Below are 115,343 nucleotides of genomic sequence, written 5' to 3' on the forward strand. Positions count from 1 at the left end.
ACTGAAGTCTGCACTACGAACCTTGATACGAATCTTGTTTGTCCTGCGTTTGAGAGCGGACTGAAGTCTGCACTACGAACCTTGATACGAATCTTGTTTGTCCTGCGTTTGAGAGCGGACTGAAGTCTGCACTACGAACCTTGATACGAATCTTGTTTGTCCTGCGTTTGAGAGCGGACTGAAGTCCGCACTACGAACCTTGATACGAATCTTGTTTGTCCTGCGTTTGAGAGCGGACTGAAGTCTGCACTACGAACCGTTGTTGTTATTGCGCTCCGCCGGACACGATCTGACTCGCCAGCCACCCCTGAATCGGCCAACTCCCAGAAAAAATCCCTCCAACGGAGCTATTTAAGTGAGTCATAAGGAGGATTTAGAGTCCTTCGTGCACGTGATAAATTTTGAGGGATCGCAAACTTTCCTAAAAATAATCGCTGCCCAGCTTGGCTAAAACCAATCAGACTACAGCCAAGCACATCTCCCCCATTAAAAAATCGACTTTCTAGATTCCCTTCTGTTTGAGGGCTTGTCGTGATTCCACTGGTATGAGCCGGGGGCCGAAGATTGGCCCTAACTCTACGTAAGTCAGGTGTTACAAAAATCTAACTGGTGCTGCCAATGAGTTATTCTAAATCCCCAGAATCGGTTGTTGAAGCTGAAGAGCAAAAATCTACTACACCGGAACTGCACCCAATCGATGCCGATCGCGATCGACCCCAGGAATTAGTCACCGTCCCCGAGGATCGCCCCCGCCCTGTTAAACGCCGATCGCGCTGGCCCCTAATTGCTGCGATCGCGATCGGCACCGCAGGCGCAGGTTACGGCTTGTACTCGTGGCAATCGAGTCACAATCGCCCGCAAGCAGCAGCAACCCAACCCAAAGCCACGCCAGTCAAGCTCGCAACCGTTGCAACCAGCTCTGTTCAAGATACTTCGGAATTTGTCAGCAGCTTGGAGGCAAAACGTTCGGTACAAATCAAACCGGAAACAGAAGGGCTAGTCACGCAGATTTTTGTCAAATCCGGAGATGCGATCGACAAAGGACAAGCCATCGCCCGGATCAAAAGCGACAGCGCCGAAGCTCAATTAAGACAATCCCAAGCCAATTTGAGGGCCGCTGAATCGAATTTAGCCGAATTGCAAGCCGGAAGCAGGCCAGAAGAAATCGCCCAAGCTCAAGCCCAAGTCGCCCAAGCAATCGCCAATCTAGCTCAACTGCGATCGGGCAGTCGGCCAGAACAAATTGGCCAAGCTCAAGCCCAAGTCGCCCAAGCAATCGCCAACCTCGCCGATGCCCAAAGCGGCAGTCTCTTAGAAGACATCGCCCAAGCCCGAGCGCAAATAGAAGCCAGCAAAGCCCAAGCACAATTAGCTACCCAGCAACTTGCCAGATATCAAGCCTTAGCAAAAGAAGGCGCCGAGTCACAAAACACGCTCCAGCAATACATCCAAAAACAAACCAGCGCCCAAGCCAACCTTCTAGAAGCTCAAAGGCGCTTGGGACAACGGCAGAAAAATAGGCTAGCTGAGATCGATCGGCGCACAGCAGCCTTGCAACAGCAGCAGGAAGCCTTGCGACAATTGCAAAACGGCGCGCGCCCTGAAGAAATCGCCGCATCCGAAGCCGAAGTCGCCCAAGCCAAGGCCAAATTAGCTCAGTTAGCCAACGGTACCCGCCAAGAGCAGATCGATCGAGCCACCGCCCAAGTTGCACAAGCTCAAGCTCAAGTGCGCGGCTTTGAAATCCAACTGCAAGAAACTGGTGTCATCGCGCCCTTCGCCGGAGTCATCGGCGACATACCGGTGAAAGTCGGCGATTACTTGAAAAAAGGCGACCCCATCGCTACTTTGACAGAGAACAAATTGCTCGACTTGCGGTTATCAATTCCTTTAGAGCGTCAGCCTCAATTGCGCTTGGGGCTGCCAGTAGAAATGCTGGACGATCGAGGTAAGGCGATCGCGATCGGTCAAATCAGTTTTATCTCCCCAAACGTCAGCGCCAATTCCCAAACAATCTTAGCTAAAGCCACATTTCCCAACCCCAACGGCGAACTGCTCAACCTCCAATTTGTCAAAGCCAAAGTCATCTGGAAAGAGCAGCCGGGAATTTTAGTTCCCGTCATCGCAGTTACCCGCTTGGGCGGGCAAACTTTTGTTTTCACAGCTCAAAAACCAGAACAGCCCCAACCGGGAACGCCGCCATTAATCGCGCGGCAAAAACCAGTAAAATTAGGAACCATTCAGGGGAACAATTATCAAGTTATCGAAGGTTTGCAAGCCGGAGAAAAAATCATTGTGGCAGGTATTCTCAACTTAACTGACGGCGCTCCGATTACAGATCAAGAGCCAACAGTTGGGGGAGCTGATAAATTACCAACAAGTGCAAAAAATTAAGGTATGAATCCAATACGAGATTGTCAACGCTTGTTTGTCCGCAGCCAGTTAATATTAACCCCAATAAAAAAGGTTCGTAGTGCGTCCTGGCGTCCGCTCTCAGCCCCAAGAGCCAATGGAACACTATACAGGATAGTACCGTATTAAGTCTAAATCAGGATTTATATCGTGTCAGATCGATTAACCGTAGTAAGAATATTAGTTCGTAGTGCGTCCTGGCGTCCGCAGCATGAAAGCGGACTCGCATTCCGCACTACAGTAAGAATATTAGTTCGTAGTGCGTCCTGGCGTCCGCAGCATGAAAGCGGACTCGCATTCCGCACTACAGTAAGAATATTAGTTCGTAGTGCGTCCTGGCGTCCGCAGCATGAAAGCGGACTCGCATTCCGCACTACAGTAAGAATATTAGTTCGTAGTGCGTCCTGGCGTCCGCAGCATGAAAGCGGACTCGCATTCCGCACTACAGTAAGAATATTAGTTCGTAGTGCGTCCTGGCGTCCGCAGCATGAAAGCGGACTGAAGTCCGCACTACAGTAAGAATATTAGTTCGTAGTGCGTCCTGGCGTCCGCAGCATGAAAGCGGACTGAAGTCCGCACTACGAACCTTTTTTTTATGGTAATCGACAGGACATGATATTACCAATTACCAATTACCAATTACCCAAATAATGTTTGCAGATTTCTTTATCAAACGGCCTGTCTTTGCGAGCGTCTGCGCCTTAATTATCATTTTGGTAGGCGCCATCAGCATTCCCACATTGCCGATCGAACGCTTTCCCGACATCAGCCCCACGCAAATTAACGTCACAGCCAACTATAGCGGGGCGAGTGCCGAAATTGTCGAAAATGCCGTTACGAACATCCTAGAGAGGCAAATCAACGGCGTAGAAGGGCTAAAATATCTAACTTCTAGCAGCAGTAATGATGGCACCAGCACCATTACCGCCACCTTTGAACCCTCGCGCAACAAAGATGTTGCCGCCGTTGATGTCCAAAATCGAGTCGCAGTCGCCCAACCGCAACTACCAGATACCGTACAGCGCACGGGAGTCAGAGTTACCAAACAATCTAGCAGTCTCTTGCTGGCGATCGGCTTATTTACCGAAAAAAAACAATACGACACCACATTTTTAAGCAACTACGCCGACTTGTATTTAACAGATGCCCTAAAGCGGATTAAAGGTGTTGGCGACGTGCGAATTTTTGGGGAACGGCGCTATGCGATGCGCCTGTGGATTGACCCCAATAAGTTAGCAGCTCGCGCTTTGACAATGCAAGATATCACCAGAGCGCTTAACGAACAAAACTTACAAGTTGGTGCTGGGAGAGTTGGTCAAGAACCCGCCCCTGACGGACAAATGTATCAAATAGATTTGCGCGCAGAAAGCCGTCTCAAAGAACCCGCAGAATTTGAACAACTTGTTCTCAAAACTGAGGCAAATGGCACCTTAGTTAAATTAAAAGATGTCGGTAGAGCGGAATTAGGAGCAGAAAATTACAACTCTTTCCTGCGATTTCGAGGCAATGATGCAGTGGGTTTGGGGATTTATCAATTGCCGGGAAGCAATGCTTTGAATGTTGCCCACGCCGTCAAAGCAGAAATGGAAAAACTCTCTAAAAGTTTCCCTCCTGGGTTGATACATAGAGTAGCGCTAGATACCACTTTGTTTGTCGAAGAGTCGATGGCAGAAGTCGTAAAAACGCTATTAGAAGCAGTCGTCCTAGTGGTAATTGTGATTTTTGTGTTCTTGCAAGACTGGCGCACTACGATTATTCCGGCGATCGCAATTCCGATTTCTTTGATTGGAACGTTTACTTTTATCAAGATTTTCGGATTTACAATTAACAGTTTATCTTTGTTTGGTCTCACATTAGCGACCGGGCTGGTGGTCGATGACGCGATTATTGTGGTGGAAAATATCGATCGCCTGATCCGTCAAGGGATGAATCCCCGCGAAGCAGCTTCCGAGTCGATGCGGGAGCTGTTTAGCGCTGTAATTGCGACTTCCTTAGTGTTGATGGCTGTGTTCGTACCGGTGGCATTTTTCCCTGGAACTACGGGAGCGCTTTACAAACAATTTGCGCTGACAATTGCCTTTTCGGTAGCGCTTTCTACGTTTATTGCGATTACCCTGACGCCCTCACTTTCCGCTCTGTTGCTGCGGCGAGGGCAGAAGTTTGGCGGCCCGCTGGGTTGGGTGTTCGATCGCGTTAATGCCTTTATTGATTGGATGCGGCGCCAATATCGGGAGTTTTTGATATTTCTCGTCGGAGTTAAAACATTCGTAACTCTGCTGTTCATCGCTTCTCTGGGAGTCACAGCTTGGCTTTATCTATCAGTACCGACAGCATTTATCCCGGAAGAAGATCAAGGCTATTTCCTGACAATTATTCAAGGCCCCCAAGGAGTTTCGCTGCAATATACTCGCCAAGTGATGGATCGAGTTGAACAAGAAATTCTGAAACTTCCTGAGGTTGTAGGGACTTTCTCTATCGGTGGCTTTGGTTTTAGCGGCAGCACTTCTAATCAAGGTATTATCTTTACTACGCTGAAATCCTGGAGCGATCGTCACGGAGAAAATCAAAGTGTACAAGCAATAATTGGTAAGTTGGGAGGTATCCTGGCCGCGATTCCCGAAGCGAGAATTTTCCCGGTGAATCCGCCTGCAATTCAAGGTTTAGGTCAATTTGGCGGTTTCCAATTTCAACTGCAAGATCGCAAAGGTAACAGCGGTTTAGATGCGATGGTTCAGACGATGGGCGGGATTTTGAAGCAGGCGAATCAGACGCCGGGATTGCAGAAGGTATTTAGTACGTTTGCTGCGAATACGCCTCAGTTAATTGTGGAAGTCGATCGCAATCTGGCTAAGGCGTTGGATATTTCTCTGAATGATATTTTCAGTACGCTGCAAACGGCTCTGGGTTCGCAGTACGTGAACGATTTTACTCTCCAGCAGCGCAATTATCGGGTGTACGTGCAGGCTGACAAGCAGTTTCGCGCCAATCCTGAAGATATTGGTAAATTGTATGTTCGCTCTGGCAAGAATGAAATGATTTCTTTGAGCAATTTGGTGAAATTGACTCCGATCGTGGGAGCGCAAACTGTCAACCACTACAATTTATTTAGGTCAATTGAAATTAATGGCTCTCCGGCTGCGGGAGCGAGTTCGGGACAGGCGATTCAAGCCATGCAAAAGGTAGCAGCTCAGGTTTTGCCGTCGGGTTTTGGCTATGAATGGTCTGGGACTTCTTTAGAAGAAATTGAGTCTGGGGGTCAAGCGCCGATTATTTTTGGTTTGGGGCTGGTTTTTGTGTTCTTGGTTTTGGCGGCTCAGTACGAGAATTATGTCGATCCTTTCATTATTTTGCTGGCGGTTCCTCTGGCGATTTTAGGTGCGCTTTTGGCTCAGTCGTTGCGGGGTTTGGCGAATGATGTTTATTGCCAAATTGGTTTGGTGATGTTGATTGGTTTGTCGAGTAAAAATGCGATTTTAATTGTGGAATTTGCTAACCAGTTGCGGGAGCGCGGATATCCAATTGCTACCGCAGCAGTTGAGGCGGCCGGGGAGCGTTTGCGACCGATTTTGATGACTTCTTTGGCGTTTGTTTTGGGGATTCTGCCTTTGGTTAATCCCGAAGGTGCGGGGGCGGCGAGCCGTCGATCGCTCGGGAATGCGATCGCGGGCGGGATGGTTGTTTCTACTGTCTTGAGTTTGTTTATGGTGCCGGTGCTGTATGTGGTGATTGTCTCGACTCGCGATCGCTTTACAAAACGCGATCGCCCGGAACATCCGCCCCACGATGATGACACAAATTTGGATGGGAAAACGACCCCCCGTGAAGAGGTTGAGCGCGATCGAGTAGCGCCGCTTTAACCGCCCGGTGTTTTGTAGCGTTTCTCAACAACTATTCTCGGCCAAGCAAGATGGCTGCGATCGAATCAAATCTCGTAACATCGGAATTATCAGCGTGCTGTAGATATCTGGCTGCGTCACTGCGCGAGATATCTACAGCACTCTCGACGATTCAAATATATATAGCCTTTCTCAAAAAGGTGAGGTATGTCGGGCATAGGGCATAGGCCAAACCGGGCATAGGCCAAACCGGGCATAGGGCATACCTCATGTTTTTGAGAACCGCTATAATTCAATAAAGTTCAGTTAACAGTTTTTTTTCTCATTACAAGGAACGTTAGCGAAGCGATCTTTTATGAAAGCAATCGCGCGTGTCTATTAGACCAGATTGCAAAAATAGCTAGGAACAGGCAAGATGCCTGTTCCACAATTTGTTTTTTTATGTGGAACAGGCATCTTGCCTGTTCCAAAATTTGATTAAAAGGAATTTTGCAATCTTGTCTATTTTTCAGCTCGTTTTATCTTTCTTAACGCTCTTAAGTGAACGGTATTGATATATAATTCCCATGCAACCACAAACGATAGGATAGCGTACTTGAGCGAGACAGCAAAATATGTGTTGCGCTGCTAATTTTCCAGCCGAACAATTTTGAAAACTTGGGTTTGAGGAGATGTGGGTTTTGACAAGAAATCCCATTCCTCAGAAGCAACGTATTTTACTAATTATCAATATATGTCTCAATCAATTCTCGAATTCGATCGCACTTTCTACTCATATCCGTGCACTTCGCGAGTAGCAATTCACGATTTAAGCCTGAAAATCCCCGCCGGGAAACGCTGCGGGCTGATCGGTCAAAATGGCTGCGGTAAAACCACCTTGTTTCTGCTAGCCAACGGCTTGTACCAACCGCAACAGGGAATCATTCGCTGGGAAGGCGAACCCTTTGGCTACGATCGCAAATCTCTGATGAAACTGCGCCAACAAATCGGACTCGTCTTTCAAAATCCCGAACATCAGTTAGTCGCTTCCACTGTAGAAGAAGACATCTCCTACGGATTGTACAATCAAGGATTGCCAGAATTTGAAATTGCTCAACAGGTGGAACGGGCGATCGAGCAATTTGACTTAAGCGAGCTCGCCCGCGAACCAATCCACAACCTCAGTTTAGGACAAAAAAAGCGAGTTTCGATCGCCGATATCATGGTGCTAGAGCCGAAACTGCTACTGCTAGACGAACCAACGGCCTATCTCGATCCGCGCCACACGCGACAACTCATCGGTTTGCTGCAACAAATCCACGCAGCCGGAACCACCATACTTTTAGCAAGTCACGACCTCGATTTCATCTACCGCTGGGCTGATTGGGTGTTTGTGATGGATCGAGGAAAACTAATTCTCGAAGGGACACCGGAAACCGTTTTTGCTCAGCGGGATGTCTTGGAACAATTGCAGCTTGGCGTACCGCTGGCGATCGAGCTAATCGACCAAATCAAGGATATCGTCGATCGAGATGGTAACTCAAAAATGCCCAATTTCGAGGAATTGCAACAACAAATTTTCCAATGGCGCCGGCGGGGTTAATTACGCGATCGGTTCGTAGTGCGGACTTTAGTCCGCTCTTTACACTACGGACTAAAGTCCGCACTACAAACCTGAATTTATTGGGTTCTCTGGGCGATTAACATAACAAAAACTATTCGTAGTGCGGACTTTAGTCCGCTCTTTACGCTACGGACTAAAGTCCGCACTACGAACCTTTTTTGTTCGTAGTGCGGACTTTAGTCCGCTCTTTACGCTACGGACTAAAGTCCGCACTACAAACCTGACTGATTGCAGTCAATCCACAAGACATGACATCATATTTTAACTCAAGGTAAACACCAAGCAACTCAATCAAAATTACGGCAAAACTCTAGCCGCCTCATCTGCTATTTTTTGTTGTTTGTAAAGCTCCTTAAACTTGCGCTGCTGCTCGTTGTGGTCTACGATCGGATCGGGATAATGAAGCAACCGACGTTCTATAGGCGAAATATTTCCTGTTACCAAAAATTTCGTATCAACTCGGCGCAATTCTGGCACCCAGTGCCGAATATATTCCCCTTCCGGGTCAAATTTTTGAGCTTGACTGGCGGGATTAAATATTCGCAAAGGTTTCGGGTCCATCCCGCTCGATGCGCTCCACTGCCAGCCGCCGTTGTTAGCAGAAAGGTCGCCATCAATCAATTTTTGCATGAAATACTTTTCGCCCCACTGCCAGTTAATAATTAAATCTTTAGTTAGGAAACTAGCGACGATCATGCGACAGCGATTGTGCATCCAACCACTCTGATTTAACTGCCGCATTGCCGCGTCGATAATTGGATAACCTGTTTTGCCCCTGCACCAAGCTTGAAACAGCTTTTCATCGTTCTCCCAAGGAAAGCCTTTGAATGTTGGACGGTAGGGCCCGTTTGCTAATTCTGGGAAGTTATACATGGCGTGTTGGTAAAATTCCCGCCAAGCTATTTCCTGTTGCCAAGTGCGGATACTTGTGCGCGCTTCTTCGCTACGACAAGTTTCCATAACTATCTCTGTAGCTTGCCAAACACTGCGGATACCGATCGCACCAAATTTGAGGGCGGCGCTGAGTTGGGAGGTGCCGTTAACTGCTGGAAAATTACGCTGTTCTTGATATTCGTAAATTGTGCGATCGCAAAATTCTTCTAATTTTTGTTGTGCTGCATCTTCTCCGGGTTCTATGACTAAGGGATTTTCCCAAATAAATCCCAAACTAGCCGCTGTTGGCAGTGTTTCAACTGCCCCGGCTAGATTGGCGCTTTCTTGTTCTTCTGCGGTTAATCCGGTCATTACTTCCAGATAAGTTATCGGCAGCGTCTCTACTGGTTGGGCTTTTGGTTTGCTGTTCCAGTTTTTCCAAAACGGGCTATAAACTGTGTAGGGATGTCCTGTACCGCTGCGAATTTCCTCAGGGGCGTGCAGAATTTGATCCCAAAAATTTTTAACTTGAATTCCTGCTTGTTGGAGAGCATTTGATACGGCTAAATCGCGCTCTTTTGCATAGGGTTCCACATCCCAGTTCCAAAATACTTGCTTAGCATTGATTGCTGTTGCTAATTTCGGTATTCCGCAAGTAGGGTCATCTTGAATTATCAGTAATTTGCTGCCTAATTCGCTGTAACGCGACGCTAATTTTTGCAAGCAGCCAATCATGTATGTGACTCGGGCTGGCGCTACATCGTCGCGATCGAGGATATTGCGATCGAGACAAAAAATCCCAACTACTTTCAGGCTTTGCTGGCGCGCGGCTGCGAGTCCAATGTTGTCAGAAATACGCAAGTCGCGGCGGTGCCAAAATAAAATTAAATCAGACATTCGATTTGAGATTTAAGATTTGAGATTTAAGATTGACTCCCACGGAGCGAGCCGGGGATTGTTAAAAGCCAGAGCTTTGTATGGTCTCCATCCCGCTCATTCCCCCGGTTCAAGATGCGAATAAATGAATCCGGGGGCTGGCTACAAACTTTGCTTTAAGTCAAAAAAGGACGCGCCAAGAAAAAGCTAGAAATTGATTTAGCGTCAATTGGTTCGCCAGCTAAGATCGCTTTTTCTAATTCTTCTGGAGTCAATAAAACTGTCTCCATGTCTTCATCATCGTCTTGTGCTGGGGGCTTTTCCAGTTTTTCCAAATCTTGCGCTAAAAAAGCATAAATTGTTTCATCGGAATAACCGGGGGCGAGCATAAATTTGCCTAATTCCTGCCATTTCCCAGCGCGATATCCGGTTTCTTCTTCGATTTCGCGTTTGATAGTTTCGGCAGGGCTTTCATTGATTTCGACAGTACCTGCGGGAAATTCTAAAATCCGCCCTTTGGCGGCGAAGCGGTATTGTCGCACCAATACGAGTTTACCTTCGGGGGTGACGGGAACTGCCAGTGCTCCGCCTGGGTGACGAATACATTCCCATTCACCTTCGGAACCGTTGGGAAGGCGGAGGGTGGCTACATCAAAGTTAAATTTGCGCCCTTTGTAAAATAGGCGCTGTTTGAGGAGTTGGGGTAGTTCTTGACCGATCGACATAAGCGATAAGTGAATAATGTTTGATTGCACCGATTTAAGACATCATAGGCGATCCAATACCATTTTAGATTTTAGATTCTAGATTTTAGATTGGCGCACTCTTTGATGCAGAAACCTGTTTTTTTTATGAAAATAGCGGTCGATCGCCTTTAATATTGGTAAACTACAAGGTTTTTGGGTATTTATGCGTCCAGGACTGATTTGTGTGACTGCGATCGGCCCTGAATTTTGTTCAATTTTTACATTTTCATTTTTTCCACTCCCGAACAGTTGATTGTTTGCAGGATTTGGTCGATCGCACTTTTCGTCACTGGATGCACCCAATCCGGGGCAATTTCTGCCAAAGGTACCAATACAAAAGCTCTTTCAGTCATCCGGGGATGAGGCAAAGTCAGTGTCGGAGTTTCAAGGATTAAATCATCATACAACAGCAAATCTAGGTCGAGGGTTCTCTGCCCCCATTTTTCGCGCCGAATCCGATTAAATTTTATTTCAATTTCTAATAAAGCTGCTAGCAATTGTTGTGGTTCTAGCGCAACTTCTAGGATGGCACAGGCGTTGATGTAATCGGGTTGGGGAGGGCCGACGGGGGCGGTTTGATACCAGCTAGAATGCGATTTTACGGTAATGTCTGGCCTGTTGTTGAGGGTGGCGAGCGCGCTTTGGAGTGTAGCGAGGGAGTCGCCTAAGTTGCTACCGAGGGCGATCGCACATTTTGTTAATTTCATTGAATGAATAAGGAAGTTCGGCAACGAATTTTTTAACGGATGTAATGGATTGATTTCTGGGAGAAAACCCAACTCTACAAAATATTATCAGTCCTGGACGCAGGCTCCATCAGAAACCGGGTTTTTTACTTAATCTGCGGGCTGCAACGAATAATTTTCGTAAAAAACCCGGTTTCTTTAGTCTTAAGGCGTCGTGAGTCCTGATTTTTTTAATCTCAGCTTAATAGGCTGTTAATTTTTATTTATTATCATTGACAAGTCTCAGCATTTAGTTAAAAAAATAATGATTTTGCAGCGGCGCTTATTTTCAGCCTTGATTTTAGCAACGGTATTTTTTGCAGCAAATATATCAGTATCTTTAGCCGAAACTAAGGAAAGCTATCTTACCCTAGATTCGGACGACAGTCAATCTTATACAAGTTTAGTACAGCAGGCGGAAGATTTAGCCGCATTGTCGATCGCCCGCCAGTTTCTTGAAAATCCCGGATTAACAGAAGTTACGGTGATCGTTACAGCCACTCGCAGCCGACAGTTTGTTCCGGTTTTGCGATCGAGAGTATCCCGCAGCCAGTGGCAAAAAAATTCGAGCATCGAACAGTGGACTAGATATTTTGCGGATTCTAAATTGCTGCTGGGATTCATAGATCCCAACATCTCGCCCGCAAATTCCGGGTCTTCGCAAAGGATTTATGTACCCGGGCCGAGCCGGCCGGCATCCCGACAAAACGATCCGGCTTTTCGAGATGATTGATCTCATGTCCGATCGATCACCATAATAAAAACGGTTCGTTCGTAGTGCGGACTTCAGTCCGCTCCATCTTGCGGACTAAAGTCCGCACTACGAACAAATATTTAACGTATGCTTAACTAAAATATTCCCCTAATTTAATTAACCAAAAGTTTAACTATCCTTAATTTAAGAGTAGTAAATTTCTATAGAGACTCGTCTGACTAGGGATGTTGGGTTGAAAAGGAATTTATGTCTAAAATAACTCGCCGACAACTGCTAATTTTCTTCGGTAGCAGTGCAGCTACCACCGTGCTTGCTCCTAAACTAACTCAATCATTGTTCGGCATCAATTCCAGCGATGCCAAAGCTGTAGTTCCAACATCTTTCACTCCTTTAAGACTTCCCCACCCGCTGCCAATTTATCGAGAACTGTCGAGTTTCATGCCTACGGCTGTGAACGGACAGGGGACTGTAATGGCAGCCTCGCCAGATACTAAATTAACCAGCTACAACGTGGTTGATGATGTGGTTGTGCCGCCGGAATACGAACGTTACGTGATTCTCCGCTGGGGCGATCGCGTTTTCCCCGATTTGGCAGACTATTTCGGCTATAACAACGACTATACAGGCTTCGTAGGCCTGCGCGGCAGCAATGACGACGGCTATCTGTGGGTTAACCACGAGTACGTATCTTTCCCGATGTCGAAAATCGCACCCGAAGCCCCGGCGGATGTGGCGTCTTTTCCAGCGAGCGATCGCGCCGTCCTCGGTATAGACTTATCCGTAAAAAATCGCGATACCCTCGGCGAATTCCTGTACAATCTCGGTGGTTCCATCGTCCGCATCACCAAACAAGCTGACGGACGCTTTCGGGCGATCGCCCGCGACCCCCTCAACCGACGCATTCACGGACTTTCAGGCCTCGGAATCAACAGCCAGCGCAGCGACAAATACAAAGATGTCACCTCTTGGGGAACCAGAAGAGGCGACAACAACTACCTCACAGGGACAGGCCCCGCAGCTACCCAAGTCTTCGCAGCAGTCAACAGCGACGGACTCGGCAACCGCATCATCGGCACAGCATACAACTGTTCCGGTGGCACCACCCCGTGGGGCACAATCCTCTCCGCTGAAGAAAATTTCCAAGGTAGCGAACTATTCTTCGTGGGAGTTCAGGAAAACGTCAAACCCAACGGCGGCCAAACCAGCTACGCCAAGGGCACTACCGGTGAGGAATTCGGTTTAGTCGGCGAAAAATACGGCTGGATGGTAGAAGTCGATCCCCAAGACCCCAACTTCCGCCCCCGCAAACACACAGCTTTAGGCCGTTTCCGCCACGAAAACGTCGCCTTTCGCGCCGAAGCGGGACGCAAGTTAGTAGTGTACATGGGGGACGATCGGCGCGGCGGACACACCTGGAAATTTGTCAGCAACGGCAATATCACAAATCCCGCAGATAAAACCAACAGCCGCTTATTAGAAGACGGCGTTTTGTACGTCGCCCAATACAACCGCAATGGTGCGGGCAGGTGGCTGCCCCTGACAATCAATGCCCAGACAAATCCGGTGAGCCCTAAAAAAATGGGCGAGGCCGAATTGGCAAGTTTTGGCAAAGCTCAAAGAGATGGAAATACTCGCTTGCCAAAACGCGCCGGAATTGCTGGTCAAACCGAAGACGGCGGTTCCTTTGTAGTAGATACAACTAATGAATTAACAGCACTTCCCGGCTACAAAAATAAAACTCTGGCTAATTTCTACAGCAGCCAAGGTGCGGTTTTAGTTGATGCCTTTCTTGCTGCTAATTTAATTGGTGGTACTCCGACAGCGCGGCCGGAAGATTTGGAAGTTAATCCTACTACTAAGGAAGTTTTCATTGCCTATACTGACGGCGCACCGGGAAGTGATGGTTATCCTGATTCTCGGATTTTTACTGTTGCTAAATACGGCAGCGCCCTCAATAGCACTCAACAGTCGGGAGGAATTTACAAAATAATTGAAGACAGTCCCGATGGTGCTGGTTTAAATTTCCGCTGGCAGCGTTTGGCCCAAGGTGGAGAAGCTGGTTCCGTAGCTGGTTCGGGATTTGCTAGTGTTGACAATTTGGTTTTTGACCCTCAAGGCAATATTTGGGGTGTCACTGATATGTCTACTTCTACACACAACGGTTTTGATGTCGGTTCTGTTGGTAAGGCAAATGCGATCGACCACACTAAGACTGGAAATGTCTCGGACTTTACCGGTGTTTTCGGCAACAATTGGCTCTTTTACATTCCGACTTCCGGGCCGAATGCGGGAACTGTAATTCCGTTTGCTCATGGCCCAAACCGCTGCGAAATGACGGGGCCGACTTTTGTCGGAGATACGCTGTTGCTTGCGGTGCAGCATCCGGGGGAAGATTGCCCGATCGATGATGGTACTGTATTGCGCCGACAAATTGAAATGTTGGACTTAAACGGTGCTGTTTTTAATCAAACTCGGACTGTGGCGCGGGGGAGTTTGTGGCCGAGCAATATTGAGAACGATCGCCGTCGTTCGCCCATGCCGGCGGTGATTGGGATTCGCCGCGTGCGAACAAATCCCACTGGCCAGTTTGTCTAGATATTCCTGGACGCGGAAACCTGGTTTTTTGACGGGAATATTGGTTCTTAGCCTTTAAAATCGTTAAAAAACTGGGTTTCTGTCGATCGACACCGGGTGTAGATTCAACTCATTGAGGACTTAGGCACTCGCGCCCAAAACAAACCTGATTTTTGAACCTAGATTAATGGTTTCAAGCACAATTGAGGATGAAAAATCCGGTTTCTGGAAAGGTATACATCAGTATTATTATTAACAATCGACTGATTTTAGCAAAATTTAAGCTTAAAAATACGTTGCATACTTAACAAAATATCTTCCTAACTATATAATATTACAAAAAACAACTCACAAGAGCCTTGACTAATGACCCACTTCGGCATTATCTGTCCAGCATCCACCGGTCACCTCAACGCCATGACAACTTTGGGCAACGAACTCCTACACCGAGGTCATCGAGTGACAGTATTTGGCTTTCTCGATGCTGAAGCCAAAACTCTAGCCAGCGGATTAGAATTTCAGCCATTAGCTGAAGATGAATTTCCCCTCGGTGCCAGTACAAAAATCTTAACCGAAATGGGAAAACTCAGCGGACTTAATGCGTTGCAATACAATCTTAAAAATGTACCCAAAACTTCGGCTGCTATTCTCAGAGAGGCTCCACCCACTATTGAAAAGGCAGGTGTAGAAGCTTTGCTTGTAGACCAATATTCACTCGAAGGAGGAACAGTCGCAGATATTCTTAACATTGCTTTTATAACTGTTTGCGGTGGGTTACTTTTGAATCGCGATCCTAACATTCCTCCAATTTTCACGACTTGGCAATACAGTCCAACATGGCAAGGACGCTGGCGCAATCGAATTGGCTTTTTGCTAGTCGAAATGCTTGCAAAACCGATTAGAGAAACGATCGCAGAATCTCGAAAAAAGTGGAAATTACCTCTTTACTCTCACCCTAACGATTATTACTCTAAACTCGCTCAAATCAGTCAGCAACCGCCTGAATTTGAGTTTCCCCGGCAAAATTTACCCCCACATTTCCATTTCACTGGGCCTTATCACAATCCGGCGCTACGCAAATCAGTACCTTTCGATTTTGAACAATTAACTGGTAAACCATTGATTTATGCCTCAATGGGAACTATTCAAAATCGCTTGCTAGAAGTTTTTCAAATCATCGCCTCTGCTTGTGAAGGGTTAGATGCTCAATTGGTCATCGATCTCGGTGGTGGTGCTAGTCCACAATCTTTGCCGAAATTGCCGGGAAATCCGATCGTTGTTGGTTATGCACCGCAATTAGAACTGCTGCAAAAAGCAACTCTTACCATTACTCATGCGGGGATGAATACAACTCTAGAATCATTGAGCAATGGAGTACCATTAGTGGCTATCCCTGTTGCTAACGATCAGCCGGGAGTGGCGGCGCGGATTGCTTATACTGGTGTTGGCGAGGTGGTTTCTCTGAAGGAGTTGAGTGTTGCTAAACTGCGATCGACAATTGAGACAGTGCTGACAAAAGAGTCTTACAAACAAAGGGCGATCCAGATGCAAGGGGCGATCCTCTGCGAGGGCTTCGCTAACGCGCGATCGGGCGGAGTTAAGCGCGCCGCTGACATTATCGAACAGGTTATCTTGACTGGGAAACCTGTCTTGGCTTCTAAAATCTAAGCTGTGGAGTCAAATAAGGAATTCCTGGGTATAAAGCGAGTTGGGATTCTTAAATAATTGATAGCTGTTACTTCCAGGCTGCATAAAAAAAATAACTAGGGGAGTTTGTAACCGCAGGCGTACGCAGATTAACGTTGATGGTTTTTGAGTTTTTAAGTAAGTATCTTTACGGATAAGTATGACTATTATGACTGCAATTAATGAAAAATAAGAGCTTAAGTTTTAGCTCAAAACTTTCGATCGGGGTTAAGCTAGAGCTAATAGGACAAATTAGCTCTTATCAAAAAAATGCTTTATTCACTTTTGCCCAAGTCTCAAGTCAAAGTCCGAGTTTTAAAACAGTTAGCAGCCGCTGTTTCGGCGTCTTTAGCTCTTAGTGTAACAACCAGTTTGAAACCCTCGCCGGTATTAGCTGCTGGCGATATCCCCCCTGCAACTAAAACCTCCACCCAACTAGCCGCAAAACCCGATTATAGCTCGCAGCTAGGGCAGTTACGCACGACTGTTCCCGTGCAGACAATGCAGCTTGATGGGGGTGGAGTTATCCCGATCGCGATCGGCGGTATGATCGTTATTCTAGTGCTACCGTTATTTTTTGGCGGATTAGTCGTAATTGGCGATCGCGAAGTTGGCATTGTCAGTAAAAAGTTTAGCTTCAACGGCAAGTCTTTACCCCCAGGAGATTTAATTGCCTTAAACGGAGAAGCTGGATATCAAGCTGATACATTACCCCCCGGTTGGCATTGGGGTTATTGGCCTTTGCAATACAACGTCCGCAAAGAATCTTTAACAATCGTTCCCCAAGGTGAAATTGCCCTGATTATCGCAGCAGGTGGCGAGTCGATTCCGCCGCAGCGAATTCTCGGTAAATACACAGAATGCGACAATTTTCAAGATGCTCGCAAATTCCTGAAAGCAGGCGGCGAAAAAGGTCGGCAACTCGGAATCTTGACGGGCGGCAGCTATCGAATTAACACGGCATTATTTACCGTAATTACAGCAGCTAATGCTCCCAAACACGGAATGACTGCCGAACACTTAAAGCTCTACAAAATTGCCCCGGACAAAGTAGGAATTGTGACAACCTATGACGGCGTTCCGATTCAAGATGGCGAAATTGCCGGCCCGATTATTCCGAATCACGACAACTTCCAAAACGCCCAAAAATTTATCAGCGGCGGCGGGCGGCGCGGCTTGCAGGAACAGGTTCTGCTGTCCGGTTCCTGGAACTTAAACCCTTGGTTTGTCGGGGTTGACCAGGTGGCGATGACCGAAATCCCGATCGGCTATGTGGGCGCCGTGATTTCCTATGTCGGCAAAACCTCAGAAGATGTCAGTGGCGCAGCTTTCACCCACGGAAACTTAGTAAATGTCGGCAACAAAGGCGTGTGGGTGACACCTCTTTATCCAGGAAAACATCCGCTGAACACTCGCATTTTAAAAGTAGAATTAGTACCGACTACTAATATTGTATTGAACTGGTCTGGTAAAACAGAACGGCACAGTTACGACTCTAAACTTTCATCTTTAACAGTGCGTTCTCAAGACGGTTTTGCCTTCGACTTAGAAGTAGCTCAAATCATTCACGTCGGAGCTTTGGATGCTCCGAAAGTCATCTCTCGCGTCGGTTCGATGCAGAATTTAGTAGACCACGTTTTGCAACCGACAATCGGCAATTATTTCCGCAATTCCGCTCAAGCCTATTCAGTCTTAGACTTTCTCTCCGCCCGCAGCGGGAGACAAGCGGAAGCCGCCGAGTATATCAAAGCTGCTTTACGCACCTACGACGTGCAAGCAATTGATACTTTGATCGGGGATATTTTGCCGCCCGCAGAGTTGATGCAAACTCAAACCGATCGCAAAATTGCCCAAGAACAATGCAAGACGTATGAAGTGCAGCAAATAGCACAAACTCAGCGACAACAATTGGTCAGAGAAACTGCTTTAGCTGAGATTCAGCAAGAGATGGTAAAATCCGAACAAGGCGTGAAAATTGCTGAGTTAAAAGCGAATTCTCAGGTAAAACAAGCTCAAGGCGAGGCTGAGTCGATTCGGGTGAAGGGAAATGCTCAAGCTGAAGCTTATCGCGCGGGTGTTATCGCTTTGGGCGGTTCCGGTTATACGGCTTTGCAGTTAATGCAAATTATAGGCGATCGCAACGTGCGAGTTGTGCCGGATGTTGCAGTTAGCGGTAACGGTAGCGGCGGCGGTTTGGTTGACGGTTTGCTGGGAATGATGATGTGGAATCAAACCAGCAAAAATGGGGAAAATGGCGGGGAGTTACCGATAATTAAGTTGGACAAATCCCAGCCTGCTGTTGTGGAACCTGTGGCTAAATTACCCGCAGCCAAGGTGAATTCAACCAAGTCATCAGTTGCGAAGTCTGAGCCTGTTGCAGAGTCTAATCTTGATTCGCGAGCAAAGGTGAATTCAGTGGCGTCGGCGGCGAATTCAGAAGCTGTTGCAGAGTCTGAAATTGATTCGCTGTTTAATGAATTACCGTTTGACGATAAATCTTTTAGTTAGATCACAATGTGGGTTTAAAAGACTGGGCGAATTCTATTCGCGTCTATACAGGCAAAACCAGCGGTAGGGTGCGTCAGTTTGGTTGTTCTCAATCATTACTGAAAATCTCACAACTGACGCACCATTTACTGCCGGAGTGCGTCAGTTGTGAGATTGTGATTTTTTAGCGAAAATTTTCGTAGCTGACGCACCCTACTTCACTGATGTTTTGGGTTTGATTCGGCACATATTACATCAGCGGTAGGGTGCGTCAGTTTGGTTGTTCTCAATCATTACTGAAAATCTCACAACTGACGCACCATTTACTGCCGGAGTGCGTCAGTTGTGAGATTGTGATTTTTTAGCGAAAATTTTCGTAGCTGACGCACCCTACTTCACTTTGTTTGTTTGACGTGCGAATTCTATTCGTCGCGAATCTATGTTTCTCTCCGATCGAGCAAATCGCAGTACAATCGATCGCAGTATTGCATATGAGGAATCCCCATGTCAGACCAATTTTCGACCGAAATTAGCGATCGCATCTGCACTCACATGAACGACGATCACGCTAGCGCCATAGTTTTGTACGCTCAAGCCTACGGCGGCCAACCCGACGCAACATCCGCTCAAATGCTCGCGATTGATGCCGACGGTATGGATTTAACCGCTCAAGTCAACGGCGAAACAGTACCTGTCAGAGTAAAGTTCGATCGCACTTTAGCAGACGCCGAAGATGCCCACCATACTCTGATTGATATGGTGAAACAAGCCAGAAAAGTTGCTAAGTAGCCAAATTATCCCGATTTTGTTATAATTTTAAGGTTCGTTCGTAGTACGGACTTTAGTCCGTTTAAATAATTTAGAAGGACTAAAGTCCTCACTACAAACCTTGAACTCGCTCTAATTTCAAAATTAGTCCGTTTAAATAATTTAGAAGGACTAAAGTCCTCACTACAAACCTTGAACTCGCTCTAATTTCAAAATTAGTTCGTAGTACGGACTTTAGTCCGTTTAAATAATTTAGAAGGACTAAAGTCCTCACTACAATCCTTGACTACGATTAAATACTTAAGAAAAACTAAAGTCCTGACTACAAACCAAATATTTAACAAAGTTTAATTTACATATAAGATATCAAATGAAATGACAGAAAAATACCCACAGCCTAGAGAATTCGATGCCGTCAAGGGCAATAATAACCCTTTCGAGGCACTAATAAAACGACTAGATTTGATGATTCGCGCCCGCTATTCGCTGCTGTACATTGTCGGCGCAGAAGAAGAACCAGTCGAAGCCGTAATTGCCCAAGTAGCGCTGCAAGTAACACCCGCGCGCCGAGTATTGTTCTGGGATATCGTGCGCGGCTGGGAAGATAACGGTTCTGGTAAAGGTTCCGTAATGGCGGCACTCGATCGCATCGGCAAGACCGCTGTCGAAGAATATACCATATTTGTACTGCGGGATTTGCACCCAATTTTGAGAGCCCCGTACACAGAAAGAAATGCCCCGGTAATCCGGGAATTGCGGAATTTAACCAGGGAATTGAAGCGCAGCAAAAAAACGATCGTTCTCACGTCTCACACGCTGGAATTGCCAGAAGAATTAAAAGAAGAAATAACAGTAATTGATTTCCCTTTACCCAACGTCCAAGAAATTAATCATTTAATTTCCCATGTTGTGGAAAAGCCGGAACAGTTGCAAGTTAGCGGTTTAGCAAAGGAACAATTAGTTAAAGCTTGTCAAGGTTTGAGTCGCGCTCGCATCGGGCGCGTTTTAGCTAAAGCTTTGGCAGCCAAACAGCAAATTAACGAGTCAGATATTGACGGAGTTTTGGAGGAAAAACAACAAGCAATTCGCCAAACGGGAATTTTGGAGTTTTGCAACTCCCGAGAATCCTTAAAAAGTGTCGGCGGATTGGAGAATTTGAAGCAGTGGGTAAAGATGCGGCAAGATGCTTTTACTGACGAGGCGCGCCGCTACGGAATACCCAATCCTAAAGGCGTTTTGTTAGTAGGAATTCAAGGAACAGGCAAATCTTTATCGGCGAAAACTATTGCTTGCGAATGGCGTTTGCCGCTGCTGCGCTTGGATACTGGGCGATTGTTTGGCGGCATTGTCGGGGAAAGCGAAAGCCGCGTCCGGCAAATGATACAATTAGCAGAGGCGATCGCACCTTGCGTCTTGTGGATCGATGAAATAGATAAAGCCTTCGGCAACATTATCAGCGGCGGCGACGGCGATTCGGGAACTTCGCGCCGGGTATTCGGCAGTTTGATCACTTGGATGCAGGAAAAAACTAGCCCGGTGTTTATCGTCGCCACCGCAAATAACGTGCGGATTTTGCCCGCTGAGTTGCTCAGAAAGGGCAGGTTTGATGAGATTTTCTTTTTGAATTTGCCCTCGGAATCGGAAAGACAAGATATTTTTAAGGTGCATTTGCAGCGTTTGCGGCCAACTAGATTGCGCGATTTTGATTTGGAGATTTTGGCGAAGTGTGCTGAGAATTTTAGCGGTGCCGAAATCGAGCAAGTTGTGATTGATGGATTGTACCGGGCTTTTGGCACTTTTGTTAACGGACAGCGCCGAGATTTGACGACGGAGGATGTTTTGAGGTCGATCGAGGATACTGTACCATTGGCTGTGATCGCGCGATCGCAAATTGAGGATTTGAAACAGTGGGCGGCCGAAGCGGGTGCGAGAACAGCTTCTAACGATACTCGATTGATTGATGAATTGAAGCGCTACACTCGGCCGCTGGGTGAAGATGCGATCGATAATTGACCAAATTTAGGTTCGTAGTAAGGACTTTAGTCCTTCATGAATGCGGACTGAAGTCCTCACTACGAACCTAGTCTTTCATGAATGCGGACTGAAGTTCTCACTACGAACCTAGTCTTTCATGAATGCGGACTGAAGTCCTCACTACGAACCTAGTCCTTCATGAATGCGGACTGAAGTCCTCACTACGAACCTAGTCCTTCATGAATGCGGACTGAAGTCCTCACTACGAACCTGACTCGACGGTGATTATTCCGCAAACCGAACCTCCACAGACGGATACCACCCTCATTGAAGCATTAACATCTCAGTTACATTTCGTTACGATAAGGAAACAGAGAAAGCAAAACTATCCACCATAATATCAGAGGTAGCCATTATGAATAATACATTTCGCGTCGGCAACCTGTTTGGAATTCCATTTTTTGTCAACGCTTCTTGGTTCCTAGTTCTTGGTTTAGTAACTTGGCAATACGGCGGCGCACTAGCAGCCTTGTTTCCCGCATTAGGCCCCGTAGCGCCGTGGCTGCTGGGATTGTTCACAGCATTACTGTTATTTGCTTCCGTCTTAGCCCACGAATTAGGACACAGTTGGGTAGCTATCAAACAGGGAATTGGCGTGAAATCGATTTCGCTGTTTCTGTTTGGCGGACTGGCTAATTTAGAAAGAGAATCGAAAACCCCAGCCGAAGCATTTTGGGTCGCCATCGCAGGCCCGTTAGTCAGCTTCTTTTTGGCCGGTTTGTTAACTGTTATTGGCGTCGGTGCAGCCCTCACAGGCCCAGCAGCAGCCATCGTCCAACTTTTAGCTTCCATCAACCTAGCTTTAGCCTTATTTAACTTAATTCCCGGTTTACCCCTCGATGGTGGTAACATCCTCAAAGCGATCGTCTGGAAGATTACCGGCAACCCTTACAAAGGCGTAATTTTTGCTAGTCGCGTCGGTCAAATCATCGGCTGGATTGCCATTGCTACAGGCATCTTTGGCAATATTTGGAATTTAGTAATCGGTTGGTTCTTGCTGCAAAATGCCGGTCAGTCTGCACAGTATGCCACAGTTCAAAATGAACTCGCAGGGCTGACAGCCGCAGATGCTGTTACCGCCGAAAGCCCGATCGTCCCAGAAAACTTATCCCTCAGAGAATTTGCTAACAACTACGTCATCGGTAGCACTCAAACCTGGCGCCGCTTCCTAGTTACCGACGATGCGGGACAATTGGTAGGGGCGATCGACCTAGATGACCTCAAAACCATTCCTACCGGAACCTGGCCCCAAGTTTTGGTCAAAGAACTCCTGAAGCCGATCGAATTTTCCACCACCGTCAAACCTGAACTATCCCTCCTCGAAGTCGTCACCCTCCTCGAACAACTCAAAGTCCAAGAGCTCCCCGTAATTCGCGAAAACGGCGTCCTCGTCGGGCTTGTAGAAAAAGCGGAAATCGCCCGCCTGCTACAAAGACGAGCTCAAGCTAACCCTGCTTGATACCCTCAGATACTTGACAAATAACACCAGTTTCCCCAAAGAATCCAACTGTAGATCAGCCCAAAACTCCTAGGTCATTAGTCATACCAAATTCTTCAATCGAAAATCGAAAATCGAAAATCGAAAATGGTACAATAGTTGACCCCCTCGATCGCAACTTACCAAAAGGGCGATCGGGGGGGTTAACTGTCGCCACCCAAAAATCAAGTCAAATACTAAATTATTAGCTGCAAATCAGCGACGATCGCTATAATAGTGTATCGATCATCTGAGCGAGGACGCTATGCCATCTCAGGACGTTTCCTCTCAATCCGAAACACAAGAGTCAAAAATTCTACCCGAACTCACCAACAATATATTCCCCGAGGATCTCGCGCCTCAACCAACAGCTCAATCAAAAAAATCCGAGCTGACTGTTTTCGCAGCCCAAGATATAATTTACAAATTTTTTATACATCACATCAACAACTCGGCATCCGAAGTAGTTTTGCAGCAATTTAAAAAAATATTTATCGAACTGAGTCCTCCAGCTAACCCGAAACTAATTCAAGCTTTAGAAAAAATAATTGAGTTTGACAGTCAACTTGAATTTAATAACCTATTTAAACGCTGTTGTTACATCTTATTAAATAATTGGATAACTCAGAGAAAATACCAGTTTGCTCGCGACTTAATTAAAATCATTAGCGAAAGAACCCTCAGCGAACCCCGCCCGGACAACACTCTCAAAATACTGAGAGTGTGGCTGACAAACTTCGTCAACAGCCAAGACTATGAAGACCTCAAGTTATCTGTATTCAAACACGGCGAGTACCAGCCAGTAAAAAATAACTGGACTTCTCGCTATCAGCCTTATTTGCTAGCTGCTCAATATCTAGACACAAAAAACACCCCCGAAGAACGTCAAACAGCCAGACTGTTGTCGCAGCAGCTAAAAGACAAGTACAAGTTTGACCTAGCAATGTATACATCTCGCTCTCAGTCGGCCTCATTCAAATTTAAAAATTATTATAATCCCACACTTCTAGGAGATCAAGCCCTGCGTTTAATCAAAATAATTTTGGTCAATCGAGGCTCCTTGAACTATCGCAGCTTAGCCAATATATTTATCAAGCAGATTGAAAATATTACCTACAAGCAGTTTAAGGAATCTCTGATGAAGTATTTATGTTATTACGATGATAAATTTTATACTTCTGATATTTATCACCAAAAACTCATTAATAGCTTAGATAATTTTAATTCCGAAAATGACAAAGAGACTTTAAACACCAGCTTGCAGCTCAGAACTTGCAACTATTTAATCAAAAGTTTGACTGTGGAAAATTCCGGCGAACCCACAGCCTTATTCTTAATTTTTGCCGCTTACCTAAATCCTTTAACCCTAGCAATCTTAATCCTAAAAATAATTTTAATTTCGCCCTATTCCCAAAGCTACTTAGAACTTTGTTTGGCTCGATTAATTGCTTACTATCAAGATAATTCGGCTGCTGAATCTCAATGGCTAATTAATTTTTTAGAAGTTTGCCAGATAGCTCTAACTATTTATGGAGAAAATGTTCAATACAATCTAGTTAATATGTCAGATAAAAATCAAGAAGAACAGTTGTTTGTTGATCTCAATCACTGGCGAGTTTTTTCTCAACATAAACAAACTCCCAAAGAGCGAGATTAGTCATTGGTCATTAGTCATTAGTCATTAGTCATTAGTCATTTGTCATTAGTCATTTGTCATTAGTATCAGTAGGGTGCGTCACTACTAAAAATTCCTCAACTTAATCGGCAATCTAATGATGACGCACCTTACACATCTTGTGGCAAAACAACCCTCAATTTAACTGAGTATTCGTAGGGTGCGTCGCCACTAAAAATCCTTCAACTTAATCGGCAATCTCATAGCGACGCACCTTACTAGATGATTGATCAGTATTCGTAGGGTGCGTCGCCACTAAAAATCCTTCAACTTAATCGGCAATCTCATAGCGACGCACCTTACTAGATGATTGATCAGTATTCGTAGGGTGCGTCGCCACTAAAAATCCTTCAACTTAATCGGCAATCTCATAGCGACGCACCTTACTAGATGATTGATCAGTATTCGTAGGGTGCGTCGCCACTAAAAATCCTTCAACTTAATCGGCAATCTCATAGCGACGCACCTTACTAGATGATTGATCAGTATTCGTAGGGTGCGTCGCCACTAAAAATCCTTCAACTTAATCGGCAATCTCATAGCGACGCACCTTACACATCGCGTGAGTATTCGTAGGGTGCGTCGCCACTAAAAATCCTTCAACTTAATCGGCAATCTCATAGCGACGCACCTTACACATCGCGTGAGCAAATAACCCTCTATTTAACTCTGTTCAAAAAATGTGTGGCACGACTCCCACAAATAGGATAAGGATAAGGTGCGTCGCCGTCAGATTGTTGCTCTTTTTTTAGGGATTTTTCCTAGGCGACGCACCCTACGAATACTGTTGCTACTCACCCTAAAAATACTGTTTTATTTTTGGGAAGAAATGGTATTAGTTATCAGTCATTAGGTGCAATCTCCCGCTCAATTGATGCAATCAAATCGAGAATCTTTTTGTAATCAAAATTATATAAATGATTCATTAGAACGTCTGCAAAAACATGATTATCGCTGCGGATTTCATCAATTATTTTAGCCATCAAGTCGAATTCAGCCTGATGGGTGGCTTGTTTAAGATTGCTCGTCCATTCTGGGGAAAAGTTCGGTTTTGAGTCAAATGTAAATATTTCAGCATTATCCGATATTTTTTCGGTGGCGATAGTTGAATTCTCCCATAAATCCTTTACCTCAACATATGTTTCTACCGCTGGAACTAAGCTGACTGCTGTCATAACTTGAATATCAAATTTTAATACTGTGCCGCGTCCAACTTCGCTCTCTGCGGTAATATCGCCGCCCATTAATTTGATAAAATCGCGGCTGATACTTAATCCTAATCCCGTACCTTTCTGAATTTTCTTGCCCGATGAAGTTTGCACAAATAATTCAAATATACTGCCTAATTCTTCGGTTGATATACCCATTCCTGTATCTGCAATCTCAAACCAAATATTTATATTTTTTCTATTTGATTTTATAAATTCGTTTGTTGCTTGCCCAACTTTTTCTTCTGTTTTCTGTCGTACTGTTAATGTAATTCCTCCTTTTTCGGTAAATTTAAAGGCATTATCTAAAAGATTAATCAGCACTTGTCGCAACTTAACTTCATCAGTTTGGATATATTGGGGAACATCGGAGGAGCAGTTGATAATTAATGATAATCCTTTATTTTGCGCGGGGAGTTGCAACATATTTTGCACGTCGCCCAGCAAGCGGTACAAGTCAAAGTTTTTGACGTTGAGTGTCATGCGCCCCGCTTCGATTTTAGATAAGTCTAAGATTTGATTGATCAGTTGCAGCAGGTGCTCTCCGCTGCGACGAATAATTTTGATATTTTCTTTTTCCTGCAAAGTTAAATTATCGCTGGGTTCCATTAATTGAGCGAAGCCGAGAATGGCGTTGAGGGGGGTTCGCAATTCGTGGCTCATGTTGGCGAGAAATATGGTTTTAGTTTTGTTGGCGGCTTCTGCTGCTAATGCGGCTTGTTTGAGTTCTTGTTCTGCTTGTTTGCGATCGCTAATATCAAGTATTACGCCGTGCCAGACGATATCTCCATTTTCCCGCTTTTCCGGTCGAGCATAGCCTTGCAGCCATTTGAGTTGTCCCGATGCTGTCACAATCCGCCATTCGTGGGCAAATGGTTCAAGCTCAGTCGCACTTTTGACAATTGCCTCTGAGTGGTTGAGGCGATCGTCCGGGTGCATTTGTTCGTAGAGTAAAGCAGAGTTGTTTTGGATTGCCTCCGGCTCTAATTCTTGAATTTCTCGGCACAGAGGACTGATATATTCCATATTGACTGAGCCGTCGAGATGCTGCACGAATATGTAAAGTTCTCCGGGAACCGTGATCGCTAATTTGTGAAACAGAGCTTCGCTTTTTTCCAAGGCTAATTCGGCTTGTTTCCGTTGCCCGATATCAATCCCAAATCCAAACATAAAGTCAAAATTGCCATTTTCATCCAAAACCGGCGTACCGTGCCACTCGACTAACAAAGTGCGATCGCACTTTGTGAGAATCCGGTGCTCGTTAACCGTTTGCAGGCTGGCTTTGACACCTTTAAAAATCGAGTGCAATCCGGCTCGATCGCCCTCGGGTACAAATGTAGCTAAATAATCTTTGCCGATAACTTCTGCGGCACTATAGCCCACAGCTTGCAGCATACAGTCATTCGCCCGCAGGATTTTACCCTCACAGTCGATCGCCACAAAAAAGATCGGAGAATTTTCGATAATCTTTAAATTAAAGTCCCGCGATGCGCGGATAATTTTGGTAGCTTGCTTGCGCTCCTCAATTTCGAGTTCCAAGCGGGCATTGATTTGGGCTAACTCGGTGGTGCGCGAGGCTACTTTAATTTCCAGAGTCCGGTTGTAGTCAGCCAATATTTGCTCTGCGTGTTTGCGATCGGTGATATCTTGAAAAACAATAATCACATAAAGGACATTGCCCTCAGCGTCAAACACCGGCATCGATCGCACTTGCAAAGAGATAATTTTCCCACCTGGGCGAATTTCCATATCTTCAACGAGCATTGTTTCACCCTTCGCAGCCCGTGCAAACGGGGAATCCTCCATCGGGTACAGCCGATCGGTTCCTGCTACATAAAGCTGATAAGTTTCTGAGAGTTCTGTTGCGGTTGTATTTGGCATCGCCCCTTTACCCGCCAGCTCTTCTCCCACTGAATTCATAAAAATAGTGCTACCCGTCGGAGTCAGGGCTGTGACTCCAACCGGCAAGCTTTCTAACAGCTTGGCAAATTTTTCTTCACTAGACGCCAAAGCTTCAAAAGACTTTTTCAATTGAGCGGCCATTTCATTAAAAGACTCGGCTAAGTCACCGACTTCATCCAGCCTGCTGACAGCAACAGCGCGATCGAATTCTCCTGTGGCGATATCTTTAGCTGCGACTTTGAGCCGCAGCAGCGGCAGAGTCACCCACCGGGCTGTCACCACTCCGGCAATTGTCGATAGCAGCAGCGCCCCGACACAAAGTAAAATTGTAGTGCGGGTATTTTGATTAATTTGCCCCATGAAATCGGATTCGGGAACGGCGATCGCGATCAGCCAGTTCAAACCGTAACTATCAGAAAATGGCAGCACCTCTAAAAAATATGCTTTCCCATCCCGGCTAAATTTCAGTTGCTGTCGCTGGTGAATCTGACCAAAGCCTCCAAACTGTTCGTAGACATAGTTAGCTGCGGTGCGAATCACCGGACTTTGGCTGTCTAAAACATTCAGCCGTTGCACTTCCTGCTTTCGGGGCATCTTTCTAAAGGGTGATTCTTGACTGGAACTGGCAACCAGCAAGCCCGATCGTTCGATCGCAAAAATTTGTCCGGTATTGCTAAAATTAAGGCGCTGGAGATATTGCTCGATCTCCGAGAGTGAAAAATCTACGGCACAAACTCCCAGCAATTTACCGTTGCGATCGCGAATCGGTTGGCTGGCGGCAATAAACACAGTCCCGGGAGTAAAACCCCGATAAATGCTCGTCCAAATCGGTTTGTTAGCTGCGACAGCTTCTTTGTACCAAGGGCGGAGGCGGGCATCGTAGGTTCCCGCTTCTGCGTTTAATTTGCCCGTGCGAGTGCCTCTGTTGTCTGTAGCGTAGTAAATGTTGTGAGAGTTGGTAGACTTGTTAGCGGCGACAATTTGCAAGCTGTTGTTTTTCCGGTTGTGCCAAATGCCGAGATATGCTCCCGATCTTGCAGAACCGAGGGAAATCCACTGAATGCTTTTAAACGATCGCATTTGCTGCCACAGGAACTTCTCTCCCCGAATTTGGCGCCCTTCTAACTCTAAGTTTAATTCCCTGCGGTCGATCGCCTCTGCATTAAGTTGATTTACCCAGTGGGCATTTTCCAAAAAAACACTCAGCTTTTCTTCAACTCTCTTCCCCGTCTGGGCCATCAATTTCTGGGCTAGCTCTTCGACTGCTCTTTCTCCGTTACGAAAAGAAAGATATCCGACAATCCCGACTGCTGCGACGATTTGCACCACAAAACAGGCTACTAGAAGGCCGCGCAGGGGTATTTTAGTTGGCTGTTGGGAAGTTTGAAAGGCGAATCGGGGCAACGGCATAGGCTGGTGACTAATTGCTCCCTAACACTTTAACTGTTTCGGCTGATAATTTCATTTACGGGCGATCGAGGCTGCTTGCTTCGAGTCAGTCGATTTTCGATTTGAGATTGGGCGATGAATCATCTTCCCTCGAACCTCTTCGTTGTTCGAGGAACTGTCAACTGTCAACTGTCAACTGCTTTCCAATCAACTGTCAACTGTCAACTGTCAACTGCTTTCCAATCAACTGTCAACTGTCAACTCTTCGACTCCCCTCGACTTCGCGGGCGGGCAAGTCGCGAGCGCGCAAGCTGTCAACTCTTCGACTTCGCTCAGCGCAAGCTGTCAACTGTCAACTGTCAACAGCTACGCGGAAAATCCCCGCTGCTCCATAGGGATCTAGCGAGGGGCGAGAATAGGTATTCTCAGAAAATATAAAGTAGTGGCAGTGGCTTTTGTCGAGCCATTGCCATCTATAGCATCCATACTGTTTTAAGCACGCTGAAAAATTTCAGAGCCAAATCTCTGCCTGCGGTCAATGCTTCAACTCAAACCAACCTGTTCAAGCAAAAAGTCCAAGCAAAAAGTCAAGGTCTAGGCTACTTCTTCGCGATCTATTTGGCGCAGGTGAATGTGCTTGCGTCCCAAAGAGATTTCAAATTCATCTCCAGGCTGGAGTTCCATCTGTTTCGTGTAGGCTGCTCCAATCAGTAAGTTGCCGTTAGATTGAACGCTAATGCGATAGCTTGCAGAACGTCCGCCGCGTCCGTTACCGTTTTGCTTCCCGTCTAGCTGAATGCCTTCTGCATCAATCAGCGCATTCAGGAATTTCATCATGTTGACGCGTTCAACGCCGTTTTTGGTAACGGTGTAGTAGCCGCAGGCTCTAGCTTTTTCTTCCTTGGTAAGGTTCTCTAGGTCTTTGACCTTTTTGATCAGAGCTTCGCCTTCTAGGGGTTCGATATTTTTCTTTTTAGCCATTTACTGAGTCCTGAAATATTCAACTGGTGTACGGAATTTTTCTCGGTTGGTTTTGGGTTGAACCAAGAAACTTTAGCTTGATAGCCGGTCGTAAAACCATATTACACTGAACTGCTCAATTGTTAACCACTATTATCTAAATATTTTTAACAAGGTTGAGTCTTTCTTGAGGAGTAGCTGCTCTTGACTGTGCGAGCAATCTCTAAACTCGGTAGCATAAGCTATCAGCTATCAGCTAGCTGAATATTTGCCCCCGATCTTAAAATCCCATGAAGTTAACCACACGCGGACACTACAGTGTCAAAGCATTACTGGATCTAAGTTTGCAACCTCGGTTCGGGCCGACATCGGTGAAATCGATCGCCAACCGACAGGAGTTACCAGCTCCGTATCTCGAAAAATTGCTGATTGAAATGCGACGAGCCGGTTTAGTCCAATCAGTTCGCGGCTCCCAAGGAGGATATCAATTGGCCAGGGAGCCTGCTCAAATCTCTTTAGGACAAATCTTAGAGGCTGTAGGGGAAACTATTCAACCTTTACCTCGACATTCTCCCGACGCGAACCAACCAGAGGACTGGGTTACATTCAGTTTGTGGAACCGATTGCACAAAAAACTTGCCGAAGCGCTGTACAGTATTTCCCTCGAAGACTTATACTATGATGTCCGCAGTTGGCAAGCTGCTCTTGGGGAAGAAACTAGCTTTATCATTTAAATGGTAAGTTAATTTAGACGATCGCCAGCAAACAAACATGGACACAACACTTGTTACCTACTCCGGTGGCTGTCACTGCGGTGCTGTCCGCTTCACAGTCGCGGTTGACAAACACCAAGCTTCGGATTGCAACTGCTCTATCTGTAAGAAGAAAGGATTTTTGCACCTGATTGTGCCGCCGGAACGTTTTACGTTGTTGAGCGGCGAAGATGTTTTGACAACCTATACGTTTAATACAGGCACTGCTAAACATACTTTCTGCCGGATTTGTGGCATTCACTCGTTCTATCGCCCCCGATCGCATCCCGATCGATTCGATGTCAACGTCCGCTGTCTTGACTCTGATGCCATTTCTGAATTTGATATTCTACCCTTTGATGGTGTTCGTTGGGAGCATAACGTACACTTGCTGCACGACGAAAGTAATCTCAGCACTTAAAATTTGCCTTCTAAAATCCAAGTCCGCAAGAGTAACAGCAGTTAAAACCTGCGCCCTGCTCGCGGATGCTCCTGGTGGGACTGACTATCAAGTTTGAGACTATATATAATGATGTCCGATCGATTTGCTGTTTTGATTTTAGCTGCGGTATTGGATTATTCGATCGGCGATCCTTGGGGTTGGCCGCATCCAGTGCAGGCGATGGGTTGGGCGATCGAGCGCTATACTCGACTTGTCTTTAATATCTGGAATATTCCCTGTGGCAAAATGCCTCTATCTGGCGATCGTCCAACAGGCGAGGGGCACCACAGACAGCTACGATGTGCTGGTACAATACTAGCGATCGGGCTGATTCTAGGCAGTTATACTGTCAGTTTGTCGATCGTCGTTGCTGCTAGTTGGGTGCATCCTGTTTGCAGTATTGCCGTGCAGACGATTTTGCTGGCAAGTTGTTTTGCCGGTCGCAGTTTGAGAGCGGCGGCCCAAGATGTGCTAGCACCTTTAAATATGGGAGATTTAGTCAAGGCGCGAGAACGGTTGAGCCTCTACGTCGGCCGGGATACCGAAAACTTATCCGAGCCAGAAATACTCAGAGCACTGTTAGAAACAGTAACAGAGAATGCAGTCGATGGCGTGAGTGCCCCGCTATTTTATGCCCTAGTTGGGTTCGCTCTGCCGCATCTATTATTAAGTCTTACCAATTGGTCGATCGCTCCTAACTCGATGTGGTTTGAGGCGATCGTCCCCTGCGCGATCGCTTACAAAGCAGCCAGCACATTAGATTCTACAGTCGGCTACAAAGAAGCGCCATACACTGATTTAGGATGGTTTAGTGCCAAACTCGAAGACTTGCTGACGTGGATTCCTTGCCGCCTAACAGTCATTACTTTAGCCGTTATATCTGGCAAACCCACCTACATTTGGCAGATTTGTCAGAGAGATGCTGTTAAAGATGCCAGTCCCAATTCCGGTTGGAGCGAGTGCGCCTACGCGGCCATCTTGGGAGTACAGCTAGGAGGTACAAATTCCTATCGCTCAGTTGTCAAACAAAAACCGCTCTTAGGCGAACCGATTCGCCCGATCGCCCCAGAACAAATTTGTCAAGCTTTGCAATTAACTCGGTATTGCTTTCTGATTTGGTTGGCTCTATCATTGCTTGTTTGTACTGCATGGTCTTTTGTCCGCTAAGCGCATGGCGACATCAATAGATACAAACACCTCCGACAAAACTTTAGAACCCCAAAAATTGGGACGCTAGCACTTCCCACCCCAGATTCAATTCTCAAGTCAATCTCAAATGTCAAATATCAAATTGTTCGATCGGCAAACAGCCAACAATTAGCTCCCAGCAAGCCAATGACTAAAATCATCGAAATTTTATCCCCGGATGAAGTGAGGCGCACTCTCACCCGCGTCGCTTCCCAGATTGTCGAAAAATCAGGAGAGCCGTCGCAGTTAGTGCTGTTGGGAATTCATACTAGAGGAGTGCCATTGGCTCAAATGTTAGCAGCGCAAATTGAAGTTCTCGAACAAGTCAAAGTCTGCGTGGGCGCTTTGGATATTACGTTTTATCGAGATGACTTGGATCGAGTGGCGATGCGGACGCCGGCGAAAACAGAAATTCCCTTCGATTTGACCGGCAAAACAGTAGTGTTGGTAGATGACGTTATCTATAAAGGCAGAACGATTCGAGCGGCTTTGAATGCGGTAAACGATTACGGGCGGCCCGAAAAAATTTGGTTGGCCGTATTGCTCGATCGCGGCCACCGAGAAGTACCGATTCAACCGGATTTTACGGGTAAACAGTTACCGACTGCAAAGGAAGAACAAGTTAAGGTGTACGTTCAAGAAATCGACGGGCGCGACGGAGTGGAATTGATTAAGCCTTGAAATCTTGAATGTCGGTATCGGAATCATAATTTTTGGAGTGCAGTGCGATCGACCCCACCAAGCCAACATATCTTAGGAAGGAGTCGATCGATCGAATGTCTAGTTTGTCTCGATCGCGCGATAGACCTAAGAAACCGGGTTTCTACGTATATTTCTCGTTACTAAACGTAAAAATTTGTAGAAACCCGGTTTCTCGCCTCCCATGCGTCCCTGACTTGTATCTCGAAAGAAACCGGGTTTCTTGGCGCGGAGCATCTTAACTTTACTTAAAATCGGCAGTGCAGGAGTTGAACCTGCCTGGGGCGAATTATGAGTTCGCTGCCTAAACCGCTCGGCCAACTGCCGTTAAATCGACTTGCGATCTAACTTTAGAACTAATTATAACATAATTTCCCAGTCCGTGCTAGAACTAGAGAACAAAAATCAAAATGTTTAGATCTGTGAAATCCCCGATCGCCTCGAACGCCTCTGTGCTGGGGGTCGATCGACCGAAATTAGCAGTTTATACTTTGATTCGGCATAAACTTAGTAGGCAATGGCAGTGAATTCGACGGTAGTGCTGACTCTAATTCTGCTGGCTCTGATGTTTGGAGCAGGTGTGACGAGTTCTGTTTGGGGATTTACGATAGGTCGCGAAGCCTTAAAAGGAACGACTCAACCCGATGTTCGCCCCAGCAACAACGCTCGCAGCGGCAAGCAGGGAAATGTGGCTAGCAAAGAGCAAGTGAGCATTTTGAAAGAAAAAGACATTCTCAAAACCGTGAAAGCGCGGGTAGAAGGTCGCGATCCAGAGAAAACCACAGCTCAAGCAAATAATAAAGACAAAGCAAGCTCAAAACCAGCGACAGCGAAAAAAGCTGCTGCGTCAAATGCTACCGCCAAGTTTCCCCTAAATAGTCGCGACGGGGGAGTCACGCTGGAAGTGAGCGCGGCGAGTCAGCGCAGCAACTCGATGCTGCTAGACGTGAGCATGAAAAACGAAGGCTCCCAAGCTGTGAGATTTCTCTATAGTTTCTTAAACGTTACTGACAATCAAGGCCGAGCCTTGAGCGCCACAGCCGAGGATTTGCCGGCGGAACTGCCGCCCAACGGGCAGGTGTTTTACGGTACGGTGAGTATTCCCACAGCTTTGCTAGAAAATGCGAAAGAAGTTTCTTTGACTCTGACAGATTATCCCGGTCAAAAACTGCAATTGCAAATATCTGGCATTCCAGTGGCGAAGTAAGACAATCAGGAGACAAAACCTCCAGACCGATTCTCATGTTCGATCGAGAAAGTTGTTCTAGGGAGCATTGTGTCACTTTTAGGCGCCAGAGTTCAGGAGATAGCTGATTTACCCGCGATGACTTGGACAGAGGTGCTGTCGCGGTTGCTGTCAGTGCTGCTGCTGATTGCGATCAATGCTTTTTTTGTGGCGGCGGAGTTTTCGATGGTGACGGTACGCCGATCGCGCATCAATCAGTTAGTAGAAGCCGGCGATGTTCCGGCTATAACTGTTCAATCTTTGATACAAAGTATCGAGCGCTTGCTCTCGACAATGCAGTTGGGCATCACTCTATCTAGTTTAGCTCTCGGCTGGATTGGAGAAGATACGATCGCCGTGCTAGTCCGAATGTCTATCGGCTATTTACCGCTGCCAATTTACATCAAAGAGGCGATCGCCCATTCTTTGGGCATATCAATAGTAACTTTTTTCCTGCTAGCTTATCTGCAAATCGTACTCGGGGAAATCCTGCCAAAATCTGTAGCATTACTTTATTCCGAACAGCTAGCCAGAAGTTTAGGGCCTCCGAGTTTATTGATTTCCCGTTTGTTCAATCCCTTTGTGTCGTTTCTCAATCAATCCACTCGATCGCTATTGCAGCTTGCGGGACTCGAATACGACCTCAGGCATCGGCCGGTGACTTCCGAAGAACTGCAATTAATCATAGCTACTTCCAGCGAATCAAGCGGCTTGGAAGCAGAAAAGCGAGAATTGCTCAACAACGTGTTTGAATTTGGGGAAGTGTGGGTAGAAGCAGTGATGGTGCCCAGGCCGAGCATTATCGCACTTCCGAAGACGGCCACTTTTCAAACTTTGCTCGACGAAATGGCGATTTCCAACCATTCCCGCTATCCAGTTACGGGAGATTCATTAGACGATATTATCGGGATTATTGGCTTTAAACAACTGGCGCAACCCTTAGCTGAAGGTTTGCTATCTGCCGACACGCCGATCGTAACTTGGATTAGTGCGGTGAGATTTGTGCCGGAAATGATGCTGCTGGGGGAATTATTGCCTTTGATGCAGAGTTCGTCGGAAGAAATTGCGATCGTTGTTGATGAATTTGGCGGCATTTCCGGATTGGTGACGCTAAGGGATTTGATCGCGGAAATTATCGGCCGCACTTACCAGTCGTCGGACAACAAAGAAATTGCTTTGCAAGTATTGGACGATCGCACTTTTTTAGTGCAAGCGCAGTTAAATGTCGATGATGTGAATCAAATATTGAGTTTGGATTTGCCGGTAACTGACGAATATCAGACAATCGGAGGTTTTTTGAGCTATCAGTTGCAAAGAATGCCGGCTGTCGGGGAAGTTTGGCGCTGCGAAAATGCGGAACTTACGGTGGTTTCTGCGTGCGGGCCGCGCTTGGATCAAATTCAAATTCAGTTGCTGGATGGGGCGGCGGGCGATATTTTGGGTGAAATTGTAGCTGCGGGCGGGGAAGTTGTGGCGAAAGGGCGATCGAATAGCGGGTTGAGAGATGTGGCGAATTTTTCTAGTTAAGCTGGGGATGGAAAGGGCGATCGCAAATACCACAACTCTTAACTTAACAGCAATTATCTGCGAAGTGTTTAAGCCGATCGTCCTTAATTTTGTGATAGTTTAGAAGTCATTATTTTCGTTCTGCGTCGAAGGCGAAAAACAAGAACTTTATAAATCAATACGGTTCACTTAAGACTCCTTATGGTTGGAGATCCCCCTCGCATCAAGAAAGGTTGTAGCGGGACTTTAAGAGCTTTCTTGTCCCCCCCTTATTAAGCTACCGTGTACACACATCTCTGTGTAGAACCAAAATCCTCGGAGATCCCCCTAAATTCCCCTTAAGAAGGGGGACTTTGACTCCGGTTCCCCCCTTTTTCAAGGGGGGCTAGGGGGGATCTCATGAGTTGTGTGTACACCGTAGCCTTATTAAGGGGGGTTAGGGGGCATCGGTCTTAAGTGAACCGTATTGCTTTATAAATTCATCGCTACACCCACAACACCACCATATAGGCGTTTGCCTGCTCTTAGTGCTGCTTCGTCTGCTGCCCGATACAGAGTGGAATAATCTACACCATGTTCGGGATAGAAAGCTACCCCGCAAGATACTGTCAACGGAAACTTAACTTTTACATAACTGCTATCGCTCATACAAAAAAATCTTTCCAATGGGGGAAGATGAAAAAAATGCTGATTAACTGCCTGACAAATTTGCATTGCTATAAGACAACTTCTGCCATCTTTAAATTAGCAATAATAATAAATTCCTCTCCACCTGCTCGAAAGACATCAATACCATCCGGTAAATTTTGGCAAATCAACTTAGCAATCTGTTTCAATTTTTCATCGCCTTCAATATGACCGTAGCGATCGTTAAAATATATAAATCCATCTATATCTATCAAAATTATCCCAAATTGCCTTTGGTCGCCAACGAATTGAGCAAAATGAGTTTGTATTAGTCTTCGATTAGCCAATTCTGTCAAGCTATCAATATCTGAATAATTCAGCTAAAAAGCCTTCTTTTAAAATCCAACAATAAATATCAAAAATATTACCCCAAGATAACTTGTAAGGTGCATCAGGCTTGAAGCGAGTACGAAATAATTAGGGTTTGCCCTCTGACGCACCCTACTAACTACTAACTGGATCTTGCGTAAGTCATGTTTAAGCATAAAGAACCGGATCTTTCAACCCCAATTCTTCAAAAGCCGCCAACCGCAGCCGACAAGAATCGCAAACACCGCAGGCACTTTCGCCGCCTGCATAACAAGACCAAGTTTGCTCCCAAGGCACTCCCAACTTGTTACCCAATTCAATAATTTCTGTTTTTTTTAGTTCAATTAAAGGTGTTACAATTTTAATAGCTTCTCCTTCCCTTCCCTGCTTGCTTCCCAACCGAAAGACTTCCTGCATTGCTTGGATGTAATCGAGGCGACAGTCGGGATAGCCGGAATAATCTAAAGCGTTAACGCCGATGTAAATTCGCTGAGCTCCTAGGGTTTCGGCGTAGGCGAGCGCAAAGCTGAGAAAAATCGTATTTCTAGCTGGAACGTAGGTAATGGGGATGTTTTGCGACATTTCTGTCAGGTTGCGATCGATCGGCAATTCCATCTGATTGTCCGTCAAAGCCGAACCGCCCCACAGCCTCAGGTCAAAGTTTACCACCTGATGTGCCTTAACATTGGCTGAAAGTGCGATCGCCCTTGCTGATTCCAACTCCCGCCGGTGCCTTTGCTGGTAGTCAAAGGAAATCGCGTAACACTCGCAGCCGTCGGCTTTTGCTTGATACAAAACTGTTGAGGAATCCAGCCCTCCCGACAATAAAATAACTGCTTTCACTTCAAACATCCTCGATTGCATCAGGTTTTATCTTTATATCAAATCTGTTGTCAATTGACAAGATGAGACGGCGGTTGAAACCGCGTCTACAAAAACGAAGATGAGACGGCGGTTGAAACCGCGTCTACAAAAACCAACACGGTGGTTGAAACCGCGTCTACAAAAACCAACACGGCGGTTGAAACCGCGTCTACAAAAACGAAGTCCGAGCTCAGAGGGACTGAAGAAGATAAAATAATTTTAACCGCCGAGTCTTCTTCAACCCGCGTCGGCGGGTTTTGTTTGTATAGACGCGGTTTCAACCGCCGAGTCTTCCTGCAACAAATCATCTAGTTCGCGGTAATCGGGCAAAGTTGTATCAATTTCTTTACCTTGCCGCACAACTGTGCGATCGCGCTGCGACCTAGATAACAGTTCGCTGAAATTCCGCGCTTTAAACAAAATCAAATCTGCTGGTAAACCAACTTTTATTCGTCCCAAATTCGGCAATCCCATTAAGTCTGCTGGTGTCTCTGTGACTGTGCGCGGCCAATCTTCCCAAGGTCGATCTAAATGGGCGATGCGGGCTGCCATATTCAAGACTTCCAAAACATCGTGATCGCCAAATCCGTAAAACGGATCGCGACAATTGTCGCTAGCAACTGCGACGGGAATTGCTGCTGCTTTGAGTTCGTGCAGCAATGTCACTCCCCGCCAGCGCGGTGTACGCCCCGATTGTCTGTCTTGCAGATAAAGGTTGCACATCGGTAAGCTGACAATGCCAATATTTGCTTCGTTGACTAATGTCAAAGTTTCTGTTACTAATTCTGGCGGTTGTACGGCTAAACTACAGCAATGTCCGCAGATTATTTGACCGCTAAATTCATGGCGAATAGCCGTTTTTGCTACTTCCCGCAGTGTTGTTGATTTTGGATCGTCGGTTTCGTCGGTGTGGAAGTCGAGGTTTAAACCGCGTTCTTGCGCTAGGCTAAATACTCGATCGAGTTGTTTGTCTAAATCCGAATTCATGTAAGCGACGCCGCCGAGAATGCCACCGATTTCGGCAATTTTGTCGGCTAATTTTTCGCCGGCGGGTGTGAGAAAATAGTCGAGGGAAACTAGGGAAACTGCTTGCAAGATTAGCCGATCGCGCCATTCGGCTTGCAGGGCTGCAAATACTGCTAAACTAACGGTTCCCTGTTCGCCGGCTGCGTCGATGTGAGTCCGGATGGCTTTGGTTCCGTGGGCGTAGCTGCACTTGAGTCCGAACTGCATCCGCCGGTAAACATCCTCTGCATTCCAGTGTTTTTGGGCATCAGCACGCACTGCGTTGATCGCGCTAGCAAAAGTTCCATCGGGATTGGGCGATCGTTCCCAAATGTGTCCTTTGTCTAAATGGGTGTGCATATCTACAAAACACGGCAAAACTAAGCCATTGCACAAATCCACAATCGGCTTATCTACAATTGGGAATAAATCTTCTTGACTAGCCGGAATAATTTGGGCGATCGCGCCGGCGACAATTTCCAGATCCACCATACAAAAATCAATCTGTGTCCCCGCCGCCGCGGTGACACTCGAAGCTGATTGGGCGATCGATTTATGCTCTAGCAGAGACAGCGGCACGCGAGCATTTTTCAGCAAATAGTCAGATGTACTTGGCAACATTGAACTTTCTGAGTTAATATTTTCTTAAGAATTTAGCATTACCCAAAAATCCTACCGACAATCATTGTCTGTTGGGGGTAAGTTGCCTACTTGGTAACAAATGCTACTTTCTCAGTTTAACCGTTCAGACATAAAATCGCACAGGGACGATAAGGAGCGATCGCTCGCCAAGCCAAGCATCGAAACAGACGGCTTTGTCAACACAAACATTACTCGATCGGCTTGCAGGCCTGTACTCTACCTGACCAACTAATGGTAAAAAAATGCGGACTGTCCGCAACCAAAAACGACCGTTAGAAACTGCAAAAACACTGAAACTGAACCATGCAAAAATATACAAATTGCCCAGTTTGCAACTCCAACAAAATCAGCTTCCGGTACACAGCAGGAACAGCACGCCAACCGAAACAACCTCCTAAATGGTCAACTTACGGATGCGAAGATTGTGGCTTAGTATTCGTAAATCCGCGCCCGACATGGGATGAACTCGGCGATTATTACCCTGAAGGCTGGCAGTGCTACAACACTCACTCGCCAGACGAAGAAAACGAAATAAAACAAGCCAAAGAACTTAATGAATACCGACACATTCCTATCCCTGTAGGCAAGCGGCTGTTAGACGTGGGATGCGGCGGAGGTTCCATTATGCAAGTCTTCAAAAAACTCGGAGTTGAGGTAGCAGGAGTTGAACCAAGCAGCTCAGCCGCAGCCGCAGGCCGCGAAGCCGGTGTCGATATTTTTACGGGCACTGTAGAAGAATACATTGCAGCAAAAGGTACTGGCGAAAAGTTTGACGTTATCCTCTGCTCCCACGTTTTGGGCTCGACCCCTTTCCCAGTAGAAACACTCGACTGCATGAGGCAATTGCTGGCTCCTAACGGTTACATTTGGGTGGCTGTACCTAATGCTGACTCCCCCTACGCGCGGAAACTGGGCTGGCGCTGGCACAGCACCGATTATCCTTACAATTTGATCGGTTATACCCCAAAAACCTTGGGTTTAGCGGGCGAAAAGGCAGGTTTAGCAATTCAGCGCAATTACACCTACTCTTTGCCGGATGCCCTTCGTTACTCTATGTGTTTGTGGCAGCGGTATAAATGGTTTGTACCGCATAAAGCCAGTCGCTTGTTCCTTTCAGACGATCGTGTTGAGCAGTGGGCGAAGGAATTGGACTCTCGCGACGAAGGGGAAGCAATCTTAATGGAGTTCTGTCACGCTCCAACCCAGGTTTAATCCGTCGTTTTGAGCAAAAATATGAGATTTGAGATTTGTGATTGACTGCACGTTGGTCATTCCAAATCTCAAATTTTTTTTGAGTTGTTTGAGAGCGCTGAATATGAAGTCTGGTCAATCATATAGCAGTTGACAGTTGACAGAAGAGCCCCGAGCGGAGTCGAGGGGTTGACAGTTGACAGCTTGCGCTGAGCGACTTGCCCGCCCGCGAAGTCGAGCGAAGTCGAAGAGTTGCTTCGTCAAGGAAATCAAACCGTTTCTGCTACAGGCTCTAGGCTCTATTCATGAGGTTATTTATGTCCTCACCGCTGTGGCGATTGCTATACCATGATAAATTTTAGCTTAAATAATGGCAATGACTGACTGGATAATGGTTGTGAGCTGGCCTCTAGTTGCATCGTTTGCCCGCGGTAAGCTGTTCTACATTTAAATTGCGTGTCAAAAATCAATAAAACAATGAGTGGGACGATGCTCGGAGCAACGTCCCGAATTTCCAATTTAAATGCCTAACAGCTTATCACGTAATAGCCTCGATCGCGCTCTTTGAGGTACAAGTTGAGATTTCAGACGGAGGGCTGCGCGATCGCTCCCACACTGCGGCTCGAAGAATCGAACTCTCGAACAATTAAATAATGGAAGAATTGGGAGATTTAGGGATTCTTAATTAATTGTCAATATCTCATATTGATGAGGAAGCCTATAATTTTGATGCTGTTTGTAGTGACGATTTAAGTTTTATTTTTTCCCCTAGCGAGGTCAACAATTTAATGCTCAGCCATTCATCACTCACAAAATAAAAATTCAAAAATTCCGGTTTTCTTTGATTAGACTGTGTAATGGTTGTAAAGAGGCAAGCTTTGACCGAAAACCCGGTTTTTTAGCAGATATCTGGCTCCTTTTGGCGCGATTTTCGGAAAAAACCGGGTTTTTGAGCCCAAGTCCTCCTTGTATGTGTCTGTCGGCCTATACTTCCCGAACTCGCCCATCAATCACAAAACCTTACCATGCAACAACTCACAAATTGCCCTGTCTGCGATTCCCCAAAAATCAGCTTTCGCAACAAAGCGGGAGATTGCGAGCACCCTAAAGAACCGCTGCATTGGTCGCTCTTCGGCTGTGACGATTGCAGTGTGGGATTTCTCAATCCCCAACCTACCTGGCAGGAATTGATTCCTTATTATCCCCCAGATTATCTGTGCTACAACACTCACGTTGACGATGAAGACGCAGTAGCTGAAGAAGCAAAACGACAGGGCGAACACCGACACATTCCTATCCCTGTTGGCAAGCGGTTGTTGGACGTAGGATGCGGCGGAGGTTCTTTTTTACAAGTCTTAAAAAAACTGGGAGTTGACGTTAAAGGGGTTGAGCCTGGGGAATCGGCAGCAGCAGCAGCCCGCGATGCCGGACTCGATGTTTTTACAGGCACTTTGGAGGAGTATATTGCACAACACGGTACTGACGAAAAGTTTGATGTTATCACCTGTTCCCACGTTTTGATGGCAACACCAACGCCAGCACGAACGCTTGACCGTATGAGGCAATTGTTGGCACCTAACGGTTATATTTGGGTTGCCGTACCGAATGCTGAATGCGAATCGGCGCGCGTCCTCGGCTGGCGGTGGCACAGCGCTTATTTCCCCCGCAATATCATACAGTTCACTCCGAAAACTTTGAGTAAAGCAGGAGAAGTTGCTGGTTTACAAATTCGGCGACAGTCCACTTATTCTTTTCCGGCTGCGGTGGCTTATTCGCTTTGTTTGCGGTGGCGCAATCGCTGGTTTTTACCGCACAAAATTTCCAGCCGTTTCCTCTCGGATAATTATGTCAAGCGTCTGGCCCAGGAATTAGACGCGCGCAACGAAGGCGAGGCAATTTTCATGGAATTCTGCCACCCTCAAAGCCTGGATTGAGGCATTTTGACCAAAATTATTTGAGATGTGAAATTTGAGATACATTGCTGGTTAGCGGTTGGTCTCATTTTTTTTTTGCATTTGTTAAAACTTCAAAATAGGTGTTTGAATGTTGAGCTGTCTTTGGGCTTTGCTATACTGGGAAAGATTGAACTCTAAACTCCGATCCAATCCAACTCAAACCTTCTGTTGTACCGCGATCAAAAAATCGTGCTAGACAATAATTGTTAGGTTTGTTTCCTCCACTGCTGGTGTCGGGTGCGCCGCCAAGAAATTTGCGATTAATGCGATAGATTAAAAATGGCTCCACACCCTACGAATACGACATTGCATACATTTGAAAAAATGGTATTAGGCTCAAACCTAAGCCTAGATAGGGTTGTGTGTGTGTAGCGCCATTGTTTCCAGCAGGGATGCGTGTACTGTTGGTATGATGAATGACTGTTTCCGATTGCGATTTGGCTTACAACCAACAGCAGCATCCATAGTAAAAGCCAAAAAAACTGTGTCAAAACCCAAGCATATAGTTTTAACATCCCATCCCGGCAGATCTGGCACAAAACCTCTTCCCATTTACTGGGGAGAAATCGATCCCCTGAAACGAGGGCCTGTGATTGGCAGCCTCAGCAAATCCTCTCACCGGAATGCGATCGGCACTCATTCGGGTTCTTACTCTGTTTATCGAGCGCTAGCAGTGGCTTCTGGCGCGCTCCAAGCGGATCACCGCCCGGATTTTACTAACACGTCTCCGGCTGCACTCATCGGCCCGCATCCGAGTTGGGGCGATCGCAATTTGATTGTTTCTCTCGATCCCTTTGGGGGTTTGGTTAGCGAAATTTATACTTCATTTTTTCAGCAGGGATACGATATTCGACCGACAATCGCTGTTACGAAAGCTCACATTAATATGCCGGAATTGCAAGAGGCAATTGCTAAGGGACGGGTGCAAATTGATGGCAAAATAGTCAAAGAAGGTGGCAATTTAGCAGTCACTAAAATTGCGATCGATCCGGTGTGGTATTTGCCGGGAATTGCTCGGCGGATCGGAGCCCAAGAAAGCGTTCTCCGCCGTGTATTGTTCGAGCAAACAGGCGGTATGTTCTCGGATTTAGTGACGAGGCCTGATTTGCACGTTTTCTTGCCGCCCATTGGCGGAACTACAGTTTATATTATTGGCGATGTTGCGAATATTTCTGACCCCCAGAAGCAGTTGGCGGTACGGGTACACGATGAATGCAACGGTTCTGATGTGTTTAGTTCGGATATTTGCACTTGCCGCCCTTATTTGGTACACGGGATTGAAATTTGCATCCAAACTGCACAATCCGGCGGCTCTGGAGTAATTGTTTATTTCCGCAAGGAAGGCAGAGCTTTGGGGGAAGTGACGAAGTTTTTGGTGTACAATGCCAGAAAACGGCAGGAAGGTGGCGATCGCGCTGATGCCTATTTTACTCGCACTGAATGTGTTGCGGGAGTTCAAGATATGCGGTTTCAAGAATTAATGCCAGACGTGCTGCACTGGTTGGGTATCTCTCGTATTGACAGTTTAGTTTCTATGAGCGATATGAAATACAATGCCATTATCAATTCTGGCATTCAGGTGGTCGATCGCATTCCGATTCCTGAAGATTGGATTCCCGCTGACGCACAAGTCGAAATCGTCGCCAAAAAAGCCGCTGGCTACTACACACCAGACCCTGTGCCAGATGCTACAATTCTTGCAGAAGCGATCGGACGCGATTTAGGAGACTGAGATGCCAAGACGCGATCGCTCGCAAACGATCGCGTCTTGCCAAAATAAAAATTATTGCTGGTTTTGATCAGTCAGGGTAGGTTATGGCTAATTTGCGTTCTACTGTGATCGTAAAAACAGATATTTGCGGGTATACCGCCAGAGTTAAAAAGTTATCTCAGTCGGACTTAAGTAGTTTGTTAAACGAACATAAAAATTTTATTTCAAATATTAGCACCCGAAATGAAGGTAGCCTGATCAAAGGCGAAGGTGATTCGTTTTGGCTGATTTTTCCCAGCGTCACAGCAGCGGCGGTGGCTGCCTTAGAAATGCAGCAAGAATTGCGATCGCAACAATCTAGTAAATCCAACGACGAACGATTGGCTATTCGCGTGTCGATTACCTTAGGAGATGTCTTGCATCAAGATAAAGATATCTTTGGCGATACGGTGAATTTAACAGCGCGGATTGAATCAGTAACTCCACCGGATGAAATATATTTGTCCCAAGCCGCATGGCTGGCGCTAAACAAAGCAGAAGTGCAAACATCTTTTGTCAATGAGTTTTCTCTGAAAGGGATGAGCGAGCCTGAAAAAGTATACAAAGTTGACCAAAGTTACAAAACCAGAATCGTAGAAAATCAAGCAATAATTAAAGCTGACTTGAGAGGTTTTATTGCCTATCAAGAATCTAATTCTATCAAAGATGTTGAATATTTGCTCACGAATTTCGATACTTTTGAAAAAACAATTTGTGAAGAATACGGCGGCACAATTCGGAGTATTGTTGGCGATTCGCATTTGTTGACTTTCCCGGAAGCTCACTCAGCTTTAGCTGCAATGGAAAGTTTGTGCGAAAATTGGAAACTTTTTATTCACGGCAATCAAATACCTTGCGGCTTGTCTGTGGGAGTTGCTAAAGGAAATTTGTATATATTTCGCTCTTGTACTTACGGCAAAGATATTAACATCGCTGACAGGCTGGAAGATTTAAGCAAAATCGTATCTCCGGGTAGTGAAAAAAATTCTGTGATTGTTTCCGATCAAATAAAACGCGAAGTCAGCGGATCGAAGTGGGAATACAAACTGATCAAAATCGATAGAAATGTGATTTTAGATAATCTTTTAGATTACAGTCAGTTTGACTTCTTTAAGGAAAATGATGTTTATCGGTGTTTGGTCGTATGAAGTTGAATAAAGTTGAACTTGAGACTGTAGAATATCTGAGAACGCCGGCTGCGATTCGCCAAAAGTGCGATCGGCTTTTTAATTTAGCCTCCGAAAATAAACTCCGCTACTTCCGCATCGATTTATCCCAACTCGACACAGCAGCAAACTACGTAATCGACACCACGCGCCAACAGTATCCCGACTTTCAGATTCCCTTCCACAGTCGCTGGCGACATTTTGAAGCAGGCAACCAACCGCGTCTCGCCGAATTGGATGCAGCTTTAGCAGAATTTTTGCCGATCGAACAAGCTAAGATCAAATTTGATTTAGCAATTGTCAGCGTTTTACTCGATGCAGGCGCTGGTGCCCAGTGGCAGTATTGCGAGGCAGAAACTGCACAGGTTTACCGCCGTTCAGAAGGATTAGCTGTATCCACTTTTCGGATGTTTTGTCAAGGTATTTTTTCCAGCAATCCCGATTTTCCTTTGCAAGCTGATGCGCGGGGACTTGCTCAATTAAAACTAGAAACCTTAGCTGCTGGATTTCAGGTAAGTCGAGACAATCCGCTAGTTGGTTTAACAGGCAGATTAGAATTGTTGCAGCGTTTGGGAAATGCGATTTGCCAGGATCGGTTATTATTTGGCAGCGAAAACCCGCGTCCCGGGAATTTGGCAAAATATTTGCTCGACAGTCGGGTTTCGGGAGTCAAAACTGTGGGTTGTGCTGAAGTGTTGAGCGCTGTTTTGACTGGTTTTGGGGAAATTTGGCCGGGAAGATATGCGATTGCTGGTGTGAATTTAGGCGATGTTTGGCGGCATCCGGCGTTACAAGGAGAAAATTTGGGGGATGAATTTGTGCCTTTTCACAAACTCTCGCAGTGGTTGACTTATTCGCTGTTGGAACCTCTGCAAGAGCTTGGTTTGGAAGTCGCCGGATTGGATGAGTTGACGGGATTGCCGGAGTACCGTAACGGTGGTTTGTGTTTGGATATCGGGCTGCTGCTGCCAAAAGATGCGGCTGTTTTTACAGAGAGTTATTTGCCTGGTTCTGAGGTGATAGTTGAATGGCGATCGCTCACTGTGATTATTTTAGATCGAATTGCTGCTGCTATGCGAGAAAAGCTGCATTTGAGTCCGAGAGAATTGCCGCTGGTGAAGATTTTGCAAGGGGGAACTTGGGCGGCGGGGCGGAAAATTGCCGGGGAGTTAAGGGCTGGGGGGGTGCCGCCGATTCAGATTGAAAGTGATGGGACTGTGTTTTAAAATTCAGGAATCATGCAGAAAAAACAAGGTTTGTAGTAAGGACTTTAGTCCTCTAATTTTGAGCCGGACTAAAGTCAGAAAAAACAAGGTTTGTAGTAAGGACTTTAGTCCTCTAACAGAAAAAACAAGGTTTGTAGTAAGGACTTTAGTTCTCTAATTTTGAGCCGAACTAAAGTCAGAAAAAACAAGGTTTGTAGTAAGGACTTTAGTCCTCTAATTTTGAGCCGGACTAAAATTAGAAAAAATAAGGTTTGTAGTAAGGACTTTAGTCCTCTAATTTTGAGCCGGACTAAAATTAGAAAAAATAAGGTTTGTAGTAAGGACTTTAGTCCTCTAATTTTGAGCCGGACTAAAATTAGAAAAAATAAGGTTTGTAGTAAGGACTTTAGTCCTCTAATTTTGAGCCGGACTAAAATTAGAAAAAATAAGGTTTGTAGTAAGGACTTTAGTCCTCTAATTTTGAGCCGGACTAAAATTAGAAAAAATAAGGTTTGTAGTAAGGACTTTAGTCCTCTAACTTTGATGCGGACTAAAGTCTTCACTACAAACCTTTATATCATTTTTTGACCAGTTAAAAATTCACGAATAAGCTAGAAGAAAGCAGGTTTGTAGTAAGGACTTTAGTCCTCGGATTTGGATGCGGACTAAAGTCCTCACTACGAACCTTGTTATCGTTTTTTAACGGGTTTTGCTCGGTCTTTGGTTAGCGGCAAGTGCGGTATTTGACGTGATAAACTAAACCGCGATGGGCTAAATCGAAGGAGTCAACGGTTGCTGTTCCTGCGCCCTTGGCTGTCATCGAGGCATTCACTCGCATATTTACACTGTCGCCGCAGCGAGACCAAACATCAGCTACAGTTGCTAAGCTATCTCGAACGTTGTAGTTGGTTTCTCCGCTGAAAGTCCGAGAAAAAACTGGGCCCCGGTTGCCTGCAAAAAAGTATTCTGCTCGCAGGTTTCCTGTCGTTCTAGGAGCAACGTAGCCGCGGTAATCGGCATCGTATATCGAAATTTGGAAGCCTTGGGGTACTTTGATTGGAATGCTCAGATTGCAGCTTTTCCGGGTTTCTGTTGAGACGTTTCCTTGGGCGGCAAATTTATCAAATAAAATGCTGAGTTCTTGACCGTCTGGGCTGACTGTGACGCTGGCGGAGCGATCGGGGCAACCGCTACCTCCGTAGCTTGCACCTAATATTTGAACTGATGGAGTAGCGGCTAGGGCGGGGCTGACGGCAGCAGTTGTTAATACTGTGGCTAGCAAGAGTTTTACAAACTTCATGGATTTTCTCCTTAATGTTTTTTTGTTAGGACAAACCTGAATAATTCAAGGAAGATTGAGGCTGTGCTCTTCCATTTAGGAGGTGCCAAGCCTTTACTGAAAAGGCCGTCACAGTCAGACTGGGAGCTAGATACCTGTATTTTGCTCCGGGCTTCTTCGAGTAGCATTCGTTGATGGACTAATGTCTGTTTTGTCCTTGTACTTTCTAAGATTCATGCCCTTTAAAGAGTCTTCCGGATGATTCGATGCCAAAATATCTATATTTTTAACTGGGTTTTTGGGGAACAAATATCTAGTTTTTGTGTCTGCCCTAGACTGTGAATATTTGTTGAGCTGTGTATTATATTCTTCGGTTATTGCTTGATAAAATCTGTTCGATTTCTGGAACGCTAGCTACTGGAGTTGTAGGAAAAGGCTCGGTATGGCAGCCGGGAACGATGAAAAAAAGACGCTCTCTCTATTTTCTGTCAAATTCAACAACGCAGAATTATAATTAAGAAAATTACTTGCAAAAAAAAATGACGGCTGAAGTTACTGTCATCGACCATCCTTTGATACAGCATAAGTTAACTCTCATGCGGCAAACTCAAACGAGTACGGCGAAGTTCCGGCAGTTGCTTAAAGAAATTGGGATGCTGCTAGCCTATGAGGTGACGCGAGATTTGCCGCTGAAGTACGAATTAATAGAAACGCCGATCGCCCAAATGAATGCACCGATGCTGGCTGCGTCTAAAAAAATGGTCGTAGTTTCGATTATGCGCGCCGGTCAGGGACTTTTAGATGCTATTTTAGAACTGATTCCGTCGGCGAGGGTGGGACATATTGGTTTGTACCGCGATCCGACTACTCACATGGCGATCGAATATTATTTCAAGGTTCCGCTGGATATCGAACAGCGAGATGTTTTAATTGTCGATCCGATGCTGGCGACTGGTAATTCGGCTGTGGCGGCAGTCGATCGGCTTAAAGAACTTCATCCCCAGTCTATTAAGTTTTTGTGCTTGCTGGCGGCGCCGGAGGGAATTGAGTATTTTCACCAGCAGCACCCTGACGTGCAGATTTACACGGCGGCGGTGGACGAATGTTTGGACGAGCGCGGTTATATTGTACCGGGACTGGGCGATGCGGGCGATCGGCTTTACGGCACTCTTTGACACTGGCGCAAATACAGTAACTCTTACTTTGGGGCCGATATCTGGCGCATCAAATCATTGTTAAATATCACTGGCGAGCCAATCAATATTTTTGTTCTTCTGAGATTTTTATATTTCCTAAAATGTTTTTTTCGGTATTCTCAAATACATTCATTTTAAAATTAATAGATTAGCATATGTCTTGCTTTGATAGTGTTTGACAGAACAATTTGTCACAGTCAAACAGCACGAAAAAGCGGGCGGGAGCGACGATCGCAGGAATATTTCAACCTAAATTCGTAAATTGCATTGATCGAATGTATTTACTGCATATTTAGGTTAAATTGTATGTATTTAATGCTATTACTTCCTGCGATTAGTTCATAAAATAGATGTATGATGCTCACCGCTCGCGATCGACTAATAATTTTTTTGAACGAGGAAAAAATAATGGAGACGGCAGTAAAGAAGGAATCCCCACAGCAGCCTGTGGATGAAGTGAAAGTTAACAGTATCAACAGTCTAGAGTTTGAACTGTGGGCGAAAGCGGTGAAAAGGCAGATGATTGCAGCACTTTCTAAAAAAGGCGCGATGTAACATCTCACGTTTTTTTGTGTGCCAGTTTGTGGAAATAGAATTAAAAAGATTGTTGTCTGTATTGTTTGGCCAGATTGATAGGGGGGATTGGGAGCGAGGGCTTGCTCCGGCTTCCTTTTTCTGGTTTTAGAAGCACTGGTGACAGGGAACCGGGTTTTTTTACGAAAATACTTCTGTTGCGATCGGCAGAAACGGTAAAAAAACCTGGTTTCTTGGTATCTGGAGGGTGTCGGGGACTGCGGGCTGTGTGAATTGGTGCCAGATTACGATCGCTTGTCAACCGCCGCCAGCAAGCGCAGGCTGCCGTCTTGAACCTGTACGGCTTTGACTGTCCCCACAGCGACTCTTTGTTGACCGTTAGCCATCGCTACTTCAATCTGAATCTTGGGGTCAGCCTGCAAGCCGAGCCTGCCCCACAGCCACTTGATTTGAGTAGCAGGAAAAGAGCGAACTTCTACATCTGTAAAGGGTGAATTAACCCAGCGGCTGCCGTCGTAAAAACTGGCTACCTGCACCTGATACCAAACTTGTTCTCCAGTCAATTTTAACTCGTTTTTCGCGGAGGGTTCCAGCCATTCAGCGGGATTGATAGCGCTAATTAAAGTAGCAGAACCCATAATTTGACTTTTGTGGTCTCCTAAAATTTGAGCCTGAGAAACTGCTTGTTCGAGTTTATTGATTAAATTCCGAATTCGACTTCTAGCTTCGCTGTCAGTATCAGATTGCTGGTCGAGCCAATTCATCGCCTCGCGAGTTCCGTCTTGAGAAGCTACAATTAGGGCGCCCCAAGCTTTAACATCGGTGTCAGCGGCATTGACTCTCAAGGCGGCGTCTACGCGGTTCATGATCCGCTCGCCGTCATTTTTGAGGGTGTTGGCAATTTCGTGACTGTTGCTCGGATCGGCTTCAAATACTTGCAAAGCTTCAGTCCAGCGGCCGTCGATCAAGTCGGCGAGAACTTGTTGGCTGGGACTGGCCCAAGATGCGATCGCCTGAGCGCGAGTAATTTTAGCATGAAATTCGATCGTTTCTAGCTGAGCTTGCGCGAGTGCGGGCCAATTTTGGCCGGCTTTGATCTTGGCCGAACGCAGGACATTTAATCCCGGAGACCACAGCCCGCTTTTCGCCAGCCGCAGCCCATTTTTGTAAGTCTCGTCATTCAAGGCAAATTCTTCTAGAGAAATTGCTGTTAACTGAACCGGGTTGGGGACAAATTCGCGCGACCCGATTTGATAAATAGTAAATTGCGGCTCTAAACCAATTGTTTGGTCGATCGCTAACTGCGGATTTTGCCCCTTGACAATTTGCTGCCAATTTGGCTGTTGTCCGGCCGCACTAGCCCAATCCAACAACGAGATTAAATGATTTTGGCTGGGGTTGTAGCGAACGACTTGACCGTAGGGAATTTTTTTGTCGCCGCGCACCAGTTTACCGCTGACATTAAACCAAATGCCAGAGGCGGGGGGCTTGCCGTCAAAGCGGCGCAGTTCTGTCAGCGGCAGCGACTGATTCGTGGCTTGATTGTTTGATTGAGAATCATTTAAAGAAGCCATGACAAAAGATTCTGCTGGGCCTTCTATATTTACTGAACTTGCTAGCTGAAAATACTGCTCTTTATCAGAATCGCGATCGGGAATTTGCACCCGCTTGTATACCCGAAGTTCGACAATTTGACGGCAAGGATTTTTGCAAACAGTAGAAGCGTTAACGGTTCTTTCCACCATCACCGGCAAGAGCAAATTAGCAATAGTATTATCGCCGGATTTATCAACAGGAAGCGGTACGGGTTCGCCAGTGACGAATCCCAATTTGCGGACGCTCGCTTTGATTTGATCGAGAGTTAGAATCGAATCTCTGGTAGCTGTAGGCAAGCGCGACCATCCAGGTACAAACTGAGCGATCAACCTGTTACCGTTGGGATCGACAATTAGCTGGTAACTAAGCCAAGCGCCACCTCCCATCAAAGCTGCACAACCGCACAAGACGCTGAGGGCTGTCAAATTAGCTACCAGTGTTTTCCAAGGATATCTGACGGGAGTTGGGGTAGCAGGTATGGAAAGCTGGGACTCTTGAAGATTTTTGGAGCGTCGGGCTTGGCGGCGGCGTCTTGTCGGAGGAGGAGGAGCAACTTTTTGAGGTTCTGGGGGTTTGACTCGGCGTTTCGAGGGGTTAATTTTGTGTTCCATCGTCCGTCCAATTTTAGAAGTTAGATTTTAGAATTTCGAGTTTAAAGTTGCAATAGCCGATCGTACTGCCGACCTATGATATCCCAGGTGTATTGGCTTTCAACCAGTGATCGCGCGCTCGCAGACAGTTCCTGTCTTAAGTCCTGATCTTCAAACAAACTGGTAATCGCCTCAACATACTCCTGAACTTCGTTCGCCCGCAAGGCCCTTCTGTGTTGCGGGCCGCCGCCGACGGCTAAACCCTCCAAACCTCGATCGCTTGCAACTACGGGCGTTCCAGCAGCCATCGCCTCCAAAGTTTTATTTTTAATCCCAAAACCAATCCGCATCGGCACCACACAAACAGCAGCCTGATGCAAATATTCTGCCACCCTTTGCACCCTGCCTACTACTCGAATTCCCGGGAGTTTCCCCAAGGCCAAGACTTCCGGGACAGGCGAGGCGCCAACTATGGTGAGGGTAGCATCCCGATAGCGCTGCTGCAACGAAGGCAGTATTTGCCTGGCCAGAAACTGGGCGGCGTCAATATTGGGCAAATTGTTCATTGCACCTGCAAAAATTAAGCTGTGTCCTCCCGGATCGATCGAGCGGTAAGGAAATTCTGCCAAATCCACCCCGTTAGGAATGACATCAATGGGAGGTACCAAAAAATCTGTTGTCCCTCCCAGCCCGGGCGGCGACAGCAATTCGAGGAGTTGCTGCTTGTCTGCGGACGTAGTGGCGACAATGCGAGAGAATTTAGCACAGTAACGTTTTTCGTAGCGGGCGAGTAGGGGCAAATTCAGGCGATCGCGCAGGGGTTTTTGGGAAGTGTCGGTGGCTAAAATTTCCCTGCAAGTTCCCCAAACGGAACTGTGAATATTTGCGACTGTCAGCAGTTTTTGCCGCCATTCTGGACGCACGTAAATCTCGTTAACGCTGTGTTCGCAGGTAACAGCATCGCATTTGCCGGCTGTTACCAACAAGTCGGCCCAATCCTGCATTGCTTGAGAATAGCTTGAGAGTACGTTTGGAGGCGTCCCGGACAACAAAAATCGACTAAATCTGTGCAGTTTTCCGAGTATTTCGTTCATTTTCTCATCAATCCTTTGATTGACGGGAGGAAAGAACCCCCCCTGAGTCCCCCCCTTACTAAGGGGGGGAGGCAAGAATCCTTCCTCAGTCTCCTGGTGGAGTCTTAGCCCCCCCTTAGCAAGGGGGGGTTGGGGGGGTATGTGCGGGTGGGGGAAAACTGCTAATTTGCTAACTTGTTGGCGCAAGGCGTCGATTTGTGAGTCGGTGACATCGGGCGATCGTAGTGTACCGAGAATTACATCGTGGCGCAGGCTCAAGTATTTCAATAAATTAAACGTCCTTACCTGAGTTCCGCCGCGGCTTGGCGGATAGGGAAAAGTCGAGGAAAGCATCAAAATCTGCATGGGATGTTCGATCGACAAAAAAGTTGCCGCAGTCGCGATAAAATTGACGAATAAAACAGTTTTAACAATCATCTCACTATGGACGAGTTATCGGTGAAGGCGCTGCTCGAAGATTTGAAAAATTCTGACGAAAGCGTGCGCGATCGGGCGACTACAGAACTTTGGCGCACTTGGTTTAACCAGAAAGGAGAGTACGGGATGCAAGTTTTGAGGCGATCGCAAGTTTCGCTAGATGCAGGCGATGTTCGCCACGCTTTGGATTTGCTGACGAAACTGATTGCGGAAATGCCAGATTTTGCTGAAGCTTGGAATCGGCGCGCCGTGCTTCACTACACCCAAGGAAATTATAAAAAGTCGCTCCACGACTGCGAAGCTGTCCTGAAACTGAATCCGGTTCACTTTGGGGCGCTGCACGGTCTGGGCTTGTGCTATGCTGCCATGGGAGAATACAGAAATGCGATCAAAGCTTTTCGCCACGCTTTGGAAATTCAACCCTTTGCTTTGGTTAATCAAAAGTTAATTCTAGAATGTACGGCTCGTTTGAGTTGACAGTTGACAGTTGACAGTTGACAGTTGACAGTTGAAAGTTGACAGTTGACAGTTGACAGCTTGTCCCGATCTCTGGTTGAGAGGTTGATAGTTGACCGAAGGGAGAAGGGAGTCGAAAGACTTTAATTTTTAGGATTCTCAAATTAAAAATCTCAAATCTAAAATCTAAAATCTAAAATTTAAAATGGTTTCAGTGTGTGCCGAAAATTAGCGTTTGCATTCCTACTTGCAATCGAGTGCATTTGCTGGCTAGTGCGATCGCCAGCGTGCTAGATCAAACTTATACAGATTTTGAATTAATTGTCTGCGATGACGGTTCGACGGACAGCACTGCGCTGTTGATGTCGGAATTTGTAGCTGGCGATCGCCCGATTCGCTACATTCGACACCCGCAGCATATTGGCAAGAGTAATAATATGCGATCGGGTTTTGCAGCGGCAAGGGGTGAATATTTTATTAAATTTGACGATGACGATCGCCTCAGCGCGCAATTTCTAGAGCGGACATCCGCTATTTTGGATAAAGACGCCAGTATTGATTTTGTCAGTACCGACCACTGGGTGATTGATCTTAAGAATAATATTGACGAAAACCAGACCAAACTCAATTCGCAGCGCTGGGGGCGCACCGAGTTGTCGGCGGGAATTATTGAAGATTTACTTGCTACAGTTTTCGTGAGACAAAGTTTGCAAATAGGTGCAACTTTGTTTCGGCGCAGCGCGCTAGAAGACGTAGGATTTTTGCGGCCGAATTGGCAAAATTGCGAAGATAACGATTTGTTCGTGAGACTTGCAATTGCGGGCCAAAAGTGCTATTACTTGCCCGAGCTGTTAATGGAGTATCGATTGCACGCTCAACAGCAAGGAGTCGATCGGGCAATTCCGTATTTGAGCGATAAATTGCGCTATTTGACCAGCTACGAATTTGATTCCCTGAAGTTGGAAACAGTCAGGCTCCAGAGAATGGGAGAAACTCAATTAGCGCTGGGTTTGCGACTGATTGAGGTGGGCGAAACTGCAAAAGGGCGGCGGATGGTGCGAGCTGGAAAGTCGGTTTCTGAGGCTAAAATGTGGGCGGGTTTGGGATTGTCGCTGCTGCCGCTGAAGTGGCGGAGGAGAGCTTTTGAGGTTGTACGAGAGTTGTTGAAAGTATAGGATTTTGAGAAAAAACCAAGTTGAGACGGCGGTTGAAACGGCGGTTGAAACGGCGGTTTAAATGGCGGAAACGGCGGTTGAAACCAAGTTTAAACCAAGTTGAGACGGCGGTTGAGACGGCGGTTGAAACGGCGGTTAAAACCGCGTCTATACAGACAAAACCTGCCTCCGCAGGTTGAAGAGTGGGCGGTTGAAATTACGTTATTTTCTTCAGTCTGCGGAGGTGGTCGCTGAGCTTGTCGAAGTGCAGACTTCGTTTGTGTAGACGCGGTTTCAACCGCCGAGTCTTGTTGACTTACATTATACGAATGCGTCTTTCACAATACTCCTGACTCTAATTGGTCTAAATAGATAAATTCCGGAGCTTTAACTCCCGCTTCCTCTCTAATTTTAACCAGTGCAGGCGACTCAAAAAATGCCCTAGCATCTGCTGAAACGGCGGAAACGGCGGTTGAAACCGAGTCGAAACGGCGGAAACGGCGGTTAAAACCAAGTTGAAACGGCGGTTGAGACGGCGGTTGAAACGGCGGTTGAAACCGCGTCTACACAGACACTCACGTGACGGGAGCAGGTTGAAGAGTGGGCGGTTGAAATTACGTTATTTTCTTCAGTCTGCGGAGGTGGTCGCTGAGCTTGTCGAAGTGCAGACTTCGTTTGTGTAGACGCGGTTTCAACCGCCGAGTCTTCTTCCTTTGTGTAGACGCGGTTTCAACCGCCGAGTCTTCTTCGTTTGTGTAGACGCGGTTTCAACCGCCGAGTCTTGTTGACTTACATTATACGAATGCGTCTTTCACAATACTCCTGACTCTAATTGGTCTAAATAGATAAATTCCGGAGCTTTAACTCCCGCTTCCTCTCTAATTTTAACCAGTGCAGGCGACTCAAAAAATGCCCTAGCATCTGCTGAAACGGCGGAAACGGCGGTTTAAACCAAGTTGAGACGGCGGTTTAAACCAAGTTTAAACCAAGTTGAGACGGCGGTTGAGACGGCGGTTAAAACGGCGGTTTCAACCGCGTCTACACAGACAAAACCTGCCTCCGCAGGTTGAAGAGTGGGCGCTTGAAATTACGTTATCTTCTTCAGTCTGCGGAGGTGGTCGCTGAGCTTGTCGAAGTGCAGACTTCGTTTGTGTAGACGCGGTTTCAACCGCCGAGTCTTATTCGTTTGTGTAGACGCGGTTTCAACCGCCGAGTCTTCTTCCTTTGTGTAGACGCGGTTTCAACCGCCGAGTCTTGTTGACTTACATTATACGAATGCGTCTTTCACAATACTCCTGACTCTAATTGGTCTAAATAGATAAATTCCGGAGCTTTTACTCCCGCTTCCTCTCTAATTTTAACCAGTGCAGGCGACTCAAAAAATGCCCTAGCATCTGCTGTCGATGTCCAGGCGGAGAAATGAACAATTTTGTTGGGTTCATTGTCGTACTTCAAAACCTGATAGGAGCGCTCGCCAGCTTCTTTTCGGATGCTTGCAGCATTATCAAATACCTTTTTCCAAGCTGGATAATTTTCTACTTCATGAATAATTAAGACATACTGCATAGCTATAAAACCTATTATCCTATCAATACACTTGATCGTGATTACCAATATCTACAAACACAGCTTTGCCATCTTTCGTAAAGTAGAATAGCACCCTTTCGTCATAATCTACGGTAAAACTCCAAAAATCATTAAGCTTGCCCGACAGTTTGTGAGTTTTCAGAGTGGGATCAAATGGCTCGATCGTGAACAACTCCAATTTCTGCCAAAACCTAGCTTCTAAATCTATATTGCCTTGAATGCGCTTTTTGAAAGCACGTTTAAATGAAGAACTGAAACTGACTTCCATCACTACTCCTCTATCAGTTGTCTCAGTTCATTAATGTTGGCAGAAAATTTCAGCGAACCTTTTTTTTCTTCGACTTGCGCCGACTTAAAATTCTCAGATATCTCCTCACGGCGTTCTTCACGGAGATATTGCTTCAACAACAGTTGAATTTCCTGCTTTTCCTCAGCAGACATAATTTTGATTGCCTCAACTACATCACTGAAAGTCATAGTCTAAAAATCCCGATCGCGTTTATTCGATTAATTTAACATGAAAAAAGTTGAGACGGCGGTTGAAACCGCGTCTACACAGACAAAACCTGCCTCCGCAGGTTGAAGAGTGGGTGGTTAATATAAGGTTATTTTCGACCGTCGGCGGAGGCCGACTTCGTTTGTGTAGACGCGGTTTCAACCGCCGAGTCTTCGTTTATTTCATGAATAATTAAGACATATGGCATAGCCATAAAACTTATTTTCCTTTAAGTTTAAACATTCACTGTTGAGTGACTTCGTTGAGTGATTCATGAATGACTTCATCACTCACACCGTGACGCTTCAAACTGGCAATCAATGCAGAAACTGTATCACCTTCTAGACGTTCCAGATCCGATCGCAGTCCTTGTCCAATATAAGCACGTAGCAATGGCTGATCACCCGAAAAACCCAGCAATGGTGGTACTCGTTTCAAATCTTCGATCACATCTTCGGGCATCCGAATGGTGATACTTGTCATGGGACGATTTCTATCTTGCCGCTTTTTCAATGCCTCAATTTTCATAACCATTGAGTACGAAATACACATCCATAACTTCTAGTTTAACCAATATGTATTTACATTGTCAATACGTTATGGATTGAATCGATTTAAAGAATGCACAAATTTTTTGTCCCTAAATCGCGATCGCCCTCTCCGGCTGAAATCGATCGCCTTTCCACTAAAGTAGTAAACAGTACCCAATCTAAGTTTTGCTAAAGATCGTGTCTATATTTGCTGAAATGCCGACTGTGTGGTTGCAGATTTCCCTCGTGGGAGCCTGGTTGGGCGTGATTTTATTGGTAGCTGAGGGGTTAAATCGCTTTACGGCTGTCGGTGCGGAGGTATCGCGGAAGGTGGTTCACATCGGTACTGGTAACGTGATTTTGCTAGCTTGGTGGCTGGAAATACCCGGCTGGGTGGGGATTGCGGCGGGTTTTTTGGCTGGTGCGATCGCCCTAATTTCCTACCAAGTGCCGATTTTGCCGAGTCTTAACAGTATCAACCGCAAAAGTTTGGGGACTTTTTTCTATGCTGTTACTATCAGCGTTCTCGTCGCTTGGTTTTGGCCGCTACAACATCAAGAATACGCTGCTTTGGGAATTTTAGTGATGACTTGGGGTGACGGATTGGCTGCTGTTATCGGGCAGAAATACGGCAAACATATCTATCAAGTTTGGGGAATACAGAAGAGTTGGGAAGGTTCTGCAACTATGTATTTGGTGAGTTTTGCTGTTAGCAGCCTGATTTTTATGGGAGTTCAAGGCAATATTTGGCAAACTTGGGCGGTGTCGGCGGTTGTAGCTTTCGTTGCTGCTACTTTGGAGTCGGTGTCTAAGTTGGGGATTGATAATTTGACTGTGCCGATCGCCAGCGCGGCGATCGCCTTTTTCCTCAATCAATTTTGGCTAATTGGTTCGTAGTAGGACGGAGATTCCCGATCGCAGTTTGAACACACCTAATTTTCATAGCAATAAGGTGCGCTTCGGCGCACCTTATGTATACCTATTAACTCAGTGAATTACTGCTCAATCTTTCGATTTATAATTTTTGGAGAGCTTACCTTCAAAAGGTTGAACTCCACTATTTGGATAGTTGTCATCGCTGGGGCTAAAAATCCGTACCGCTGCTTCCGAAACGTAACGCATCGCGTCTCCAAAAGATTTAGAAAGATTCATAACATCTGCCTCTCTTGTTTTGGTTCTGATACTTCTTAGATTACTATTAGCTTCGGTCTCTGAATTGCTTTAGCAATATTTGTTTGAATTACTTATTAGTCTGCAACATCGAAGCAAACTGAAGCTTTGATTAGGATCGCGTTTTTGGGCGATCGACCTAATTGGCTGGTCTATTTCTCCTCAATCAACGCCAGCAGTCACAACTTTCAGAAACCCGATTTTTTAAGTTTGTGCCAGGGCTGCAAGCAAATATTGTCCATAAAAAACCGCAACGCTTGAGTTTTTTGGGTTAATTGCTGAGATTGTTAAATCAACATTTTCATTGATCCTACCATAATATAAATCCCGAAATCAAGCTGAAACCCTCTATTCATAGGCATGATCCAGGATTTTTTTATGTGGAACCCGCAATCTTAATCAAATATTTACAAAAAGATATGGTATTTGTCACTATAATTAAAAAAACAAAGTTTGTCCGGGGTTTTTAGCTATGAAAACTGCGACAGAAAGCCCGCAACTAGCGGGTTGTGAAGAAATCTTAGAAGATCGGGAACTCACAGTTTCCCCAGGAGATTACAGCCTGTTGACCGATCTCTACCAGCTAACGATGGCGGCTTGTTACGCCGGGGAAGGCTTAGACGATCGCCCTGCGAGTTTTGAATTGTTCGCGCGCAGGCTACCATCCGGTTTTGGTTATGCGATCGCCATGGGTTTAGCTCAAGTTCTCGACTATCTAGAGAAATTTCGGTTCTCTGCGGGGCAAATTCAGGCCTTGCAGTCCACCGGGATTTTTGCCGGGGCCCCGGAACGATTTTGGACTCTGCTCGCTGCCGCCCGCTTTACTGGGGATGTCTGGGCGGTGCCCGAGGGAACGGCGGTATTTGCCAACGAGCCTCTATTGCGGATCGAGGCTCCTCTGTGGCAGGCTCAGTTAGTCGAAACTTATTTGTTGAATGCGATAAATTATCAAACTTTAATTGCGACGCGGGCTGCGCGGCTGCGGGATGTGGCGGGCCCGGAGGCTAAGCTGCTGGAATTTGGGACGCGCAGGGCTTTTGGGCCGCAAGCTGCTGTGTGGGCGGCGAGGGCGGCTCTGGCTGCTGGGTTCGATGGCACTTCTAATGTTTTGGCTGCTTTGAAGTTGGGGCGCCAGCCTGTGGGTACGATCGCCCATGCTTTAGTAATGGCTGTGTCGGCTCTCGAAGGCAGCGAAGACGAGGCGTTTGCAGCTTTTCACCGCTATTTTCCGGGTGCGCCGCTGCTGATCGATACTTACGATACTGTGGCGGCGGCGCGGATGTTGGCATCGCGAGTAAATAGCGGTGAAATGCCATTGCAAGGCGTGCGCCTGGATTCGGGAGATTTGGCGGCGCTGTCGAAGGAAGTGCGATCGATCCTGCCGGGGGTGCCAATTATTGCTAGCGGCGATTTGGACGATCGAGAAATTGCTAAATTAAAAAGTGCGGGCGCTTGCATTGACGGTTACGGTTTGGGGACAAAGTTAGTCAGCGGTTCGCCCGTCAACGGTGTTTATAAGTTGGTGGAAATTGACGGGATTCCGGTGATGAAGGAGGCCAGCGGCAAGGTAACATATCCAGGAAGAAAGCAAATTTTTAGAACCGTAAAAGATGGAGAAATTATCAGCGATTGTTTGGGACTGACAGGGGAAGAAAATCATAATTTTGCTTCTCGCATACCATTAATGCAATTGGTTGTCAAGGAGGGCAAGCAAGTTCAGGAGCCGGAAAGTTTGGAGGCGATCGCCAAACGAACTGCTGCTGCTGTCGCCAGTCTGCCGGCCCAAACTCGCCAACTAAATAACCCAATTTCGCCGCCCGTGGAAATTTCTACCGATTTGCAGATTCTCACTCAAAAAACTCAAAAAACTCAAAAGAGTCATTAGTCATTTGTCATTTGTCATCTTGCCCTGAGCGAAGTCGAAGGGTGGTCATTTGTCATTAGTCATTGGAAGTGTGAGCGTCCTCGCTCGCAAACCTAGTATAAACCCAGTATATATACCTGCTTCCCAGGCTACAGCCTGGGAACTCCGATCCAGAGGCTCTGCCTCGCTTGGGAAAAAGTCGGCTCTGCCGACTGATCTACATTAAAGGTTCGTAGTGCGGACTTCAGTCCGCTTGCTTGGCAGACTGATCTGCATTAAAGGTTTGTAGTGCGGACTTCAGTCCGCTTGCTTGGCTGCATTAAAGGTTCGTAGTGCGGTTAATCCCTCGGATACAATCTAACGAGTAATTACCAATTACCCATTTCCTATGCAAAAAATTGCCTTGTTTGGAACCAGCGCCGATCCACCTACTGCGGGACACAAAACAATCCTGAGTTGGCTTTCTCAACATTTTGACTGGGTGGCAGTTTGGGCCTCAGACAATCCTTTTAAGTCGCACCAGACATCCCTCGAACATCGATCGGCAATGCTGCTGTTAATCATTCAAGAAATTAATTCGCCCAGACACAATCTGTGCTTGCATCCAGAACTCAGCAGCCCGAGGACGCTAGAAACTGTGGAACAAGCAAGATTGCAGTGGCCGGATGCAGAGTTGACGATGGTAATAGGTTCCGACTTAGTGGGACAATTGCCTCGCTGGTACAAATTTGAACAGTTGTTAAAAGAAGTCGAGTTGCTGATAGTACCGCGCCCTGGTTATCCGTCAGAAAAATTAGATTTGTGGCAGTTGAGGCGCTTGGGTGCAGATGTGGCGATCGCATCTTTGAACGCTCCCAATGTTTCTTCTACCTCCTATCGCGAAACAGGAGACACAGAAGCCCTAACTCCAACCATAGAGGATTATATTAATCGGGAGCATTTGTACGCATGGCACGAGGCACAAAAAAGAGCGAAGGTTGCTCATTAGCTGACTTTAAAGTAGGAGTAGATAATGTAATTTTTTCTGTCGATACCGTGCAGAATCGCTTGTTGGTGCTGCTGGTGATGCGGCAAGACGAACCGTTTATCGATACTTGGAGTCTTCCCGGTACTTTGGTACGGCACGGAGAGTCTCTGGAAAATGCAGCTTACCGAATTTTGTCTGAGAAAATTCGGGTCAAAAATTTGTATTTGGAGCAATTGTATACTTTTGGAGAACCGGGGCGCGATCCGAGAGAATTCACCAGGGGCGATCGCTATCTTTCGGTGAGTTATTTTGCGTTGGTGCGGTTTGACGAAGCTGAGTTAATTGCTGGTAGTGTAGTGGCGGGTGTCGGCCACCGCGTCGGCGGCATTGCTTGGTATCCCGTCCAACAAGTTCCTAAGCTGGCCTTCGATCACAATCAAATTCTCGAATACGGATACCGACGACTGCGTAACAAACTTGAATACAGCCCGGTAGCTTTTGAAGTTTTGCCGGAGCTTTTTACATTGAGCGATCTGTATCAATTGTATACGACTATTTTAGGGGAAAACTTTTCTGATTATTCTAATTTTAGAGCTCGCTTGTTGAAATTGGGTTTTTTGTGCGATACCGGTGTGAAGGTTTCGCGCGGTGCGGGCCGCCCTGCTAGTTTGTACCGCTTTGATGCGGCGGCTTTTGCTCCTTTAAAAAATAAGCCACTGGTGTTTATCTAGCTGTTTCTTGGATCGCCGGGCCCCTAAACAACTAGAAGCCCACCACCCTAGCTTGGTGGAGAGCCCAAATTTTAGGCCCCCGTTCCAGCTCTGAGATTAATCAAGGTGAATAAATGTAAAATATAAAATGTAAAATCGAGGGACATTCAGGGATCAATTTAGTAATATTAGAAAATAACCTATTTAAGGAGTACCTATGATGAAAGACCCTGATGAATGTGCTAATATTCAGGAGGTTCGGGAGGAAATTGATATCATCGATCGAGAAGTTATCGATGCTTTGAGCAAAAGATTTCAATATGTCATCGCAGCAGCAAGATTCAAAACAACTGAAGCTAGCGTGAGAGCACCCGATCGCTTTCATGCCATGTTGCAACAGCGGCGCGAGTGGGCGAGTGAATCTGGTTTGAATCCTGATGTAGTTGAAAAACTCTACCGCGATTTGGTAAATCATTTTATTGATGAAGAATTGAAACATTACAAATCTGAGTAATGTTTCAAGAAGGTCAAATCTAGGAGTATACGATATTAAGTCCGCGCGGGCGGACTGTTAGCAAGATTTATGAGGTGACTGGGTAATATGAAAATTGCGATCGCACAACTCAACCCGATTATTGGTGATATCTTTGGCAACTCCAACTTAATTCTGGAGGCGGCGAAAAAAGCTGCTGTTGAGGGCGCAAATTTATTGCTAACACCGGAACTTTCCTCGATCGGCTATCCGCCGCGCGATTTGTTGATCGATCCGAGTTTCATTGCAGCCGCAGGCGCACAGTTGCAGCACCTCGCCCAAGCTTTGCCGCCGCAGTTGGCTGTCATAGTTGGTACTGCCGTACCGAATCCTCATGCTGGTAAACTAGGTGGCAAATCCTTGTTTAACAGCGCTGTTTTGTTGCAACATGGCGCCGTAAAACAAGTTTTTCACAAAAGATTGTTGCCGACGTATGATGTATTTGATGAAGACAGATATTTTGAACCTGGAGAAAGCAGCAATTACTTTACTATTGGTGAATTCAAAATCGGCGTGACAATTTGTGAAGATTTGTGGAACAATGAGGAGTTTTGGGGTAAACGGAGTTACGCGGGCGATCCGGTTGCTGATTTGGCAAAATTGGGCGTAGATTTAGTGGTGAATTTGTCGGCATCGCCTTATGCTGCGGGCAAGCGGGGAGTGCGATCGGCAATGTTGCAGCACAGCGTCATTCGCTGCGGGCTACCGATTGTTTACGCTAATCAGGTAGGCGGAAATGATGATATTATTTTTGATGGCAGCAGTTTTGCGGTGAATCGAAAGGGTGATTTGATTCAGGTATTGGCTTCTTTTAAAAGTGATTTTGCGGTGGTGGAATATGACGCAGTTAAACAAGATTTAATTGGCAGCGGCGGGAACGGGCAAGATGCCGGTTGCACAACAAATTTGAGTTTTCATCCGCCTTTAGGAGATGCAGAAATTTGGGAGGCTTTGGTTTTGGGAGTGCGAGATTATGTTCGCAAGTGCGGTTTTTCTAAGGTGGTACTCGGTTTGAGTGGCGGGATAGATTCGGCTTTGGTGGCGGCGATCGCTAGTTGCGCGATCGGGCCGGAAAACGTGCTGGGAGTGCTGATGCCTTCTCCTTACAGTTCGGATCATTCGGTTAATGATGCTTTGGAATTAGCGAAAAATCTCGGAATTGCGATCGAACTATTGCCGATCGGCGATTTGATGAAAACTTACGATCGCACTCTCGCCGATTTGTTTGTCAATACCACTTTCGGGATTGCCGAAGAAAATATCCAATCGCGGATTCGCGGCAATCTGTTGATGGCAATTTCTAACAAGTTCGGACATTTGCTGCTTTCCACTGGCAATAAATCGGAAATGTCGGTGGGGTACTGCACTCTCTACGGCGATATGAATGGCGGATTGGCGGTGATTTCCGACGTGCCAAAAACTCGCGTTTATTCGCTTTGTCGGTGGCTGAATGCTGGCGGATATGTAGGGGATGTTCCGTTGTCCTCAGAGCGTGAAGTTATTCCGGTTAATATTATTGATAAAGCGCCGAGTGCCGAACTAAAACCGGGGCAAGTTGACCAAGATTCTTTGCCTGCTTACGACGTTTTGGATGACATCTTGCAGCGGTTGATCGAACATCACGAATCTGTCGCAGAAACGATCGCGGCGGGACACGACGAAGCAGTGGTTAAACGTGTAGTAAAATTAGTCAGGCAAGCTGAGTTTAAACGGCGACAAGCAGCCCCGGGTTTGAAAATTAGCGATCGAGCTTTTGGTACCGGCTGGCGGATGCCGATCGCCAAATCTTCCTCTTATTAAAGACATTAAGCTGTTGTGGGATTTGCATTTAAATTTTGGGGCTGGCAGGATGCCCACCCCACAAGAGTTTTAAGAGACAGGATTCTGAAAATTAGATACACACCAGCTTATTAAATGCAAAATGGTTGACATCAGCGGTACTTTCGGCTTCGACTTTCTCCTGGGAAGCGCCAGCAGCGATACGATCAGAGGATTGGCGGGTAATGATACTATTCAAGGTTTGGCGGGAAATGACCTGATTTTTGGCGATCGCGACAATGATTTGCTCGCCGGAAATGAAGGGGCCGATACGCTGTCTGGAGGCCAGGGAAGCGATACAATCTATGGAGGAGAGGGGGACGATTGGATTAATGGCGATCGGGGTAACGATTTGCTAATCGGCGGTGAAGGCAAAGATATCTTGACAGGAGGCGCCGGCGATGATTTATTTGTGGTTGAAAGCACCAGGGCCGCATCTACTGTCGCCCAAGCCGATGTAATTACAGATTTTGGCAGCGGCAATGATAAAATTGTGTTGACAGATGGCATAAAATTTAGCGATTTGGATATCTCTGTTTCCGACAACCAAACAGTTATGAAAGATAAAAAATCTGGCAATTATTTAGGAGTTGTTTTGGGAAAACCTAATCTGACTGAATCCAACTTTATATCAATGTTTAGCGGGATAGATGCGGGTCAGATTTTGCCAGTTTCTGTTAGCACGGTTTTGGGCGCGGGGGCGATCGGATTGGAAGTAGCAAAAACTCCCCAAGAACAAGCAATCGGCTTAATGTTTCGGACAGAATTACCCGACGACAGGGGAATGTTTTTCCCGATCGCCCCCGCGCGAAACGTGCGTTTCTGGATGAGAAACGTGTTAATCGATCTTGATATGGTTTTTCTGCGGGAAGGCGTAGTGCAGGCGATAATTCCCAACGTACCGCCGTGTTTGAGCGAAACCTGCCCCAACTACGGCCCGGATGTTCCGGTAGACGGAGTGATAGAGCTCCGAGGCGGAAGGGCGGCGCAATTGGGACTCAAAGTGGGCGATCGCATTCCCAATTTACCCTAAAAGGTATATGATTCGATCGCAACATTCACCACTAGAACATCCAATGAATCCGATTGAATTAAAAATAATCCCCAATCAAACTCAAGACGGTTTAGCTTACCAACATTTGCGGTTGCGAATTACAACTCAAGACGGTATTATCACACCAGATGATTTACAAGGTTTAAAAATTCCCGCAGAAGTTCAATTCAGCCAAGGAGTTGTCATTGAAGGTAGAGGGGCGATTTGGCTGTACGGGTATTTAGTGCACGAATGCCATCCTGCGGCGTGGGTTGGATGTTACGATCCGCGATTAGAAGGTGCGGTGGTAGTAGCGACGCACAAGCACGAGATATCAGTTGGACAAGTATTGAAATTAAGTTTGCCGAGTTAGGAAATTGGGAACATCTGTTGCGGAGCGTCAAAAGCCTTTGTCACGAGTGCGATCGTCTTGGCTCCCTGGCGGATATAATAGTATTTATAAAAAGTCTTGCTACCAAACAATTTTCAGCCGTTTCGCTACGGGGAATATGGATACGACAGTGCCGTTTTCCTACGGGGAATATGGGCTATCCTGCGGCAAATCTTCGGTAAATTCTTGCACATCAGCCAACAATGGTAACGGCGAATAACTGCAAATCTGCTCTTGACAATTCCACACTTTCAGATATTCATCAACTCCAGAAATAGCGATCGCTGCTGCATCCAAATCCCCAGCCTGACAAGCATGATAATGTGCTCTGATCAGCGGCTTAATATCCTCAATATCTTGCCATTCCGATTCAGGTTTGAGGGGAATGCTGATAAAATAGTGGTAAGCTTGGCGGTGTGCGGTGCGAAAGTTTTCGGGATTTTGATTCAACAACCTATCGCCCTTTTCGCGCACTAACGGATGCAACTGGTAAGACGATCGCTGAAAATCATAATACAGCAATTGTCGGCGTTTGAGTGCGAGAATAATATTTTCTTTGAGTTCGTACTTGCTAACTTCGGGCATTTGAGCCGCAATTCCCGCAAAATCCAGCGGATATTCTGCGGTTTGATATACAGAAATTCGGCTCAAGCAAGTTCGCTCCATGTCGCTGAGACGCGCTATCATTTCATCTAGCAGACTCTCAATCGGTCGAATTAGCAACCAGTCTCTATCTTGCAAAAATTTGCTGACATTGCCTTGATATTCGCTGTCATCGCGAATCAATGAGGCTACCAGTTGCAAGGCTTCGGGATGTCCTTGATAGCGGTGGGCAAGTTCGGTCATCTCTTCTATTGTAGCGATTAAATTAAATGATGTCAATAGGGCAACAGCGCAATTGTTTGTGAGTCCATCGAGCGTCATTTCGCGAGTAATTGTAGGCGGCAATTCTGCTAAGGTTTCGCGGCTGATAAATATGATTTTACTTTGATGTGCTGTTTCTATAAGTAGTTTGAACAACCAAGCATATTCCGATTGGGTTTCGGAAAAATATCCGGCGGTTTCGGCTCGCCCAAATTGCATAATCGTTTCTACTCGATCGCACACAATTAAGCATGGTTTACTTTTGAGCAATTTTAGCAGTTTTTCGATCTTTTGGAATGAGTGCACTGGGGCCGCACTTGGTGCATTTTGCTCGGAAAAGTTAGGCGTATCTACGGAGGAAAGTGCAGATAGGAGGGAATCGAGAAACCAATCAAATTGAGGTGCTTGATTTTTGACAAATTCCAAAGATTGCCAAGCGACGGCGACAAAGGGATTGTTTTCTGTTTGAAGTTGGCGGATGAGTTGACTGATCAGGGTTGTTTTGCCGATTCCGGGTAAGCCGACAAGGGCGATCGCAGCGATGGGAACCCCCCCCAGCCCCCCCTTGCTAAGGGGGGGAGCAGGATCAGTGATTAGGGTTTTTAAGACATGGATTTCTTTGGTGCGATCGAGCCAATTCCAGACTGGGGGTATGTTGTCGGGAAGTGCGAATGTGCGATCGGTTTGGGTGTCTAGGGCGATATCTGCGATCGAGGCGGCAAAAAGTGGTTCTGTTTTCTGAATTTTGTAGCCTTCAGCAATGTATTCCCAGTTGTTTATTTCTACCGCGTTGCAAATATTGATAAAGTTTTCTCGTCTAATTCCTTTTCTCGCCCAAAACCGCTTTAAGGTTGCTGTTGAAACTAAAGCTGCAAGACACCAAGAATCCTCAGTTTTGTTCCATTCGAGGTTGCGTCTTACCATGTCAATGATTTTCAATCCTTCTTCGGAAGCTCTGAGCAAACCTGCCATTTTTACTCCTTTACCATAATTTTGCCCCAATGGAATTATAGACTACATCGGAGAGCCGAAAGATGAGCTAAATGAGCTAAATGAGCCAAATGAGCCGTTTATGCTGAGCTAAAAAGTGAGCGGTTAAACCTAGACAGATTCAGGAATCCAGAGTAACTTCAAATGATGAGTCTTTTTTGGGGGCTACAGATCTAAGTTTTAGGGTGCGGATTGGCGATCGGGCGATTCCCTACGGGATAGCTTTGCTTCGCGGCTATTTGAGCAATGTAAAGTTTTGTTACAAAAATCGGGTGATTTGCATAAAAAGCAGATGAACGCCCTGATAGGTATATAGCAAGGTTTGCAAGGCGGGCTTTGCTGGTTTTCGCGCAACTATATTTTTGAGGAGATGGGATTATGGCGAATATTACTTTAGGGCAAACGATTAGCGAAAGTTTGAGCACCACTGATACTAAAAATCCTAAAAAATTGGGTAGCTTCTCGGATGACTATACATTGAGTGGGTTTTCCAATTGGCAGCAAGTTCAGGTCAACCTCGATTCTACTGCGATTGACAGTTACCTACAACTGGTAAATGCTTCAACAGGTGCAGTGATTGCCTTTAATGACGACTCAGGTGGTAGTCGAAATTCACAACTAAGTTTTACGAAGGTTCCCGGGGTTGATTATATTCTTCGGGCTACGAGTGCTAACTCTGGTGAAATAGGAAATTATACTATTAATACTGGGTCATTAGGGATTGCCTCATCCCTAGTTACAACCGGCGGGACTGGAGAGGTGGGGACAGTTGATCCATTAGGAAGATTTGTAAAGATAGGAACTTTTGTTAACACCATCAGTTCACCATATTACTTTGATGTTGCTTTATCTAATGACAACAAGATTTTAGGTATTGGGGGCCTTAGTTTGTCTAACCAGTTATACAGTTTAGATGCCGGCTCAGATTCATCCTCATTGATTGGCAACTTGCCTTCTGATGTGTTCATGGACGCTCTGGAATTTTTGCCTAATGGCACACTTTACGGAGCTAGTTTCCCTAGCTCTAGTACCAATAGCTCTACATTATACACCATTAATCCCCAAGATGGGACTTTATCATCAATAGCAAACTTTCCTGTGAACGGAGATTCAGTTGTAGACATGGTATTTGATCCTGTCAATAACCGATTTTTGTTAGTTGACAGTAGTCCATCTACCTCTACCTCTACCTCTACCTTGTCTTCGGTTTCCTTAACTGGTCAATCCACTAAAATTGGTGACATTGGCTTTGGTAAACTCTATAACTTATCCTTAGAGGGAAGCACTCTTGTCGGTTTCACAGGTGATAACAAGCGAATTATTATTGATCCAGCAACAGGAAAAGGGACTTTCGATAGAAATATTACAGGTATTAGCAACAACAGTAAGATTATTGGTGCAGCGTCTATTCCATCTGCCACTCGGACTCAAGCGCCGACTCCAACTCCAACTCCTCTAACTCCAACGCCAACTCCAACTCCAACTCCGACTCCAACCCCGGCTTTAACGACGACTGTAAGTGTGACTCCTTTCCTTGTAACAGGCAAAGTCGAGGCTAATTTTGTTGACTCAATAACCGATAAAAACATAGAAATTGCTGCCAATGCAGCACCTATACAACTGGTTCAAGAATATGATAAGCTACCCTACGGATATTTTCTCGATACTTTGATGAGCAAGACATCTCGAAATGTCAATCTTCAATTCGTTCCAGAAAGCTCAACTAAAGCAAAACAAACATGGCTCGTCATTCATGGTTTGAATGTTAGTGCTGACGACAATCCTAACTATGCAGGCGATTTTTCTGATTTAGGAAAAGCAGTTGCTCAGGCAAATCCCGACGATCGAGTTCTACTTCTCGACTGGAAGGAAGCAGCGGCTGGGGGTAAGCTGAATGATAAAGAATTTGATCCACTTAGTCTACTTGCTCTACAAAGGCTTGGCAATTACACGGCTGCTAAGTGGATTAGACCGGTTGCTAAATGGGTAGTAAAGAATCTGAAAGAACAATTTGGAGTTGATGCGGAGTATGCCAGTAAAAATCTTAATTTAATTGGTCATAGCCTCGGTTCATTACTTAGTAATGAAATAGCTCGCATATGGCAAGAAGAACAAACAGCAGACAAAAAAGGTATAGATCCAAATGGTAAAGGAATAGGTGTAAATACAATATTTGCCCTCGATCCGCCATCTCAAGCTAACATTAGCGGCTTAGCACTGGGACAGCCAGGATTTGGATATGATGTAGATGGGACAACAGCAGTAATGGATTTTATATCTCCTGACTCAGGAAGTGATAAAATATATCTGCCTAACTTCAAAGAAGTATCCCGTTTTTCTAGAGCTTTTGTTGGTAAAAACAGTCTGTCTGGAAATCAAATTTTTGCAGGACAGGCAGACGAATCATTCCAGATGAATTTTAGTGATGGTATTCGTGCAGATACAGGGGAAGAGCATCAGTGGGTTATCGAAGCATTCAAGAATTTGATTATCCAAAAAAATGAGTTGGGAGATATTGGCAATTTAGTGAGCCTAAACTCTATTTTGAGTGATGATCTCCAAGGCAAAGAAAAAGCTTACGATAATCGCCATGCAGGAATTCTGGCATTTGATACTCCCCAGATTAAAAGAGAAGATCTCAAAGATGATAAAGATTTGCCCAAGCCACTATTTTTGACTGTAAAAAATAAGAATGGTGGCAATGATGATGACATCGTTTACGGTACTAACGGAAAGGATACTTTAGATGGTTCCGATGGTATTTTTTCTCAAGGTAGCTCACTTTATAACGGTGCAGGCAAAGACATATTTTACGGTAAGGCAGGAAATGATAGCATTTTTGGTGGTTCTGGCGATGATACCATCTACGGCGATCAAGACAATGATACCATCTACGGCGAGCAAGACAATGACATCATTTTTGGTGGTGCAAACAATGATCTAATTTGGGGTGGAAAAGGAAATGATAAAATTGACGGAGAAGGTGGCGATGATACTCTTAATGGAGACAACAATAAGGATACATTAATTGGTGGCTCAGGTGCAGACATTCTTAATGGTTATGAGGATGACGATATACTGATTGGGGGTGCAGACAAAGACATTCTAACAGGTGGTGATGGCAGTGATATATTTGTTTTTTCACCTGGCGAGGGTGCTACCAGTATCAATGAAGTGGATATCATTACAGACTTTGGATTTGGTAATTTCTTTGGAGGAGGAGGTGTTGACAAAATAAGCTTATCTGGTAAATTGTGGGAGAATAAAGATAACATTAAATTCTTGCCAATCTCAAGACCATCAATTAATACCCCAAGAAGTGGTAACTTGATGCCTCCTGTCGTAGAAACTGCTATGGTATTAGGCACTGAATATTTAGTAGGATTTAATCGTACTTTCACCAATGATGAGGAGCAAAAGATTAGGGATGGGTTTTTTCAAAGAATCTAAAGTGACTCGCCTAACAGCTATCATTTGAGTGCGATAGCCCTTACGTCAAAAAGAGCGATCGCCCTTCCCCCCCATCCGCGTCCATCCGCGTGCATCTGCGGTTCAAAAGTGCGACCTTACGTCAAAAAGAGCGATCGCCCTTGTGAAAATCAAGCTCGCGATATACGATCTATAAACCCTATTCTTTTCTCAGGAGTATCCTCATCAGTACAAAGCCTAGCAGTTCACCCGAACCTCAAGAGGACTCGCCAGCACTTTTCGGAGCGGGTGGTCGTTGGCCAGTCATTGATGAAATTGTTGACTCCACAGTTGTCAGACAGCAAAGTAACCTATCTTGTGGCCCTGCTAGTGCTGAAATACTCCTCAAAGACCGAGGAATTGCTAATATAGAGCAAGACGCTATTGAAAATTTAACAGGAGCACCCACATCGGCCGAAGAAATTGCCAATGCCCTTAACGAACTGACTCCGGCTACTTCTCATCAATGGCAAGCTGGTTTTATTGATACATCAACACCTCTAGCAGCTTTTAACCTGTTATTAAATACTGAACAGTCGTGGATGGCTCAAATGAAAGAATTTGGTAACAGAGTCGGACACATGGTAGTAGTTGACGGTCTCGATGTGACAGGACTTGTTCTAATTCGAGACCCCTGGGAAGGGACAAGGTATAAAATGAATATAGATGAATTTTTAAAGGTTTGGAATCAAATTGCAGTTTTCTGAGGCATCCCATGAATATCACAGTGCTTTCAATAGAACCAGCGAGCGAATTGGGAACATTCAATATGATCGTATTGCTCGATCGCGATCGGCATCAGTTCACAATGACCGCAGAAACAGCAAAGGTTTCGGGACAAACTATCCCGTTAATCAAGGGCGATCGGCATTTCTGCAAAACCTTTAGATGGAATCCCGAAGCCAGTGTTAAACTGTATAAGCTAATGTCTCAATTGAATCGGGGAGACTTTCTAGAATTTCCCATTAATCTTGGTGATTTTAAATTTATAGAAGTAGAACGATTCTCTTTAAATAAGGAAGTCAAAATATCCGTAAAATGAGGCGAAAGCTCGTTATTTCATCACTCAACCCACGCACTCACCCCACGTCCATCTGTGGTTAATAAAAAGCGCGATCGACCTTTCGTCAAAAAGTGCGATTCCCTACGGGATAGCTTCGCTTCACGCCCTTTTTATATTACCTAGTTCAATATCAAAATTGGTAACAATCAAGATGTCCCATGATAGGATTAAGTCAAAGAAGTGCAAGCTAATTCAGATAAATGACAGACGAAACTAGACGACAAATAGCTATACGAATAGCTAGAGAACTAGCATTAATGACAGTCATTTCACCGAAAAGACCGGGGCAAGGCTTTCAAACCTTTAGTGAATTTAAAAGAACGATCGGGGTGGCAGGATTGGGCTTAGCGTGGCATCATATAGTTGGGCAAACAACATCAAACTTACAACGATTTGGGGCAGAAGCAATACACAATACAGGCAATCTCATCCGACTCGAACATGGTACTGGGTCAATTCATCAAGAAATCACCAATTTATACAACTCCATCCAACCCGAACTAACTGGTACAAATACTTTAACAGTTAGAGCATGGATCGGTACTAAATCTTTTGAAGAACAACAAGACTTTGGCATCAGAATTATCAGAGCTTTCGGAGGAACAGTCGAATGCTGACTCTAGACATCCAATCAATACTCAATTCTATTCCCCATCAAATGCCCTGGCAAGACATCGTACAATTTGAAAAACTAGACGATCGCGTTGCCATTGCCAACAATCTTTGTGCCAATATTATTGGTGTTAACGAAAATACTATTGAATGGTGCCCCGACGACGAACCGCCAAATCATTTAGAAACGCTCGTTTGGTGGTGGGTTGTTCGTCCCGATTTAGGAGCGGCGATTGCCAAAGAAGCTCCTCAAGAACTCAAACAGATTATTAGTCAGTATATTTTGCAAACTTGACAAAAATTAACGATAGAACAACCTAGATTTACGTTTTATTGTCCTACTGCTACCTGAGTGCGATCGCCCTTTTGCCCATCCGCGTCCATCAGCGTGCATCTGCGGTTCAAAAGTGCGATCGCCCTTTCCCCATCCGCGTCCATCAGCGTGCATCTGCGGCTCAAAAGAGCGATCGACCTTTCCCCCATCCGCATCCATCCGCGTGTATCTGCGGTTCAAAAGTGCGATCGGCCTTTCAATAGTAACATTGACCATTGTTTCCCCCTCGTGCTACAATCAAACAATAATCTTCGTAATTACCAATTGCCAAGATGACGCAAGCCGAAAAAATATCAATCTCCTTACCACAATCGCTACTACAGTTTATTGAAACCTACAAAATTACTAAAGGATGCAAATCCCCATCCCAAGTAATAGAAGTAGCTCTCGAACTATTGCGAAATCAGGAACTAGAATCCGCTTACCGACAAGCATCCAGTGAAATTGACACCGCTTGGGATCTAACAATTGCCGATGGATTGACAGATGAAACGTGGTGAAATTTACTATGCTAATCTCAGTCCAGCGGTTGGTTCTGAGATGGATAAACGCCGTCCCGTGCTGGTAGTGAGTAATGATGCAAATAACTGTGCAGCCGACACAGTTACAATTATACCAATTACCTCTAATGTCACCCGTGTTTATCCTTTCGAGGTTTTAATTAGTTCAGAAGACAGCGGTTTACCCAAACCTTCCAAAGTGCAAGCGCAACAAGTGCGGACAATTTCTAGACAACGGCTGGGTGCTAATGTGGTGGGAAACTTGAACCCGGAAATGATGCAATTGATAGATGCTGCTCTCAAACTTCACTTAGACTTAGATTAACTTGCCGTGCGATCGCCCTTTCCCCCATCCCCATCCATCAGCGTGTATCTGCGGTTCAAAAGTGCGATCGACTTTCCCCCCATCCGCGTCCATCAGCGTGTGTCTGCGGTTCAAAAGTGCGATCGACCTCAACTTCATTAGAATAGACAAACAAAATCTAACTTGTTATAATAACTAAAACTCCCTCTTATGCAATATCACATAAATTCATGATAGCTAAAGATCAGTTTTGGATTATTAAAAACTCAATCAGCACAGATCGACAAGGACAACTCAGTTTAAACCTCGAAACCAAATCAACAGAGTATCGCGTGCTCGTCAACGAAGCCGGACAAATCTTATTAGACCCGATCGCCAATATACCCGATCGCGAACAGTGGTTGTGGCAAAACCCACAAGCATTAGCATCAGTCCAAAGAGGTATCCAACAAGCAGCTAAAGGTGAAGTACACAATTTAGGTGATTTTTCGGAGTATGCTGATTTGGAGATTGAAGAGGAATGAATTTTAGCATAGAATTTTCTTCATCAGCTAGAGAGAGCTTGGTGAGTCTTCAGGAATTAGATACAAAACAATAGAATAAAGTCCTAAAAACACTTGGGTTAATGGTAACTAATTTACGCCATCCCAGTTTAAAAATCCATAAATATGATACCTTATCAGGCCCTAATGAAGAAGAAGTATTTGAGGCCTACGTCGAAAACAAAACACCAGCAGCATTTCGAGTTTTCTGGTATTACGGCCCGAATCAAGGAGCAATTACAGTTATTGCAATTACTCCTCACCCTTGAGTCGCGATATATCCGCGTTGATAAGCCATCCGTTGCGGTTCAAAAGCGCGCCCTTTCGTCAAAAAGATATCTCGCCCTTATCACTTATTACACAAACTCAACAGGTATAACCATTTTTTCACGGTTGTACACTTCATAAATCAAATGTATTTACAACTCTGCTGTCGATCGAGTGAGCGATTGCCTGACTCGCTGCAATTTTTGCAGACGCAACTGCTCTGCCAGCATCGCATTAATTTCTCCTAATTCTAAATTAACTTCTTGAACCTCCATGCGAGTTCGGTGGAGATTAGCAAGCAAGCGTTTAGATGTTTCTGGGTCGGGGATGTGGGGTTGCTTATTCATCACAAATTATATTCCATTTTAACTTCTTCAATACTACGCTGAAGCGTAGTAAATTAGCGTGTTTGTATCCAAAACGTACATCTAAAAGCTCTCCCGCAAAATGTCTTCCCCCGACTCGCTACGAATCTCCTCCAAAGTAGGAAAATCTTCTGCCCACGTTCCACCGAGGGCATAAACCAATTCCTGCCAAGAAGTTAAAGAATCTACTGTATCGGTGGATTTGTGGGCATTCAGGTACTTGGCACGAATAAACTCAGCGAAAGCGAGAATTTCGCTAGCTTGGTTTTGGGGAAGGGTTTTGACGATCGCGTAAATTTGTTCAATAACAGTCATAATCGGATTATAGATAAAGTGCAATTTATCTTTATTTTAGTAATTATAGTTGATTTATTTCCCAAAGCGATCGCCCTTTCCCTCATCCGCGTCCATCCGCGTTGATCTGCGGTTCAAGCAGTTAAAATAGAAACATCATTCCCTCCCAACCATCAAAATCTATGAAAATAGAAGACTATCCACTTGCCAAAGAATTAATATTCGATACCGAAGGCAACATCAGTCAAGTCATTCTCAACTATACCGACTATCAGTATCTCCTAGAGGCGATCGAAGATAGAGGACTTCTCCAGGCTATGCGCCAAGTAAAAGATGAAAAGCCGTTAAGTTTACAGGAAGCACTTGCCGAACTCGAAAAAGAATGAAAGTCGAATATCTGCCCAGTTTTTTAAAGGATTTAAAAGCTCTTAAAAGTGCGCCTGTCTTTGAGTAAGTCAAAGCGATCGTTTTTGAGGAAATTTCCAATGTTACTGATTTACAGACAATTATTAACTTAAAAAAATCAAAATGCGATGACAATGCCTATCGGCTTCGGGTTGGGGAATATCGAATAGGTTTTTATTTTGATGGCGAGACTATTACTTTTGTGAGGATTCTCCACCGGAAAGATATTTATCGCTACTTTCCGCCATAAATGTGTTTTCCAGATACCTTGAATTGGCGTGCGAGATCCCTTTCCCCCATCCGCGTTTATTGTGGCACGGGTGTCTCACTTGTGAATCATCTGCGGTTACAAAAACCACCCTCACTCCCCCGCCAAAACCTCTCTCACCCTGTCCCTAAAAAAACGCACGGCCGCCCTTTGTCCAATAGTTTTACTTTGCTCAATCAAAATGGGGATTTGTGCGATCGGCAAAAACCCAAAAGCCAAACTATTCTCCCTCTCTTCGTAATTCCTCTCAACCAAGCGATAAACTACCAGAGATTGAGGAGGAGTCGATATAGTTGTTACCATTTCAAGTGCGATTACTTAAGCTTTCATTGATTTTAACACAATACTAAAACTCAGGCTCTCATCAACCCGGTTTCTACGAGCAATCTTCGTTAAACAACGAGCAATCTACATAGAAACCGGGTTTTTGACCTCTGGGGAGTATCTGAATCAATAGATTTTACTGCGCTTCAAGTCGTTTCTTTCCTGTGAATCATTAGATTGTGGCACAGGCATCTTGCCTGTGAATCATTAGATTGTGGCACAGGCAAGATGCCTGTGCATTGATTGTGGCACAGGCATCTTGCCTGTGACTAATCATTGATTGTATCCCACCTGTAAATCATCGGTTAAAAAAGTATATGAATCGCAGCCATCCCCCAGAGAATCCTCATTTTCAACTACTAACCAGAAATCACCTGATTCAGTAAATGAGCCTGAGAACCTTCAAGACGGGGGCCGTGAATCTGCACCACCAGAGAAGCCAAATAATTGCCCCAACGAGCCGCTTGTGCAGCACTCAAACCATTAGTAATGCCAAACAAAACACCGCCCGCAAAAGCATCGCCAGCACCCACAGTATCGATCGCCTTTACGGGAAATCCAGCCACATCCACAATCTGTTTGTTCTCCACCACCATGCAGCCCTTATCCCCATTCGTGATAAAAGCCAAATCCGAAATCGCGCTCATCTTCCGAGCGCACTCTTCCAGAGATTCCTCCTTAAAAAAGCTCCGCACCTCGTCAGCATTGCAAAAAATCACATCGCAATATTCCGAAACCACCTTGTGAAAATCATCCGCAAATCGATCGACCAAAAAGCCATCCGAAAAAGTAAAAGCCACCTTAACACCCAGACGCTTAGACTCTTCCATCGTCTTAATACTAGCCTTTCTGGGTTCAGGAGCATCCCAAAGATAGCCCTCAACATAACTGTACTTGCAGTGAGACAGGCGATCGACATCAATATCAGTCGCCGCCAGAGTAGTAGAAACCCCCAAATTAGTACACAGCGTGCGTTCCGCATCCGGCGTAGTCAGCACGACACAAGTACCCGTCGGCCCGTTAGACTCAGTAGCAGGATGCACATTAAAATCAATCCCGGCTTCCAGCAAATCTTGGCGGTAAAATTCGCCGTTAGTATCCTTAGCAACCTTCCCCGAATAATAGCCTTTACCGCCGCTCTGAGCCAAACCAATCATCGTATTGGCCGCAGAACCCCCCGATCGCATTTGCAGCGAATTGTGTTCCAAATCGTGCAAAAGTCCCCCCTGGGTTTCCGAATCCATCAGCGTCATCGCGCCGCGATTCAGCCCGTGCTTGACCACAAATTCATCTTCGACTAATGCTAAGATGTCCACCAGGGCATTGCCCACGCCAAACACATCCACGGAACCGGATTCTTGATTATTTTGAGTCATTGCTACTTTTTTGTTTACGCTAACTATCAACTCTATAATAAATCGGATGAAAGTCAATATCCCAAATTTTCCAATCCTCAATCCCGAATCACCAATCTACAAATCCCCAATCCTCAATCCCGAATCCCCAATCTATAAATTCCCAATCTATAAATCTCCAATTTAATACTATTTTGAAAAATTGTCACTACGCTTATTAATAAGCGTAATAGAAATTATTTGTCATAATCATAAATTGCCGGATACGGCAGTGCCGTGTCCCTACAGGTCAAAGCTTCTAATTTCTTTTTTGTAGTAATATTTGTTACGCTTGGTATAAAATCTACCAATCGCCAATCGCCAATCTAAAAAGCCCCAATCCTCAATCTAAAAATCTCCAATCTAAAATCTCAGATTTAAAATCGATACAGGTCAAAACCTCTAATTTATTTTTTGTAGCAATGTTTTTAAGGCTTGGTATAAAATCTACAAATCCCAATCTCCAATCTCAAAATCCCCAATCCTCAATCTAAAAATCCTCAATCTAAAATCTAAAATCCAAAATATAAAATCGATATGGCTTATCTCCCACCTTTAATTCAGCAGATGTTGGAGCCTGGGTTTTACCCCCACAGCGTCACAAAACCAGTCCAGCTTATTCAGACTCACATTTCCTTTGTCTTGCTGACGGGAGATTATACTTACAAAATCAAGAAACCAGTTGATTTTGGTTTTTTGGACTATTCAACATTGGAAAAACGGCAGCACTTCTGCATTCAAGAATTGGAAATGAACCGACGCACAGCACCGGAAATATATCTCGAAGTTTTGCCAATTGTTCAAAGCGACGATACGTTTCACTTTGGCAGTAATGAACTCGATGTAACTCCGGCAGAACTTGCTGTAGAATATGCACTAAAAATGCGACAGTTTCCTCAAGATTCGCTGTTGCTCAGTTTGTTGGAGCGCGGATTGTTGACCGAGCAAGTTATGGCAAATTTAGGGCGAGAAGTTGCCAACTTTCACAGCACGGCAATTAGCAATAGCTACATTCGTACCTTTGGCGAAGTCGGTCAGATTCGCACAGTAATAAATAACAATTACCGCATTTCGCAAAAGTATATCGGTGGGCCGCAGACTCAGACTCAGTATCAGGAAACCAAAGATTATAGTGATGGGTTTTTTGCGGAAAATCAAGAATTGTTCAATCTGCGGATTGCTAATAATAAAATTCGCGAGTGCCACGGAGATTTGCACTTACGGAACATCGCACTGTGGCAAGATAAAATATTGATATTTGATTGCATTGAATTTAACGAGCCTTTTCGGTTTGTTGATGTCATGTACGATATCGCTTTTACAGTCATGGATTTAGAATCGCGGGGACGCCGAGATTTAGGCAATGTTTTTCTCAATACTTACATCGAACAAACTGGCGATTGGGAAGGATTGCAAGTGCTGCCGCTGTATTTGAGCCGTCAAGCTTATGTGAGAGCAAAAGTAACTTCGTTAATGTTGGACGATAGCTCGGTTTCTACGGCGGAAAAAGCACAGATTTCACAGACTGCCGCTCATTACTATAAACTGGCTTGGGAATACACAAAACTGCGCCCGGGAAAGTTAACTTTGATGTCTGGTTTGTCTGGTTCTGGGAAGAGTACAGCGGCTCGATATTTGGCCCGCCGCACTGGGGCGATTCACATTCGCTCCGATGCTGTTCGCAAACACTTAGGCGGAATTCCATTAAATGAACGCGGCGGGCAAGATTTGTACTCGGATGAGATGACGGCACGGACTTATGGTAGATTGTTAAAGTTGGGCATAATGCTGGCTCAGCGAGGTTGGGATGTGATTTTAGATGCTAAGTTCGATCGCCAAAACTGGAGAACCGATGCAATAAATCAAGCTCAATCCCACGGCTTGTCGCTGCAAATCGTGTACTGCACCGCACCAATGGCAGTATTGCGACAACGACTGCAACAGCGCACGGGCGATATTTCCGACGCGACAGCAGAACTATTGATCTCGCAGCAAGCCGAAGAAGAACCTTTTACAGAATTAGAGCAAATTTATGTAAAGGTTGTAGATACCGCGCCCGACTTAGAGGTACAATTAAACTTGATTTGTGGGGAGTAGTTGCAGTGCGATCGCCCTTGCGAATCTTGATTCTCTGCTAATATTGTCAATATCTTTCTGTATTATTACAAAAACAACTTGCAGCTCATGGCAAAATTTAACGGAGACTCCAAGGGGTTTAACCCCGCGCTGATCTGGTTTGTGTTGTTTACCGTTGGGTTTCGCTTAGTAGGATGTATACTGCCCATAAGTATTGGCCTTGGTGTCCTTGGTGGTGTGGCCGCAGGTTTAATGGTCGCTTGGTGGCACAACGAACTACTACTCAACCCGAATACACGTTCCAAGGAGAAAACCTCGGATGCTATCCTCAATAAAGAAGTCGTGGAAGTAGACGGCCATAAATATAAAACCTCCCGGCGTGAAGCTACTTCACTGTTTGACTGGCTGTCAGAACCCGAAGATCGCCGCTAGCACGAAAAACTTTTTTTATTATTGAGTTTTGAGCTTTAATTTTAACATTGTAAAATTCAAAACTCAATCATAAAAATTAAACTTTTAGGTCAAGATAATTACTATCCCTGGTACTCCTAAGCTTGCCTATATTGAAATTATCTGCTTTGAATATGCGGTTCTTGTATTAATAAAATATTGGTAATAAGTCTACTAATCACCAATTACCAACTATATCATTTCCGGTAGATTACCGTAAAAAAACAGTTTGTAGTGCGGAATTTATTCCGCTCTCAGGCTGCGGACTAAAGTCCGCACTACGAACCAATCAGTTTGTAGTACGGACTTTAGTCCGGTCTCATGCTGCGGACTAAAGTCCGCACTACGAACCACTCAGTTTGTAGTGCGGACTTTAGTCCGCTCTCATGCTGCGGACTAAAGTCCGCACTACGAACCAGTCTTACTGCTGTTAATTTATATGACGCAATATTACCAATTCCCAATTCCCGATTACCATTACCGCTAACTAGCAATTTGCATTACTTGCTGAATGTTTCTATTTCTGTCTAAACTTCTGCCGCTGTTGATTTATCCTTTGGGGTTGAGTTGCTTGTTGATGATGGCGGCTTTAATCACCCTTTGGAAACGTCCCAAATGGGCGGCGGCGCCAATGGCTGGGGCTCTAATTATTTTACTGCTTGGAAGTACCGGTTGGGTGTCGAAATCGTTAGTTCGATCGCTCGAATGGCAAAATATACCAACCGCCGAACTTCCCCAAGCATCCGCGATTGTTGTCTTGGGCGGCGGTGTCAAAGCCGCGCTAGCGCCCCGTCCTTGGGTAGAATTGGGCGAAGCGGGCGATCGTATAATATACGCTTCCCGACTTTACCGTCAAGGCAAAGCTCCCCTGTTAGTTCTGACTGGCGGTAGAGTAGATTGGAAAGGCGGGGGCTCTCCCGAATCGGCAGATATGGCAGAAATTGCCCAAACAATGGGCGTACCGGCATCAGCAATTCTGCAAGATCCCGATTCCCACAACACCTATCAAAATGCCGTCAACGTGCGGAAAATATTAGACGCTCAAGGTATACAAAACCAGGTTTTGCTAGTGACATCGGCGATGCACATGACTCGATCCCTCTTAATTTTTCAGCGTCAGGGAATCAAAGTAATTGCAGCACCAACCGACTTTCAGATAACGCAGCAGGATATCGCCACCTCTCAAAACAATGGTCAAGCATTCGCCTTAGATTTATTGCCGGATACCTATTATCTACACCAGTCCACTAAAGCTTTGAAAGAATACATCGGCTTAATGGTGTATCGCCTGCGCGGATGGCTTTAAGAGATTTTAGATTTTAGATTTGGGATTTGGGATTTGGGATTGAATATCTTAAGTTAAGAAGGAAGTTCGGCCGCCCTTGCAATGTGCGGGATGTAGCGGATGTAACGGATGCAACAATTCCCACTGACAACTGTCAACTGTCAACTATCCACTGACAACTGTCAACTGTCAACTGTCAACTGCTATATGTTAGCTTAAAGTCATTACAGCCAATATTTGCCACAGTCGCCCCCAAACAATCATGTTGCCCCACGAGTTGCAAAACGTTGTCCCAGAATCGACCCCAGCAGCCGAAATTTTCCAACAAAACCAAATTGTTCGCGAGTTTTACGGCGAAATTAAGTACCGTCAAGAATTAGAACGTCACTGTCAGTGGTACTACGCTACAGCCAAGCAGCACCAGCAGGAATTGCAGAAAATGCAGGGAGACTTCAACCTTTTCGGTTGGTTCTGCCGCCGACGGTCGAACAATTAAGCATTAAACAAAAAAAGATGGTTTGTAGTAAGGACTTTAGTCCGGCCGCTGGTTAAAAGCCTGAGAAAAAACTGAATTCCTCACTACAAACTCTTTGATAGTTATGTTACCGGATTTGATATTAGTTGCCAAAAGCAATGCAACTGTAGGAAATCTCCAAACCCTTATCTCATCAGTCATATCATGTCCGGTCTATTACTATAACAATGAAAGTTCGTAGTGCGGTCTATTGACCGCATAATGCTGCGGACTTTCGGGCGCACTACGAACCTATCTTATTGCGGTCTATTGAACGGACATGATATCATTCCCAATCTCAAATCTCAAACTTGTTCGCTCGCGAAGTCGAAGAATCTAAAATCTAAAATGCTATGAGATTATCTTTGGGTTCCGGCTGCAAGTTTTGAGAGTGCTAGACTTCCGAAGATATCAATTCGACTTCATCTTCTTTGAAGTGAGCTCGAAATTTTTTGTCAAACTGAACTAGAACCGGCCAATTAGCACTGACAGGTCTGCCGTGCCATTCGTGAACGATCGCCACGACTTCTCCTTCCATACCCTTAATATCAAATGGTTGACTGCGATTTTGAGGGTGGTGGTAGACAACAACAGAGTTTTTAATGCAAACGCGATCGCCAATTTTCATAGCTAAAAATTTAGTGTTCTCTCTTCAAAGCTCTACAAAGCCTGCAAGTGGATAACACCTGCCGGCTTTGGGGACAGTCTTTTCATCTTCCCACAGAAGTAGAGCGAAAACTCATAGGACTTATGCACGGGTGGCAAGAAACCGGGTTTTTTACGAAAATCCTTCGCGGTAGTCGGCAATCAGGGTAAAAAACCCGGTTTCTTCGGTCTCCGCGCGTCCATAACTGACTCCAAGAAAATTGGCGGTTGTCTGTCGGTACTTCGATCGCCCGTCCGCCTGAATGCCGATCGACTATCCCTCGATCCCCACAGCCCGATCGGCATTTAAACCCATCGGGCAACTTCTCAACTGCCGGAATTGATGCAGGCTAATCGACTAGCGATCGGCTTAACTGATGTAACCAACACTCAACATCAACGGCCAAGGTTTGACCCAACTCCAGCAACTGCCGGATCGAAGGCAACTCCCAGCCGCCATCAGAAGGCGCGATACCCAAGGCAACGGGAACCACCGCACTTTCCCCCGCCGAGGCATCTTTTCGTTGCAGCCAGCCCAAACACAGAGGCACAATTTGACTGTACAGAGAATCGAAATACAGTTCCTGCGATTTGTCCAAACACAAACCCAGACTCAGCCGATCGCCCACAGCAATCAAACGCTCGATGTAGCGGATATCAGCTTCCAACTCCAGAGGCGATCGTTGATCCGTGCCCGATCCTGCTTGCAGTAGTGTGTCTAGCGATCGCCAAACCAGCCGTTCCAAAATTTGCTTGACTTCAGGAACATTCAAGTGGCTGCGGAGGTGGCCGGCTTCAGTGGCGAGATCCTCAATTTCCGCCAGCAGCGACTCCGCGTCTTCGGTTTCCAATTCCAAAGCCTTGGCCGCCGTCAAACAGCGGTGTCCCAAAGCCACCTCAGCAGCCACCTGTAACTCTACCGGCACCTGCAAGTCGTCGCGGTGGAAAGCCATCATCACCCCGTAATTTTCCCGATAAACCTGAGTGTAAAGCTGATCCAAGCGAGTCAAATTTTCTTGACTCAGCAACTGCACGATGCGGTGGCGTTCCTCAGCAAATAAATCTCGCAAGCTAAAGGACTGATCCCCAAACAACCGCACCATTTCCAGAATCGCGTGGGCCGCCGAAGCTTCTTGCAGAACTCCAAACAACCGTTCTTTGAGCATTGTATAAGACCGGCGGCTGCCAAAAGGCTGAATGCAGCAGTGGAAGTCCCAGCCCCCGAGGTGGAACGCAGCAAACACAAACACCTCTGTTTCCCGGGTAATTTCCGAGGTTAACTGCAATTGACCCACAGCCAGAGTCATCGAACCCATACGCTGAATTTGGAAATCTTCTTGCTGGGCCTGATAGCAGTAAACTCGCTGTTCGCGGGGATATTTGGCAAACAGAGCACTAATCGCGTAGTGGGCGGCTACTTGTTTGAGACTAACTTGGGCTGTTGTCACCAGTTGGCGGTAAACTTCCGCCCCTGTTTTGAAACAGTCAACGTTGCTGGGTATGAGGGCGAGTCGATCGATAAAATCCTTTTCTAGCTGGATTCCGGCAACTTCCCCAGCCAATTCCAGCGCCCGGGCCGCGTAGCGCAGAATTTGCACGCCTTCGGGGCGAGAGACTTCCTCAAAAAACCAGCCGCAGCTAGTGAACATTAACAAAGTGTGGCGCTGCATTTCCAGCAGGCGCAGGGCGTCTACCTGTTCGGCGGCGTCGAGTTCGTGACTTTGATGGCGATCGAGAAAACGGTCAACGTTAGCGGGCGATCGATCGCGAATCACATCAATATATTCATCTCTCGCCTTCCAGGGATCGCGAAACAGCTTGCGTCCCGATTCCTCATAAATCGGAATCAGTCGATCGCGCAGCCAATTTAAAGTATCCCGCAAAGGTCTGCGCCACAGGAGATGCCATCCACCGCCACCACCGCACCCACAATCATCTTGCCAGCGATCGACCCCGTGCGAGCAACTCCAAGCCGTCACCGGTTTGAGTTCCACTTCCCAAGTGCTGGGATTTTGGCTTAAATAATGAGCATAATTCGTCACCGTCCAGCCCCGACGGGGAAACTCTTCTGTGAAGGCGTAGGCGAGACATTTTTCGGTACTGTTTTTGTGGTGGCCGAAAGTTTCGCCGTCTGTCGCCACGGAGATTAATTGAGCCGGTCTGTGGTCTCCCCGCACGGCTTGACCCAAGCGCCCCGCCAAGTGGTTGCTGTTGCTGAGAACGTCGTTGAAACCCATATCTCGGGAGATCGGGCCGTCGTAGAAAAAGATATTGATGTAGGGAGTGTTAGAACTTGGGGCTGGAGAATGAAGGCCGTGTCCGCGCCCCAAGTAGTGAGAGCTCAGCGGCGAAAGTTGGTTGGAAACCATCAACCGCATTTCCGGCTTCAAATAGCAGCGGTACGGGCGAGTCGGATCGATTTGACCGCCGCCGACTTCGTGCCATTCTCGATCTGTTGCTTGTTGGTCTTCTTGGTTTTGCCCGATTAGCGGGCGGCAGCGTTCTGCTTGGGAGGGGGCTAAGACTATGAAACGGATGCCTTCAGCAGCCAAAACTTCCAGGGTGGCGTAGTCTACGGCGGTTTCGGCGAGCCACATTCCCTCAGGATTGCGATCGAATCTAGAGCGAAAATCTGCGATCCCCCAGCGAATTTGGGTGTACTTGTCTCGCTCGTTCGCCAGCGGCATGATGATGTGATTGTACACTTGGGCGATCGCATTACCGTGACCATTGAGGCGCTGACAGCTTTTGCGATCGGCTTCCAGAATCCGCTGGTAAACTTCCGGATCGTAGCGTTCCAGCCAACTCATCAAAGTCGGGCCGATGTTAAAGCTGAGATACTCATAGTTATTGACGATCCCCGTAACTTCCCCGCGATCGTTTAGTATGCGCGCAAAGGCGTTCGGGCGGTAGCATTCGTTGTCAATGCGTTCGTTCCAGTCGTGGAAGGGAGAGGCGCTGGCTTGGCGCTCGATCGCGTCCAGGTAAGGGTTTTCTCGCGGTGGCTGGTAAAAGTGACCGTGAACTGTGATGCACACTCCCGTTGCAGTTGCAGTTGCAGTAGCCGCGCTGCTTTGGCTTGCAGCCGTCAAGCTGGGCGCGGATACAGAGAGTACATTGGACTGAGTTTTAGAAATCGAAACCATGCGATCGAATCCTCAAGTAGTTAAAAACAAGAAAACCAGCCTAATCTGGAACTGAAACCTTACGCAGCATGGGTTTCAGTTAGGCATCTGTAGGTGCTAAATTTTGGCAGAAAAATTTTGATTCATTTGTTGTATTGCCAGCAAAGCATTCGTTGCAATGTATCAACCATCGATCCCTGAGTTTTTCTGCCAATGCTTTGCTGTTCAAAGAGTTAAAAAAGGTAGCTGTTGCTGCTTTCTGGCACTTGCAACCTATTTCAGGCTAGTGCTTGCAGGGCTGCTGCTTAAGAGTTTTGATTTACATTGCTGGATCTTAAAGTCTTCTTCATTAAATAGCAACTTTTCCCCGGAAAAATTTAATCTTTGGCGATCGACAACCGGGCAATTGTGCGGTTGAATCTTAGGACAGGGCGAAAGGCTCGGGGGTGCGATCGGCTCAAAACTCCAGGGAATAAAGATCGCTCCTGTTCTCCATTATTGTTGGGAAGATGATTTCGGGACTCTCGATCGACACCTTAGCAATCAAGCGTGGCGAATCTTGGAAAAAGTTACTTGGGAATAAATTCTGGTGTAACTTATTGGGTTCAAAGAAGAGTGTCTAAATCTGTTTGAGTTGGAGACTGTTGGAACGCATAGCTCGCTACGTTCTACAATAGCTTTACTTAGCCTAGAAACAGCAATTCATGCCGAAACAACTCAATATCATAGAAAATACTATTAGTCAAGTAACTTCTGTAAATCTCACCTTCGCCCGCCACGAGACATTTCACCCTCGGTTTGGCTGGCTTAAAAAGGGCTTTGATTTGGCCCGACGAGATTCAGAAATTTTTTTGCGGGATGATGCACCTGTACGTTTGGGCGTTGGCAAGAATATGGTTCGCTCAATTCGTTACTGGTGTTCTGCTTTCAAAATACTGGAAAATGATACTCCCTCCGATTTTGGCAACAAGCTTTTGGCCGATGGCGGATGGGATGAGTTTCTAGAAGATCCAGCCTCTCTGTGGCTGCTGCATTGGAACTTACTCAAACCAACTTGTGAAGCGGCGGCTTGGTATTTTACGTTTCATGTTTTTCGTCAGGCTGAATTTTCAGCAGAAGATTTACATGAGGCACTTTGCAAATATAGGGATAGTCTGGGAAGTCGCATTGTCGATGCTTCGCTGCAAAAAGATATTAGCTGCATTATGCGAATGTATGTCGAACAAGGTTCTAAAACAGGTGCCAGCGAGGATTCCATAGACTGTCCTTTTACAGAGTTAGGAATTATTCAGACACTAGGAAACTCAAAGCGCTATGCGTTTCAAATCGGTTTAAAAGCTAACCTACCTGCTGAAATAATAGTTGCCGCTTGTTTGGAATTTGCTGCGTCTAAGGGAAACCACAAAACGATATCTATCTCCAGTCTCACGTTCGATGCCGGCAGTCCGGGTTTAGCGTTTAAGCTGAATGAAAGCGCTATTTGTGGCGCGATCGAACAAGTAGAGCGATCTTTAGACAATATCAAACTATCGGACTCGGCTGGATTAATTCAATTTTCCTTTACAAGGGATGCAAACGATCTGGCGCAGGATATCCTAGACAAGTATTTCAGTAGCAGACGCAGTGGGAAAAAGTAATGAAACGACCGCTATCTCAATATTTCAGCCTCAACCGCCGCTATTCTCGATCGATTAATTTAGAGCGGGATTTAGAGCGGGTTGAAGCGTTGGTGGGATATGTCCCCACAGAAAAATCAGTTGATACTCTCAGACGGATTTTAGCGGGATTTACTGATTCTCAAGCTAACCGTGCTTGGACTTTGACGAGTGTTTACGGTACGGGGAAATCAGCTTTTGCTCACTATTTAGTTTCTGCGTGTGCGCCAGAGAACAACCAAATGCGATCGCAGGCTTTAGAGATTGCTGAAACTGCTTTCGGTGCGGATAGTGCTGAGTGCTGTAATTTGAAAACAGCGATACCAAAACAGGGTTTATTTCGCGCCGTTGCGACAGCACAGCGAGAACCGATTAGCAATACAATTATCCGTGCCCTGGCACGAGGCGCCAGGTTGTTTTGGCCTGCGTCCTCCCAGCGATCAAAAATTCCCATTGCTCGCAAACTTCTAGATTTAGAAACAGAAATTGATGCTGGAGAAACAGCAGACAGCCGAGAAATTCCTAAGTTAGTTCTGGAAGTTGCCCGCGCTGCAAAAACCGATGTTTTTTTAATTATTGACGAACTGGGGAAAAATCTAGAATTTGCAGCTTACAATGCAGGAGCAGAAGATTTATATCTATTGCAACAGTTAACTGAAATAAGTAGAGATGAGAAGTATTCAGTTTATTTGCTGGGTATATTGCACCAGGCTTTTACAGAATACGGTCACAGATTAGCAGCCGTCCAGCGCAATGAATGGGCGAAGATTCAGGGACGGTTTGAGGATATTCCGTTTATTGAGTCTGCTGGGCAGATGGTTCGGTTAATCGGTCAGGCGATCGATCACTCTGAAGCAGAAAATCTTCAGAGTGTAATTTCTAATCAATCGCAAGAATGGTTTGAGAAACTAGAAAGTATTGCTACATCTGAAGAACTGAAATCTGAAGATTTAGCGAAGGTTTATCCCTTACATCCACTAGCGGCGCTGGTGTTGCCGATGTTATGCGCCAAGTACGGACAAAACGATCGCTCGCTGTTTACGTTTCTCACCAGTTCCGAACCCTATTCGTTTCACAATTTTTTGGATGAGGAAACGGCGAGCGAACAAATGCCAGCAACGCTGAAATTGGATCGCGTTTATGACTATTTTGTTGAAGCCGCAAGCATGGGTTTTGGGTCGAGACCTAATTTACAGCGGTGGGTGGAGATTCAGAATTTAATTGCCGATGCCAGACATCTTGATGAGGATTTCGTCCGGGTTTTGAAAACCATCGGTACGTTAAATTTAGTGACTGCAACTGGCGCGGTTAAGGCAACCCCTGAAATGGTAACGCTGGCATTGTGCGATTCACCAAATGACGATTTGCAGCGGCAAAAATGGGATGATATTATCGATCGCTTGTTAAGCCGGAATACGATTACCCACCGTCGATTATGGGATGAACTTCGACTTTGGGAAGGCTCTGACTTTAATGTGGATGCTGAAGTGGCGGCGTTAACAGAGCAAGAGCGATCGTCTCTGGTCAATCTATTATCTGAAACTTACCCGCTAAAACCTTTGGTGGCCCAACGGCATAGCTATAAAACAGGGACATTGAGATATTTTGAGCGCAGGTATGTTGATGCCTCAGAAAATTTAGCGAAGTTGCGGTGCAATAGTAATGATGCTGATGGGTTAATTGCTTGTTGGTTGGATGAAAAACTGCCGATCGAAACTCCAACGCAAACAGCCGAGGGCAAACCCTTGATTGTTTTGTGTGCAACAAAATTGGGCGTACTGCGCATCCAGGCGCTAGAATTTGCCGCACTTGAAAAAATCCAGAAAAATGCCGCTCAACTGCAAACAGATGCGGTTGCGAGGCGGGAAGTGCAGTATCGACTATTCCATACCAAACGTTTGCTAGATGAAAGTTTGAGCCAAGCCTTCGATCTAGATGTCAATCGAAATCCCTGCTGGATTCAGGGAAAACGGGAAACTATTCTTCACGCTACAGAATTTAACGCGCAACTGTCGGCAGTTTGCGATCGGGTTTATCACAAAACTCCTATTCTGTGGAACGAATTAATCAATCGTCGTGAACTTACGAATCAAGGCGCTAAGGCGAGACGGGAACTGATTGAGGCGATGTTAGAACGTTCCGATCGCGAAAAACTCGGATTGGATGGGTACAGTCCCGAAGTCGCGATGTATTACTCCTTGTTGGGGGAGACAAAAATTCACCGACAAGAGGAAGAAGATTGGGGATTTTACCCCCCTCAACAAGGATCGGATTTGTGGAGTGTTTGGCAGGCGATCGAGGATTTCTGTTTTCAGGCAAAGGAAGAACAACAAAGTTTAGATAAACTTTACCGGCATTTAGCAGCACCTCCCTATGGAGTCAAGCAAGGTGCGATTCCGGTACTCCTAACGGCTGTTTTGCTGTACCGCGTTGATGATGTAGCGGTTTATAAAAATGGAACATTTATCCCGATTTTGGGAGCCGAACATTTTGAACTGCTGGTTAAAGATCCTGCGCGTTTTTCGGTCAAGTATTTTGAAATTGTGGGAGTGCGATCGCAAGTCTTTAAGGAACTCGAAAATGTTTTGAAATCTCCCAATTCCCGGATGCCTGCGGGATTGAGGAATGTGACGGTGCTGGCGGTAGCAAAGCCTCTATTTCACTTTGTGAAAAAGCTTCCCGCCTACACGCTCAAAACTAAGCATCTCAGTCTTGAAGCACAAGGGGTTTTGAGAACTTTAAAGGAAGCGCAGGAACCCGATGAACTGTTGTTTGTATCGCTACCTAAAGCTTGTGGGTTGTCGCCTATCGGTACCGGTGAGGCTGATGATGGGACGACAGCAAAAACGCTGCGCAAGAAGCTGGTACAAGCGCTGTACGAACTTCAGACAGCCTGCGATCGCTTGCTGAGTGATTGTCAGTCGCGCCTGCACGACGCCTTTGGAGTGAGCCCAAATGAAGACAAGCTGCGGGAAGATTTGCGGGTGCGATCGAGCCGTCTCGCGGGACAATGCGTCGAACGAATGCTGAGGAGTTTCACTTTAGCAGCAACTGATGAAGCGAAGACAGATGAAAAGTGGCTGCAAGCTTTAGTCATGATTGTGGCGGATAAGCCTGCTGAGTCTTGGACGGACGATGATGTTACTCGATTTGAACTCAATCTCTCCGATTTGGCTAGGCGGTTCAAGAACCTGGAAGCTTTGCGGGCGGAAGTTGATGCTAAAGGTGGGGGTTTTGATGTGCGTAGAATCACAATCACCCGGCCAGACGGTCAAGAAATAAATCAAATTGTGGGAATTGACCGCGAGTGCGAAGACACTATTGAGGAACTGGTGGAAAAAGTTCTGGAAATTCTGCCCGATAACACTCAACTGCGGCACGCTGTGATTGCTAAACTGACTGAAAGGGTTTTGGATTTAGCAAACACCGACAATATTGCTCAAATTCGGGAAAAGCGTCAAGATGGAGAGTATGGGCAAACCACAGGCAGTGCCTGAGTGCTAAAATATTTTTCACATTAGCTGGACTTACGCACCTACTCTATAATGTAGGGTGCGCAGTGCGCACTTTACCACTTACCTCTATAGATAGTGTGTCAAGCCACTTTTTGCGTAAGTCCTGATTCAGAAACAACGTCAACGGTCAAAACATGACGACAAAACAAGTCAGGCACATTCTCGGTTTATCGGGAGGCAAGGATAGCACTGCTTTGGCAGTGCTGCTCCATAAGGAGATTCCGCAGATGGAATATTTTTTCTGCGACACTCACAAAGAACTGCCAGAGACATATGAGTACCTGGAGCGAATCAAGGTTCGCTTAGGCATAGAGATTCATTATCTCGAAGCGGAACGGGGATTCGATCACTGGATGGAGGTTTATGGTGGTGTGCTTCCGTCACCTAAAATGCGTTGGTGTACTAATTTCATGAAGATCCGACCGTTGGAAAAATTTGTTGGGGATGATGAAGCTATTACCTACATTGGTATTCGAGCTGATGAAAATCGTGAGGGATACATTTCTACCAAGCTTAATATCCAACCTGTATTTCCGTTCAAAGAAAGAAAAATGCTTAAAGGAGACATTATCCGTTTGCTCGAAGATAGCGGAATCGGACTACCGGACTACTATCGCTGGCGCAGTCGGTCTGGTTGTTTCTTCTGTTTTTTTCAGCGCAAATATGAATGGATTATGCTTGCGGAAGAGCATCCAAATCTATTTGATGAGGCTGTTAAGTACGAGCAAGAACATAAAGATGGAAGAACTTACACGTGGACAGAAGGTGAAACACTCTTAGAACTCCTTGAACGTAAGAATGCAATTATCGAGCAACATCAAAAAGCAATGGCTAGAGAAAAAAAAAGCTATCCAACGCGATCGCTAGGTGAAGCATTGGAGTCTGTTTTGGATGAAGAGGATGATGTTTCTCCTTGCTTGGCTTGTCATTTGTAAATTGTGTATAAGTTAAAGACAAATTTACAAAACATCTTAATCTTTATAAAATAATAGCTGTCAATTTTATATAAGGAGTACAAATGAGCGTTGAGATATCACAGGCTTTTGCCACTTCAAGCGAAACTATATCAGATTTCTTTCAACGACCCGGAGTCGGATACTACATTCCTTTGTATCAACGACCTTATAGCTGGGATACAGAAAATATCGAGCAGTTAATAGCCGATATTAGTAGTGGGGTTGATGCTCTTATTGAAGATGAAAATAATATACGCTTTCTTGGTACAGTCATTCTGGTCAAAGAATCTAATCCAATTGTCAATATTAATCCACAAGATAGGAAAGCACTACCAACACGAATCGACAACGTAATCGATGGACAGCAGAGAATTTCAACAATTGCTTTGCTAGCTTGCCTCCTCTACCAAAGATTGTATGAAATAAGAGGAAAATTGCCTAAAGATAGCAATTACGAGGGTTTGAGGGAAGCAGTAAATGACTATTTAGCAACTCTTATAGAATTATTTTCATTTGATCTTAGACGTGGTTCCCCGTCTCGCAAGCCAATTATTATCCGCGGAGCTGTTGATGGGTGGACATTTGATGGAGATGACAACAAATATCCATCTGAAGTTTCATCTTTTTTGGCATCTTTTATCCGTGCTGTTAACAACAAATCAACATTTCCTCAGATCCCCAAAAGCTCTTTAGTAGGTAGAAATTTAACCAAAATGAATTCATTGTTAAATAATGTAGAAAAAGCATATGATTCTAATTCAAACAATGAAAATTTCCCGCCTGCTTGGGAAATAATAAAAGGAATGAAGCAAGTAGAACTATGGAGCTATGAGCGAGATGAATTGGTAGAAATAGTCAATAATCGTAGCAACCCGCTATCTGTAAATGACAAACGAGTATGTTCCCTAGTTCAATTGTTTGCATTTTGTCATTACCTGCTTCAACGTTGCTGTTTTACACTGAATGAGCCAGTATCAGAGGATTGGGCATTTGATATGTTTCAATCACTTAATGCAACAGGAACTCCTTTAACTGCACTAGAGACATTCAAGCCATTGGTCGTTAATAGTATTAATTCACCAGCAGGTAGAAACATTGATCAAAAATTTAAAGGTTCAAAATCGGAAAAGTATTTCAATATGGTAGAAAAGTTGCTGGCTCCTTTATCAAGTGCATCTAGTAAGAATAAGCTGACAAACGATTATCTTACACTATTTGCATTAACACAAGATGCCACAAAGCTATCGACACATTTCAGCGCACAAAGAAAGTGGTTAACTGAAACTTATAACAAATTTGAAGATATCGAAGAGCGAGAAGAATTCATCCAGAGGATGAGTAATGTAGCAACTTATTGGGAGAAAGTTCGCAAGTTTGATCCCAACAAACAGGTTCTTATACCTGGGACAGAAGACGCACCCGATCCATATAGAAAGGAGGCTGCGCTCTGTGTCTTGTACCTTCAAAGTGCCGGGCACAAAATGGCAAACACGATCCTGAGTCGTTTCTACTCTCTTGTTATACGCGAGCAACCACAAGCACACACTGATTTTGTTTGTGCTTCCAAGGCAGTAGCAGCATTCTTCACACTTTGGCGAGCTGCTTTACCGAATGCAGGTCTTGACGAAGTATATAGGAAGTTACTTCGCGAAAAAATGTCATGGAAACGAGGAAACTCTCAACTAACTGTTCAAGAACTCAAGAAATATTTCACGGATGTACTCAAAGATAAAGACATAGGAACGAAAGAAGAATGGAAGAAGAAGGCAACACAGTATCTGAGATATAATGAGGCGAAAGCTGTTTGCAAGTTTGCTCTATTCATCACATCACACGACACTATTTCAGATCAAATAAATCCAGGTATGATGAAAATTGGCACATCAGGGTCGTCTCCATCATATTTGGAACCAACGAAATGGGTTTCTGAAGATTTTAAGAGCATTGAACACGTAGCACCTCAAAAACCGAAACTCCCATCATCAGGCGCTGATTGGGACACAGCTCTGTATGAGAATGATGATTACGAGCAAATCGGAAACCTGCTCCTTCTCCCTACACAAATTAATAGTTCTGCGAGTAACAAAGCGTGGATTGAAAAATGGATTTATTATCGGCATTTAGCAGAAACAGATCCTGATAATTTGGCTTGCTTAAGAAAGCAAGCAGAGGAGAACGGGGTTGATTTGAATGACCAAACAATTGATTTATTGAAAAAAACGCAACACAAGCATCACATCATACCTATCGTACAACTCGGAGCGACAGGGCAGTGGAATAAATCTTTTGTAGAAAAAAGAACTGAGCGTATATGCGACATCCTCTGGGAGCGCATCTATGAGTGGCTAGCTTAAGGATAAATGACTACCAACTTCCTTTAAAGTAATTCTGATGTTGCTGATGTCTGTTGTTCAGAGGGAATCTCATCCCATATATTTCGACTACCACTCGACAACTCCAGTCGATCGCCGAGTTGCCGATCGCATCCACCGCTGCATGATTGAAGAATTGGGCAACGCCAGCAGCACGGATCATGAGTGGGGCGATCGCGCCTTATCAGCCGTCAAAGAGGCCGCTAAACAAGTGGCCGATTTAGTTGGATCTTCACCCAGAGAAATCCTTTGGACATCGGGTGCAACCGAAAGCATTAACTTAGCAATTCAAGGCAGTCTGTCTCCCAATCCCCGACAACCTCACCGGATTGCACTGCTGCCGATCGAACACAAAGCCATTCTCGACACCTGCCAAATCCTAGAAAAACGCGGTTGGGCAAAACTAATTTACCTCCAAGTAGATTCTAGAGGAAGAGTCAATCTCAACCATCTAGAACAAGTTTGCGCCCAGGGACTATCCTTGATTTGCGTAATGGCAGCCAACAACGAGATTGGGAATATTTATCCAATAGGGGCGATCGGCCAGATTGCTCAACGTTACAGCATTCCCTTTCTGTGTGATGCATCTCAAGCTGTAGGAAAAATCCCAATAAACTTTGAAGAGTGGGGAATCACTTACCTAGCAATTTCCGCACACAAATTCTACGGCCCTAAAGGTTGCGGTGTGTTAGTTGTCAGGAAAAAACATCATCTAGAGCCAATTATTTTCGGCGGCAACCATCAGAAAGGCATGAGATCTGGAACTCTCAACGTTCCCGGTATAGTTGGCTTGGGGGAAGCCTGCCGCCTGCGGCAATTGGAAATGAAAGAAGATGAAAATGCGATCGCCACCAAGCGAGACAAACTCCAAAATCTGCTAATTGAAAAAATTCCCGGCTTAATCATCAACGGAGACACTAACTCCCGACTTGCAGGAAATCTCCACATCTCAATCCCCGGTATTCCTAACAGCGCAGTAATTGCCAGAATCCGCACTCAACTAGCCATATCTACTGGTGCTGCTTGCTCGTCGGGTGTAGAGGCACCTTCCCACGTACTTCGAGCGTTAGGATTGCCTGAAAGCGCGATCGAAGGGGCTTTACGCATTGGAATTGGCAAATTTACCACCGATGCAGAGATCGATCTATCGGCAGAAATTCTCTCAACTGTCATTAGCCAAATTCGCCAAATTATGTGTCTTCAGGTTTAAGATCGTATTCGGTTAAACTGAGACCTTGCACCATTCTCAACCAGCGAATGAGAAACCCGGTTTCTGCCGTTTATCGGAGGTTTGTAGTGAGGACTTTAGGTTAATTAACCGCAGTCAAAATGGTTCGTATTGAGGACTTCAGTCCTGATTTTTGCGGACTGAAGTCCTCACTACAAACCTAGTTTATCATTGATTTGTAGTGAGGACTTCAGTCCTGATTTTTGCGGACTAAAGTCCTCACTACAAACCTAGTTTATTATGGTCTTGGCTGCGGAGTTGATATTAGTCGGTGAGACTCGTGCAAGATGTGAGTTTCAATCACGATCGAGCTTCGATCGCCCGAATTGATTCAAACTCCCGTAAAGCAGGCAATCCCGAGGCGACAAGTTCAGGCGGCGGAACCTGACGTGGTGAAGTTTCCAGGTATTTTCCATCGTGAATCAGAGGTACAACGTTCATCCGGTGAGGACGGGTGTAATAACGGTGCGTTGGTTCTGTCTTTTGCCGTTCTTGCAAGCTGTCGTTGGCAATTTTCTTGCGTAGTTTGACGATCGCATCCATGATTGCTTCAGGCCTGGGCGGACATCCAGGTAAATAAACATCCACCGGGATTAATTTGTCCACGCCCCGCACCGCCGTAGGAGAATCGGCACTAAACATTCCGCCCGTAATCGTGCAAGCGCCCATTGCAATCACGTATTTGGGCTCCGGCATTTGTTCGTAAAGCCGCACCAAAACAGGAGCGTACTTCATCGTAATTGTGCCTGCGGTAATCATCAAATCTGCTTGTCGGGGAGACATTCGGGGAAATACACCGAATCGATCCAAGTCGAAGCGGGAAGCGAGCATGGCGCTAAACTCAATGAAGCAGCAAGCAGTGCCAAACATCAGCGGATACAAACTAGACATTTTTGCCCAGTTGCAGAGGTCATCTACTGTTGTAAAAATCACGTTTTCCGATAGCTGTTGCGTGACTTCGGGATAAGCAGCCGGATTGGCGATCGATAAATCTTCTAAAGTAATTTCAGGTGAATTCATGTTAACAAAAATCCTCCATCGATCTAGCTGTTGGTTCTTAGTTGACAGCTTTACACTGTCTGAGCCATGTTTGAGATAGCGATCGAACCCGTGGAAAAATTCATGAAAATGTCCGTGAGATTATCTGATTGAAAATTGGGTTCAAAAAGTTCAATGACAAACACAGTCTCTGCTCAATTATGGCATCGCATTTTAGCTTCCGCCACTAACTGTCAGATATCTTGACACTCTCGCAGTCTGTCATCTCGATCGCAGGCAATTTATCTGTGTAGCAGCTTAGTTTTCGGCTGAGTCATTTTCATAGGACTTACGCACTGATGGTCAGAAACCGGGTTTTTTACGAAGATTCTTCGTTTTTACCCACAGATTAGGTAAAAAACCCGCTTTCGAGGAGTCTTAATGCGTAAGTCCTGTTTCAAAAGCTCGATCGAGCTTTTGAATTTTATTAAGTATCTTCGCCAACTTCTGACCAAAAAACGTGAGTAAGTGCGATCGCCCCAAGCCTTAAACCAACACCCAATTCCCAAACTCTCCCCCTTTCTTAAACTGTGTGACAGGCTATGATTGACGGTTGGGAGCTTTTCAGAATCTAAATGCTAAACACAACCAACATAATTTCCAGCCTGCTGTTATTTATCCCAGTTTCGATCGCCGGACACTTTCTCGGCTGGGAATCCTCCACCATCTTCATCACCTCCGCCCTAGCCATCGTCCCCCTAGCAGCTTGGATGGGTACGGCCACCGAAGAAATCGCCGTCGTCCTCGGCGCCAACTTGGGGGGTTTGCTGAATGCTACCTTCGGAAACGCCACGGAATTAATTATCGGTATCGTCGCCCTCAACGCCGGATTAATAGATGTTGTCAAGGCCAGCATCACCGGTTCAATTATCAGCAACTTACTGCTGGTGATGGGATTTGCGATGCTGCTGGGCGGGTTGCGCTACAAAGAACAAGAATTTCAGCCGACAGTCGCCCGGTTGAATGCTTCAGCGATGAACTTAGCTGTGATTGCCATTTTGGTGCCGACGGCTGTTGATGTCACCTCTATGGGCATTGCTGAGGACACTATGCAGTATCTCTCTAGCGCTGTTGCTGTAGTCCTAATTATCGTCTACATCCTGACGCTGCTGTTTTCGATGAAAACCCACAGTTATCTGTACGATGTAGGGGTGGCAGAAGTCGAAATGCTCGAAGAATTAGCCGACAGTAACTTAGCACCAGAGAGTCCCGACCACAAGGTAAATCTGCCGTTGTGGATTGGGGTACTGTTAGCCTGTACTGTCATGGTGGCGATCGAGTCAGAACTCCTGGTTGGTACTCTAGAAGAAGCGACGGCGCGTTTGGGGCTGACATCACTGTTTACCGGGGTGATTTTAGTGCCGATTATTGGCAATGCAGCCGAACACACAACGGCGGTGACGGTGGCGATGAAAAATAAAATGGATTTGTCGGTTTCTGTGGCTATGGGTTCGAGTTTGCAAATAGCTTTGTTTGTTGCCCCGGTGTTGGTTTTGGTGGGTTTTATAGTGGGCAAACCGATGGACTTGAACTTCAACCCGTTTGAACTGGTAGCGGTTACGGTGTCGGTGCTGATCGCGAATTCTATCAGTTCTGACGGCAAGTCTAACTGGCTTGAAGGTACTTTGCTGTTGGCAGCTTATGCAGTTTTGGCCCTGGCGTTTTTCTTCCATCCCGTAATCGAGGGACTTGCTTAAAAGGCTAGAGAAGGAAGAGTTGACCTGTGACCTGTGACCTGTGACAGTCAGAAGGAAGAGTCATCAGTCATCAGTCATCAGTCATCAGGAAAAGGCTTTCGGCAGATTGTTGTTCCCCCTCTCGGACTCTCCCTCTCGGCCTCTCGCCCCTCTCTCCTGCTCTGTTACTTCTTCCTTCGGCAATGGTCGGGGCGATCGTACAATAGAAAGCGGAAAACCAGCTAGAGTTCACTCCGCTTGACATTAGCGACGCAAAGGATTTAAATCAAGAGTGCTCATCAGTCTTGTACTGGGTGTGATACGATCGTCGTAGGTTGAAAATTGGGTGTAACTAGACAACGTAAAAACTTAACAGGATTGTTGAGTACGCAGTCACACCGATAGGTGTTACCGTCTGGGAAAACTCGGTTTTTAACAAAAACCTCAGTCGATCGAGAGACTAATCAAGTACGGTACGGCTTACCGGAATTAACGCTTGAGGAGAAGACACCTCTACTTTTGCCTGGAGCAATCCAGCCGCAAGTAAGTAACTTCGCTGAACCAAGAATCTCAGTTACCAAGAGTGCTGAGACTGCCAAAGTAAAACTTGATAGAGCAACCTCAATCAGGGTTATGTGGCTTCGTGAGTTATTGCCTCAATCCCAAATGCCCGAATCCCTCCGATCCAGCCAACTCTGGCAAATCCGCGTGTATCCACTGCGGGTCTGAACTTTTGTTGCAAGGTCGATATCGGCTAGTCGCGCCTCTCGGCGGCGGCGGCTTTGGCAGAACATTTGAAGTGGACGACAACGGCGCCCGAAGAGTGCTCAAAGTCCTCCTCAAAGAACATCCCAAAGCTGTAGAACTGTTTAAGCAAGAAGCCGACGTATTGGTCAGGCTCAGACATCCAGGTATTCCAAAAGTCGATCGCGACGGTTATTTTATATTTACGCCAGCTCACAGCACAGAGTCTTTTCACTGTCTGGTGATGGAGAAAATTGCTGGGGCGAATTTGCAAGACTGGCTGAAACATCGGGGCCGCCCGATCAGTCAAGAACAAGCTCTGAACTGGCTCAAGCAACTGTCGGAAATTTTAGACCTAGTTCACCGACTCAACTATTTTCATCGGGATATCAAGCCGCACAATATTATGTGCAAGCCGAACGGGCAGTTAGTGCTGATTGACTTCGGGACTGCTCGGGAAGTGTCGGCAACTTATTTCGCTAAGGTAGGCCAGGGGCAAAATGTCACTGGCATAGTTTCCCCTGGCTACACGCCGCCCGAACAAACTAATGGCAAGGCTGTTCCGCAGTCTGATTTTTTTGCTCTGGGGCGCACTTTTGTTTATTTGCTGACAGGGAAACCGCCGACGGCGTTTCCCGAAAACCCGCGCACGGGTAGATTAATGTGGCGCAAAGGAGCTCCTCAGGTTTCCGACCCCTTGGCTAATGTGATCGATTATCTGATGGCGCCTTTTCCAGGAAATCGACCTCAAAGTCCGCAGATGGTTTTGCAGTGCTTGGAGGAAATTAATCTCGACGGCGGGGAAACTCAGTTGCCGACTCAGTTGCCACCCACGACGGGGCAAACTAAAATTCGCGGCGGAACTTCAGGGGGGGCTGGGGCGACGAAGCAGAGTTCGATGAACCGGCTCAGACCTCTGGATTCTGCTGGCTTGAACAAGCCCGGGAAACAGGTTTTTGATTGGAAAAATAAGCTGCTGGCGGGTGCTGCTGCTTTGTTGGTGGGTATTGGCGCGTCTCAAATTTACGGCTCGATGCGTTACGGAGTGTTTCCAGCAAACCCGGTGTGGCTGCTTTCTAGTTTGCCTAGCAGTCAGTTTTTGGAAAGAAGTTTGGATAATGTCGGCAGCGTCAATGCGATCGCCCTGTCGCCGGACGGTCAAACCTTGGTGAGCGCAAGCTTTGGGACGATTAGAATTTGGAATCTCAGGACGGGACGGGTGGTGCGGACTCTCAATCCGGTGCATTCTAAAAAATCGGTCAACACACTGGCGGTAAGCCCGGACAGCTCGATTTTGGCCAGCGGCGGCGGCGACAATAATGTGATTTTGTGGGATCTGAAGACGGGGCGGCGGGTGCGGACAATTCCCGCCCACAAAGCGCCCGTCAACGCGATCGCTTTTAGCAGCGACGGTCAAACTCTCGCTAGCGGCAGCGATGACAAAACTGTTCGCCTGTGGAATGTCAGAACCGGCAGCAGGTTGCTGACTTTGATCGGGCACACCGGAGCAGTAAATACGATCGCCCTGAGTCGAGACGGTGAAACTCTCGCTAGCGGCAGCGAGGACAAGAGTGTGCGTTTGTGGAATCTCGACACCGCAGAAGTCAGAAGAATTATCACCGGTCACGGGGGTGCGGTTAATGCTGTGGCTTTTAGCCCGAACGGGCAAGTTGTGGCTAGTGCTAGCAGCGACAATACGATCCGTTTGTCGAACGTGCAGGACGGGAGGCGCACTCGCACTTTTAAAGGGCATTCGAGCTGGGTGAGGACGATCGCTTTTAGCCCCGACAGCCGCACTTTGATCAGCGGGGGCGGAGATATTATAGTTTGGGATTTGAAGACGGGAAAAGAAAGAAGCACTCTTTCTGGTCATGGCCAGTTTGTGAATTCTGTGGCTATTGCCAGAGATAACAAGACTTTGGTCAGCGGCAGTCCCGATCGCACAATTAAGATTTGGCGAATGCCATAGTTCAGTTGACAGTTGACAGTTGACAGTTGTCAGTTGACAGTTGTCAGTTGCCAGTTGCCAGTTGCCAGTTGTCATTTGTGCTGTAGAGAGATCGGGAACGTTATTAATGAGTAAGTGTAAGGTGTCGAGCTTATATCTTACAGCATTACTTGTTTTTAACGAACTGCGAAGGACGCGAAGGAAGAGAAGAGAGACTCTATTACCAATGACCAATGACCAATGACCAATGACTAATTTTCAAATAATCAAAAGGTTGTGCAAAGGGATTTGATATTATCCCAAAATTCCCCGCCCGTTTTTGGCAAATTCATCTACAGTTTGCTGCGACAATTCGTGAACAGCCATTGCTTGCAACACATCCAAAGGCAATGTCAAATGATGGGCGCCGGCTAATAAAGTCTTTACCGCTTCTTCTGGGGATTTAATACTCGCTGCCAAAATCTCTGTATTTGTGCTCTGCAAAACGTTTGCCATATCTCGCACTAAGGCAAAACCGTCTCCGAGGAGTCGGGTGGCGCGATTCACGTAGGCGATCGCATATTTGGCCCCTGCTTCTGCGGCAACGACGGCCTGGGCGGCGCTGTAAATAGCTGTCACCGCACAGGGAATTTCCCCCGACAAATGGGCTACTGCTTGGAAGCCTGCGGCTGTTGCTGGAACTTTCAAAACTGTTTGTTGCCCGATCGCCTCAAAAGCGGCTTTTCCTTCTGCTACCATGCCATCAAAATCGGATGCTGTTAGCTGATAGTAAAGTTCCCCAGGAATCACTTGTGCCAGTTGTTTGAGCGTCTCCTGAGGAGATAGTTCGCTTTTTGCCAAAAGTGTCGGATTAGTAGTAATTCCCGCTATCCACCCGAACTTGCTCGCCCGTGTGGCTTCGGCTAAAATTGCAGTATCGACATAAATCGCCATCGGCTCTACACCTTTAGTTTGTTAAGATTTTCCAGACCATTGCTTTCAGATTGAGAGCGATCGGAGCGAAAGTAATTGTTAAGCTTTCACAATATCACAATCTCGGACATATTACTGTCAAGTAAATATAACTATTAAGCGAGCTTAATCACGGGGCTTGTGTGAGTTGGCAATGCGTCATATTGTGTCCGCAGTCACCCTCGCAATTAAATATGTTTGTACTGATGACTTTGAGTTCTCTAAAACTCCAGTTCGCTCTTGGTTTTTAATCCAAGCGCGATCGCGGTTACTTTACAAATGACAAGATGAGTTTGAATTTTATAGGAATTACGTAAAATAACCTCGTCGAGCGCGAAAAGTATATAAGTGCTGTTGAAGATAGATCGCAAATCAACTCAAAACTTGTTTCAAGTGAGTTGGTGAATGCAATTTTTGGGGAAGTTGAAATTGACTTCCCAAATGCCGGATACACATTATTTGGATTTGTAGTAAGGGTTATGTATGCAATCACTCAAGGAGGTGCCTCAAAAATGACCGAACAACAAAATCAGCAGCGACAAGTCAGCCTTGAGACATCTTCGGAACCAACCGCATCGGAAAAAGCAGCAACTGCTGAGGAATTCTCGGTAAATGTTAAGTCTGAAACTGTATCTCAATTGCTGGAAAATAGCGCCCAAGACCGTTTGAAGGCTCTAGGCCGTTTAATGATGGTCAGCCTAACTTGGTCGCTGGCGGGGCTTTCTAAACCAAAGTAAGTTATGAAGCGCTGCTGCAACGGGCGAGTTAGGAGTTGTGAGTTGGGTTGGGAATTTGGTGTAACTCTAAACTTACAACTCTTCAACTTAAATAATTTCGGGTTCTTGATAAACAACCCCGTTGGTAGTGAGGACTTTAGTCCTCTTTTTAATGACTCAAATCTTAAACGCAGCGCTCATAAGTTTTATTTTATTCCTTCTGCTGACTCTAAACAAGTCGGTTTCGGACTGGTGAGGCGCACTTGCCAAAGCGCTTTGGGGACTGCAAAAAAATCGCGAAAACTGTAGCGGCTCGTGCTGTTTTGGCGAAAAATTCCCCAATTCGGGGCTGCCAAACCGATCGCCTGTAATCCCTGTAGATAGACTTCTCGGTGCTTCGGAAAGCACCCAACAAATATCATGTGGAATTAACTGGGTTATTCTAGAGGTTATGCCAGTCGAGAGGTTTTGAGAGTGAGTCGAATTGTTTTCACTACAATTGGTTCTTTGGGCGACCTCCATCCTAAAATTGCGATCGCCCTGGAAATGCGAAAACGCGGTCATGATGTCGTGTTTGCCACCCACAAGGAATATCAAGCCAAAATACAAGCCTTGGGATTTGAGTTTCACCGGATGCGGCCTGATAATAGGGCTCTCGACGATCCTCAAGAGATGGCCCGGATGATGGATTTACAAACAGGCTCAGAATATATAGTGCGAAAGTGGGTTTGTCCGAGTTTGCGCGAAACTTATGCGGACTTGATGAATTGTGCGAAAGATGCAGATTTGATTTTTGCAGGCGAAGGTGTTGTGGCGGCTCGATTAGTGGCAGAAAAATTGGGGATGCGATGGGCGTCAAGTGCGATGGCGCCGATCTCGTTTTTCTCTATTTGTGACCCGCCAGTGTTAGCTCCGTTTCCAATTCTAGCTAAGTTGCGGGGGTTTGGCTCACTTGCCAATCAAGCAGTTATTAACTTTGCAAAATTGGTCAGCAAGTCTTGGGGCGAACCAGTTCATCAATTCCGACACGAACTTGGATTGCCTCCTTTAAAAGGCAATCCCTTTATTGATGACAAGTTTTCACCGTATCTCGTACTTGCCCTGTTTCCTTCTGTGTTGGCAAAACCCCAACCGGATTGGCCGCCGAATACAGTTGTTGCAGGCTCGACGTTTTACGACGGAAGTGACGGTGGAACGGAACTAGAACCAAAACTCAAGCAATTTTTGGATGCAGGGGAACCGCCAATTGTTTTTACTCTCGGTTCGGCCGCAGTGATGGCTCCGGGTTACTTTTATCAGGAAAGTATTCAAGCAGCTAAGCTGTTAAACCGTCGGGCAGTTTTGTTGATTGGTAAAAATGCGCCTCCGGAAAATCTTTCTGAAGATATTCTGGCTGTTAGCTATGTTCCATATTCTCATATTTTCGATCTTGTGGGGGCGATCGTCCATCAGGGAGGGATTGGCACGACAGCTCAAGCACTGCGGGCCGGCCGCCCAACTCTGGTAATGCCCTACAGTCACGACCAACCGGACAATGCAGCGCGAGTGGAACGCTTGGGAACGTCGCGGACTGTGGCGCGCAAACGTTACACGCCTGTGCGGGCTGCGCGAGAGTTGAGCGAGTTGTTGGAGCATCGAGAATACGCAGAGAAAGCGGCAGAATTAGGGCGGATTGTTGGGGCAGAGAATGGTGTTTTTGTTGCCTGCGATGAGCTTGAAAAACTGCTTTGATCGTCTGCTATTTGGGTGTATAATTATTACTATAGCAATCCTAAATGATTTGTACATATTTGTAGGGGTAGTGCCCCCGTGCCTACCAAGAGCGTCAACTAAAGAGGGCAACCACGGGGGGTTGCCCCTACAAGAATTACACTGATGAACGGACTGGATAATGATTTAGGATTGCTATATAGCAGCTCATTTTTTTGTTTGAGTGCCGTCACCGATCGCGCTGTATACAAGATATAAGATTGCGTAACTTTTAAATCGATCGGTCAACCGCAGATATCAGGCAGATAAACACCAGATATCTTGCGAATTAATCAAATTTTGGAACAGGCAAGATGCCCGTTCCACAGAAAAAAAAAATTGTGGAACGGGCAAGATGCCTGTTCCTAACTATCTTTGTGGAACGGGCAAGATGCCTGTTCCTAACTATCTTTGTGGAACGGGCAAGATGCCTGTTCCTGCCTATTTTTGTGGAACGGGCAAGATGCCTGTTCCTGCCTATTTTTGTGGAACGGGCATCTTGCCCGTTCCTGCCTATTTTCGCAACAGATATACCGATAAACGCAGATGATTTTAAGAAGTGAAAGCTTGGGAATGCAATCTTGTCTAAGACTCGCGAGCGGCGGCGATCGCACTTATCGGAATCTCGGACTATTTAATATTTTCCGAACCAACCGCTTCGGAAATTGAATTAAATCCTTTTTCTTCTAATTTTTGTAGCAAACCTTCCAAGATTCGGCGCACCATCCAAGGCCCTTCGTAAACCCAACCTGTATAAACTTGAATTAAACTTGCACCGGCGGCGATTTTTTCCCAAGCATCTTGGGCGGTGAAAATGCCGCCTACTCCAATTATCGGTAATTCGCCTTTTGTATATTGCCAGATAAATCGGATGACTTGGGTCGATCGCTCTTGCACTGGCATTCCGCTAATTCCGCCAGCTTCTTCGGCGATGGGTTTCCCGGTTTCTCGCAATATTTGCGTTTTCAATCCGTCGCGGCGGATGGTGGTGTTTGTGGCGATAATTCCTGCTACTTGGTAGGTTTTTGCTAAGTCGAGAATTGAGGCGATCGCTTCGGGTTCCAAATCCGGGGCAATTTTGACTAAAATTGGCTTGATTCCTTGATTTTCTTGTTGCAAAGTTTCCAAAATTGTGCTAAGCCCAGCAGCATCTTGGAGCGATCGCAATCCCGGCGTATTCGGAGATGAAACGTTAACGACAAAATAGTCGCCCCAATCTTTGAGCAACTTAAAACTCTCCAAATAGTCAGCGGCTGCCTGCTCTAAGGGTGTTACCTTAGATTTACCGAGATTCAGGCCCAAGGGGAAAGGAGACTGAGGTATGGAGGGCGAGACATCTTTTGAGTGTTTCTGTGCTGCCTGAAACCGGGCTGCCATTGCCGCAGCTCCTTGATTGTTAAATCCCATGCGGTTGAGTGCTGCACTGTCTGCTGACAAACGAAACAAGCGAGGCTGGGGGTTTCCCGGCTGCGGTTGCGACGTGACGGTACCGAGTTCAGCAAAGCCAAAGCCAAAATTTTCCCAAATGTCTGCTGCTACGCCGTTTTTATCAAATCCCGCAGCCAAGCCGACAGGATTTTTGAAGCTCAGCCCCCACTTCGATTGTTCGAGGCGAGAATCTTGGACTCCCAAAGATTTGTGCAATCGCCAGAGCATTTGGCTGGTGGCGGGGTTTGACTGGGTTTTGGCTGCGACTTCGAGAAGTTGAAGAGTGCGGTTGTGCAGCCACTCGGCATCGGTTTTCAATACGGAAAACAGCAGCGGGCGCACGCCTGATTGATAAATATCCAATGACTTGTCCTAGGGCAGTTGACAAATGAGCGGGTGAGTCGATTTTCTATTTTTAGATGTGAGACTGCGGGCTGCGATCGCGCGACATCCCTGGCTGGCGATGCCTCGAAGGATTTTAGATTTACTATCGAGTTGAGTTGGGAGATTGAACTTTGGCGCCAGCAGCTTGCCGATCGTTGGGTCGAAAATTTTGGGAGATCCAGGACTCATGTCGGAAAGGAAGTGTCCGCTTTTGCGCTGACTTTAGAAAAATATTCAGGAGGAGGCTGGGAAGCTGAGGTTTTGAGGTTAACTTCGATCGACTTTATTCAATTTTTTAGATTGAAGCATAATTGAGACGATTATATTATAAGTCCATCCATTTTAATTTAAAAACTTTTTAATTGGGGAACTTGGCAATCGGACAAAGGTGCGGGGAAGCTGGGAAATGGGGCAGGATCAAAGACCGAAGGATGTAGACGAACAAATCGCTGGGCTGGAGCGCCTTCTCCAAACTCTGCGAGAAGAGGAGAATGTGGAAGTGCTGCTGGAAACCACGCTCGGTTACTTGCAAGCGGATTTTGACTGGCGGTTGATTTGGATCGGGTTGTACGATCGACAAGCCCACAGATTGTTTGGAAAAGGCGGCATGACTCCTAACGGGGACTTGTCTTTTCTCAAACAGCGGTTTGCACTGACTCCGGGGGATTTGCTCGAACAAGTGGTGATTCAACTGCGGCCGGTGGGAGTCGCGGATTTGCGATCGGAAAACAGAGCCGGAGAATGGCGCAAAGCAGCTCAAACTTACAATATTCAAGGCACGACTCTGTTTCCGCTGCGCTACAAAGACCGCTGTTACGGGGTGATTTTGCTGGGGACTGATGTGTGGGGAGCATCGCCAAGTTCGGGGGAAAAAACGCAGTTGTCGATCGTATTTGGAGCGCTAGCAACTGCTCTTTATCAAATAGAAAAAGATTGGCAGCGACAATTGGTCAAACGCCCGGACGAGTCTTTGTTAGCGCTGATTTCGCAGTTGCGGGAACTGCGATCGCTCGATCAATATTTGCAAGCGGTAGTGGAACAAGCCCACGAATTTATCGAGCCGACGCGCACCAATGTTTATTGGTTCGAGCAAGAGCGCCGCTATTTTTGGCGCCGAGTCAGCAACCGCCAAATTGCTCCGGGTTTAGGCTCGATCCGACCTGCTTCGGGCATCACCGTGCAAGATTTGGGGGAATTTTATCAGGCTTTGGCTAGGGAAGAAATGGTTTGGATCGGTGAATCTCATAGTTCTCTAAAAACTGAGCTGACGGGGCGGTTGATGCAGCAAATCCGCGCTCGCTCTCTGTTGGCGGCGCCGATTGTTTTGGAAGGGGAATTGTTGGGATTTTTGGCAGTGGAAGCCGCCGAGCCCCGGATTTGGCAAGACAATGAAAAACATTACCTGCGGGGAGCGGCGCAGTTAGTGGCTCTGACGGCTCCTTTGTCGGAGATGGAGGAGAGGATTGAGCAAACGCGGCTCGATCGAGATTTAACTGCCGGCATCGCTCGCGCCATCTACACTGATGTTGACTGGGAGGCGACTTTGAAAAATACGGCAGAGCAGTTGTGCTCTCGGCTCAAATGCGAATACTTTTTGCTGCTGCTGTACGGGGAAGAACAACATCGCTTTGAAATTGTCTGCCAAAATCTGCCCCGCAACCGCCGACAAGTACCCTCGCCGCTGAATGCCCTCGATGCGGCTGATGTGGAGCTGCTTCAGGATCGCGGGGAACCTCTGGCGATCGAAAATTGGGATGAAGACGGGCGGCTGGGCGCTTGGCGGGAAGTGCTGGCGGAAGCGGGGGTGCGATCGCTTTTGGCGTCGAATACTCTGGGGAAACAGCCCGAGGGAGAACACCCCAATCAAAAATCAAAAATCAAAAATCAAAAATCGATCGAGGGTTTGCTGGTTGTCGGGCACAGCGCGACTCGCACTTGGAGGCGATCGGAGCGAGAATTAGTTCGGGTAGTCAGCCAACAGCTAGGATTGATCTTGCACTCTTGGCAGCAGAGTTCGGAAATCGAGAAATATCAGCAATTTGAGCGATCGATCAAATCGGGTTTGACGCTGTTGCAACATTCTAGCGAGCAACAATCCCAACAACAAAAATCTGCTGCTTCAGCGAAGATGTTCCCGGAGTTGCCGCTGCAAAAGCTCGATCGCAACTTTGCTCAAAATCTTTCCCAGACAATTGCCTGTCCTTTAGTAGCCGTAATTACTTGGAATCGAGGCCAGGAGGAAGCTGCAATCTCCGCGGCTGTAGCTGCCAATCCCGTATTTGCCCTCAATCCCGAGGCCGTGATTCTCGTCGAAACAGATGGTTTGATCCAACAAACCCTCGCCAAATCCGGCGTGCTGCAACTGAGCACGAGCCAACTGTCGCTGGCGACGAAGCGGTGGCTCCGCAGCCCGGGAATTGGGGAGCTTTTGGCAGTGCCGCTGCAAAGCGCCCCAGAACACGCTCCGGCCGGCATTGTGGTGGTTGCAGACGCTGCGGGTCGTCAGTGGTCGGAGTTGTCCGTAAATTTACTGAGTTCGATGGCGTCTCAGTTGGCTTGGTGGCGGAGGTATTTGGCTGTGCAATCGGCTCAGGAGTCGCAGCGATTGGAACTGGAGATGCTCAATTGGTACAAGCAGCGCCGTTTTGAGGATTTTTACCGCAATGTGGGAGCCGGGGTGAAGGAGTTGGGAGATTTGAGCCAGTCGATTTTGCAGTCGGCGAAGGAACAAAAGGATGCTCTGAAAACTTTGCGCTACCAACAGGTTTTGCGCCAGATTGGTAATTCTTTGGGGTCAATTCATTTGGTGCTCAAACACGAACAGTGGCGCCTGCAATTTGCACGAGATGCGGTGCCTGTGAGTGCTTGGCTGAGGCGATCGCTCGATCGCACGTCCCCCCTGGTCAAACAGTCGGGAATCTTGCTGGAAGTCAACAGAGAGCTTGCTGTGTCGCTGCCTGCGGGCCAGACTTTGAGCGTTCGCGGCGATAGCATCAAGCTGGATTTGATCCTGTGCGAATTGCTGGCGATGGCTTGTAGGCGCTCTGGAGTTGGCGACAAGATTGAGATGCGCTCTCAACTTTTGGGGGAGGATTGGCTGGAATTATCTGTGATCGATAGTGGTGAGTGCGATCGACAGTTAATTGCTGCGTTCAACAGCGGTTCGCAGGCTGATATATTGGCTGTGGTGTCAAATAGGTCGATCGTCCAAAATCTCTTAATTTGTCAGCGCGCGGTATGCTTAATGGGGGGAGATTTTTCCTTAGAAATCTTACCAAATAATTTAATTGTCGCCCGCCTAGTGTTGCCCCTAGCCACAGCTTAAAATTTTGTCAGGGCGAGGAACTTCGTACTTATAATTATTCTGGTGTTCGTAGTGCGGACTTGGGTACTCCGTCTGAGAGCAGACTGAAGTCTGCACTACAAACCTATGGCGCGTGCCGTTAATCGATCGAACCAGAGATCAGCCCGTTTTGCGCGCTACTAATAACTAAACCGAAGGAGTAACAGTTGTCGCCGCCTCAGAACTCGGGAAAAACCTTTCAGTAATCCAAGCAGTTACAATATGAGAAAGCAATCCCATCGGCCCAGCAAACAAACACAAAGCCAAAGAATGAACAGTCCAAACTCCCGTCCGCTGTCCTTCCAAATAAATCCAGCGCCCCACAAACAAATCCATCACTAAAAAATGTATCCATCCCGTAGCTGCTGCCGTTTCTTCTCCCAGAAACTTCGCAATATCTGCTAACTTGGGATTGGACAAAGCCGCCGCATTTTCTGGAGTCAGACTGCTACCAAACAAATATATGTACAATACTGCCAGCACAGCAAAGGGAATAAACGAATTCATGACTTTTCGGGTAATTCCCCAGTTAGGCAATAAAATCATAATTGCCCAGAAAGGTAAAACGAACAGATTACCTGCGTTAAAAATTAGTTCGGGCGTCATAGTTGGCTCTTGGCTCCTGCGAATGAATTCTCTGAAGAATGTTCTTAGGATTACTTTACACAAATTATGCTAAAATTTGTCAAACTTAGGCAAAAAATTTCATTCGCCACTCAGATACAATTACTATAATGATTGTTGCAAATTCCCTGTTATATGGTTAGATCATTTCTGGTCAATTACCCGTAATGAAATTTGTAGTCAGTATTTCAATTCTTAATTAAGAAGGACTGAAGTCCTCACTACGAACTTTAAGAAGGACTGAAGTCCTTACTACGAACTTTAAGAAGGACTGAAGTCCTCACTACGAACTTTAAGAAGGACTGAAGTCCTTACTACGAACTTTAAGAAGGACTGAAGTCCTTACTACGAACTTTAAGAAGGACTGAAGTCCTCACTACGAACTTTAAGAAGGACTGAAGTCCTTACTACGAACTTTAAGAAGGACTGAAGTCCTTACTACGAACTTTAAGAAGGACTGAAGTCCTCACTACGAACTTTAAGAAGGACTGAAGTCCTTACTACGAACTTTAAGAAGGACTGAAGTCCTTACTACGAACTTTAAGAAGGACTGAAGTCCTTACTACGAACCAGTTTGATGCTCTACTTATAGCCAATGTGCTGTTGTGGCACGCTAAAGATAGAGTTTTGGCACTTAGGACTGAATTCTCACAGCTAAAACCGATGACAGCAACTTATAATAACTTTTTAGATTGGTGTTCGCACAAAGATAGTCTCTCTCCTGGCGCCAGACATACTGTAGAAATATTGTTGCAAATATCAGATACGACTGAGTGCGATCGAGCTAATGAAGTGCTTTCGACTACAACGGAACTAAACCTGAAACTTTCTCAACTTACAGATATTAGTCCCCTCGCATCTTTCCCTCAGCTTACTGTTCTCAACCTCAGCAGCAATCAAATATCCGATCTCGCTCCTCTGCAATCTTTAACTAAGCTAAAAATCCTGTATTTAGATGTCAATCAAATATCAAATATTAGTCCGCTGTCATCTCTCATAAATCTGAATGCACTCTTTATAGATACCAATCAGATATCAGATATCAGTCCGCTGTCCTCTCTGGCTAATCTTGCCGTCCTTATTTTATTTGACAATCAAATTACTAACATCAGTGCTCTCAAAAATTTAACTAAGTTAAATACAGCGATTATCTACAAAAATCAAATATCTGACATCGCTCCTCTGACAAATTTAACTGAACTTGATACGCTCTTTCTTTACAAGAACAAAATATCAGATATTAGCCCTCTCGCGTCTTTGAAAAATCTCAGTACGCTGTTTCTGTTCGAGAATCAAATATCTGACTTAACTCCGCTGAAATCTTTAACGAACTTAAAGAAATTGGTTTTATTTGAAAATAAAATATCCGATATTAGTCCTTTGGCTTCTCTAACTAATTTAGTTGAACTCAACCTCGGTAACAATCAAATCTCAGACATTAGTCCTCTGAAATCGTTAACGAATTTGGGTCAACTTTATTTGTTCAATAATTCGATTTCAGATTGCAGTGCGTTACAAGGTTTGAATAAGTTATTTGTCCTGGATTTATACAACAATCAAATTTCTGATATCAGTTCGCTGCAATCTTTGCAAAAGTTAACTACGATAGACTTGCGGGGGAATCAGATTGTGAATAAAATTTGCCCGGTGACTCCTACATCAATCTGTCGGTTTTAATTGTTAAGACGGTGGCGAAATCTGAGCCTGTATGATAAGCTATTCAACGTCAGTATCTGGAGAAAGTTATGAGCGGACATGATGCTTTGATGTTAGGAATGCTATTGTTGCCAGGTTTGGCTTTGTCGATCGCAGTTATGGGCGCTTTTGCCGCTGGTGGATAAAATGTTCGATCGTTCGGACTTTAGTCCTATTCTAAATTATCAGAGGACTAAAGTCCGCACCATCAAACCTGTGGCGGCTGCCTTTACAAGAATTGTGCTGTAATATCGGAATTTACCAGAGTATTCGCGCACAAAATACCCGATGCTGCGACGGCGGGAATGCCAATTCCGGGCATGGTGCTGTCTCCCACCCTATACAAGCCTTTGACTGGGGTTTGTGGCCCGGGCCAGGTGCCTTTGGGGGCGGCGATGGCAGGGCCGTAGGTGCCTTGATAGCGGTGCAAATATCGAGCGTGGGTGAGTGGTGTGCCGATCGACTCTAAGACGATTCGCGATCGCAAATCCGGTATAATTTTTTCTAAAGCTTTAAACAAAGATTGCGATCGCTCTTGTTTTCTTTCTTGATAACCGTCGCCGTATTTCCAACCTGCATAAGGTTCTAATGTATAGGCGTGAATCGCGTGATGTCCGGGCGGCGCGAGCTCGGTATCCCACACTGTAGGAATCGAAATCATACAGGTATTTCCGGGTACTGTAATGTCAACTTTGCTGTCGTGCACGACAACATGGTGGCCGGTCAAGCTTTCTAGTCCTTCGGCTTTAATTCCTAAATGCAGGTGCATGAAACTGTCTACTGCTGGGATGGATAAAGCGGTTTTTCGGTAGCTGTCTGGCAAATCTTCAGCCCGCAATAATTTTGTGTAAGTATCCCAAACTGTGGCATTGGAAATCACAATTGGGGCGCGGATAATTTCGCCGTTTTGTAAGCGAACTCCGGTAGTTTTCCCGGATTCAACTAATATTTGCTCGACGGGAGTTCCCAGTCGCAATGTTCCGCCCCAGCGCTGCAAGCCTCGGACTAAGGCATCGACGATCGCACCGCTGCCACCTACAGGATACTCGATCGCCACTCGCGATCGTTCGCCAATCATAAAAGCGATTTCCGGGGCGACGGTTTCGTGCGCTTTCAAGCCCGACAGCAAGAAGCACTCCAAATCGATCAAACGCCTTACCCAAGGATCGCGCACGTCCCTATCCATTAATGTACCAGCCGAACTGGCGATCGCCCCTACTGACGGTAATAACTTCAACAAAGCAGGCGAGTACCGAGATAGCAACACTGGTATCAACTGTAAGTCTGATCTCAGCGCTAAAGCCGGAATTCCACGCAAAGCTTCATACAAAACTAATAAATTTTGTTGAAATTGCTGCAATTCTATAGCGCCTTGCGGTGCGAATTTAGCTACAGCATCTAAGTAATTTCTCGCATTAGCATAAACTGGCAAACTTCCTTCAGGAAAATGGTAATGCCCCAACGGATCGTAGGCAATGGCTGCGATCGATTCCTCCAAAACATTCAAGACTTGCCGCAAAGGATTTAGCGATTGTCGATCGGTCAAACCGCAATAAAAAGAAGGCCCAGAATCAAAGTGAAATCCCCGTCGCGAAAAGCTGTGAGCCGCCCCGCCCGCTATGGTGTGGCTCTCGCAAACCAGCACCCGCTTGCCGTAGCGAGCTAGCATCCCTCCGGCGACTAAGCCGCCAATGCCGCTGCCAATGACGATCGTATCAAAGTCTTGCATTTATCAAATGTGGTATAATTTTATTATTTATCGCTGACTTTTGACCCGCCCAAAAACGGGTGCTGTGCCACGCAGTCCTGTCGTGGAGATACTAAAATTTTACACTTTTGTGGGCGTTTCTTTGATTTAATGTGAGAGTAAATCTCAAATCGTTCGACAGTTCGAGCTGCGGCAAGCAAGCGGGAATCGCGATCGAGCGAACCCACCCTCGGCCTCGCGCCGAAGTCTAAAATCTCAAGCTTGTACGGCGAAGTCGAAGCATCTAAAATCTAAAATTGTTCGACGGCGTTAACCGAAGTCGAAGCATCTAAAATCTAAAATCTAAAATCTAAAATCCACTAACAGGGTATTTTTGGGGGAGGAAAACTATGAAAGCTTTATCTATTTTAGATGAAGTTGTTCGCGAATTAGGACAAGATGTCAATCTCTCGCGCATTAAAAAAATAATATTTTTTGCTTGTAAAGAGTGTTGGGAAAACGATCCTGCCCAACTCACCAGCGCGGATCTAGGGAGCTTAATCGAAGAAATATGCGCTAAATACAGCAGGTTAGAAGATATTGAAGCAGTTTTAAACAGTATAGTTGCCAAAGTTAATAAAAAAACAGAATACGCTTTAGTTGCAGACCAAATCGTCTGCCAACTGAGCCGGCTTTACGAATACGAAGATTTCACAAGATTAGAAACAAACATATCTAATTTTGGCGGTTACGAAGCACCTGCAATTGACGAGCACTTCAGTTCCGAACTGCCATTAGGAGAAGCGAACCAAAGAGACCCGGGAAATTTGTTTGATGTCAGGGAAAAAATTCTACAGCAAACAAATCCGCTGAGGGCGAAAATCCTGATTTTTTCGACTCTTTATCACGAGTTCACTTTTAGCGATCGCGACTGGCTGCTGTTGAAAACCCAAGAACTTGACAGTTTGCTGCGACAACTGTTTAATGCGTGCAGCAGCCTCGCGGAACTCGAAACTCAGTTGTACAGAACAGCCGGCAATCTGGACAACACAGACGAATGCGACCAAGCCGCTAGCGTGATTATCAAAGCGATGAATCCTTGTTACGCAAAGTTGCAACAGGAAGAGCGCGATCGCTCTGAAGATTCCGCTACCGAAGATGGCGATCGCACGCATTTAAACAGCAGTGTTTATGGCGAGAGCGAACCAGTTGACAGGCGCAGTGATTATTTTGAAGCGGGCGATATTACTCAGCTCATTCAAGCTACTCCGACTCACTATCATTATGACCCCCAGAAGAGTTATTTAGTGCCGGACAGGGCAGAACACATACAGTTTCAAGAACCCGAAACCAGCAGCAATAATTCCGCTGGCAATTTCCGACAGGAATTAGTAGAAAGATTCCAAGTCCCAGTTACAGAAACGCCGACACTAATCGAAACTTTTGCTCCGGCAGAGCCTGTTAGTGTAAATATTAGCGATTCCATCAAACGCAAATTGGGACTCGAAGAAGAAATGACAGGATTAGTCCGGGAAAGTGCTAACTCGGCCACCACCCAAATAGAAAAGATATTCAGCGAGTTAGAAGCCGCTTCAAACG

Annotated in this window: 98 protein-coding genes and 1 tRNA gene (1 of these 99 running past the window's edge); 66 read left to right on the forward strand and 33 right to left on the reverse strand. The window is 45.9% G+C overall.

The window, feature by feature from the left end:
• Positions 1 to 618 precede the first annotated feature (618 nt).
• From QZW47_RS04695 to QZW47_RS04705, 3 genes are all read left to right on the forward strand, one after another.
• Complete coding sequence (locus QZW47_RS04695; RefSeq protein WP_293124533.1) at positions 619 to 2,394, forward strand: efflux RND transporter periplasmic adaptor subunit; 1,776 nt, start codon at positions 619 to 621, stop codon at positions 2,392 to 2,394.
• 668 nt (positions 2,395 to 3,062) lie between these two features.
• On the forward strand, positions 3,063 to 6,269 hold the full coding sequence (locus QZW47_RS04700) for an efflux RND transporter permease subunit (RefSeq protein WP_293124535.1): 3,207 nt from the start codon (positions 3,063 to 3,065) through the stop codon (positions 6,267 to 6,269).
• 712 nt (positions 6,270 to 6,981) lie between these two features.
• Complete coding sequence (locus tag QZW47_RS04705; RefSeq protein WP_293124537.1) at positions 6,982 to 7,830, forward strand: ABC transporter ATP-binding protein; 849 nt, start codon at positions 6,982 to 6,984, stop codon at positions 7,828 to 7,830.
• Between the two features lie 318 nt (positions 7,831 to 8,148).
• Here QZW47_RS04705 and QZW47_RS04710 read toward each other — a convergent pair whose 3' ends face one another.
• The 3 genes from QZW47_RS04710 to folK form a co-directional block, all read right to left on the reverse strand.
• Positions 8,149 to 9,621: an FAD-binding domain-containing protein gene (locus QZW47_RS04710; protein ID WP_293124539.1), complete on the reverse strand. Its 1,473-nt coding sequence runs from the start codon at positions 9,619 to 9,621 to the stop codon at positions 8,149 to 8,151.
• Between the two features lie 155 nt (positions 9,622 to 9,776).
• The gene (locus QZW47_RS04715; protein ID WP_293125051.1) at positions 9,777 to 10,325 is read right to left on the reverse strand and encodes an NUDIX hydrolase; all 549 of its coding nucleotides are present in this window, start codon (positions 10,323 to 10,325) and stop codon (positions 9,777 to 9,779) included.
• Positions 10,326 to 10,564: 239 nt separating this feature from the next.
• Positions 10,565 to 11,053, reverse strand: coding sequence for a 2-amino-4-hydroxy-6-hydroxymethyldihydropteridine diphosphokinase (gene folK, locus QZW47_RS04720; RefSeq protein WP_293124541.1), 489 nt, complete (start codon positions 11,051 to 11,053; stop codon positions 10,565 to 10,567).
• A gap of 283 nt (positions 11,054 to 11,336) precedes the next feature.
• Between folK and QZW47_RS04725 the strand changes: the two genes are divergently transcribed.
• From QZW47_RS04725 to QZW47_RS04760, 8 genes are all read left to right on the forward strand, one after another.
• Complete coding sequence (locus QZW47_RS04725) at positions 11,337 to 11,804, forward strand: hypothetical protein (RefSeq protein ID WP_293124543.1); 468 nt, start codon at positions 11,337 to 11,339, stop codon at positions 11,802 to 11,804.
• A gap of 228 nt (positions 11,805 to 12,032) precedes the next feature.
• A complete protein-coding gene (locus QZW47_RS04730; RefSeq protein ID WP_293124545.1) occupies positions 12,033 to 14,381 on the forward strand; it encodes a PhoX family phosphatase in 2,349 nt (782 codons plus the stop codon).
• Between the two features lie 345 nt (positions 14,382 to 14,726).
• Positions 14,727 to 16,028 (forward strand): glycosyltransferase, encoded by a 1,302-nt coding sequence (locus QZW47_RS04735; protein WP_293124547.1) that lies wholly within the window; start codon positions 14,727 to 14,729, stop codon positions 16,026 to 16,028.
• 288 nt (positions 16,029 to 16,316) lie between these two features.
• The gene (locus tag QZW47_RS04740) at positions 16,317 to 18,554 is read left to right on the forward strand and encodes an SPFH domain-containing protein (RefSeq protein ID WP_293124549.1); all 2,238 of its coding nucleotides are present in this window, start codon (positions 16,317 to 16,319) and stop codon (positions 18,552 to 18,554) included.
• 483 nt (positions 18,555 to 19,037) lie between these two features.
• A complete protein-coding gene (locus QZW47_RS04745; RefSeq protein WP_293124551.1) occupies positions 19,038 to 19,322 on the forward strand; it encodes a DUF2470 domain-containing protein in 285 nt (94 codons plus the stop codon).
• Positions 19,323 to 19,676: 354 nt separating this feature from the next.
• Positions 19,677 to 21,314, forward strand: a complete 1,638-nt coding sequence (locus QZW47_RS04750) for an AAA family ATPase (protein WP_293124553.1) — start codon at positions 19,677 to 19,679, stop codon at positions 21,312 to 21,314.
• Between the two features lie 376 nt (positions 21,315 to 21,690).
• The gene (locus QZW47_RS04755) at positions 21,691 to 22,794 is read left to right on the forward strand and encodes a site-2 protease family protein (protein WP_293124555.1); all 1,104 of its coding nucleotides are present in this window, start codon (positions 21,691 to 21,693) and stop codon (positions 22,792 to 22,794) included.
• A gap of 283 nt (positions 22,795 to 23,077) precedes the next feature.
• Positions 23,078 to 24,469: a hypothetical protein gene (locus QZW47_RS04760; RefSeq protein ID WP_293124557.1), complete on the forward strand. Its 1,392-nt coding sequence runs from the start codon at positions 23,078 to 23,080 to the stop codon at positions 24,467 to 24,469.
• A gap of 860 nt (positions 24,470 to 25,329) precedes the next feature.
• On the opposite strand, the gene QZW47_RS04765 is transcribed toward QZW47_RS04760, so the two are convergent.
• A complete protein-coding gene (locus QZW47_RS04765; protein WP_293124559.1) occupies positions 25,330 to 29,007 on the reverse strand; it encodes a PAS domain S-box protein in 3,678 nt (1,225 codons plus the stop codon).
• 573 nt (positions 29,008 to 29,580) lie between these two features.
• Positions 29,581 to 29,967, reverse strand: a complete 387-nt coding sequence (locus tag QZW47_RS04770; RefSeq protein WP_293124561.1) for an AbrB family transcriptional regulator — start codon at positions 29,965 to 29,967, stop codon at positions 29,581 to 29,583.
• A 269-nt stretch (positions 29,968 to 30,236) separates the two neighbouring features.
• On the opposite strand from QZW47_RS04770, the gene QZW47_RS04775 reads away from it, so the two are divergent.
• From QZW47_RS04775 to pyrR, 4 genes are all read left to right on the forward strand, one after another.
• Complete coding sequence (locus QZW47_RS04775; RefSeq protein ID WP_293124563.1) at positions 30,237 to 30,680, forward strand: Rrf2 family transcriptional regulator; 444 nt, start codon at positions 30,237 to 30,239, stop codon at positions 30,678 to 30,680.
• Positions 30,681 to 30,717: 37 nt separating this feature from the next.
• Positions 30,718 to 31,119, forward strand: a complete 402-nt coding sequence (locus QZW47_RS04780) for a GFA family protein (RefSeq protein WP_293124565.1) — start codon at positions 30,718 to 30,720, stop codon at positions 31,117 to 31,119.
• Positions 31,120 to 31,227: 108 nt separating this feature from the next.
• Positions 31,228 to 32,307 carry an adenosylcobinamide-phosphate synthase CbiB gene (gene cbiB / locus QZW47_RS04785; RefSeq protein WP_293124567.1) on the forward strand — a complete coding sequence of 360 codons (1,080 nt, stop codon included), beginning with the start codon at positions 31,228 to 31,230 and terminating at the stop codon, positions 32,305 to 32,307.
• A gap of 168 nt (positions 32,308 to 32,475) precedes the next feature.
• Complete coding sequence (pyrR, locus tag QZW47_RS04790; RefSeq protein WP_293124569.1) at positions 32,476 to 33,009, forward strand: bifunctional pyr operon transcriptional regulator/uracil phosphoribosyltransferase PyrR; 534 nt, start codon at positions 32,476 to 32,478, stop codon at positions 33,007 to 33,009.
• A gap of 272 nt (positions 33,010 to 33,281) precedes the next feature.
• Here pyrR and QZW47_RS04795 read toward each other — a convergent pair.
• Positions 33,282 to 33,354 (reverse strand) — tRNA-Ile (locus QZW47_RS04795).
• Positions 33,355 to 33,544: 190 nt separating this feature from the next.
• Between QZW47_RS04795 and QZW47_RS04800 the strand changes: the two genes are divergently transcribed.
• The 3 genes from QZW47_RS04800 to QZW47_RS04810 all read left to right on the forward strand — a co-directional run bounded on the left by QZW47_RS04800 (position 33,545) and on the right by QZW47_RS04810 (position 35,882).
• A complete protein-coding gene (locus QZW47_RS04800) occupies positions 33,545 to 34,234 on the forward strand; it encodes a hypothetical protein (protein ID WP_293124571.1) in 690 nt (229 codons plus the stop codon).
• Positions 34,235 to 34,303: 69 nt separating this feature from the next.
• Positions 34,304 to 35,779, forward strand: a complete 1,476-nt coding sequence (locus QZW47_RS04805; RefSeq protein WP_366930804.1) for a hemolysin family protein — start codon at positions 34,304 to 34,306, stop codon at positions 35,777 to 35,779.
• Complete coding sequence (locus QZW47_RS04810; protein ID WP_293124573.1) at positions 35,757 to 35,882, forward strand: hypothetical protein; 126 nt, start codon at positions 35,757 to 35,759, stop codon at positions 35,880 to 35,882. The genes QZW47_RS04805 and QZW47_RS04810 overlap by 23 nt, the downstream gene beginning before the upstream one ends.
• Before the next feature lie 347 nt (positions 35,883 to 36,229).
• Here the strand turns inward: QZW47_RS04810 and QZW47_RS04815 are convergent, their stop codons facing one another.
• From QZW47_RS04815 to QZW47_RS04830, 4 genes are all read right to left on the reverse strand, one after another.
• Positions 36,230 to 36,406: a hypothetical protein gene (locus QZW47_RS04815; protein WP_293124575.1), complete on the reverse strand. Its 177-nt coding sequence runs from the start codon at positions 36,404 to 36,406 to the stop codon at positions 36,230 to 36,232.
• A 68-nt stretch (positions 36,407 to 36,474) separates the two neighbouring features.
• Positions 36,475 to 36,741, reverse strand: a complete 267-nt coding sequence (locus QZW47_RS04820) for a diguanylate cyclase (protein WP_293124577.1) — start codon at positions 36,739 to 36,741, stop codon at positions 36,475 to 36,477.
• A 181-nt stretch (positions 36,742 to 36,922) separates the two neighbouring features.
• Positions 36,923 to 37,597: a 7-cyano-7-deazaguanine synthase QueC gene (gene queC, locus QZW47_RS04825; protein ID WP_293124579.1), complete on the reverse strand. Its 675-nt coding sequence runs from the start codon at positions 37,595 to 37,597 to the stop codon at positions 36,923 to 36,925.
• A 258-nt stretch (positions 37,598 to 37,855) separates the two neighbouring features.
• Positions 37,856 to 39,244 carry a cytosine deaminase gene (locus tag QZW47_RS04830; protein ID WP_293124581.1) on the reverse strand — a complete coding sequence of 463 codons (1,389 nt, stop codon included), beginning with the start codon at positions 39,242 to 39,244 and terminating at the stop codon, positions 37,856 to 37,858.
• Between the two features lie 100 nt (positions 39,245 to 39,344).
• Between QZW47_RS04830 and QZW47_RS04835 the strand changes: the two genes are divergently transcribed.
• The 6 genes from QZW47_RS04835 (at position 39,345) to QZW47_RS04860 (ending at position 46,553) form a co-directional block, all read left to right on the forward strand.
• A complete protein-coding gene (locus QZW47_RS04835; protein ID WP_293124583.1) occupies positions 39,345 to 39,497 on the forward strand; it encodes a hypothetical protein in 153 nt (50 codons plus the stop codon).
• 71 nt (positions 39,498 to 39,568) lie between these two features.
• Positions 39,569 to 40,477 (forward strand): class I SAM-dependent methyltransferase, encoded by a 909-nt coding sequence (locus tag QZW47_RS04840; RefSeq protein WP_293124585.1) that lies wholly within the window; start codon positions 39,569 to 39,571, stop codon positions 40,475 to 40,477.
• 1,004 nt (positions 40,478 to 41,481) lie between these two features.
• Positions 41,482 to 42,390, forward strand: coding sequence for a class I SAM-dependent methyltransferase (locus QZW47_RS04845; RefSeq protein WP_293124587.1), 909 nt, complete (start codon positions 41,482 to 41,484; stop codon positions 42,388 to 42,390).
• 505 nt (positions 42,391 to 42,895) lie between these two features.
• Positions 42,896 to 44,143 (forward strand): GTP cyclohydrolase II, encoded by a 1,248-nt coding sequence (locus tag QZW47_RS04850; RefSeq protein ID WP_366930814.1) that lies wholly within the window; start codon positions 42,896 to 42,898, stop codon positions 44,141 to 44,143.
• Positions 44,144 to 44,226: 83 nt separating this feature from the next.
• Positions 44,227 to 45,309: an adenylate/guanylate cyclase domain-containing protein gene (locus QZW47_RS04855; RefSeq protein ID WP_293124592.1), complete on the forward strand. Its 1,083-nt coding sequence runs from the start codon at positions 44,227 to 44,229 to the stop codon at positions 45,307 to 45,309.
• A complete protein-coding gene (locus QZW47_RS04860; protein WP_293124594.1) occupies positions 45,306 to 46,553 on the forward strand; it encodes a URC4/urg3 family protein in 1,248 nt (415 codons plus the stop codon). Before QZW47_RS04855 ends, QZW47_RS04860 begins: the two co-directional genes overlap by 4 nt.
• A gap of 703 nt (positions 46,554 to 47,256) precedes the next feature.
• Here QZW47_RS04860 and QZW47_RS04865 read toward each other — a convergent pair.
• Positions 47,257 to 47,832: a DUF4360 domain-containing protein gene (locus QZW47_RS04865; RefSeq protein WP_293124596.1), complete on the reverse strand. Its 576-nt coding sequence runs from the start codon at positions 47,830 to 47,832 to the stop codon at positions 47,257 to 47,259.
• A gap of 518 nt (positions 47,833 to 48,350) precedes the next feature.
• Between QZW47_RS04865 and upp the strand changes: the two genes are divergently transcribed.
• Positions 48,351 to 48,986: a uracil phosphoribosyltransferase gene (gene upp, locus QZW47_RS04870; protein ID WP_293124598.1), complete on the forward strand. Its 636-nt coding sequence runs from the start codon at positions 48,351 to 48,353 to the stop codon at positions 48,984 to 48,986.
• A 375-nt stretch (positions 48,987 to 49,361) separates the two neighbouring features.
• On the forward strand, positions 49,362 to 49,562 hold the full coding sequence (locus tag QZW47_RS04875) for a hypothetical protein (RefSeq protein WP_293124600.1): 201 nt from the start codon (positions 49,362 to 49,364) through the stop codon (positions 49,560 to 49,562).
• A 263-nt stretch (positions 49,563 to 49,825) separates the two neighbouring features.
• Here QZW47_RS04875 and QZW47_RS04880 read toward each other — a convergent pair whose 3' ends face one another.
• Positions 49,826 to 51,748: a hypothetical protein gene (locus tag QZW47_RS04880; RefSeq protein ID WP_293124602.1), complete on the reverse strand. Its 1,923-nt coding sequence runs from the start codon at positions 51,746 to 51,748 to the stop codon at positions 49,826 to 49,828.
• A gap of 41 nt (positions 51,749 to 51,789) precedes the next feature.
• A complete protein-coding gene (locus tag QZW47_RS04885) occupies positions 51,790 to 53,166 on the reverse strand; it encodes a glycosyltransferase family 4 protein (protein ID WP_293125055.1) in 1,377 nt (458 codons plus the stop codon).
• Between the two features lie 78 nt (positions 53,167 to 53,244).
• On the opposite strand from QZW47_RS04885, the gene QZW47_RS04890 reads away from it, so the two are divergent.
• Both QZW47_RS04890 and QZW47_RS04895 read left to right on the forward strand, forming a co-directional pair.
• Positions 53,245 to 53,715, forward strand: coding sequence for a tetratricopeptide repeat protein (locus tag QZW47_RS04890; RefSeq protein WP_293124604.1), 471 nt, complete (start codon positions 53,245 to 53,247; stop codon positions 53,713 to 53,715).
• Between the two features lie 197 nt (positions 53,716 to 53,912).
• Entirely contained in the window at positions 53,913 to 54,869 is a 957-nt protein-coding gene (locus QZW47_RS04895) for a glycosyltransferase family 2 protein (RefSeq protein ID WP_293124606.1), read from the forward strand.
• Between the two features lie 1,263 nt (positions 54,870 to 56,132).
• Here QZW47_RS04895 and QZW47_RS04900 read toward each other — a convergent pair.
• The 4 genes from QZW47_RS04900 to QZW47_RS04915 form a co-directional block, all read right to left on the reverse strand.
• Positions 56,133 to 56,414, reverse strand: coding sequence for an antibiotic biosynthesis monooxygenase (locus tag QZW47_RS04900; RefSeq protein WP_293124608.1), 282 nt, complete (start codon positions 56,412 to 56,414; stop codon positions 56,133 to 56,135).
• Positions 56,415 to 56,436: 22 nt separating this feature from the next.
• Entirely contained in the window at positions 56,437 to 56,703 is a 267-nt protein-coding gene (locus QZW47_RS04905; protein ID WP_293124610.1) for a type II toxin-antitoxin system YafQ family toxin, read from the reverse strand.
• A gap of 2 nt (positions 56,704 to 56,705) precedes the next feature.
• On the reverse strand, positions 56,706 to 56,912 hold the full coding sequence (locus QZW47_RS04910) for a hypothetical protein (RefSeq protein WP_293124612.1): 207 nt from the start codon (positions 56,910 to 56,912) through the stop codon (positions 56,706 to 56,708).
• A 262-nt stretch (positions 56,913 to 57,174) separates the two neighbouring features.
• Entirely contained in the window at positions 57,175 to 57,414 is a 240-nt protein-coding gene (locus tag QZW47_RS04915) for a hypothetical protein (RefSeq protein WP_293124614.1), read from the reverse strand.
• Between the two features lie 263 nt (positions 57,415 to 57,677).
• On the opposite strand from QZW47_RS04915, the gene QZW47_RS04920 reads away from it, so the two are divergent.
• Complete coding sequence (locus QZW47_RS04920) at positions 57,678 to 58,358, forward strand: diacylglycerol/polyprenol kinase family protein (RefSeq protein ID WP_293125057.1); 681 nt, start codon at positions 57,678 to 57,680, stop codon at positions 58,356 to 58,358.
• Positions 58,359 to 58,463: 105 nt separating this feature from the next.
• Here the strand turns inward: QZW47_RS04920 and QZW47_RS04925 are convergent, their stop codons facing one another.
• Positions 58,464 to 58,613 (reverse strand): isochorismate synthase, encoded by a 150-nt coding sequence (locus tag QZW47_RS04925; protein WP_293124616.1) that lies wholly within the window; start codon positions 58,611 to 58,613, stop codon positions 58,464 to 58,466.
• A gap of 490 nt (positions 58,614 to 59,103) precedes the next feature.
• Here QZW47_RS04925 and QZW47_RS04930 point away from each other — a divergent pair, with 490 nt between their 5' ends.
• The 7 genes from QZW47_RS04930 (at position 59,104) to crn3 (ending at position 65,928) form a co-directional block, all read left to right on the forward strand.
• Entirely contained in the window at positions 59,104 to 60,516 is a 1,413-nt protein-coding gene (locus QZW47_RS04930; RefSeq protein ID WP_293124618.1) for a nicotinate phosphoribosyltransferase, read from the forward strand.
• A 367-nt stretch (positions 60,517 to 60,883) separates the two neighbouring features.
• The gene (locus QZW47_RS04935; protein WP_293124620.1) at positions 60,884 to 61,483 is read left to right on the forward strand and encodes a nicotinate-nucleotide adenylyltransferase; all 600 of its coding nucleotides are present in this window, start codon (positions 60,884 to 60,886) and stop codon (positions 61,481 to 61,483) included.
• Complete coding sequence (locus QZW47_RS04940) at positions 61,444 to 62,193, forward strand: NUDIX domain-containing protein (RefSeq protein WP_293124622.1); 750 nt, start codon at positions 61,444 to 61,446, stop codon at positions 62,191 to 62,193. The genes QZW47_RS04935 and QZW47_RS04940 overlap by 40 nt, the downstream gene beginning before the upstream one ends.
• 196 nt (positions 62,194 to 62,389) lie before the next feature.
• A complete protein-coding gene (locus QZW47_RS04945) occupies positions 62,390 to 62,686 on the forward strand; it encodes an isochorismate lyase (protein WP_293124624.1) in 297 nt (98 codons plus the stop codon).
• Positions 62,687 to 62,773: 87 nt separating this feature from the next.
• The gene (locus QZW47_RS04950) at positions 62,774 to 64,504 is read left to right on the forward strand and encodes an NAD+ synthase (RefSeq protein WP_293124626.1); all 1,731 of its coding nucleotides are present in this window, start codon (positions 62,774 to 62,776) and stop codon (positions 64,502 to 64,504) included.
• Between the two features lie 121 nt (positions 64,505 to 64,625).
• Positions 64,626 to 65,555, forward strand: coding sequence for a DUF192 domain-containing protein (locus tag QZW47_RS04955; RefSeq protein ID WP_293124628.1), 930 nt, complete (start codon positions 64,626 to 64,628; stop codon positions 65,553 to 65,555).
• A gap of 43 nt (positions 65,556 to 65,598) precedes the next feature.
• A complete protein-coding gene (gene crn3, locus QZW47_RS04960) occupies positions 65,599 to 65,928 on the forward strand; it encodes a CRISPR-associated ring nuclease Crn3/Csx3 (RefSeq protein ID WP_293124630.1) in 330 nt (109 codons plus the stop codon).
• Between the two features lie 159 nt (positions 65,929 to 66,087).
• Here crn3 and QZW47_RS04965 read toward each other — a convergent pair whose 3' ends face one another.
• Positions 66,088 to 67,782, reverse strand: a complete 1,695-nt coding sequence (locus tag QZW47_RS04965; protein WP_293124631.1) for an ATP-binding protein — start codon at positions 67,780 to 67,782, stop codon at positions 66,088 to 66,090.
• A 396-nt stretch (positions 67,783 to 68,178) separates the two neighbouring features.
• On the opposite strand from QZW47_RS04965, the gene QZW47_RS04970 reads away from it, so the two are divergent.
• The 5 genes from QZW47_RS04970 to QZW47_RS04985 all read left to right on the forward strand — a co-directional run bounded on the left by QZW47_RS04970 (position 68,179) and on the right by QZW47_RS04985 (position 73,238).
• The gene (locus tag QZW47_RS04970) at positions 68,179 to 71,250 is read left to right on the forward strand and encodes a hypothetical protein (protein ID WP_293124633.1); all 3,072 of its coding nucleotides are present in this window, start codon (positions 68,179 to 68,181) and stop codon (positions 71,248 to 71,250) included.
• Positions 71,251 to 71,543: 293 nt separating this feature from the next.
• A complete protein-coding gene (locus QZW47_RS30090) occupies positions 71,544 to 71,975 on the forward strand; it encodes a papain-like cysteine protease family protein (RefSeq protein ID WP_366930815.1) in 432 nt (143 codons plus the stop codon).
• 8 nt (positions 71,976 to 71,983) lie between these two features.
• Positions 71,984 to 72,310 carry a hypothetical protein gene (locus QZW47_RS04975; RefSeq protein WP_293124635.1) on the forward strand — a complete coding sequence of 109 codons (327 nt, stop codon included), beginning with the start codon at positions 71,984 to 71,986 and terminating at the stop codon, positions 72,308 to 72,310.
• Positions 72,311 to 72,531: 221 nt separating this feature from the next.
• Positions 72,532 to 72,948 carry a hypothetical protein gene (locus QZW47_RS04980; RefSeq protein WP_293124637.1) on the forward strand — a complete coding sequence of 139 codons (417 nt, stop codon included), beginning with the start codon at positions 72,532 to 72,534 and terminating at the stop codon, positions 72,946 to 72,948.
• The gene (locus QZW47_RS04985; RefSeq protein ID WP_293124639.1) at positions 72,942 to 73,238 is read left to right on the forward strand and encodes a hypothetical protein; all 297 of its coding nucleotides are present in this window, start codon (positions 72,942 to 72,944) and stop codon (positions 73,236 to 73,238) included. The genes QZW47_RS04980 and QZW47_RS04985 overlap by 7 nt, the downstream gene beginning before the upstream one ends.
• A 6-nt stretch (positions 73,239 to 73,244) precedes the next feature.
• Here QZW47_RS04985 and QZW47_RS04990 read toward each other — a convergent pair whose 3' ends face one another.
• A complete protein-coding gene (locus QZW47_RS04990; protein WP_293124641.1) occupies positions 73,245 to 73,493 on the reverse strand; it encodes a hypothetical protein in 249 nt (82 codons plus the stop codon).
• Positions 73,494 to 73,549: 56 nt separating this feature from the next.
• On the opposite strand from QZW47_RS04990, the gene QZW47_RS04995 reads away from it, so the two are divergent.
• Together QZW47_RS04995 and QZW47_RS05000 are read left to right on the forward strand one after the other, a co-directional pair.
• A complete protein-coding gene (locus tag QZW47_RS04995; protein WP_293124643.1) occupies positions 73,550 to 73,777 on the forward strand; it encodes a CopG family transcriptional regulator in 228 nt (75 codons plus the stop codon).
• Positions 73,764 to 74,102, forward strand: a complete 339-nt coding sequence (locus QZW47_RS05000) for a type II toxin-antitoxin system PemK/MazF family toxin (RefSeq protein ID WP_293124645.1) — start codon at positions 73,764 to 73,766, stop codon at positions 74,100 to 74,102. The genes QZW47_RS04995 and QZW47_RS05000 overlap by 14 nt, the downstream gene beginning before the upstream one ends.
• Here QZW47_RS05000 and QZW47_RS05005 read toward each other — a convergent pair.
• Positions 74,094 to 74,252: a hypothetical protein gene (locus QZW47_RS05005; protein ID WP_293124647.1), complete on the reverse strand. Its 159-nt coding sequence runs from the start codon at positions 74,250 to 74,252 to the stop codon at positions 74,094 to 74,096. The genes QZW47_RS05000 and QZW47_RS05005 overlap by 9 nt on opposite strands.
• A gap of 59 nt (positions 74,253 to 74,311) precedes the next feature.
• On the opposite strand from QZW47_RS05005, the gene QZW47_RS05010 reads away from it, so the two are divergent.
• Together QZW47_RS05010 and QZW47_RS05015 are read left to right on the forward strand one after the other, a co-directional pair.
• Positions 74,312 to 74,605: a hypothetical protein gene (locus QZW47_RS05010; RefSeq protein ID WP_293124649.1), complete on the forward strand. Its 294-nt coding sequence runs from the start codon at positions 74,312 to 74,314 to the stop codon at positions 74,603 to 74,605.
• A 101-nt stretch (positions 74,606 to 74,706) separates the two neighbouring features.
• Complete coding sequence (locus QZW47_RS05015) at positions 74,707 to 74,892, forward strand: hypothetical protein (protein WP_293124651.1); 186 nt, start codon at positions 74,707 to 74,709, stop codon at positions 74,890 to 74,892.
• Positions 74,893 to 75,042: 150 nt separating this feature from the next.
• Here QZW47_RS05015 and QZW47_RS05020 read toward each other — a convergent pair whose 3' ends face one another.
• Together QZW47_RS05020 and QZW47_RS05025 are read right to left on the reverse strand one after the other, a co-directional pair.
• Positions 75,043 to 75,237 (reverse strand): hypothetical protein, encoded by a 195-nt coding sequence (locus tag QZW47_RS05020; RefSeq protein ID WP_293124653.1) that lies wholly within the window; start codon positions 75,235 to 75,237, stop codon positions 75,043 to 75,045.
• Positions 75,238 to 75,318: 81 nt separating this feature from the next.
• Positions 75,319 to 75,570 (reverse strand): DUF2281 domain-containing protein, encoded by a 252-nt coding sequence (locus tag QZW47_RS05025; RefSeq protein WP_293124655.1) that lies wholly within the window; start codon positions 75,568 to 75,570, stop codon positions 75,319 to 75,321.
• Positions 75,571 to 75,731: 161 nt separating this feature from the next.
• On the opposite strand from QZW47_RS05025, the gene QZW47_RS05030 reads away from it, so the two are divergent.
• Positions 75,732 to 75,935, forward strand: coding sequence for a hypothetical protein (locus tag QZW47_RS05030; protein WP_265239999.1), 204 nt, complete (start codon positions 75,732 to 75,734; stop codon positions 75,933 to 75,935).
• 122 nt (positions 75,936 to 76,057) lie between these two features.
• A complete protein-coding gene (locus QZW47_RS30095) occupies positions 76,058 to 76,204 on the forward strand; it encodes a type II toxin-antitoxin system RelE/ParE family toxin (RefSeq protein ID WP_366930816.1) in 147 nt (48 codons plus the stop codon).
• 111 nt (positions 76,205 to 76,315) lie between these two features.
• On the opposite strand, the gene QZW47_RS05035 is transcribed toward QZW47_RS30095, so the two are convergent.
• Positions 76,316 to 76,525 carry a hypothetical protein gene (locus QZW47_RS05035; RefSeq protein ID WP_366930805.1) on the reverse strand — a complete coding sequence of 70 codons (210 nt, stop codon included), beginning with the start codon at positions 76,523 to 76,525 and terminating at the stop codon, positions 76,316 to 76,318.
• A gap of 380 nt (positions 76,526 to 76,905) precedes the next feature.
• On the reverse strand, positions 76,906 to 77,922 hold the full coding sequence (locus QZW47_RS05040; RefSeq protein ID WP_293124659.1) for an adenosine kinase: 1,017 nt from the start codon (positions 77,920 to 77,922) through the stop codon (positions 76,906 to 76,908).
• A gap of 555 nt (positions 77,923 to 78,477) precedes the next feature.
• On the opposite strand from QZW47_RS05040, the gene QZW47_RS05045 reads away from it, so the two are divergent.
• The 5 genes from QZW47_RS05045 (at position 78,478) to QZW47_RS05065 (ending at position 82,247) form a co-directional block, all read left to right on the forward strand.
• Positions 78,478 to 80,037: a bifunctional aminoglycoside phosphotransferase/ATP-binding protein gene (locus QZW47_RS05045; RefSeq protein WP_293124661.1), complete on the forward strand. Its 1,560-nt coding sequence runs from the start codon at positions 78,478 to 78,480 to the stop codon at positions 80,035 to 80,037.
• An 87-nt stretch (positions 80,038 to 80,124) separates the two neighbouring features.
• Positions 80,125 to 80,448, forward strand: a complete 324-nt coding sequence (locus QZW47_RS05050; protein ID WP_293124663.1) for a hypothetical protein — start codon at positions 80,125 to 80,127, stop codon at positions 80,446 to 80,448.
• A 529-nt stretch (positions 80,449 to 80,977) separates the two neighbouring features.
• Positions 80,978 to 81,772 carry a YdcF family protein gene (locus tag QZW47_RS05055; RefSeq protein WP_293124665.1) on the forward strand — a complete coding sequence of 265 codons (795 nt, stop codon included), beginning with the start codon at positions 80,978 to 80,980 and terminating at the stop codon, positions 81,770 to 81,772.
• Positions 81,773 to 81,798: 26 nt separating this feature from the next.
• Positions 81,799 to 81,927 carry a hypothetical protein gene (locus QZW47_RS05060; RefSeq protein ID WP_293124667.1) on the forward strand — a complete coding sequence of 43 codons (129 nt, stop codon included), beginning with the start codon at positions 81,799 to 81,801 and terminating at the stop codon, positions 81,925 to 81,927.
• Between the two features lie 86 nt (positions 81,928 to 82,013).
• A complete protein-coding gene (locus QZW47_RS05065) occupies positions 82,014 to 82,247 on the forward strand; it encodes a hypothetical protein (protein WP_293124669.1) in 234 nt (77 codons plus the stop codon).
• 412 nt (positions 82,248 to 82,659) lie between these two features.
• Here QZW47_RS05065 and QZW47_RS05070 read toward each other — a convergent pair whose 3' ends face one another.
• Positions 82,660 to 82,893 (reverse strand): ferredoxin-thioredoxin reductase variable chain, encoded by a 234-nt coding sequence (locus QZW47_RS05070; protein ID WP_293124671.1) that lies wholly within the window; start codon positions 82,891 to 82,893, stop codon positions 82,660 to 82,662.
• Positions 82,894 to 83,138: 245 nt separating this feature from the next.
• Between QZW47_RS05070 and QZW47_RS05075 the strand changes: the two genes are divergently transcribed.
• Positions 83,139 to 83,264: a hypothetical protein gene (locus tag QZW47_RS05075; RefSeq protein ID WP_293124673.1), complete on the forward strand. Its 126-nt coding sequence runs from the start codon at positions 83,139 to 83,141 to the stop codon at positions 83,262 to 83,264.
• Here the strand turns inward: QZW47_RS05075 and QZW47_RS05080 are convergent.
• The gene (locus QZW47_RS05080) at positions 83,261 to 86,056 is read right to left on the reverse strand and encodes a DUF3536 domain-containing protein (protein ID WP_293124675.1); all 2,796 of its coding nucleotides are present in this window, start codon (positions 86,054 to 86,056) and stop codon (positions 83,261 to 83,263) included. The two genes, QZW47_RS05075 and QZW47_RS05080, sit on opposite strands and share 4 nt — an antisense overlap.
• A gap of 683 nt (positions 86,057 to 86,739) precedes the next feature.
• On the opposite strand from QZW47_RS05080, the gene QZW47_RS05085 reads away from it, so the two are divergent.
• From QZW47_RS05085 to QZW47_RS05105, 5 genes are all read left to right on the forward strand, one after another.
• Positions 86,740 to 87,672: a DUF4007 family protein gene (locus QZW47_RS05085; protein ID WP_293124677.1), complete on the forward strand. Its 933-nt coding sequence runs from the start codon at positions 86,740 to 86,742 to the stop codon at positions 87,670 to 87,672.
• Complete coding sequence (locus QZW47_RS05090) at positions 87,672 to 91,187, forward strand: hypothetical protein (protein ID WP_293124679.1); 3,516 nt, start codon at positions 87,672 to 87,674, stop codon at positions 91,185 to 91,187. The genes QZW47_RS05085 and QZW47_RS05090 overlap by 1 nt, the downstream gene beginning before the upstream one ends.
• A gap of 152 nt (positions 91,188 to 91,339) precedes the next feature.
• Positions 91,340 to 92,140, forward strand: a complete 801-nt coding sequence (locus QZW47_RS05095; RefSeq protein ID WP_293124681.1) for a phosphoadenosine phosphosulfate reductase family protein — start codon at positions 91,340 to 91,342, stop codon at positions 92,138 to 92,140.
• 83 nt (positions 92,141 to 92,223) lie between these two features.
• A complete protein-coding gene (locus QZW47_RS05100; RefSeq protein WP_293124683.1) occupies positions 92,224 to 94,515 on the forward strand; it encodes a DUF262 domain-containing protein in 2,292 nt (763 codons plus the stop codon).
• A gap of 46 nt (positions 94,516 to 94,561) precedes the next feature.
• Positions 94,562 to 95,743, forward strand: coding sequence for a cysteine desulfurase family protein (locus QZW47_RS05105; RefSeq protein WP_293124685.1), 1,182 nt, complete (start codon positions 94,562 to 94,564; stop codon positions 95,741 to 95,743).
• A gap of 318 nt (positions 95,744 to 96,061) precedes the next feature.
• On the opposite strand, the gene nuoB is transcribed toward QZW47_RS05105, so the two are convergent.
• The gene (nuoB, locus tag QZW47_RS05110; RefSeq protein WP_293124687.1) at positions 96,062 to 96,781 is read right to left on the reverse strand and encodes an NADH-quinone oxidoreductase subunit NuoB; all 720 of its coding nucleotides are present in this window, start codon (positions 96,779 to 96,781) and stop codon (positions 96,062 to 96,064) included.
• A gap of 593 nt (positions 96,782 to 97,374) precedes the next feature.
• On the opposite strand from nuoB, the gene cax reads away from it, so the two are divergent.
• Together cax and QZW47_RS05120 are read left to right on the forward strand one after the other, a co-directional pair.
• Positions 97,375 to 98,496 carry a calcium/proton exchanger gene (gene cax / locus QZW47_RS05115; protein ID WP_293124689.1) on the forward strand — a complete coding sequence of 374 codons (1,122 nt, stop codon included), beginning with the start codon at positions 97,375 to 97,377 and terminating at the stop codon, positions 98,494 to 98,496.
• A gap of 622 nt (positions 98,497 to 99,118) precedes the next feature.
• On the forward strand, positions 99,119 to 101,188 hold the full coding sequence (locus QZW47_RS05120; protein WP_293124691.1) for a serine/threonine-protein kinase: 2,070 nt from the start codon (positions 99,119 to 99,121) through the stop codon (positions 101,186 to 101,188).
• Positions 101,189 to 101,461: 273 nt separating this feature from the next.
• Here the strand turns inward: QZW47_RS05120 and QZW47_RS05125 are convergent, their stop codons facing one another.
• Positions 101,462 to 102,100: a transaldolase family protein gene (locus QZW47_RS05125; RefSeq protein ID WP_293124693.1), complete on the reverse strand. Its 639-nt coding sequence runs from the start codon at positions 102,098 to 102,100 to the stop codon at positions 101,462 to 101,464.
• Positions 102,101 to 102,630: 530 nt separating this feature from the next.
• On the opposite strand from QZW47_RS05125, the gene QZW47_RS05130 reads away from it, so the two are divergent.
• On the forward strand, positions 102,631 to 102,855 hold the full coding sequence (locus QZW47_RS05130; RefSeq protein ID WP_293124695.1) for a hypothetical protein: 225 nt from the start codon (positions 102,631 to 102,633) through the stop codon (positions 102,853 to 102,855).
• Positions 102,856 to 103,040: 185 nt separating this feature from the next.
• On the opposite strand, the gene QZW47_RS05135 is transcribed toward QZW47_RS05130, so the two are convergent.
• On the reverse strand, positions 103,041 to 103,256 hold the full coding sequence (locus tag QZW47_RS05135) for a hypothetical protein (RefSeq protein ID WP_293124697.1): 216 nt from the start codon (positions 103,254 to 103,256) through the stop codon (positions 103,041 to 103,043).
• Between the two features lie 52 nt (positions 103,257 to 103,308).
• Here QZW47_RS05135 and QZW47_RS05140 point away from each other — a divergent pair, with 52 nt between their 5' ends.
• A complete protein-coding gene (locus tag QZW47_RS05140) occupies positions 103,309 to 104,565 on the forward strand; it encodes a glycosyltransferase (RefSeq protein ID WP_293124699.1) in 1,257 nt (418 codons plus the stop codon).
• Positions 104,566 to 105,213: 648 nt separating this feature from the next.
• Here the strand turns inward: QZW47_RS05140 and QZW47_RS05145 are convergent.
• On the reverse strand, positions 105,214 to 106,374 hold the full coding sequence (locus QZW47_RS05145) for a quinone-dependent dihydroorotate dehydrogenase (RefSeq protein WP_293124701.1): 1,161 nt from the start codon (positions 106,372 to 106,374) through the stop codon (positions 105,214 to 105,216).
• A gap of 33 nt (positions 106,375 to 106,407) precedes the next feature.
• Here QZW47_RS05145 and QZW47_RS05150 point away from each other — a divergent pair, with 33 nt between their 5' ends.
• Together QZW47_RS05150 and QZW47_RS05155 are read left to right on the forward strand one after the other, a co-directional pair.
• The gene (locus QZW47_RS05150; protein WP_293124703.1) at positions 106,408 to 106,710 is read left to right on the forward strand and encodes a hypothetical protein; all 303 of its coding nucleotides are present in this window, start codon (positions 106,408 to 106,410) and stop codon (positions 106,708 to 106,710) included.
• Positions 106,711 to 106,801: 91 nt separating this feature from the next.
• Positions 106,802 to 109,720 carry a GAF domain-containing protein gene (locus QZW47_RS05155; RefSeq protein ID WP_293124705.1) on the forward strand — a complete coding sequence of 973 codons (2,919 nt, stop codon included), beginning with the start codon at positions 106,802 to 106,804 and terminating at the stop codon, positions 109,718 to 109,720.
• A gap of 165 nt (positions 109,721 to 109,885) precedes the next feature.
• Here the strand turns inward: QZW47_RS05155 and QZW47_RS05160 are convergent, their stop codons facing one another.
• Positions 109,886 to 110,344 (reverse strand): ABA4-like family protein, encoded by a 459-nt coding sequence (locus QZW47_RS05160; protein ID WP_293124707.1) that lies wholly within the window; start codon positions 110,342 to 110,344, stop codon positions 109,886 to 109,888.
• Between the two features lie 681 nt (positions 110,345 to 111,025).
• Between QZW47_RS05160 and QZW47_RS05165 the strand changes: the two genes are divergently transcribed.
• Positions 111,026 to 112,039: a leucine-rich repeat domain-containing protein gene (locus tag QZW47_RS05165; RefSeq protein WP_293124709.1), complete on the forward strand. Its 1,014-nt coding sequence runs from the start codon at positions 111,026 to 111,028 to the stop codon at positions 112,037 to 112,039.
• A gap of 247 nt (positions 112,040 to 112,286) precedes the next feature.
• Here QZW47_RS05165 and QZW47_RS05170 read toward each other — a convergent pair whose 3' ends face one another.
• Positions 112,287 to 113,786: an NAD(P)/FAD-dependent oxidoreductase gene (locus tag QZW47_RS05170; protein WP_293124711.1), complete on the reverse strand. Its 1,500-nt coding sequence runs from the start codon at positions 113,784 to 113,786 to the stop codon at positions 112,287 to 112,289.
• Between the two features lie 368 nt (positions 113,787 to 114,154).
• Here QZW47_RS05170 and QZW47_RS05175 point away from each other — a divergent pair, with 368 nt between their 5' ends.
• Positions 114,155 to 115,343: the 5' portion of a hypothetical protein gene (locus QZW47_RS05175; protein WP_293124713.1), read on the forward strand. It continues 515 nt past the right edge of the window; only the first 1,189 of its 1,704 coding nucleotides appear in the window; the start codon lies at positions 114,155 to 114,157; its stop codon lies beyond the right edge, outside the window.

This window comes from Microcoleus sp. bin38.metabat.b11b12b14.051 (genome assembly GCF_013299165.1).
Lineage (GTDB): Bacteria > Cyanobacteriota > Cyanobacteriia > Cyanobacteriales > Microcoleaceae > Microcoleus.

Excerpts from the sequence above, each read along its gene's own strand:
- QZW47_RS05050 (WP_293124663.1), top strand. The coding sequence starts at position 80,125 with ATGGCAAAATTTAACGGAGACTCCAAGGGGTTTAACCCCGCGCTGATC.
- QZW47_RS05045 (WP_293124661.1), top strand. The coding sequence starts at position 78,478 with ATGGCTTATCTCCCACCTTTAATTCAGCAGATGTTGGAGCCTGGGTTT.
- QZW47_RS04855 (WP_293124592.1), top strand. The coding sequence starts at position 44,227 with ATGGCTAATTTGCGTTCTACTGTGATCGTAAAAACAGATATTTGCGGG.
- nuoB (WP_293124687.1), bottom strand. The coding sequence starts at position 96,781 with ATGAATTCACCTGAAATTACTTTAGAAGATTTATCGATCGCCAATCCG.
- upp (WP_293124598.1), top strand. The coding sequence starts at position 48,351 with ATGACGGCTGAAGTTACTGTCATCGACCATCCTTTGATACAGCATAAG.
- QZW47_RS05080 (WP_293124675.1), bottom strand. The coding sequence starts at position 86,056 with ATGGTTTCGATTTCTAAAACTCAGTCCAATGTACTCTCTGTATCCGCG.
- QZW47_RS04865 (WP_293124596.1), bottom strand. The coding sequence starts at position 47,832 with ATGAAGTTTGTAAAACTCTTGCTAGCCACAGTATTAACAACTGCTGCC.
- QZW47_RS04810 (WP_293124573.1), top strand. The coding sequence starts at position 35,757 with ATGTGGCGAATTTTTCTAGTTAAGCTGGGGATGGAAAGGGCGATCGCA.
- QZW47_RS04770 (WP_293124561.1), bottom strand. The coding sequence starts at position 29,967 with ATGGCTAAAAAGAAAAATATCGAACCCCTAGAAGGCGAAGCTCTGATC.
- cbiB (WP_293124567.1), top strand. The coding sequence starts at position 31,228 with ATGATGTCCGATCGATTTGCTGTTTTGATTTTAGCTGCGGTATTGGAT.
- QZW47_RS05015 (WP_293124651.1), top strand. The coding sequence starts at position 74,707 with ATGGTAACTAATTTACGCCATCCCAGTTTAAAAATCCATAAATATGAT.
- QZW47_RS04940 (WP_293124622.1), top strand. The coding sequence starts at position 61,444 with ATGGCACGAGGCACAAAAAAGAGCGAAGGTTGCTCATTAGCTGACTTT.
- QZW47_RS04750 (WP_293124553.1), top strand. The coding sequence starts at position 19,677 with ATGACAGAAAAATACCCACAGCCTAGAGAATTCGATGCCGTCAAGGGC.
- QZW47_RS04990 (WP_293124641.1), bottom strand. The coding sequence starts at position 73,493 with ATGGTCAATGTTACTATTGAAAGGCCGATCGCACTTTTGAACCGCAGA.
- QZW47_RS04860 (WP_293124594.1), top strand. The coding sequence starts at position 45,306 with ATGAAGTTGAATAAAGTTGAACTTGAGACTGTAGAATATCTGAGAACG.
- QZW47_RS04735 (WP_293124547.1), top strand. The coding sequence starts at position 14,727 with ATGACCCACTTCGGCATTATCTGTCCAGCATCCACCGGTCACCTCAAC.
- QZW47_RS05135 (WP_293124697.1), bottom strand. The coding sequence starts at position 103,256 with ATGATATTTGTTGGGTGCTTTCCGAAGCACCGAGAAGTCTATCTACAG.
- folK (WP_293124541.1), bottom strand. The coding sequence starts at position 11,053 with ATGAAATTAACAAAATGTGCGATCGCCCTCGGTAGCAACTTAGGCGAC.
- QZW47_RS05040 (WP_293124659.1), bottom strand. The coding sequence starts at position 77,922 with ATGACTCAAAATAATCAAGAATCCGGTTCCGTGGATGTGTTTGGCGTG.
- QZW47_RS04945 (WP_293124624.1), top strand. The coding sequence starts at position 62,390 with ATGATGAAAGACCCTGATGAATGTGCTAATATTCAGGAGGTTCGGGAG.
- QZW47_RS04915 (WP_293124614.1), bottom strand. The coding sequence starts at position 57,414 with ATGACAAGTATCACCATTCGGATGCCCGAAGATGTGATCGAAGATTTG.
- QZW47_RS05055 (WP_293124665.1), top strand. The coding sequence starts at position 80,978 with ATGTTTCTATTTCTGTCTAAACTTCTGCCGCTGTTGATTTATCCTTTG.
- QZW47_RS04775 (WP_293124563.1), top strand. The coding sequence starts at position 30,237 with ATGAAGTTAACCACACGCGGACACTACAGTGTCAAAGCATTACTGGAT.
- QZW47_RS04970 (WP_293124633.1), top strand. The coding sequence starts at position 68,179 with ATGGCGAATATTACTTTAGGGCAAACGATTAGCGAAAGTTTGAGCACC.
- QZW47_RS04930 (WP_293124618.1), top strand. The coding sequence starts at position 59,104 with ATGAAAACTGCGACAGAAAGCCCGCAACTAGCGGGTTGTGAAGAAATC.
- QZW47_RS05000 (WP_293124645.1), top strand. The coding sequence starts at position 73,764 with ATGAAACGTGGTGAAATTTACTATGCTAATCTCAGTCCAGCGGTTGGT.
- QZW47_RS05065 (WP_293124669.1), top strand. The coding sequence starts at position 82,014 with ATGTTGCCCCACGAGTTGCAAAACGTTGTCCCAGAATCGACCCCAGCA.
- QZW47_RS04875 (WP_293124600.1), top strand. The coding sequence starts at position 49,362 with ATGATGCTCACCGCTCGCGATCGACTAATAATTTTTTTGAACGAGGAA.
- QZW47_RS05030 (WP_265239999.1), top strand. The coding sequence starts at position 75,732 with ATGAAAATAGAAGACTATCCACTTGCCAAAGAATTAATATTCGATACC.
- QZW47_RS04765 (WP_293124559.1), bottom strand. The coding sequence starts at position 29,007 with ATGCCGTTGCCCCGATTCGCCTTTCAAACTTCCCAACAGCCAACTAAA.
- QZW47_RS05165 (WP_293124709.1), top strand. The coding sequence starts at position 111,026 with ATGACAGCAACTTATAATAACTTTTTAGATTGGTGTTCGCACAAAGAT.
- QZW47_RS04845 (WP_293124587.1), top strand. The coding sequence starts at position 41,482 with ATGCAACAACTCACAAATTGCCCTGTCTGCGATTCCCCAAAAATCAGC.
- QZW47_RS04700 (WP_293124535.1), top strand. The coding sequence starts at position 3,063 with ATGTTTGCAGATTTCTTTATCAAACGGCCTGTCTTTGCGAGCGTCTGC.
- QZW47_RS04730 (WP_293124545.1), top strand. The coding sequence starts at position 12,033 with ATGTCTAAAATAACTCGCCGACAACTGCTAATTTTCTTCGGTAGCAGT.
- QZW47_RS05035 (WP_366930805.1), bottom strand. The coding sequence starts at position 76,525 with ATGGTAACAACTATATCGACTCCTCCTCAATCTCTGGTAGTTTATCGC.
- QZW47_RS04910 (WP_293124612.1), bottom strand. The coding sequence starts at position 56,912 with ATGACTTTCAGTGATGTAGTTGAGGCAATCAAAATTATGTCTGCTGAG.
- QZW47_RS04965 (WP_293124631.1), bottom strand. The coding sequence starts at position 67,782 with ATGGCAGGTTTGCTCAGAGCTTCCGAAGAAGGATTGAAAATCATTGAC.
- QZW47_RS04835 (WP_293124583.1), top strand. The coding sequence starts at position 39,345 with ATGCTACTTTCTCAGTTTAACCGTTCAGACATAAAATCGCACAGGGAC.
- QZW47_RS04985 (WP_293124639.1), top strand. The coding sequence starts at position 72,942 with ATGCTGACTCTAGACATCCAATCAATACTCAATTCTATTCCCCATCAA.
- QZW47_RS04955 (WP_293124628.1), top strand. The coding sequence starts at position 64,626 with ATGGTTGACATCAGCGGTACTTTCGGCTTCGACTTTCTCCTGGGAAGC.
- QZW47_RS04715 (WP_293125051.1), bottom strand. The coding sequence starts at position 10,325 with ATGTCGATCGGTCAAGAACTACCCCAACTCCTCAAACAGCGCCTATTT.
- QZW47_RS04705 (WP_293124537.1), top strand. The coding sequence starts at position 6,982 with ATGTCTCAATCAATTCTCGAATTCGATCGCACTTTCTACTCATATCCG.
- QZW47_RS04950 (WP_293124626.1), top strand. The coding sequence starts at position 62,774 with ATGAAAATTGCGATCGCACAACTCAACCCGATTATTGGTGATATCTTT.
- QZW47_RS04725 (WP_293124543.1), top strand. The coding sequence starts at position 11,337 with ATGATTTTGCAGCGGCGCTTATTTTCAGCCTTGATTTTAGCAACGGTA.
- QZW47_RS04995 (WP_293124643.1), top strand. The coding sequence starts at position 73,550 with ATGACGCAAGCCGAAAAAATATCAATCTCCTTACCACAATCGCTACTA.
- QZW47_RS04890 (WP_293124604.1), top strand. The coding sequence starts at position 53,245 with ATGGACGAGTTATCGGTGAAGGCGCTGCTCGAAGATTTGAAAAATTCT.
- QZW47_RS04925 (WP_293124616.1), bottom strand. The coding sequence starts at position 58,613 with ATGAATCTTTCTAAATCTTTTGGAGACGCGATGCGTTACGTTTCGGAA.
- cax (WP_293124689.1), top strand. The coding sequence starts at position 97,375 with ATGCTAAACACAACCAACATAATTTCCAGCCTGCTGTTATTTATCCCA.
- QZW47_RS05170 (WP_293124711.1), bottom strand. The coding sequence starts at position 113,786 with ATGCAAGACTTTGATACGATCGTCATTGGCAGCGGCATTGGCGGCTTA.
- QZW47_RS04920 (WP_293125057.1), top strand. The coding sequence starts at position 57,678 with ATGCCGACTGTGTGGTTGCAGATTTCCCTCGTGGGAGCCTGGTTGGGC.
- QZW47_RS04935 (WP_293124620.1), top strand. The coding sequence starts at position 60,884 with ATGCAAAAAATTGCCTTGTTTGGAACCAGCGCCGATCCACCTACTGCG.
- QZW47_RS04830 (WP_293124581.1), bottom strand. The coding sequence starts at position 39,244 with ATGTTGCCAAGTACATCTGACTATTTGCTGAAAAATGCTCGCGTGCCG.
- QZW47_RS04710 (WP_293124539.1), bottom strand. The coding sequence starts at position 9,621 with ATGTCTGATTTAATTTTATTTTGGCACCGCCGCGACTTGCGTATTTCT.
- QZW47_RS04815 (WP_293124575.1), bottom strand. The coding sequence starts at position 36,406 with ATGAGCGATAGCAGTTATGTAAAAGTTAAGTTTCCGTTGACAGTATCT.
- QZW47_RS05085 (WP_293124677.1), top strand. The coding sequence starts at position 86,740 with ATGCCGAAACAACTCAATATCATAGAAAATACTATTAGTCAAGTAACT.
- QZW47_RS05155 (WP_293124705.1), top strand. The coding sequence starts at position 106,802 with ATGGGGCAGGATCAAAGACCGAAGGATGTAGACGAACAAATCGCTGGG.
- QZW47_RS04900 (WP_293124608.1), bottom strand. The coding sequence starts at position 56,414 with ATGCAGTATGTCTTAATTATTCATGAAGTAGAAAATTATCCAGCTTGG.
- QZW47_RS05025 (WP_293124655.1), bottom strand. The coding sequence starts at position 75,570 with ATGACTGTTATTGAACAAATTTACGCGATCGTCAAAACCCTTCCCCAA.
- QZW47_RS05160 (WP_293124707.1), bottom strand. The coding sequence starts at position 110,344 with ATGACGCCCGAACTAATTTTTAACGCAGGTAATCTGTTCGTTTTACCT.
- QZW47_RS04800 (WP_293124571.1), top strand. The coding sequence starts at position 33,545 with ATGGCAGTGAATTCGACGGTAGTGCTGACTCTAATTCTGCTGGCTCTG.
- QZW47_RS04880 (WP_293124602.1), bottom strand. The coding sequence starts at position 51,748 with ATGGAACACAAAATTAACCCCTCGAAACGCCGAGTCAAACCCCCAGAA.
- QZW47_RS04975 (WP_293124635.1), top strand. The coding sequence starts at position 71,984 with ATGAATATCACAGTGCTTTCAATAGAACCAGCGAGCGAATTGGGAACA.
- QZW47_RS04760 (WP_293124557.1), top strand. The coding sequence starts at position 23,078 with ATGCCATCTCAGGACGTTTCCTCTCAATCCGAAACACAAGAGTCAAAA.
- QZW47_RS04840 (WP_293124585.1), top strand. The coding sequence starts at position 39,569 with ATGCAAAAATATACAAATTGCCCAGTTTGCAACTCCAACAAAATCAGC.
- QZW47_RS04755 (WP_293124555.1), top strand. The coding sequence starts at position 21,691 with ATGAATAATACATTTCGCGTCGGCAACCTGTTTGGAATTCCATTTTTT.
- QZW47_RS04740 (WP_293124549.1), top strand. The coding sequence starts at position 16,317 with ATGCTTTATTCACTTTTGCCCAAGTCTCAAGTCAAAGTCCGAGTTTTA.
- pyrR (WP_293124569.1), top strand. The coding sequence starts at position 32,476 with ATGACTAAAATCATCGAAATTTTATCCCCGGATGAAGTGAGGCGCACT.
- QZW47_RS05010 (WP_293124649.1), top strand. The coding sequence starts at position 74,312 with ATGATAGCTAAAGATCAGTTTTGGATTATTAAAAACTCAATCAGCACA.
- QZW47_RS05105 (WP_293124685.1), top strand. The coding sequence starts at position 94,562 with ATGTCTGTTGTTCAGAGGGAATCTCATCCCATATATTTCGACTACCAC.
- QZW47_RS04695 (WP_293124533.1), top strand. The coding sequence starts at position 619 with ATGAGTTATTCTAAATCCCCAGAATCGGTTGTTGAAGCTGAAGAGCAA.
- QZW47_RS05130 (WP_293124695.1), top strand. The coding sequence starts at position 102,631 with ATGACCGAACAACAAAATCAGCAGCGACAAGTCAGCCTTGAGACATCT.
- QZW47_RS04885 (WP_293125055.1), bottom strand. The coding sequence starts at position 53,166 with ATGCAGATTTTGATGCTTTCCTCGACTTTTCCCTATCCGCCAAGCCGC.
- QZW47_RS04905 (WP_293124610.1), bottom strand. The coding sequence starts at position 56,703 with ATGGAAGTCAGTTTCAGTTCTTCATTTAAACGTGCTTTCAAAAAGCGC.
- QZW47_RS04780 (WP_293124565.1), top strand. The coding sequence starts at position 30,718 with ATGGACACAACACTTGTTACCTACTCCGGTGGCTGTCACTGCGGTGCT.
- QZW47_RS05095 (WP_293124681.1), top strand. The coding sequence starts at position 91,340 with ATGACGACAAAACAAGTCAGGCACATTCTCGGTTTATCGGGAGGCAAG.
- QZW47_RS05125 (WP_293124693.1), bottom strand. The coding sequence starts at position 102,100 with ATGGCGATTTATGTCGATACTGCAATTTTAGCCGAAGCCACACGGGCG.
- QZW47_RS04745 (WP_293124551.1), top strand. The coding sequence starts at position 19,038 with ATGTCAGACCAATTTTCGACCGAAATTAGCGATCGCATCTGCACTCAC.
- QZW47_RS05070 (WP_293124671.1), bottom strand. The coding sequence starts at position 82,893 with ATGAAAATTGGCGATCGCGTTTGCATTAAAAACTCTGTTGTTGTCTAC.
- crn3 (WP_293124630.1), top strand. The coding sequence starts at position 65,599 with ATGAATCCGATTGAATTAAAAATAATCCCCAATCAAACTCAAGACGGT.
- QZW47_RS04980 (WP_293124637.1), top strand. The coding sequence starts at position 72,532 with ATGACAGACGAAACTAGACGACAAATAGCTATACGAATAGCTAGAGAA.
- QZW47_RS05090 (WP_293124679.1), top strand. The coding sequence starts at position 87,672 with ATGAAACGACCGCTATCTCAATATTTCAGCCTCAACCGCCGCTATTCT.
- QZW47_RS05100 (WP_293124683.1), top strand. The coding sequence starts at position 92,224 with ATGAGCGTTGAGATATCACAGGCTTTTGCCACTTCAAGCGAAACTATA.
- QZW47_RS05020 (WP_293124653.1), bottom strand. The coding sequence starts at position 75,237 with ATGAATAAGCAACCCCACATCCCCGACCCAGAAACATCTAAACGCTTG.